Annotated in this window: 110 protein-coding genes, 9 tRNA genes and 3 pseudogenes (1 of these 122 cut by a window edge); 69 read left to right on the top strand and 53 right to left on the bottom strand. The window is 72.5% G+C overall.

Annotated features, from left to right (window positions below; translation table 11 throughout):
• Both ACWD5O_RS11630 and ACWD5O_RS11625 read left to right on the top strand, forming a co-directional pair.
• A protein-coding gene (locus ACWD5O_RS11630) for a (2Fe-2S)-binding protein (RefSeq protein ID WP_450085241.1) crosses the window boundary here: on the top strand, positions 1 to 149 show its end. 355 nt of this gene lie to the left of the window's left edge; 149 of the gene's 504 nt are visible here — the last part of the coding sequence; its start codon lies beyond the left edge, outside the window; its stop codon occupies positions 147 to 149.
• A 28-nt stretch (positions 150 to 177) separates the two neighbouring features.
• Positions 178 to 1,869 (top strand): carbamoyltransferase family protein, encoded by a 1,692-nt coding sequence (locus tag ACWD5O_RS11625; RefSeq protein ID WP_450085240.1) that lies wholly within the window; start codon positions 178 to 180, stop codon positions 1,867 to 1,869.
• Positions 1,870 to 2,032: 163 nt separating this feature from the next.
• On the opposite strand, the gene ACWD5O_RS11620 is transcribed toward ACWD5O_RS11625, so the two are convergent.
• From ACWD5O_RS11620 to ACWD5O_RS11595, 6 genes are all read right to left on the bottom strand, one after another.
• Complete coding sequence (locus tag ACWD5O_RS11620) at positions 2,033 to 2,659, bottom strand: DinB family protein (RefSeq protein ID WP_450085239.1); 627 nt, start codon at positions 2,657 to 2,659, stop codon at positions 2,033 to 2,035.
• Positions 2,656 to 2,787: a hypothetical protein gene (locus ACWD5O_RS11615; protein ID WP_450085238.1), complete on the bottom strand. Its 132-nt coding sequence runs from the start codon at positions 2,785 to 2,787 to the stop codon at positions 2,656 to 2,658. The genes ACWD5O_RS11620 and ACWD5O_RS11615 overlap by 4 nt, the downstream gene beginning before the upstream one ends.
• Positions 2,787 to 3,152 (bottom strand): hypothetical protein, encoded by a 366-nt coding sequence (locus ACWD5O_RS11610; RefSeq protein WP_450085237.1) that lies wholly within the window; start codon positions 3,150 to 3,152, stop codon positions 2,787 to 2,789. The genes ACWD5O_RS11615 and ACWD5O_RS11610 overlap by 1 nt, the downstream gene beginning before the upstream one ends.
• Positions 3,153 to 3,171: 19 nt before the next feature.
• A complete protein-coding gene (locus ACWD5O_RS11605) occupies positions 3,172 to 3,405 on the bottom strand; it encodes a hypothetical protein (RefSeq protein WP_450085236.1) in 234 nt (77 codons plus the stop codon).
• 209 nt (positions 3,406 to 3,614) lie between these two features.
• Positions 3,615 to 4,106: a VOC family protein gene (locus ACWD5O_RS11600; RefSeq protein ID WP_450085235.1), complete on the bottom strand. Its 492-nt coding sequence runs from the start codon at positions 4,104 to 4,106 to the stop codon at positions 3,615 to 3,617.
• 11 nt (positions 4,107 to 4,117) lie between these two features.
• Positions 4,118 to 5,200 carry a methyltransferase gene (locus ACWD5O_RS11595; RefSeq protein WP_450085234.1) on the bottom strand — a complete coding sequence of 361 codons (1,083 nt, stop codon included), beginning with the start codon at positions 5,198 to 5,200 and terminating at the stop codon, positions 4,118 to 4,120.
• A gap of 59 nt (positions 5,201 to 5,259) precedes the next feature.
• On the opposite strand from ACWD5O_RS11595, the gene ACWD5O_RS11590 reads away from it, so the two are divergent.
• Entirely contained in the window at positions 5,260 to 6,657 is a 1,398-nt protein-coding gene (locus ACWD5O_RS11590) for an LLM class flavin-dependent oxidoreductase (RefSeq protein ID WP_354965226.1), read from the top strand.
• Positions 6,658 to 6,730: 73 nt separating this feature from the next.
• Here ACWD5O_RS11590 and ACWD5O_RS11585 read toward each other — a convergent pair whose 3' ends face one another.
• Positions 6,731 to 7,882, bottom strand: coding sequence for an acyl-CoA dehydrogenase family protein (locus ACWD5O_RS11585; protein ID WP_450085233.1), 1,152 nt, complete (start codon positions 7,880 to 7,882; stop codon positions 6,731 to 6,733).
• Between the two features lie 91 nt (positions 7,883 to 7,973).
• Here ACWD5O_RS11585 and ACWD5O_RS11580 point away from each other — a divergent pair, with 91 nt between their 5' ends.
• From ACWD5O_RS11580 to ACWD5O_RS11570, 3 genes are read left to right on the top strand one after another with little or no spacing between them, the layout of a single operon-like run.
• Complete coding sequence (locus tag ACWD5O_RS11580) at positions 7,974 to 9,701, top strand: AMP-binding protein (protein WP_450085232.1); 1,728 nt, start codon at positions 7,974 to 7,976, stop codon at positions 9,699 to 9,701.
• A gap of 24 nt (positions 9,702 to 9,725) precedes the next feature.
• The gene (locus tag ACWD5O_RS11575; RefSeq protein WP_354965223.1) at positions 9,726 to 10,031 is read left to right on the top strand and encodes an acyl carrier protein; all 306 of its coding nucleotides are present in this window, start codon (positions 9,726 to 9,728) and stop codon (positions 10,029 to 10,031) included.
• A complete protein-coding gene (locus ACWD5O_RS11570; RefSeq protein ID WP_450085231.1) occupies positions 10,028 to 11,164 on the top strand; it encodes a class I SAM-dependent methyltransferase in 1,137 nt (378 codons plus the stop codon). The genes ACWD5O_RS11575 and ACWD5O_RS11570 overlap by 4 nt, the downstream gene beginning before the upstream one ends.
• A 61-nt stretch (positions 11,165 to 11,225) precedes the next feature.
• Here ACWD5O_RS11570 and ACWD5O_RS11565 read toward each other — a convergent pair whose 3' ends face one another.
• On the bottom strand, positions 11,226 to 12,158 hold the full coding sequence (locus ACWD5O_RS11565) for a LysR family transcriptional regulator (RefSeq protein WP_450085230.1): 933 nt from the start codon (positions 12,156 to 12,158) through the stop codon (positions 11,226 to 11,228).
• A gap of 35 nt (positions 12,159 to 12,193) precedes the next feature.
• On the opposite strand from ACWD5O_RS11565, the gene ACWD5O_RS11560 reads away from it, so the two are divergent.
• Positions 12,194 to 13,411 carry a nuclear transport factor 2 family protein gene (locus tag ACWD5O_RS11560; RefSeq protein WP_450085229.1) on the top strand — a complete coding sequence of 406 codons (1,218 nt, stop codon included), beginning with the start codon at positions 12,194 to 12,196 and terminating at the stop codon, positions 13,409 to 13,411.
• A 58-nt stretch (positions 13,412 to 13,469) separates the two neighbouring features.
• Here the strand turns inward: ACWD5O_RS11560 and ACWD5O_RS11555 are convergent, their stop codons facing one another.
• On the bottom strand, positions 13,470 to 15,062 hold the full coding sequence (locus ACWD5O_RS11555; protein WP_450085228.1) for a (2,3-dihydroxybenzoyl)adenylate synthase: 1,593 nt from the start codon (positions 15,060 to 15,062) through the stop codon (positions 13,470 to 13,472).
• 94 nt (positions 15,063 to 15,156) lie between these two features.
• On the opposite strand from ACWD5O_RS11555, the gene ACWD5O_RS11550 reads away from it, so the two are divergent.
• Genes ACWD5O_RS11550 through ACWD5O_RS11540 form a run of 3 tightly spaced genes read left to right on the top strand, consistent with a single transcriptional unit; the run spans position 15,157 to position 17,427 of the window.
• Positions 15,157 to 16,194: a methyltransferase gene (locus tag ACWD5O_RS11550; RefSeq protein ID WP_450085227.1), complete on the top strand. Its 1,038-nt coding sequence runs from the start codon at positions 15,157 to 15,159 to the stop codon at positions 16,192 to 16,194.
• Positions 16,195 to 16,203: 9 nt separating this feature from the next.
• The gene (locus ACWD5O_RS11545) at positions 16,204 to 17,229 is read left to right on the top strand and encodes a methyltransferase (RefSeq protein WP_450085226.1); all 1,026 of its coding nucleotides are present in this window, start codon (positions 16,204 to 16,206) and stop codon (positions 17,227 to 17,229) included.
• A 3-nt stretch (positions 17,230 to 17,232) separates the two neighbouring features.
• A complete protein-coding gene (locus ACWD5O_RS11540) occupies positions 17,233 to 17,427 on the top strand; it encodes a ferredoxin (RefSeq protein ID WP_354965216.1) in 195 nt (64 codons plus the stop codon).
• Positions 17,428 to 17,470: 43 nt separating this feature from the next.
• On the opposite strand, the gene ACWD5O_RS11535 is transcribed toward ACWD5O_RS11540, so the two are convergent.
• The 3 genes from ACWD5O_RS11535 to ACWD5O_RS11525 are packed head-to-tail and all read right to left on the bottom strand — an operon-like array spanning position 17,471 to position 22,181.
• Entirely contained in the window at positions 17,471 to 19,735 is a 2,265-nt protein-coding gene (locus tag ACWD5O_RS11535; protein WP_450085225.1) for a xanthine dehydrogenase family protein molybdopterin-binding subunit, read from the bottom strand.
• A gap of 29 nt (positions 19,736 to 19,764) precedes the next feature.
• Positions 19,765 to 20,973, bottom strand: coding sequence for a cytochrome P450 (locus ACWD5O_RS11530; protein WP_450085224.1), 1,209 nt, complete (start codon positions 20,971 to 20,973; stop codon positions 19,765 to 19,767).
• Positions 20,970 to 22,181, bottom strand: a complete 1,212-nt coding sequence (locus tag ACWD5O_RS11525) for a cytochrome P450 (RefSeq protein ID WP_450085223.1) — start codon at positions 22,179 to 22,181, stop codon at positions 20,970 to 20,972. The genes ACWD5O_RS11530 and ACWD5O_RS11525 overlap by 4 nt, the downstream gene beginning before the upstream one ends.
• Before the next feature lie 78 nt (positions 22,182 to 22,259).
• On the opposite strand from ACWD5O_RS11525, the gene ACWD5O_RS11520 reads away from it, so the two are divergent.
• Genes ACWD5O_RS11520 through ACWD5O_RS11435 form a run of 18 tightly spaced genes read left to right on the top strand, consistent with a single transcriptional unit; the run spans position 22,260 to position 39,956 of the window.
• Positions 22,260 to 23,534, top strand: a complete 1,275-nt coding sequence (locus ACWD5O_RS11520; protein WP_450085222.1) for a cytochrome P450 — start codon at positions 22,260 to 22,262, stop codon at positions 23,532 to 23,534.
• A 36-nt stretch (positions 23,535 to 23,570) separates the two neighbouring features.
• Positions 23,571 to 24,710, top strand: coding sequence for a steroid 3-ketoacyl-CoA thiolase (locus ACWD5O_RS11515; protein ID WP_450085221.1), 1,140 nt, complete (start codon positions 23,571 to 23,573; stop codon positions 24,708 to 24,710).
• An 18-nt stretch (positions 24,711 to 24,728) separates the two neighbouring features.
• The gene (locus ACWD5O_RS11510; protein WP_450085294.1) at positions 24,729 to 25,988 is read left to right on the top strand and encodes a CaiB/BaiF CoA transferase family protein; all 1,260 of its coding nucleotides are present in this window, start codon (positions 24,729 to 24,731) and stop codon (positions 25,986 to 25,988) included.
• A 12-nt stretch (positions 25,989 to 26,000) separates the two neighbouring features.
• A complete protein-coding gene (gene fabG, locus ACWD5O_RS11505; RefSeq protein ID WP_450085220.1) occupies positions 26,001 to 26,753 on the top strand; it encodes a 3-oxoacyl-[acyl-carrier-protein] reductase in 753 nt (250 codons plus the stop codon).
• Entirely contained in the window at positions 26,750 to 27,220 is a 471-nt protein-coding gene (locus ACWD5O_RS11500) for a hypothetical protein (protein WP_450085219.1), read from the top strand. Before fabG ends, ACWD5O_RS11500 begins: the two co-directional genes overlap by 4 nt.
• The gene (locus ACWD5O_RS11495; protein WP_354965208.1) at positions 27,220 to 27,690 is read left to right on the top strand and encodes a 3-hydroxyacyl-ACP dehydratase FabZ family protein; all 471 of its coding nucleotides are present in this window, start codon (positions 27,220 to 27,222) and stop codon (positions 27,688 to 27,690) included. Before ACWD5O_RS11500 ends, ACWD5O_RS11495 begins: the two co-directional genes overlap by 1 nt.
• 21 nt (positions 27,691 to 27,711) lie before the next feature.
• The gene (locus ACWD5O_RS11490) at positions 27,712 to 27,966 is read left to right on the top strand and encodes an acyl carrier protein (protein ID WP_089020954.1); all 255 of its coding nucleotides are present in this window, start codon (positions 27,712 to 27,714) and stop codon (positions 27,964 to 27,966) included.
• Between the two features lie 3 nt (positions 27,967 to 27,969).
• A complete protein-coding gene (locus ACWD5O_RS11485) occupies positions 27,970 to 29,175 on the top strand; it encodes a beta-ketoacyl-[acyl-carrier-protein] synthase family protein (RefSeq protein WP_450085218.1) in 1,206 nt (401 codons plus the stop codon).
• Positions 29,172 to 30,206 carry a beta-ketoacyl synthase N-terminal-like domain-containing protein gene (locus tag ACWD5O_RS11480; RefSeq protein WP_450085217.1) on the top strand — a complete coding sequence of 345 codons (1,035 nt, stop codon included), beginning with the start codon at positions 29,172 to 29,174 and terminating at the stop codon, positions 30,204 to 30,206. The genes ACWD5O_RS11485 and ACWD5O_RS11480 overlap by 4 nt, the downstream gene beginning before the upstream one ends.
• A gap of 3 nt (positions 30,207 to 30,209) precedes the next feature.
• Entirely contained in the window at positions 30,210 to 31,325 is a 1,116-nt protein-coding gene (locus ACWD5O_RS11475) for a beta-ketoacyl synthase N-terminal-like domain-containing protein (RefSeq protein WP_450085216.1), read from the top strand.
• Positions 31,322 to 32,302 carry a beta-ketoacyl synthase N-terminal-like domain-containing protein gene (locus ACWD5O_RS11470; RefSeq protein WP_450085215.1) on the top strand — a complete coding sequence of 327 codons (981 nt, stop codon included), beginning with the start codon at positions 31,322 to 31,324 and terminating at the stop codon, positions 32,300 to 32,302. Before ACWD5O_RS11475 ends, ACWD5O_RS11470 begins: the two co-directional genes overlap by 4 nt.
• Positions 32,299 to 33,108, top strand: coding sequence for an alpha/beta fold hydrolase (locus tag ACWD5O_RS11465; protein WP_450085214.1), 810 nt, complete (start codon positions 32,299 to 32,301; stop codon positions 33,106 to 33,108). Before ACWD5O_RS11470 ends, ACWD5O_RS11465 begins: the two co-directional genes overlap by 4 nt.
• Positions 33,105 to 34,013: a thioesterase family protein gene (locus tag ACWD5O_RS11460; protein ID WP_450085213.1), complete on the top strand. Its 909-nt coding sequence runs from the start codon at positions 33,105 to 33,107 to the stop codon at positions 34,011 to 34,013. Before ACWD5O_RS11465 ends, ACWD5O_RS11460 begins: the two co-directional genes overlap by 4 nt.
• Entirely contained in the window at positions 34,013 to 34,705 is a 693-nt protein-coding gene (locus ACWD5O_RS11455; RefSeq protein WP_450085212.1) for a DsbA family protein, read from the top strand. Before ACWD5O_RS11460 ends, ACWD5O_RS11455 begins: the two co-directional genes overlap by 1 nt.
• Complete coding sequence (locus ACWD5O_RS11450) at positions 34,698 to 35,435, top strand: class II aldolase/adducin family protein (RefSeq protein ID WP_450085211.1); 738 nt, start codon at positions 34,698 to 34,700, stop codon at positions 35,433 to 35,435. The genes ACWD5O_RS11455 and ACWD5O_RS11450 overlap by 8 nt, the downstream gene beginning before the upstream one ends.
• Before the next feature lie 24 nt (positions 35,436 to 35,459).
• Entirely contained in the window at positions 35,460 to 38,240 is a 2,781-nt protein-coding gene (locus tag ACWD5O_RS11445) for a cytochrome P450 (RefSeq protein ID WP_450085210.1), read from the top strand.
• Between the two features lie 4 nt (positions 38,241 to 38,244).
• Positions 38,245 to 39,375: an LLM class flavin-dependent oxidoreductase gene (locus tag ACWD5O_RS11440; RefSeq protein WP_450085209.1), complete on the top strand. Its 1,131-nt coding sequence runs from the start codon at positions 38,245 to 38,247 to the stop codon at positions 39,373 to 39,375.
• A 23-nt stretch (positions 39,376 to 39,398) separates the two neighbouring features.
• Complete coding sequence (locus ACWD5O_RS11435) at positions 39,399 to 39,956, top strand: NAD(P)H-dependent oxidoreductase (RefSeq protein WP_450085208.1); 558 nt, start codon at positions 39,399 to 39,401, stop codon at positions 39,954 to 39,956.
• On the opposite strand, the gene ACWD5O_RS11430 is transcribed toward ACWD5O_RS11435, so the two are convergent.
• Together ACWD5O_RS11430 and ACWD5O_RS11425 are read right to left on the bottom strand one after the other, a co-directional pair.
• Positions 39,943 to 40,488: a hypothetical protein gene (locus tag ACWD5O_RS11430; protein ID WP_450085207.1), complete on the bottom strand. Its 546-nt coding sequence runs from the start codon at positions 40,486 to 40,488 to the stop codon at positions 39,943 to 39,945. The genes ACWD5O_RS11435 and ACWD5O_RS11430 overlap by 14 nt on opposite strands.
• 177 nt (positions 40,489 to 40,665) lie before the next feature.
• Complete coding sequence (locus tag ACWD5O_RS11425) at positions 40,666 to 43,443, bottom strand: LuxR C-terminal-related transcriptional regulator (RefSeq protein ID WP_450085206.1); 2,778 nt, start codon at positions 43,441 to 43,443, stop codon at positions 40,666 to 40,668.
• Positions 43,444 to 43,959: 516 nt separating this feature from the next.
• On the opposite strand from ACWD5O_RS11425, the gene ACWD5O_RS11420 reads away from it, so the two are divergent.
• Positions 43,960 to 44,700, top strand: a complete 741-nt coding sequence (locus tag ACWD5O_RS11420) for a hypothetical protein (RefSeq protein WP_450085205.1) — start codon at positions 43,960 to 43,962, stop codon at positions 44,698 to 44,700.
• Positions 44,701 to 44,787: 87 nt separating this feature from the next.
• On the opposite strand, the gene ACWD5O_RS11415 is transcribed toward ACWD5O_RS11420, so the two are convergent.
• Positions 44,788 to 45,522: an SDR family oxidoreductase gene (locus ACWD5O_RS11415; protein ID WP_354965193.1), complete on the bottom strand. Its 735-nt coding sequence runs from the start codon at positions 45,520 to 45,522 to the stop codon at positions 44,788 to 44,790.
• 140 nt (positions 45,523 to 45,662) lie between these two features.
• Here ACWD5O_RS11415 and ACWD5O_RS11410 point away from each other — a divergent pair, with 140 nt between their 5' ends.
• The gene (locus tag ACWD5O_RS11410; protein WP_354965192.1) at positions 45,663 to 46,148 is read left to right on the top strand and encodes an RrF2 family transcriptional regulator; all 486 of its coding nucleotides are present in this window, start codon (positions 45,663 to 45,665) and stop codon (positions 46,146 to 46,148) included.
• Positions 46,149 to 46,155: 7 nt separating this feature from the next.
• Here ACWD5O_RS11410 and ACWD5O_RS11405 read toward each other — a convergent pair whose 3' ends face one another.
• The 3 genes from ACWD5O_RS11405 to ACWD5O_RS11395 form a co-directional block, all read right to left on the bottom strand.
• Positions 46,156 to 47,706 carry an ArnT family glycosyltransferase gene (locus tag ACWD5O_RS11405; RefSeq protein ID WP_450085204.1) on the bottom strand — a complete coding sequence of 517 codons (1,551 nt, stop codon included), beginning with the start codon at positions 47,704 to 47,706 and terminating at the stop codon, positions 46,156 to 46,158.
• 59 nt (positions 47,707 to 47,765) lie between these two features.
• On the bottom strand, positions 47,766 to 48,191 hold the full coding sequence (locus ACWD5O_RS11400) for a hypothetical protein (protein WP_450085203.1): 426 nt from the start codon (positions 48,189 to 48,191) through the stop codon (positions 47,766 to 47,768).
• A 245-nt stretch (positions 48,192 to 48,436) separates the two neighbouring features.
• Positions 48,437 to 51,742: a glycosyltransferase gene (locus ACWD5O_RS11395; RefSeq protein WP_450085202.1), complete on the bottom strand. Its 3,306-nt coding sequence runs from the start codon at positions 51,740 to 51,742 to the stop codon at positions 48,437 to 48,439.
• On the opposite strand from ACWD5O_RS11395, the gene ACWD5O_RS11390 reads away from it, so the two are divergent.
• The 3 genes from ACWD5O_RS11390 to ACWD5O_RS11380 all read left to right on the top strand — a co-directional run bounded on the left by ACWD5O_RS11390 (position 51,722) and on the right by ACWD5O_RS11380 (position 54,321).
• Positions 51,722 to 52,099, top strand: coding sequence for a hypothetical protein (locus ACWD5O_RS11390; RefSeq protein ID WP_450085201.1), 378 nt, complete (start codon positions 51,722 to 51,724; stop codon positions 52,097 to 52,099). The genes ACWD5O_RS11395 and ACWD5O_RS11390 overlap by 21 nt on opposite strands.
• 662 nt (positions 52,100 to 52,761) lie before the next feature.
• Complete coding sequence (locus tag ACWD5O_RS11385) at positions 52,762 to 53,790, top strand: aldo/keto reductase (protein ID WP_450085200.1); 1,029 nt, start codon at positions 52,762 to 52,764, stop codon at positions 53,788 to 53,790.
• A 21-nt stretch (positions 53,791 to 53,811) separates the two neighbouring features.
• Positions 53,812 to 54,321 carry a mycothiol transferase gene (locus ACWD5O_RS11380; RefSeq protein WP_450085199.1) on the top strand — a complete coding sequence of 170 codons (510 nt, stop codon included), beginning with the start codon at positions 53,812 to 53,814 and terminating at the stop codon, positions 54,319 to 54,321.
• A gap of 22 nt (positions 54,322 to 54,343) precedes the next feature.
• Here ACWD5O_RS11380 and ACWD5O_RS11375 read toward each other — a convergent pair whose 3' ends face one another.
• Entirely contained in the window at positions 54,344 to 55,582 is a 1,239-nt protein-coding gene (locus ACWD5O_RS11375; protein WP_450085198.1) for an MFS transporter, read from the bottom strand.
• A 65-nt stretch (positions 55,583 to 55,647) separates the two neighbouring features.
• Here ACWD5O_RS11375 and ACWD5O_RS11370 point away from each other — a divergent pair, with 65 nt between their 5' ends.
• From ACWD5O_RS11370 to ACWD5O_RS11350, 5 genes are all read left to right on the top strand, one after another.
• Positions 55,648 to 56,145 carry a MarR family winged helix-turn-helix transcriptional regulator gene (locus ACWD5O_RS11370; RefSeq protein WP_450085197.1) on the top strand — a complete coding sequence of 166 codons (498 nt, stop codon included), beginning with the start codon at positions 55,648 to 55,650 and terminating at the stop codon, positions 56,143 to 56,145.
• 61 nt (positions 56,146 to 56,206) lie between these two features.
• The gene (locus ACWD5O_RS11365) at positions 56,207 to 56,722 is read left to right on the top strand and encodes a DUF2087 domain-containing protein (RefSeq protein WP_450085196.1); all 516 of its coding nucleotides are present in this window, start codon (positions 56,207 to 56,209) and stop codon (positions 56,720 to 56,722) included.
• Between the two features lie 52 nt (positions 56,723 to 56,774).
• A complete protein-coding gene (locus tag ACWD5O_RS11360) occupies positions 56,775 to 57,251 on the top strand; it encodes a MarR family winged helix-turn-helix transcriptional regulator (RefSeq protein ID WP_450085195.1) in 477 nt (158 codons plus the stop codon).
• A gap of 77 nt (positions 57,252 to 57,328) precedes the next feature.
• Positions 57,329 to 57,754, top strand: a complete 426-nt coding sequence (locus ACWD5O_RS11355) for a DUF6069 family protein (protein WP_450085194.1) — start codon at positions 57,329 to 57,331, stop codon at positions 57,752 to 57,754.
• 52 nt (positions 57,755 to 57,806) lie between these two features.
• A complete protein-coding gene (locus tag ACWD5O_RS11350) occupies positions 57,807 to 58,325 on the top strand; it encodes a GNAT family N-acetyltransferase (RefSeq protein ID WP_450085193.1) in 519 nt (172 codons plus the stop codon).
• Here the strand turns inward: ACWD5O_RS11350 and ACWD5O_RS11345 are convergent.
• On the bottom strand, positions 58,232 to 59,287 hold the full coding sequence (locus ACWD5O_RS11345) for a helix-turn-helix transcriptional regulator (RefSeq protein ID WP_354965180.1): 1,056 nt from the start codon (positions 59,285 to 59,287) through the stop codon (positions 58,232 to 58,234). The genes ACWD5O_RS11350 and ACWD5O_RS11345 overlap by 94 nt on opposite strands.
• Before the next feature lie 102 nt (positions 59,288 to 59,389).
• Between ACWD5O_RS11345 and ACWD5O_RS11340 the strand changes: the two genes are divergently transcribed.
• The gene (locus tag ACWD5O_RS11340) at positions 59,390 to 60,388 is read left to right on the top strand and encodes a tyrosine-type recombinase/integrase (RefSeq protein WP_450085192.1); all 999 of its coding nucleotides are present in this window, start codon (positions 59,390 to 59,392) and stop codon (positions 60,386 to 60,388) included.
• Between the two features lie 29 nt (positions 60,389 to 60,417).
• Positions 60,418 to 61,263 carry an LLM class flavin-dependent oxidoreductase gene (locus tag ACWD5O_RS11335; RefSeq protein WP_450085191.1) on the top strand — a complete coding sequence of 282 codons (846 nt, stop codon included), beginning with the start codon at positions 60,418 to 60,420 and terminating at the stop codon, positions 61,261 to 61,263.
• A 28-nt stretch (positions 61,264 to 61,291) separates the two neighbouring features.
• On the opposite strand, the gene ACWD5O_RS11330 is transcribed toward ACWD5O_RS11335, so the two are convergent.
• Together ACWD5O_RS11330 and ACWD5O_RS11325 are read right to left on the bottom strand one after the other, a co-directional pair.
• Positions 61,292 to 61,663, bottom strand: a complete 372-nt coding sequence (locus ACWD5O_RS11330; protein ID WP_354965177.1) for a VOC family protein — start codon at positions 61,661 to 61,663, stop codon at positions 61,292 to 61,294.
• Positions 61,664 to 61,726: 63 nt separating this feature from the next.
• A complete protein-coding gene (locus ACWD5O_RS11325; RefSeq protein ID WP_450085190.1) occupies positions 61,727 to 63,430 on the bottom strand; it encodes an acyl-CoA dehydrogenase family protein in 1,704 nt (567 codons plus the stop codon).
• A 148-nt stretch (positions 63,431 to 63,578) separates the two neighbouring features.
• Between ACWD5O_RS11325 and ACWD5O_RS11320 the strand changes: the two genes are divergently transcribed.
• Both ACWD5O_RS11320 and ACWD5O_RS11315 read left to right on the top strand, forming a co-directional pair.
• A complete protein-coding gene (locus ACWD5O_RS11320; protein WP_354965175.1) occupies positions 63,579 to 64,037 on the top strand; it encodes an Rv0361 family membrane protein in 459 nt (152 codons plus the stop codon).
• 52 nt (positions 64,038 to 64,089) lie between these two features.
• Positions 64,090 to 65,247, top strand: coding sequence for a low temperature requirement protein A (locus ACWD5O_RS11315; RefSeq protein WP_450085189.1), 1,158 nt, complete (start codon positions 64,090 to 64,092; stop codon positions 65,245 to 65,247).
• A 10-nt stretch (positions 65,248 to 65,257) separates the two neighbouring features.
• Here ACWD5O_RS11315 and ACWD5O_RS11310 read toward each other — a convergent pair whose 3' ends face one another.
• The 8 genes from ACWD5O_RS11310 to ACWD5O_RS11275 form a co-directional block, all read right to left on the bottom strand.
• Positions 65,258 to 65,974, bottom strand: coding sequence for a thymidine kinase (locus ACWD5O_RS11310; RefSeq protein ID WP_121652894.1), 717 nt, complete (start codon positions 65,972 to 65,974; stop codon positions 65,258 to 65,260).
• 53 nt (positions 65,975 to 66,027) lie between these two features.
• Complete coding sequence (locus ACWD5O_RS11305; RefSeq protein WP_450085188.1) at positions 66,028 to 67,419, bottom strand: MFS transporter; 1,392 nt, start codon at positions 67,417 to 67,419, stop codon at positions 66,028 to 66,030.
• Between the two features lie 15 nt (positions 67,420 to 67,434).
• Positions 67,435 to 68,202 carry a glycerophosphodiester phosphodiesterase gene (locus tag ACWD5O_RS11300; protein ID WP_450085187.1) on the bottom strand — a complete coding sequence of 256 codons (768 nt, stop codon included), beginning with the start codon at positions 68,200 to 68,202 and terminating at the stop codon, positions 67,435 to 67,437.
• A 318-nt stretch (positions 68,203 to 68,520) separates the two neighbouring features.
• Positions 68,521 to 69,405 (bottom strand): hypothetical protein, encoded by an 885-nt coding sequence (locus ACWD5O_RS11295; RefSeq protein ID WP_450085186.1) that lies wholly within the window; start codon positions 69,403 to 69,405, stop codon positions 68,521 to 68,523.
• Positions 69,402 to 69,962: a hypothetical protein gene (locus ACWD5O_RS11290; protein ID WP_450085185.1), complete on the bottom strand. Its 561-nt coding sequence runs from the start codon at positions 69,960 to 69,962 to the stop codon at positions 69,402 to 69,404. The genes ACWD5O_RS11295 and ACWD5O_RS11290 overlap by 4 nt, the downstream gene beginning before the upstream one ends.
• Before the next feature lie 292 nt (positions 69,963 to 70,254).
• The gene (locus ACWD5O_RS11285) at positions 70,255 to 71,214 is read right to left on the bottom strand and encodes an SDR family NAD(P)-dependent oxidoreductase (protein WP_450085184.1); all 960 of its coding nucleotides are present in this window, start codon (positions 71,212 to 71,214) and stop codon (positions 70,255 to 70,257) included.
• A gap of 59 nt (positions 71,215 to 71,273) precedes the next feature.
• Positions 71,274 to 71,858: a TetR/AcrR family transcriptional regulator gene (locus ACWD5O_RS11280; RefSeq protein ID WP_450085183.1), complete on the bottom strand. Its 585-nt coding sequence runs from the start codon at positions 71,856 to 71,858 to the stop codon at positions 71,274 to 71,276.
• Positions 71,859 to 71,904: 46 nt separating this feature from the next.
• Positions 71,905 to 72,678 carry a lysophospholipid acyltransferase family protein gene (locus tag ACWD5O_RS11275; protein ID WP_450085182.1) on the bottom strand — a complete coding sequence of 258 codons (774 nt, stop codon included), beginning with the start codon at positions 72,676 to 72,678 and terminating at the stop codon, positions 71,905 to 71,907.
• Here ACWD5O_RS11275 and ACWD5O_RS11270 point away from each other — a divergent pair.
• The 4 genes from ACWD5O_RS11270 (at position 72,671) to ACWD5O_RS11255 (ending at position 76,576) form a co-directional block, all read left to right on the top strand.
• A complete protein-coding gene (locus tag ACWD5O_RS11270) occupies positions 72,671 to 72,826 on the top strand; it encodes a hypothetical protein (RefSeq protein ID WP_450085181.1) in 156 nt (51 codons plus the stop codon). The genes ACWD5O_RS11275 and ACWD5O_RS11270 overlap by 8 nt on opposite strands.
• A gap of 42 nt (positions 72,827 to 72,868) precedes the next feature.
• Positions 72,869 to 74,284, top strand: a complete 1,416-nt coding sequence (locus ACWD5O_RS11265) for a cytochrome ubiquinol oxidase subunit I (RefSeq protein ID WP_450085180.1) — start codon at positions 72,869 to 72,871, stop codon at positions 74,282 to 74,284.
• Between the two features lie 15 nt (positions 74,285 to 74,299).
• The gene (gene cydB / locus ACWD5O_RS11260; RefSeq protein WP_354965167.1) at positions 74,300 to 75,298 is read left to right on the top strand and encodes a cytochrome d ubiquinol oxidase subunit II; all 999 of its coding nucleotides are present in this window, start codon (positions 74,300 to 74,302) and stop codon (positions 75,296 to 75,298) included.
• A gap of 87 nt (positions 75,299 to 75,385) precedes the next feature.
• Positions 75,386 to 76,576 (top strand): GNAT family N-acetyltransferase, encoded by a 1,191-nt coding sequence (locus ACWD5O_RS11255; protein ID WP_387322568.1) that lies wholly within the window; start codon positions 75,386 to 75,388, stop codon positions 76,574 to 76,576.
• On the opposite strand, the gene ACWD5O_RS11250 is transcribed toward ACWD5O_RS11255, so the two are convergent.
• Entirely contained in the window at positions 76,567 to 76,764 is a 198-nt protein-coding gene (locus tag ACWD5O_RS11250; protein ID WP_450085179.1) for a hypothetical protein, read from the bottom strand. The two genes, ACWD5O_RS11255 and ACWD5O_RS11250, sit on opposite strands and share 10 nt — an antisense overlap.
• Between ACWD5O_RS11250 and ACWD5O_RS11245 the strand changes: the two genes are divergently transcribed.
• A complete protein-coding gene (locus tag ACWD5O_RS11245) occupies positions 76,741 to 77,022 on the top strand; it encodes a MarR family winged helix-turn-helix transcriptional regulator (RefSeq protein ID WP_450085178.1) in 282 nt (93 codons plus the stop codon). The genes ACWD5O_RS11250 and ACWD5O_RS11245 overlap by 24 nt on opposite strands.
• 18 nt (positions 77,023 to 77,040) lie before the next feature.
• Here ACWD5O_RS11245 and ACWD5O_RS11240 read toward each other — a convergent pair whose 3' ends face one another.
• From ACWD5O_RS11240 to ACWD5O_RS11230, 3 genes are all read right to left on the bottom strand, one after another.
• Positions 77,041 to 77,733, bottom strand: coding sequence for a hypothetical protein (locus ACWD5O_RS11240; RefSeq protein ID WP_450085177.1), 693 nt, complete (start codon positions 77,731 to 77,733; stop codon positions 77,041 to 77,043).
• A gap of 83 nt (positions 77,734 to 77,816) precedes the next feature.
• A complete protein-coding gene (locus ACWD5O_RS11235; protein ID WP_450085176.1) occupies positions 77,817 to 78,278 on the bottom strand; it encodes a peroxiredoxin in 462 nt (153 codons plus the stop codon).
• A 45-nt stretch (positions 78,279 to 78,323) separates the two neighbouring features.
• Complete coding sequence (locus ACWD5O_RS11230; protein WP_450085175.1) at positions 78,324 to 79,157, bottom strand: patatin-like phospholipase family protein; 834 nt, start codon at positions 79,155 to 79,157, stop codon at positions 78,324 to 78,326.
• An 86-nt stretch (positions 79,158 to 79,243) separates the two neighbouring features.
• On the opposite strand from ACWD5O_RS11230, the gene ACWD5O_RS11225 reads away from it, so the two are divergent.
• Positions 79,244 to 79,972, top strand: a complete 729-nt coding sequence (locus ACWD5O_RS11225) for an SDR family oxidoreductase (protein ID WP_354965161.1) — start codon at positions 79,244 to 79,246, stop codon at positions 79,970 to 79,972.
• 44 nt (positions 79,973 to 80,016) lie between these two features.
• Here ACWD5O_RS11225 and ACWD5O_RS11220 read toward each other — a convergent pair whose 3' ends face one another.
• Both ACWD5O_RS11220 and ACWD5O_RS11215 read right to left on the bottom strand, forming a co-directional pair.
• Positions 80,017 to 80,142 (bottom strand): MFS transporter small subunit, encoded by a 126-nt coding sequence (locus ACWD5O_RS11220; protein ID WP_269458402.1) that lies wholly within the window; start codon positions 80,140 to 80,142, stop codon positions 80,017 to 80,019.
• Positions 80,139 to 81,560 carry an OFA family MFS transporter gene (locus tag ACWD5O_RS11215; RefSeq protein WP_450085174.1) on the bottom strand — a complete coding sequence of 474 codons (1,422 nt, stop codon included), beginning with the start codon at positions 81,558 to 81,560 and terminating at the stop codon, positions 80,139 to 80,141. The genes ACWD5O_RS11220 and ACWD5O_RS11215 overlap by 4 nt, the downstream gene beginning before the upstream one ends.
• A 315-nt stretch (positions 81,561 to 81,875) precedes the next feature.
• Here ACWD5O_RS11215 and ACWD5O_RS11210 point away from each other — a divergent pair, with 315 nt between their 5' ends.
• Positions 81,876 to 82,592 (top strand): VOC family protein, encoded by a 717-nt coding sequence (locus ACWD5O_RS11210; protein WP_450085173.1) that lies wholly within the window; start codon positions 81,876 to 81,878, stop codon positions 82,590 to 82,592.
• 27 nt (positions 82,593 to 82,619) lie between these two features.
• On the opposite strand, the gene ACWD5O_RS11205 is transcribed toward ACWD5O_RS11210, so the two are convergent.
• Both ACWD5O_RS11205 and zwf read right to left on the bottom strand, forming a co-directional pair.
• Positions 82,620 to 82,820, bottom strand: a complete 201-nt coding sequence (locus ACWD5O_RS11205; protein WP_450085172.1) for a hypothetical protein — start codon at positions 82,818 to 82,820, stop codon at positions 82,620 to 82,622.
• Complete coding sequence (gene zwf / locus ACWD5O_RS11200) at positions 82,820 to 84,199, bottom strand: glucose-6-phosphate dehydrogenase (protein ID WP_450085171.1); 1,380 nt, start codon at positions 84,197 to 84,199, stop codon at positions 82,820 to 82,822. The genes ACWD5O_RS11205 and zwf overlap by 1 nt, the downstream gene beginning before the upstream one ends.
• 189 nt (positions 84,200 to 84,388) lie before the next feature.
• Between zwf and ACWD5O_RS11195 the strand changes: the two genes are divergently transcribed.
• The 5 genes from ACWD5O_RS11195 to ACWD5O_RS11175 all read left to right on the top strand — a co-directional run bounded on the left by ACWD5O_RS11195 (position 84,389) and on the right by ACWD5O_RS11175 (position 90,000).
• Entirely contained in the window at positions 84,389 to 86,020 is a 1,632-nt protein-coding gene (locus tag ACWD5O_RS11195) for a beta-N-acetylhexosaminidase (protein WP_450085170.1), read from the top strand.
• Positions 86,021 to 86,108: 88 nt separating this feature from the next.
• Positions 86,109 to 86,558: a helix-turn-helix transcriptional regulator gene (locus tag ACWD5O_RS11190; RefSeq protein WP_450085169.1), complete on the top strand. Its 450-nt coding sequence runs from the start codon at positions 86,109 to 86,111 to the stop codon at positions 86,556 to 86,558.
• Positions 86,559 to 86,563: 5 nt separating this feature from the next.
• Positions 86,564 to 86,974, top strand: coding sequence for a VOC family protein (locus ACWD5O_RS11185; RefSeq protein WP_387322558.1), 411 nt, complete (start codon positions 86,564 to 86,566; stop codon positions 86,972 to 86,974).
• 3 nt (positions 86,975 to 86,977) lie between these two features.
• Complete coding sequence (locus ACWD5O_RS11180) at positions 86,978 to 87,481, top strand: pyridoxamine 5'-phosphate oxidase family protein (protein ID WP_450085168.1); 504 nt, start codon at positions 86,978 to 86,980, stop codon at positions 87,479 to 87,481.
• A 125-nt stretch (positions 87,482 to 87,606) separates the two neighbouring features.
• Complete coding sequence (locus ACWD5O_RS11175) at positions 87,607 to 90,000, top strand: ATP-binding cassette domain-containing protein (protein WP_450085167.1); 2,394 nt, start codon at positions 87,607 to 87,609, stop codon at positions 89,998 to 90,000.
• A gap of 56 nt (positions 90,001 to 90,056) precedes the next feature.
• Here ACWD5O_RS11175 and ACWD5O_RS11170 read toward each other — a convergent pair whose 3' ends face one another.
• Positions 90,057 to 90,812: a helix-turn-helix domain-containing protein gene (locus ACWD5O_RS11170; protein ID WP_450085166.1), complete on the bottom strand. Its 756-nt coding sequence runs from the start codon at positions 90,810 to 90,812 to the stop codon at positions 90,057 to 90,059.
• 223 nt (positions 90,813 to 91,035) lie between these two features.
• On the opposite strand from ACWD5O_RS11170, the gene ACWD5O_RS11165 reads away from it, so the two are divergent.
• The 3 genes from ACWD5O_RS11165 to ACWD5O_RS11155 are packed head-to-tail and all read left to right on the top strand — an operon-like array spanning position 91,036 to position 93,464.
• Positions 91,036 to 91,701, top strand: a complete 666-nt coding sequence (locus tag ACWD5O_RS11165) for a DUF4097 family beta strand repeat-containing protein (protein WP_450085165.1) — start codon at positions 91,036 to 91,038, stop codon at positions 91,699 to 91,701.
• Positions 91,702 to 91,713: 12 nt separating this feature from the next.
• Complete coding sequence (locus tag ACWD5O_RS11160; protein ID WP_354965149.1) at positions 91,714 to 92,676, top strand: ATP-binding cassette domain-containing protein; 963 nt, start codon at positions 91,714 to 91,716, stop codon at positions 92,674 to 92,676.
• On the top strand, positions 92,673 to 93,464 hold the full coding sequence (locus ACWD5O_RS11155) for an ABC transporter permease (protein WP_450085164.1): 792 nt from the start codon (positions 92,673 to 92,675) through the stop codon (positions 93,462 to 93,464). The genes ACWD5O_RS11160 and ACWD5O_RS11155 overlap by 4 nt, the downstream gene beginning before the upstream one ends.
• Positions 93,465 to 93,602: 138 nt before the next feature.
• Here ACWD5O_RS11155 and ACWD5O_RS11150 read toward each other — a convergent pair whose 3' ends face one another.
• The 3 genes from ACWD5O_RS11150 to ACWD5O_RS11140 all read right to left on the bottom strand — a co-directional run bounded on the left by ACWD5O_RS11150 (position 93,603) and on the right by ACWD5O_RS11140 (position 95,448).
• The gene (locus ACWD5O_RS11150) at positions 93,603 to 94,769 is read right to left on the bottom strand and encodes an RNA polymerase sigma factor (RefSeq protein ID WP_450085163.1); all 1,167 of its coding nucleotides are present in this window, start codon (positions 94,767 to 94,769) and stop codon (positions 93,603 to 93,605) included.
• The gene (locus ACWD5O_RS11145) at positions 94,766 to 95,176 is read right to left on the bottom strand and encodes a YciI family protein (RefSeq protein ID WP_450085162.1); all 411 of its coding nucleotides are present in this window, start codon (positions 95,174 to 95,176) and stop codon (positions 94,766 to 94,768) included. Before ACWD5O_RS11145 ends, ACWD5O_RS11150 begins: the two co-directional genes overlap by 4 nt.
• 80 nt (positions 95,177 to 95,256) lie before the next feature.
• Positions 95,257 to 95,448: a hypothetical protein gene (locus tag ACWD5O_RS11140; RefSeq protein WP_450085161.1), complete on the bottom strand. Its 192-nt coding sequence runs from the start codon at positions 95,446 to 95,448 to the stop codon at positions 95,257 to 95,259.
• A 575-nt stretch (positions 95,449 to 96,023) separates the two neighbouring features.
• On the opposite strand from ACWD5O_RS11140, the pseudogene ACWD5O_RS11135 reads away from it, so the two are divergent.
• From ACWD5O_RS11135 to ACWD5O_RS11125, 3 genes and pseudogenes are all read left to right on the top strand, one after another.
• A pseudogene (locus ACWD5O_RS11135) lies at positions 96,024 to 96,452 on the top strand (hypothetical protein); the annotation flags it as partial.
• A 9-nt stretch (positions 96,453 to 96,461) separates the two neighbouring features.
• Positions 96,462 to 96,620: a hypothetical protein gene (locus ACWD5O_RS11130; RefSeq protein WP_450085297.1), complete on the top strand. Its 159-nt coding sequence runs from the start codon at positions 96,462 to 96,464 to the stop codon at positions 96,618 to 96,620.
• A 2-nt stretch (positions 96,621 to 96,622) separates the two neighbouring features.
• Positions 96,623 to 96,751 (top strand): hypothetical protein, encoded by a 129-nt coding sequence (locus ACWD5O_RS11125; RefSeq protein WP_450085160.1) that lies wholly within the window; start codon positions 96,623 to 96,625, stop codon positions 96,749 to 96,751.
• 443 nt (positions 96,752 to 97,194) lie between these two features.
• Here ACWD5O_RS11125 and ACWD5O_RS11120 read toward each other — a convergent pair whose 3' ends face one another.
• Complete coding sequence (locus ACWD5O_RS11120; protein ID WP_354965146.1) at positions 97,195 to 98,169, bottom strand: helix-turn-helix domain-containing protein; 975 nt, start codon at positions 98,167 to 98,169, stop codon at positions 97,195 to 97,197.
• A gap of 509 nt (positions 98,170 to 98,678) precedes the next feature.
• On the opposite strand from ACWD5O_RS11120, the gene ACWD5O_RS11115 reads away from it, so the two are divergent.
• From ACWD5O_RS11115 to ACWD5O_RS11105, 3 genes and pseudogenes are all read left to right on the top strand, one after another.
• Positions 98,679 to 101,720: a S8 family serine peptidase gene (locus ACWD5O_RS11115; RefSeq protein WP_450085159.1), complete on the top strand. Its 3,042-nt coding sequence runs from the start codon at positions 98,679 to 98,681 to the stop codon at positions 101,718 to 101,720.
• Positions 101,721 to 101,908: 188 nt separating this feature from the next.
• Entirely contained in the window at positions 101,909 to 105,232 is a 3,324-nt protein-coding gene (locus ACWD5O_RS11110; RefSeq protein WP_450085158.1) for a S8 family serine peptidase, read from the top strand.
• A gap of 123 nt (positions 105,233 to 105,355) precedes the next feature.
• Positions 105,356 to 105,526: pseudogene (locus tag ACWD5O_RS11105) on the top strand (ABC transporter substrate-binding protein); the annotation flags it as partial.
• A gap of 164 nt (positions 105,527 to 105,690) precedes the next feature.
• On the opposite strand, the gene ACWD5O_RS11100 reads toward ACWD5O_RS11105, so the two are convergent.
• The 8 genes from ACWD5O_RS11100 to ACWD5O_RS11065 form a co-directional block, all read right to left on the bottom strand.
• A tRNA-Cys gene (locus tag ACWD5O_RS11100) sits at positions 105,691 to 105,765 on the bottom strand.
• 3 nt (positions 105,766 to 105,768) lie between these two features.
• Positions 105,769 to 105,839, bottom strand: a tRNA-Arg gene (locus ACWD5O_RS11095).
• Positions 105,840 to 105,974: 135 nt separating this feature from the next.
• Positions 105,975 to 106,049: transfer RNA gene (locus ACWD5O_RS11090), tRNA-His, on the bottom strand.
• Between the two features lie 20 nt (positions 106,050 to 106,069).
• Positions 106,070 to 106,141: transfer RNA gene (locus tag ACWD5O_RS11085), tRNA-Val, on the bottom strand.
• A 1-nt stretch (position 106,142) separates the two neighbouring features.
• Positions 106,143 to 106,219 (bottom strand) — tRNA-Asn (locus ACWD5O_RS11080).
• 5 nt (positions 106,220 to 106,224) lie between these two features.
• Positions 106,225 to 106,297 (bottom strand) — tRNA-Glu (locus ACWD5O_RS11075).
• A 5-nt stretch (positions 106,298 to 106,302) separates the two neighbouring features.
• A tRNA-Val gene (locus tag ACWD5O_RS11070) sits at positions 106,303 to 106,375 on the bottom strand.
• Between the two features lies 1 nt (position 106,376).
• Positions 106,377 to 106,455, bottom strand: a tRNA-Met gene (locus ACWD5O_RS11065).
• Between the two features lie 12 nt (positions 106,456 to 106,467).
• Between ACWD5O_RS11065 and ACWD5O_RS11060 the strand changes: the two genes are divergently transcribed.
• From ACWD5O_RS11060 to ACWD5O_RS11045, 4 genes are all read left to right on the top strand, one after another.
• Positions 106,468 to 106,534, top strand: a tRNA-Ser gene (locus ACWD5O_RS11060).
• Entirely contained in the window at positions 106,499 to 107,215 is a 717-nt protein-coding gene (locus ACWD5O_RS11055; protein WP_450085293.1) for a tyrosine-type recombinase/integrase, read from the top strand. The genes ACWD5O_RS11060 and ACWD5O_RS11055 overlap by 36 nt, the downstream gene beginning before the upstream one ends.
• A gap of 207 nt (positions 107,216 to 107,422) precedes the next feature.
• The gene (locus ACWD5O_RS11050; protein WP_450085157.1) at positions 107,423 to 107,671 is read left to right on the top strand and encodes a hypothetical protein; all 249 of its coding nucleotides are present in this window, start codon (positions 107,423 to 107,425) and stop codon (positions 107,669 to 107,671) included.
• Positions 107,671 to 107,859 (top strand): hypothetical protein, encoded by a 189-nt coding sequence (locus ACWD5O_RS11045; RefSeq protein ID WP_450085156.1) that lies wholly within the window; start codon positions 107,671 to 107,673, stop codon positions 107,857 to 107,859. Before ACWD5O_RS11050 ends, ACWD5O_RS11045 begins: the two co-directional genes overlap by 1 nt.
• Positions 107,860 to 107,899: 40 nt before the next feature.
• Here ACWD5O_RS11045 and ACWD5O_RS11040 read toward each other — a convergent pair whose 3' ends face one another.
• Entirely contained in the window at positions 107,900 to 108,550 is a 651-nt protein-coding gene (locus tag ACWD5O_RS11040) for a hypothetical protein (RefSeq protein ID WP_450085296.1), read from the bottom strand.
• Between the two features lie 431 nt (positions 108,551 to 108,981).
• Positions 108,982 to 109,200, bottom strand: a pseudogene (locus tag ACWD5O_RS11035) (DUF6817 domain-containing protein); the annotation flags it as partial.
• A 109-nt stretch (positions 109,201 to 109,309) separates the two neighbouring features.
• On the opposite strand from ACWD5O_RS11035, the gene ACWD5O_RS11030 reads away from it, so the two are divergent.
• Positions 109,310 to 110,041 (top strand): class I SAM-dependent methyltransferase, encoded by a 732-nt coding sequence (locus tag ACWD5O_RS11030; RefSeq protein WP_450085155.1) that lies wholly within the window; start codon positions 109,310 to 109,312, stop codon positions 110,039 to 110,041.
• Between the two features lie 226 nt (positions 110,042 to 110,267).
• The gene (locus ACWD5O_RS11025; RefSeq protein WP_450085154.1) at positions 110,268 to 110,858 is read left to right on the top strand and encodes a hypothetical protein; all 591 of its coding nucleotides are present in this window, start codon (positions 110,268 to 110,270) and stop codon (positions 110,856 to 110,858) included.
• The last annotated feature ends 77 nt before the right edge of the window (positions 110,859 to 110,935 follow it).

Genomic DNA, 110,935 nt, shown 5'->3' with positions numbered 1-110,935 from the left:
CCGTGGTGAGCCTGCTCCAGGAGAACCCGGGGCCGCTCACCGAGCACGACGTGCGGCACGCCCTGAAGGGCAACCTGTGCCGCTGCACCGGCTACCACAACATCGTCCGTGCCGTGCTCGCCCTCGACGAGGCCCGCCAGGTCGGATGACCGCCAGACACCGGAAAGGAGGCCGACCATGTCGGCGCGCTACGTACTCGGGGTGAACATCGGCTTCCACGACTCCAGCGCCGCGCTGGTCCGCGACGGTGCGCTCTGCGGCCTCGTCGAGCAGGAGCGGATCAGCCGGCGCAAGCACGCGGTGGGCCAACCGCCCGCCGACGCCGTCGCCGCCTGCCTGGCGATGGCCGGCATCGGCCCGCAGGAGGTGGACACCGTCGCCATCGGCTGGGACTTCCGGGACATCCCGCTCGGGCGCAACCGACGGTTCACCCCCGACGGGCTGCGGGCGATGCTCTTCCCCGGCCACGAGGACCTGACCATGCCGGCGATCCGCTGGGTGCCGCACCACGTCGCGCACGCGGCCAGCGCGGCGTTCAGCGTCGACTGTGACGAGGCCGCGGTCCTGGTCCTCGACGGCGCCGGCGAGACGCAGTCGACCTCGTTCGGGCGCTACGCCGACGGGGAGATCGAGATCCTGCGGGAGTGGCCCGTCGAGCAGTCGTTGGGCTTCTACTACAACGCCGCCGCCGAGTGGGCGGGGCTGGGCTACTGGGGCACCGGCAAGCTGATGGGCCTCGCCGCGTACGGCAGGCCCGGCCCCGGCGCGCCGGTGCAGGCCGTTCCCGGCGGGTACGAGCTGGTCCGCGGCACGCCCACCGCTGACGTGCCCGCCCGAAGGGCCGCGACCCTCGGCCCGCTGATGGCGTACTACCCGGCCGTCGCCGAGTCCCTCAAACCCCAGTTCGGCAAGCTCTTCCCGTACGCGCCGCGCACCGGGGAGGAGCCGATCGCGTACGCGGACTTCGCGGCGACGATCCAGCAAGGGCTCGAGGAGACGGTGCTGTCGCTGGCCGCCGAGCTGCGTCGGCGGGTCGACACCCCGGTGCTGGCGCTCGCGGGCGGGGTGGCGATGAACTGCACCATGGTCGGCGTGCTGGTCCGCAGTGGCCTGTTCGAGCGGGTCTACGTGCCGCCGGTGCCGACCGACGCGGGGGTGTCCCTGGGGGCCGCGCTGGTCGCCGCGCGGGAGTGCGGTGAGTTCGCGCCCACCCGTCTCGACCACGCGTACTGGGGTCAGCCGATCACCACGGAGGCCGGTGAGGCGGCGGCGGCTCGGGCCGGCATGGTGCACCGCCGCCTGGGTGACGACGAGTTGGCCCGCGCCGTGGCCGGTGAACTCGCCGCTGGCCGGATCGTGGGCTGGGCACGCGGGCGGGCCGAGATCGGGCAGCGGGCGCTCGGCGCGCGCAGTCTGCTGGCTGACCCGCGTGGTCGGCGCAGCCTGGAACGCCTCAACGTGCTCAAGGGGCGGGAGATGTGGCGTCCGGTGGCGCCCAGTGTCCTGGCCGAGCACGTGTCCGAGCTGGTCGACGGTCCGGTCGGCGATCCGTCCCGGTTCATGTTGGCCGCCGCCTCGCTGCGCCCGGACGCGCGGCTGCGGGTCCCGGCGGTGACGCACGTGGACGGCTCGGCCCGCCCGCAGACCGTGTACCGCGACACCAACCCCGGCTACTGGTCGCTGATCGAGCAGTTCCGGCAGCTCACCGGAGTGCCGGCGGTGGTCAACACCTCGTTCAACCTCGCCGGCGACCCGATTGTGAACTCGGCCGCGGACGCGGTGGACACGTTCGTCCGGGCCAAGGAGATCGACCTGCTGGTGCTCGGGGACGCGGTGGTGGCGCGCAGCGAGGCCGACCTGCCGGCCTGACGTGCGAAGGGGCCGCCCGACCGGGAGGCCCCTTCTTCGCGCGGTCCGCTGCTCAGGGGGTTGAGGAACATCGGAACGAAAACCGGCGCTAAGCCCTCGCGGGCCTGAGAGCGCTTTGACCTGGCGGCACACGGCCGCCGGACAAGGTCGCCCACCGCCGAAATCAGACGCCTTCGCGCAGGTACAGGTCGCGCAGCAGGCCGATCTCGCCGCCGTGATGCGCGACCTCGACCAGAGCGTGCAGCGCGAGCTTCAGATAGGTCTCATCGGCCCAACCGCCGGGGCCCAGGCCTATCGGCGCCAACAGGCGCTTGTCGCCGAGGGCTGCGATACGGGAGATGAAGTGCTCCCAGTCCTCGGCGAGCGCCTGGACGCCCTCTTTCGCGGTGCCCGGCCACTCGTGGCGGTCGCCGAACTCGGGGACGTCCTCGAAGAAGTGGATCACATAGCCGCGCAGGCAGAGGCTGCCGATGTGCCAGATGCGCCAGGCGATCGTCGTGAGGGGGTCCGGCGCCTCCGGACTCGATTCCGGAAATAGCGTGGCGACGCGGAAGACGCCGTCGTCGCCGGGGCGGATGCTGATGCAGTCGCTGACCGGCTCCCAGTGGTACTCGGCGTCGGTCAGGTCCTCAAGGCGCTCGAACAGCCGGGATCGCGCGCGTTCGAAGATCGCGAGAATGTCCCGCGTGACGGGGTCGGGCACGATCATGTCAGCCATGTCAACTCCAGGGCTCGGTGGTTTCGGGTCGGTCGGGATGATCAGGATCGACGGGTCGGCCGACTCGGTCACGTGCCGCCGCCTCGGCGTGTGTCGCCGGGTGCGAGCAGGCTGGTGAGTTCGGCGATGGCGTCCGGCGACGGCTTGAAGTAGCGGCGCAGGTTCTCCGGCTTCCGGTGCCGGGACTTGGCCATCAGCATCAGCAGCGACGCGCCAGCCTCGCCCAGGTGCGGCCCTTGAGCAGCCGGGGCAGCAGCCGGGCGGTGCCGGCATCCCAGTACACCGGCTCCAGCACGTAGACCCCACGCGACTGGCCCCGGCGGCGGGCCTTGGTCCGGGCGCCCTTGGCCTTGACCAGGCAACGGCGCCCGGCGAAGTCCAGCTCCTCGATGTTGACGCCCAGGATCTCCTCGGACCGCCCGGCGGTCTCGTAGAGCATCCGCCACAGCGCCTCCTCCCGCAGGTGCACCTCGCGCCGCGCGATCAGCCGGCCGACCGCCATCTTCGAGCGGGCCGGGGTCTCGGAGTCCGGCACCGCCAGCCGCTTCGCCCAGGCCGGGACCATCGGTCCCTCGTAGCCGCGCTCACGGCACCAGCCGAGCCAGGACAGCACCCCCGGCCCGGCGGGAGTTCCAGGTGTTGACCGCCGCAGTGCCCCAGAGCAGTTCCCGGGCCTCGCCGAGCCGTTCAGCGGTCTTGCCCACCCCGATCCCGTAGTTGCGGACCGTGTTCGGGTTGCCGAGCGAGTCGAGAAACACGTCCGCCGCCGCGCGGACGGTCAACGCCTTCCCGGCCGGCCGTTGTACGACGGTGGGCACCGCTTCCCCCTTGCCACAGATAACAGGGCCGCTTCATGTAGCGGCCGGAGAACGTCACCGCAGGTGACGGATGAAGCTACCGCAGATAATTGGGGCGTTATCTGTGGGATGACTTCAAGATCGCCCCGCGCCCGACGTCCCGTCAGGCGCCCACCAGGGCCGACAGATGCTTAGCGCCGGTTTTCGTTCCGATGTTCCTCAACCCCCGCTCAGGCCCGGGCCGTCCGACGGTCGCGTCGCCAGACCTGCCGTAGCCGGTCGACGAAGAAGTCCCGGTTCACCCAGTAGAACTCCAGCCAGATGTTGTCCGGGTCGCGCAGCCAGATCTGCGATCCGGCCTCGTGCTTGGAGGTGGTGATGCCGGAGTGCGGGACGTCGATGCCGTCCAGGTGGGCGACCCACTCGTCCAGGTCGCCGCGCTCGGGCACGTGGTAGGCCAGGTGGTGCAGCCCCGGGCGCCGCTCGTCGAAGCGCTGCGGGTCGACCTCGCCCACCTCGGCGTCGGCCGGGCCCTCGACGCAGCCCAGCACGACCGAGGCGAACGACGCCGTGTGCAGCAGGGTGCGGAAGCGGAAGCCGGACTCGGGCGGGGTGACGTCGTTGACCACCACCATCTGGAACACCGAACAGTAGAACGAGGTGCTGCGCTCCAGGTCGACGACGGTGAGGTTGACGTGGTTGCGACCGTCCAGGCGCGGCATGGCGGGCCTCCTCAGGCGGTCCGGCCGGCCGCCGCGACGGCTGGCCGGACGGCGACGGGTTCGCCGTCGGGCACGGGCACGGCCGGCACGGCCTCGAGGACCGACATCGAGGAGGTCGGCGTGATCCGCGACAGGTGGAACCCGGATTCGGCGAGCAGCGCGCGGAACTCCGGCTCGGTCCGGGTCCGTCCGCCGAACAGGGCGAGCGCCTTGACGTCCATCACCTTGCCGGTGTCGTCGTGGTTCCCGTAGCGGCTGACCGACTCGATGATGACCAGCCGGCTGTCGGGCCGGGCGGCGGCGCGGACGTTGCGCAGGATCTCGGCGGCCTGCTCGTCCGGCCAGTCATGGATGATCGTCTTGAGCAGGTACACGTCGGCGCCGGCGGGCAGTGGGTCGAAGAAGCTTCCGCCGCGGATCTCGCACCGGTCGGCGACGCCGGCGCGGGCCAGCACGCCCGGCGCCTCGGCCACCACGTGCGGCAGGTCGAGCAGGATCGCGCGCAGTTCCCGGTGGCGGGCGAGCAGGCCACCGGCGAAGGTGCCGTGCCCGGCGCCCACGTCCACCAGCGTCCGGGCCGCGGCCAGGTCCAGCACCGGCAGTACGGTCCGCAGCACGAACGGGTTGACGCTCTCGGCCGACTTTTCGAATCGGACGCACTCGTACGGATAGTCGGCGAAGTGGTCGTAGTACCGGGTGCCGCCGTGCACGTGCCCGAACGCCGTCGCACCGGTACGCAGGCTGTGCGTCAACCGGGCCCAGGAGTAGATGTCCGGCGGCATCAGCGGGAAGCACTCGCGGACCGAGAACGGGTGGTCGCTGCGCAGCGGTTCGGCCAGCGGGGTGAGGCCGAAGACCTCGGGGGTGACCTCGGTGAAGATCCCTCGCCCGGCCAGCGCGCGCAGGCCCCGGGTCAACGCGCCGGGATGCGCGCCGACCCGCCGGGCCAGCACGTCCACCGGCAACGGGCCCTCGACCAGGTGGTCGGCGACCGCCAGGTCGCACATGACCCGGATGGTGAACGGAACGATGTAGTCGGCCAGTTCGGTGAGGCGGGTGACCGACGCGAGGTCGATGCGAGGCGTCACGGACATGTCCGTACCGTATCCGGTCGAGCGTTGCGATACCAGATAGCATACGAGACACTTGATACGTGCATCTCAATCTGTTCACCCAGTGCTCGCCGTCGCCGCAGTTCAAGGGGTTCTGGCGGCACCCCGCCGACCGCAGCGCCACCGGCTACCGCGACCTCGCCTACTGGGTCGAGCTGGGCCAGCGGCTGGAGGCAGCCTGCCTGGACGCGCTCTTCTTCGCCGACGTGCACGGCACCTACGACGTCTACCAGGGATCCTGGCGGGCGGCCGTGCGGCACGCGGTGCAGCTCCCGTCGATCGACCCGCTGCTCGTGCTGCCCGCGATCGCGGCCACCACCTCCCGGCTGGGCCTCGCCGTCACCTACTCGACGACCTACCACGCCCCGTACGAGTGCGCCCGGGTGTTCAGCTCCCTGGACCACCTCACCGGCGGACGGGTCGCCTGGAACATCGTCACCTCGTATCTGCGGTCCGCGTCGGCGAACGGACTGGGTTCGTACCTGGACCACGACGAACGCTACGACCGGGCCGACGAGTACGTCGAGGTGGCGCGCCGGCTGTGGGAGGAGAGCTGGGACGACGACGCGGTGGTCCGCGACGTCGCCGCGAACGTCTTCACCGACCCGGACCGGGTACGCGAGATCGGCCACGAGGGGCGCTGGTTCTCCGTGCGGGGCCCGCACCAGTGTGAACCGTCGCCGCAGCGCACCCCGGTGCTGTACCAGGCCGGCGCGTCCGGGCGGGGGATGACCTTCGCGGCCCGGCACGCCGAGGTCGTCTTCCTGACCATGGCGGACCCGGCCAGCGGCGCGGCGCAGGTGGCCCGGCTGCGGTCCCAGGTCGCCGCGCACGGGCGCGACCCGCGTTCGGTGAAGGCGCTGCAGGGCAGCATGGTGATGGTCGCACCGACCCGCGCCGAGGCCCGCCGGCGGGCCGAGGAGTACGTCGCGCTGTGGAGCGGGGAGGGGCAGCTGGCCAAGTGGTGCGGCTGGATGGACGTCGACCTCGCGGCGTATCCGGACGAGACGCCGGTGGCCGAGATCGCCGGGCAGGGCAGTCAGAGTTTCGTGGGCTTCCTGCGCCGGCTCGGGCCCGAGCGCACCTGGACGGTCGGTGACGTGCGCTACCTGGTGGCCACCGCCCGCCGGCCCCGCACCGGCGCCCCGGTGACCCTCTTCGGCACGGTCGAGCAGGTCGCCGACCGGATGGAGGAGTGGTGCGCGGTGGCCGACGTGGACGGCTTCAACCTGATCCCCTGCCCGACCACCCAGGGCATCGACGACATCTGCGACCTGCTGGTGCCGGAGTTGCAGCGCCGTGGCCTGTTCCGTTCCGCGTACGACCCGGCGGAGCGGACCCTGCGGGAGCGCTACTTCGGCGCCGGTGCGCCCGTGCCGGCCCGGGTGCCAGCGTTGGACCCGCGGGCAGCGGTCGAATCCGCCCCCGCCCGCGGCTGACCGGCCGGGTTCCCGGCGCCGACCGCGACCCGGCGCGGTGGGTGCGGTCCAGGCCGTGGTCAGAACGCCGTGGTCAGAACATCGTGGTGTCGACGTCCGCGCCGCTCAGCAGCGCGCCGACCGTGCCGTAGCTGTCCCGGCTGTTCACGAAGTGCTGGGTCGCGGTGTTGATGTCGCGCAGCCGCCGTTGCAGCGGCGAGGAGTCGAACACGGTCGACGCGCCGACCAGCGCGTACGCCGTCTGGACGGCCTGCAGCGCGGCGGTGGTGACCTGCGTGGCGGTGGCCCGCAGGCAGGCCCGGTCCAGTGCGCTGAGCACCTCGCCCCGCCGGGCGGTCTCCCAGGCCGACTCCGCCTCGTGGTGCAGCAGCGCCCGGGCCGCGCGCAGGGCCACGTGGGCCTCGCCGAGGCGGTCGTGGAACACCGGCGAGTCGGCCAGCGACCGGGTGCTGAACGTACGGCGGCGGCCGGCGGCGGCGTGGGCCGCGGCGTCGTGGACGGCGCCCTGCGCCATGCCGAGGTCGACCGCGGCGATGAGCAGACCGGCCTGGGCGATCCGGAAGACCGTTCGGCGCACGTCGTCACCGTCACCGACCAGGCTGAAGCCGCGGTGCTCGGGACAGGTCCGGTTGGCCGCCCGCACGTCCTGGCTGGCGGAGCCGCGCAGGCCGAGCACCTGCCAGGTGTCGATCTGCTCCAGCTCGCCGGCGGGGAAGAGCACCATCCGGGTCAGCGGCGCCCCATTGGGCAGGGTCCGGGGTGTGCGGCCGTCGAGCACGATGCAGTTCAGGTAGATCCAGCTCGCCTGGGGGCTGCCGGTCACGAACGGCCACTGGCCGTTGACCCGCCAGCCGCCAGCGCCGTCCGGGGCCGCCCGGCCCTTGGGCGCGACCGCGCCGGCGCCCAACACGTCCGGACCGCCCGCGTAGATCTCGTCCCGGGCGGCCTCGGGGAAACAGGCGAACAGCAGATGCGCCAGGCCCACCTGGCCGATCAGCCAGCCGGTGGAGCCGTCGGCGGTGGACAGCTGCTCGATGACCCGCAGCGCCTCGACCAGCGGCAGGTCGGCGCCACCATGGGCGGACGGCACCAGCATCCGCAGGCAGCCCGCGGCGCTGAGGTCGGCGAGGACGTCGTCCGGGACCCGGCCCGCCCGGTCAATCTCCGGCGCCCGCTCGGCGAGCGCGGGGAGCAGTCCGTCGACCCGGGGAAGCGTACTGGTCACGGATACACCCTATCGCCTCACTCGTATCTTGTTTAGCCTTGTATCTGCTATCAATCTCGGATAGACGTACAGGGGAGGAGGTGACGGGCCGATGACCGTACGCGCCGCTTCGGGCTCGCCGCTGCTGAGCTGGCTGGAACGACCCCGGCAGGACCGGGGTGTGCACTTCGCGGCCGGCGGTGACGACTGGACCTTCCTGTCGTACGCCGAACTGGCCGACCGGACCCGGGTGATCCTCGCCGGCCTGCGGGCCGTCGGGGTGGTCCCGGGCGACGTGGTGTCCATCGTCGAGCCCGCCGGCCCCGACTTCGTCGCGACGATGTTCGCCGCGATGGCCGCCGGAGCGGCGCCCTCACCGATCGCCCCACCGCTGGCCTTTCAGGACCGCGAGGTCTACGGCGAGCACGTGCTGGGCCTCCTGCGCGCCGCCGCGCCACGGGTGGTGGTCTGCGCGGCCACCCTCACCGCGGCCATCGAGCCGCTGGCCGCGACCGCCGGAGTCCGCCGGGTCCTCTGCGCCGACGAACTGGCCGACGCCGCCGGCGGAGCCCGGGGCGCGGTCGCGGCACCGGGCCCGCTCGCCCTGCTCCAGTTCACGTCCGGCTCCAGCGGCCGCGCCCGGGGCGTGCAGGTGCCGCACGCGGCCCTGGCCGCCAACGTCACGGCGATCCGGCGGTGGCTGGCCATGACCCCGGACGACCCGACCGCGTCCTGGCTGCCGGTGCACCACGACATGGGCCTCATCGGGTGCCTCGTCACCCCGGTGGTCAACACCAGCGACCTGTGGCTGATGCCGCCGGAGGAGTTCGTCCGCAACCCCGGGCGCTACCTGCGCTGCTTCGGGGCGCACGGCGCGCGACTGACCTCGATGCCGAACTTCGGGCTGGAGTACATCGCCCGCCGGGTACGCCCCGACGCGCTGACCGGACTGGACCTCTCCAACTGGCGCGCGGTCATCGTCGGCGCCGAGCGCATCGACGCCGAGGCGCTGCGCCGGTTCTGCGCGCTGCTCATCCCGTACGGCTTCGACCCGCGCGCCCTGCTGCCTGCGTACGGGCTGGCGGAGGCGACCCTCGCGGTCACCGGGCTGCCATTGGACGAGCTGTACCACGCCGTCGAGCTGCGCCCCGACCGGCTACGGCTGGGCGCACGGGCGGTACCCGACCCCGCCGAGCCGGTCGACGACGCCGTCGACGCGTACCCGGTGGTGGGCTGCGGCCGGCCGCTGACCGGGGTGCGGGTGCGGATCGTGGACGAGGCCGGCACGCCGCTGCCGGACGGGGTGGTCGGCGAGATCGAGGTGCACGGCGCGTCCGTCGCGCAGGGGTACGTCAACGAGGGCGACTCGGCGTCGCAGACCGCGCTCGGCGAAGGTGTGCTGCGCACCGCCGACGCCGGTTTCCTGCACGACGGGCAGTTGCACGTGCTCGGCCGGCTCGGCGACAGCATGAAGGTGCGGGGTCGGGCGGTGTTCGCCGAGGATCTCGAGTGGGCCATCTGCCGCCCCGGTGTGCCGGCCCAGCGGATGGCCGCGTTGCTGGGCCACCGTGCCGGCGCCGCGACCGTCGTGGCCGTTTTCGAGCAGGCCCAGCCCGAGTGGCTGGCGCAGGCGGAGCGGGAGCTGCGCCGCCGGGCGGAGGGTGCGCGGGTGGTCATCGTGGACGCGCCGCGCGGCACCATCGCCCGCACCTCCAGCGGCAAACCCAAACGGCGCCAGCTGTGGCAGGCGTTCGTCGATGACCGGCTGCCCGGCACCGTGGTCACCACGGCACCGGCCGGTCAGCGGGACCAGACCGAGCAGACGACGACGGCGTCCTGAGGGACGTTCGGACAGGAGGCGGGAATGACCGACGCGACCAGGTCGACGACAGCCGAGGTGCGTACCGAGGCGGAGGTGCGCGACTCGGTGACGGCGATCGTCACCGAACTGGCGCCCAACCCGGAGCAGATCGAGGGGGCGGGTGACTCGCGGCTGGTCGAGGACCTCGGCTTCCACTCGCTCGCGCTGCTGGAGTTGGCCTTCACCCTGGAGGACGAGTTCGAGCTGCCGCCGATCGACGAGACGACCGCACGGAAGATCGTCACGATCGACGCCGTGGCGGAGCACGTGAACGACATCCTGCGGGCCCGCGGCGAGCTGGCCAGTTGACCGCGCGCTCCGGGCACGGGCCGGGCGCGGCGACACTGCGCCCGGCGACGCCCGGCGACGGGGACCAGCGGGCCAGGGCGCTGTCGCTGCGGCTGTTCCTGGCCATGCTGCACACCCAGGAGCTGCTGGCCGGCTACCTGGGCGCCCGGCTCGGGCTGTACGAGGCACTCGACCGTGGCCCGGCCGACGTGGCCGAGCTGTGCGCGCGTACCGGTATCGACGCTCGGTACGCGCGGGAGTGGCTGGAACAGCAGGCGGTCGCCGGGTTCGTCGAGGTGGACGACGTGGCGGCCGCACCCGAGCGGCGGGTCTACCGGCTGCCGGCGGGGCACGCCGAGGTGCTGCTCGCCTCGGACAGCCCGCTGTCGCTGGTCTCGCTGACCATGCTGCCGCTGGGCGGGGTGGCCGGGGCGCTGCCGGCGCTGCTCGACGCGTACCGCAGCGGAGCCGGGGTGCCGGACGAGGTGTACGGCGACGACTGGCGGCACGGCCACTCGGGCGCCAACCGGGCGCTGTTCACGTACGCCCTGCCCGGCTGGCTCTCCTCGGCACTGCCGCGCATCCACCGGCGGCTCGGCGCCGCGCCGAGCCGGATCGCCGACATCGGCTGTGGCGCGGGCTGGGCGGCGATCGCGCTGGCCGGGGCGTACCCCCTGGCTGAGATCGACGGCTACGACCTGGACGCGCCGACGGTCGCCGCGGCGGACGCGAACGCCGCGGCCGCCGGCGTGGCCGACCGGGTCCGGTTCCACCGGCGCGACGCCGTCGACCCGGAGCTGGCCGGCCGGTACGACCTGGTCTGCGTCTTCGACGCGCTGCACGAGATGAGCCAGCCGGTGTCGGTGCTGCGGGCCTGCCGTCGGCTGCGCGGCGAGGGCGGCGCGGTGCTGGTGTTGGACGCGAAGGTGGCGCACCGGTTCGTCGCGCCCGGCGACGAGATCGAGCGTTTCCAGTACGCCACCAGCGTGCTGCACTGCCTGCCGGCCGGTCTGGCCGGACCCGACTCGACGGCCACCGGGACGGTCCTGCGTCCCGCCCAGGTCCGCCGGTTCGCCACCGAGGCCGGCTTCGCGGACGTGCAGATCGTCCCGGTGGACGACCGCTTCCACCGGCTGTACCAACTGACGGGCTGAGTTGGGGTGGGGAAGGGGCCGTCAGCTCCTTCCCCACGCCGGCTCGGGCCGCCCGTAGCTTTCAGCGGGCGCCCGTTTCGGCCGGCCAAGGCGCGGATTGGGCAGGACGAACCGAGTCGAAGGCTAGCGTGAGCTGGTCGAACAGGGGTGCTGCGCTCGGGTGTGTGTCGCGACGTGGTGTGATCGTGTAGATGCCGCGGGTCGGGGGATCAGCGAGGGTCACTGTGGTGACGTCGGTCCGCAGCGCGCACGTCAGCGCCCCAGGTATGAGCGCGATGGCGTGGCCGGTGGCGACCAGGGCCACCTTGCCGGGCAGGTCGGCCGCGGTGAGGTCGATGCGGGCGGTGACTCCGGCGCGGACGGCGTGCTGGTGCAGCAGCGCCGCCGAGCCGTCGTTGTCCTCGACCCAGGTCTGGTCGGCCAGCGCCTGAATGCGCACCGGGCCGTGACCGGCCTGCGGGTGGTCGACGGGCAGCACGACGACCATCTCGTCCATCCCCAGGAATCGGCGTTCGAGACGTGAGTCGTTGGGTAGCCCTGGTGGCGCATCGGTGACGACAGCGACGTCGAGGTCGCCGGCGATCACGCGGTCGTGCAGTTGTGCGCTCAGCCCGGGCAGCAGACTCCACCGGATGGGTCCGGCCGTATCCATCAGGCGGCGGATCGCCGCGGGCACAATCCCGGCGGCCAGAGATGGCGTCGCGCCGACGGCCAGTGGCCGGTTGAGCGTCCCGTCGCGAACGTCCCGTACGGCGCGAACGGCGCGGTCGGCCTCGTTGAGCGCGGCCAAGGCGTGGTGACGGAACACCTCGCCGGCAGGCGTCGGGCGCACACCGCGCGCGTGCCGCTGCAACAGCGGCACGCCGAGCTGGCGCTCCAGCCCGGCGATCTGTCGGGAGACGGCCGACTGTGTGTGAGCGAGCTCGGCGGCCGCCGCCGACAGCGAACCGAGCCGGCAGACCGTCACGAACGTCCGCCACACAAGCAACTCCATGGCACAAGTGTGCCTGGTCGGTATGCAACTACCGCATGGCTGTCGTGCGAGATCTGCGCTTGTCGCAGCTATCGCGGTACCTCACTCTGGGACGCATGACCGAACCGCGCACTATCGCTGTTCTTGGCTTGGGCCGCATGGGCGCTGCGATCGCGACAAGACTCGCTGGCCACGACTGGGACGTCGTCGGTTGGACACGCTCCGGGCGCGCGGCAGGCGTTGTCGAGACGACCGGCGACCCGAACGACGCCGTCGCGAAGGCCGACATCACGCTTCTCGCGTTGTTCGACGGCCGGGCCTGCCAGCAGGTCGTCGACCACGTCCGCGACTCGCTGAGAACGGACGCCATCGTGCTGAACACCAGCACGATCGCTCCCGTCGAGGCGTCGAGGCTGGCCCGGCAACTCGGCCCGTCCTACGTCCATGCGCCGGTGCTCGGCTCCGTGCCAGCTGCTGCCGCCGGCACCCTGCAGATTCTCGCCGCCGCCGACCAGGACGCGTTCGACCGGGTCCGACCGGTTCTGGAAGCGCTCGGCACCGTGCGGCGCGTCGACGATGCCTCCGCCGCCGCCGCGCTCAAGCTGGTCGCCAACAGCAGCCTCGCCGGCGCCGTCCTCGCGCTGCGCGACTCACTGCGGCAAGCCGATGCCTTGGGCCTGCCCCGTGCCCAGGTGCTGGACGTCCTCGAACTGGGCCAGCTCGGCGGGCTTGTCGCCCGCAAACGGCCCTTCCTCAGCGGCCAGCCAGCCGCTGCCACGGCCGACTTCACGATCGGCGCGCTGGCCAAGGACATGGCACTGCTGGCGGTCGCGTCAAACACCCCGCTGCGCAGCGCAGCCGACCTGGCCGACACCCCGGCCGACCCTGAGGCCGACATCGCCGTTGCCGCCACGGTCCCCGCCGTAGGTGACGCCGTGCTCGAACCGCTACGCGCCTACATCCGCGGACACGCCACCGGCGACCCCACCCACTTCCGCGACGCGTTCCTGCCCACCGCCCACGTCGAGGGAATGCGGGACGGCGCATTCGCCTCGTGGCGCCTGGACGACTACTGCGCTCTCTTCCACGGCCACCCAGCCCCGAACGAACCGATTCGCTCCCGCCGCATCGATTCCATCGACGTCCACGGCACCGTCGCGACCGCAACCATGACGCTCTGGCACGGCACGGACACCTTCACCGACATCTTCCTGCTGGTCTACGTCGACGACAGCTGGCGCATCGCCAACAAGGCCTACCACCGGCACTCTTGAGTGGATGGTTCGGCAGCTTTTCGGCGTCGTTCTTCGCTGAAGCTACGGGTGGCCCTGCTCAGCCGGTCAGCTCGGCGCCCAGCGCCCGCTTGTCCACCTTGCCCACCCCGGTGTGCGGCAGCGCGCCGCGCAGCTCCAACCGGTCGGGCAGCTTGTACGCCGCCAGCCCCCGGTCGGTGAGGAAGTCCCGCAGCTGCCCCAGTGTGGGGGCGTCCGAGCGCGGCACCACCACCGCGCAGGTCTTCTCCCCGAGCACCCGGTCCGGCACGGCGATCACGGCGACCTCGCGGACCGCCGGGTGGGCGAGCAGGTGCTCCTCGACCTCGCCGGCGGGGACCTTCTCGCCGCCCCGGTTGACGACCTCCTTGATCCGGCCGACCACGACCAGCTCGCCGGTCGGGGTCCAGCGGACCAGGTCTCCGGTGCGCAGGAAGCCGTCCGGGGTGAAGGTGCGCGCGTTGTACTCCGGCACCCGGTAGTAGCCGCGCAGCGTGGTCGGGCCGCGCACGATCAGCTCGCCCACCTCGCCGGCGGCGACCTGCCGGCCGTCCTCGTCGATCACCTGGAACTCGTCGGCGCCCGACAGGGGACGGCCCTGGGTGTGCGCGGCGAGCTCCGGTGGGTCGTCGGGGCGGGTGCAGCAGATCGGGCCCTCGGCCATGCCGAAGAAGTGGGCCAGGCGGATGCCCAGCTCCCGGGTCACCCGGGCGGCCACCTCCGGGCTGAGGTTGGCGCCGCCGACCTCGACCACCAGGCCGGTCAGGTCGGCGCCGAGCATCGGCGCGAGGTCGGCCCACAACGGCAGGAAGGGCGGCATCAGCGTGGTCAGGGTGACCCGTTCGCGGGCGATCAGCCGGAACGCCTCGTCGGGGCTGGGACTGCCGGCGAGCACAGCGGTGGCGCCGACCCGCAGCGCGCCGAGCACGCCGGGGCAGCCCAGGGCCGCGTTGTGGGCGACCGGGAGCGCGGCGAGATAGACACCGTCGGGCCCGAAGTTCATCGCCGCCGCGGTCGCCCGCAGCTGGTACGCGTAGTCGTCGTGGGTGCGCGGGATCAGCTTCGGCAGGCCCGTCGAGCCGCCGGAGAGCAGAAAGAACGCGACGTCCGACGGGTCCGGGGAGGGCAGCGGCACCGGGTCGGCGTCCACCTCGGCCAGGGCGGTGAACTCGCCGGGGTCGCCGACCACGAACACCTGCCGCAGCGACGGCGTCTCGGCTCGGACGTCGGCGGCGAGCTTGCGCAGGTCGTACCCCTGGACCTGGTCGACGGTCACGTAGGCGACCGCCTCGGTGTGCGCGCACAGGTGGCCGATCTCGGCCCGTCGGTGCGCCGGCAGGGCCAGCACGGGCAGGGCGCCCAGGCGGAACAGCGCCAGGCACACCACCACGAACTCGACGCCGTTGGGCAGCTGGACGACCACTCGGTCGTGCCGGCTGACACCGCGGGCCCGCAGCCCGGCGGCCATCCGGTCGGCCCGGCGGTCGAGGTCGCCGTAGCTCACCCGGTGGTCAGCGGTGACCAACGCGGTGCGCTCCGGGTCCGTCCGCGCCCATTCCCGGCCCAGGTCGGCGAGCGACTCGCCGCGCCAGTAGCCCTCCGTGCGGTAGCGCTCGGCCAGCTCGCTCGGCCAGCTCACCCATCCGTCCAGCATTCAGTGCCTCCCGCGATGACGGTGACAGCGACCCGGAACACAAGCTAGTGTGCAGATACACGAGATACAAGACACGTGATAGTGGAGGCGGTTGATGCTGGCGGCGCGGCCCCGTACCGACCTCGGTGCGTTGACCCGGCTCACCGAACTCGCCGACTACATTGTGCCGTTCGCCATCCGGGTGATCGCCCACCTGGGTGTCGCCGACGAGCTCGTCGACGGGCCACGGCCGGTGACCGAATTGGCCGAGGCCACCGGCGCGCACGCGCCGTCGCTGCTGCGCGCCCTGCGGGCGTTGGCCGGCAAGGGCATCTTCACCGAGGTCGAGCCGGAGGTGTTCGGGCTGACCAAGCTCGCCGAGCCGCTGCGCACCGACCATCCACTGTCGCTGCGCGACGCGTACCCGCTGATGGCCGCGGACGTCCGCGCCTGGGCTGGGCTCGGCCGCTGCCTGCGCACCGGGGAGGCCGCCTTTCCCCGGATCCACGGCACCGACTACTGGTCCTACCTGGCCGGGAATCCGGCGGACAGCCTCGCCGTCGACCGGTGGATGTCCAGCCTGACCCGGCTGCATCTGCGTACCGTCCTGCCGGCGTGGCCGTGGGCGCGGGCCCGGGAGGTCGTCGACGTCGGCGGCGGCGACGGCGCGTTCCTGGCCGGCCTGCTCACCCGCTGCCCGAAGCTGCGCGGCACCCTGCTCGACCTGCCCCACGTGGTGGCGGCCGCGCCGGCGCTGCTCGCCCGCGCCGCGGTGACCGATCGCTGCCGGATCATCCCGGGCAGCTTCTTCGACCCGGTGCCGGCGGGCGCCGACCTGTACGTGCTCAAGACGATCCTGCCGGGCTGGGACGACGCCGACGCCACGGTCATCCTGCGCCGGATCGCCGAGGCGATGCGGCCGGAGAGCCGGCTGCTGCTGCTGGAGGCGATCATCCCCGCCGGCGACGTCTTCGACGTCGCGAAGCTCGTCGACCTGCACACCCTGGTGCTCACCGGCGGCCGGCACCGCACCCGGGACCAGCTCGTCGACCTGCTGGCCGGCGCCGGCCTGCGACTGGACCGCATCGTCGCCACCCCCACGCTCACCGTGATCGCCGCCGGTCCCGCCGGGCCGCAGCCGACGTCCCCCTAGGAGGTATCGATGGCCCCGACCCGACCCCGGATCGACATCGAATCGGTGTTCCGACTGACCGAGCTGGCCGACTACATCGTGCCGTTCACCGTGCGCGCCGTCGCCGAGCTGGGTGTCGCCGACGAGCTCGTCGACGGGCCACGGCCGGTGACCGAACTGGCCGAGGCCACCGGCGCGCACGCGCCGTCGCTGCTGCGCGCCCTGCGGGCGTTGGCCGGCAAGGGCATCTTCACCGAGGTCGAGCCGGAGGTGTTCGGGCTGACCAAGCTCGCCGAGCCGCTGCGCACCGACCACCCGCTGTCGCTGCGCGACGCGTACCCGCTGCTCGAACCCGACATCGAGGCGTGGGCCCACTTCGACCACAGCATCCGCACCGGGCAGGCGTCTTTCGACCAGGTCCACCCCGAGGGCTACTGGCCGTACATGGCCGCCCATCCGCACGACAGCGCCCGCTTCGACGCCTCCCAGCAGGCGGCCACCCGGCTGGAGCTGCGGGCCGCGCTGCCCGCGTACCCCTGGGGTGAGCTAGCCACGGTGGTCGACGTCGGCGGCGGCAACGGCGCCTTCCTCGGCGGCATCATGGCCCGCTTCCCGGCGTTGCGTGGCACCCTGTTCGACCTGCCGCACGTGGTCGCCGAGGCCGAGCCGGTGCTGCAGAAGCTCGGTGTGGCCCAGCGGTGCACGGTGACCGGCGGCAGCTTCTTCGAGACCGTCCCGGCCGGCGCGGACGCCTACCTGCTCAAGCGGATCCTCTACGGCTGGGACGACGACAACGCCGTACGCCTGCTGACGGCCGTGCGGGCGGCGATGCGCCCGGACAGCCGGCTGCTGGTGCTGGAGCCCGTGGTCGAGCCGGGTGACCGGTTCGACGTCGGGCGCCTCTACGACCTGCTCCTGCTGGCCATGGTCGGTGGCGGCGCCCGCTCCCGCGAGCACATCGAGCGGCTGCTGGACGTCGCCGACCTGCGGCTGGCCCGCAGCGTGCCCACCATGATGTTCCCGATCCTCGAGATCGTCCCGAAGACGGAGGCGTGAGCAGTGCGACTGGTCGTGGACTTCTCCCGATGCGAGAGCAACGCGGTCTGTGTGGGTCAGGCGCCGGAGGTGTTCGACGTCGCTGACGACGACCGGCTGCACATCACCGAACAGCCGCTCGAGGGCGCACTGGCCGCCCGGGTACGCGAAGCCGCGCGCCGCTGCCCGAAGCAGGCGCTGTCCGTGGTGGACGACTGACGCCAATGGGCCGCCCGGGTCACCGGGCGGCCCATTGGCGGCACTAGCTGGCGGCGCCCGCCGCCTGGATCGCCGTCCAGACCCGCTCGGCGGTCACCGGCATGTTGATGTGCCGCACGCCCAGGTGGCGGACGGCGTCGACCACGGCGTTCTGCACCGCCGGCGGAAGACCGACCGCCCCAGACTCGCCGAGCCCCTTGGCGCCCAGCGGGTTCACCGGGGTCGGGGTCTGCGTCGCGACCGTCTCGAAGGACGGCAGCTCGGCCGCGCCCACCATGGCGTACCGGTGCAGGTCACCGTGCAGCGGCGTGCCGTCGGCGGCGAAGCGGACCTCCTCGACCAGCGCCTGGCCGGCGCCCTGCGCCAACCCGCCGTGCACCTGCCCCTCGGCCAGCAGCGGGTTGAGCAGCACGCCCGCGTCGTCGACCGCCACCACGCGCAGCAGGGCCACCTGACCCGTCTCGGTGTCCACCTCCACCACGGCCAGGTGCGCGCCGTACGGGCAGGTCGCGGCGGACGGCTGGAACGTCGCCTCGGCGGACAGCCCGCCCCCGGGGCCGGCGTCGTCGGCGGCCAGCTCGGCCCAGTCGACGACGCGCCCGGCGGTCGACCGGAACCGTCCCGCGGCGAACTTCACCTCGTCGAGGGACACGCCCAGGCGGGCGGCCGCCACGTCCCGGCCCCGCTCCACCAGGGCCAGGGCCGCCTCGCGGACCGCCATCCCACCGGTCTGCAACGACCGGGACCCGCCGGTGCCGCCGCCCTCGGGGACCGTCGCGGTGTCGGAGTGGCGCACGTCCACGCGATCCAGCGGTACGCCGAGCACGTCGGCGGCGATCATCGCCCAGGCGGTGACGTGGCCCTGGCCGTGCGGACAGGTTCCCGAGTGGACGGTGAACCGGCCGGTGTGGTCGACGCGCGCGGAGGCATACTCGCTGCGGGTGTCCGCGCCCGTGATCTCCACGAAGGTGGACAGGCCGATGCCGAGTTGTTGGACGTCACCGCGTACGCGGCGGGCCGCCTGCTCGGCGCGCAGCGCCGGATAGCCGGCCTCGGCGAGCACCCGCTCCAGCGCCGCCGGGTAGTCGCCGGTGTCGTAGCGGGCGCGGGTCACCGTGGTCACCGGGAAGCTCTCCGGCGGCAACAGGTTGCGTCGCCGTACCTCGGCCGGATCCATGCCGATCTCCGCCGCGTACAGGTCGACCATCCGCTCCAGGGCGGCCACCGCCTCCGGCTGCCCGGCGCCCCGGTACGACACGACGGGGGTGGTCGTGGTGGTGACGCTGGACGAGCTGAACTTCGCCCGGCTGATGCCGTACGGGCCGGTCAGCATGGTCCGGGTCCAGAACGGCAGGATCGCCCCGATACGCGGGTACGCCCCGGCGTCCTGCACGACCTCCAGCGCGTACGACACGATCCGCCCGTCGCGGGTGCCGCCCAGCTCGGCGCTCTGGTGCTGGGCCCGGCCGTGCCCGGCGGCGACCATGCTCTCGCTGCGGGTCTCCGCCCAGCGCACCGGACGGCCGAGCCGGCGGCCCGCCCAGGCCACGAGGATGTCCTCCCGGCTGGCGAACGCCTTGGAACCGAACGCCCCGCCGACGTCGCCGTTGACCACCCGGACCCGCTCCTCCGGCTCGCCGAGGGCCGCCGCGAGCTGGCCGCGCCACAGGTGCACCGCCTGGCTGCCGGCCCGGTAGCGCAACCCGTCCGGCCCCCACTCGGCCTGCCCGGCGCGGGCCTCCAGCGGGCACGGCGCCACCCGCGGGTTGGTCATCCGCTGCCGAACCACCACCTCGGCGCCCTCGTGCAGCTCGGCCCGCCCGGCCGGGCGACGGAAGCCGAGCTTGAGCACCATGTTCGTGCCGGCCTGCGGATGCAGCACCAGCTCGTCGGCGAGCGCCCGGTCGACGTCGACCAGCGCCGGCAGCGGCGCGATGTCCGCCTCGACGAGGGCGGCGGCGTCCACCGCCTCGGCGCGGCTGGTCGCCAGCACCGCGGCGACCGGTTCGCCGACGAACCGCACGACGCCGTCGGCGAGCACCGGGGTGGTCATCTTCTGGTTCAGCACGCCGGCCTCGGGCGGCAGCGGCGGCAGGTCCACGTCCGCCGCGGTGAAGACCGCGACCACGCCGGGCGCCCGCCCGGCGGCCTCGGCGTCCACGCCGCGCAGCCGGCCGTGCGCCACGTGGGAGCGGACGAAGACCAGTTCCAGGCAGCCGGGCACGACGACGTCGTCGACGTACGTGCCGCCGGTGGTGAGCAGGGCCCGGTCCTCGGTACGCCGTACCGGTCGGCCGATCAATGACATCTGCGACTCCTGGTTCTGCCGACGCCGGCTCAGGCCGGGGTGACGGCGAGCGGGATCGACGCGTACGACCGGAAGAGGGCGCTGGGCTCGCGCACCGGCGGGGCGGCCAGCTCGATGCCGGCGAGCTGTCGGGCGAGCCGTTCGAAGACGACCGCTCCCTCGATCCGGGCCAGCGCGGCGCCGAGGCAGCCGCGTACGCCGCCGCCGAAGCCGACGTGCGGGTTGGGGTGGCGGCCGATGTCGACGCGACCGGGGTCGGCGAACACGTCCTCGTCGTGGTTGGCGCAGCCGAGCAGGAGGAAGACCGACCGACCGGCCCGGATCACCCGGTCGCCCACCGGGATCGGCTCCAACGCCAGCCGGGCGGTGTACTGGATCGGGGCGTCGAACCGGACGAACTCCTCGGCCGCGGTGGCGGCCAGCGACGGATCGTCGCGCAGCCGACGCCACTCGTCGGGCCGCTCGGCCAGCGCGATGCTGCCGGTGCAGACCATGTTCATGGTCGTCTCGTAGCCGGTGAAGCAGAGGAAGACGATGTTGTCGACGACCTCCTCCGTTCCCTCGGCCGGGTCCGCCACGGCGAGCATCCGGTCGAGCAGGTCGCCGTCCGGGTCGGCGTGCCGGCTGGTGAGCAGGTCGCGGACGTACCCGCGCAGCCAGGCCAGCGCCTCGTCCGCCGCCGCGCGGTCGGCCTCGGGAAGGAACGGGGTGAAGGCGCGGCCGAGTGCCGCCGCGCGGGGCCAGACCTCGGCCCGGGTCCGCGCCGCCGGCAGTCCGATGAGTTCGCAGACCACGGTGGCGGCGATCGGGAAGGCCAGCTCGGCGACGGCGTCCAGACGCCCGGTGTCCAGGGCCGGCGCGAGCAGCTCGTCGACCAGCTCGCCGACGCGGCCGGCGGTGCGCCGGGCCACGCCGGGGCTGAACGCGCGGACCATCTGCTGGTGCAGCCGGCTGTGGTCGTCCGGGTCGCGGGTGGGGATGATCCGTCGGAACACCTCGCGGGAGAGGTCCTGCGCCATCCGGAACTGCGGGTCGTCCTCCGGGAAGGTGTTGCTCAGCCGACGGTCACGCAGCAGCGCGGCCACGTCCCGGTGCCGGGTCACGCCCCAGCTCGCCGGGCCGAACCGGCACAGCGGGCCGGCCGCCCGCATCCGGGCGTACGTCGGGTACGGGTCGGCGACGACCTCGGGGGAGAGGGGGTCCATCCGCGCGGGCAGGACCCGCCCGGCGGGGCTCACCGCCGCACCGCCACGGGCACACTGGCGTACGAGCGCAGCGTCCCGCCGGTCTGCCGGCGGGCCGGTCCGGCCGGGGCCAGCGTCGGGAAGGTGCGCAGCAGGGTCTCGATGGCGACCTGCGCCTCCACCCGGGCCAGGTAGCCGCCGAGGCAGTGGTGGATGCCGCCGCCGAAGGACAGGTGCGGGTTGTCCTCGCGGGTGACGTCGAGGCGGTCCGGTGTGCCGAACCGCTCCGGGTCCCGGTTGGCGCTGCCGATCAGCAGGATCAGCACCCGCCCGGCGCGGATGGTGCGGTCGCCGACGTCGATGTCCTCCCGGACGAGCCGGGCGACGCCCTGGATCGGGGCGTCGTAGCGCAGGAACTCCTCCACCGCGCGGGGCGTTAGCGTCGGGTCCGCCCGCAGCAGGGCGAGCTGGTCGGGGTGGTCGAGCAGTGCCGCCACGCCGGTGGCGATCAGGTTGGTGGTGGTCTCGAAGCCGGCGAAGAAGGCGAAGACCGCGTTGTCCACGATCTCGTCGTGGTCGAGCACCGCGCCGTCGTCGTCCGTCGCGGCGAGCATCCGGGACAGCAGGTCGTCGCCGGGTTCGGCGCGGCGCCGGTCGAGGATCTCGCCGAGGTAGTCGCGCAGCCACTCGACGGCCCGGTCGGCGGCCGGGCGGTCGTCGTCCGGCACGATCGCGGCGAACGCCTTGCTCAGGTCCAGCGCGTACGGGCGGATGCGTTCGTGGTCCGCTGGCGGGATGCCCATCAGGGCGCAGACCACCATGACCGGCAGCGGAAAGGCCAGATCCGAGACCGCGTCGAAACGTCCGGTGCGGGTCGCCGGGGCCAGCAGGTCGGTGACCATCGCCTCGATTCTCGGGCGCAGCCGGCGCACCAGTGCGGGGCTGAACGCCTTGGCCATCAGCCGCCGCAGGCGCCCGTGCTCGGGCGGGTCGCGGTAGAGGATGATGCTGCCGAAGAAGGAGCCGGCCGCGCCGTCGCCGGCCGACATCCGGTGGTAGGCCGCCGGGAACTCGCTGCCCAGGCGTGGGTCGCGGACCAGCCGGGCGACGTCGGCGTAGCGGGTGACGCCCCAGCTGCCCGGACCCATCCGGCACAGCGGGCCGGCCGCGCGCAGCGTCACGTAGGTGGGGTAGGGGTCGGCCACCACGGCGGGGTCGCGGGCGTCGAATCTCGGCGGCATGCCGGTACGGGCCGAGGTCATGCCCGCCAGTATGCGCAATAAAAGATACGAGAAACAAGTACTTCCGAGATACGCGAAACACTATTAGGCTTCCGAGCCATGACCGAGACCGTGGTGAGCGCTGATCCCCGGATCGTCGCCATGGAGCTGCTGATGAAGGCCCCGGCCACCGTCAGCAGCCCTTACCCGCATTACCACGCGCTGCGAACCGCGGCGCCGAAGTACCGGATGGAACAGCCCGGCCAGGGCGTGGGATGGGTGCTCACCACGTACGACGACTGCCGTGCCGCGCTGCGCAACCCGTCGCTGGACAAGTCGGCGCAACGCCCCCGGATGGGCGACTCCCGCGGCCGCGAGGGCGCCCGCACCCTGCTCTTCCTCGACGGGCCGGAGCACACCCGGCTGCGCGGGCTGGTGAGCCGGGTGTTCACCCCCCGCCGCACCGAGACCCTGCGCCCTCGGCTGACCTCGTTCGTCGACGGCCTGCTCGACGACATCAGCCGCCAGGTCGGCCCCGGCGGCGGCGAGGTCGACATCGTCGGCTCGTTCGGCTTCCCGCTTCCGGTGATGGTGATCGGCGAGCTGGTCGGCGTGCCGCCGGCGGACTGGCCGCTGCTGCGCCGGCTGACCCGCGCCGCGTCCGGCGGGCTGGAGATCTTCGCACCGGAAGAGGTCCTCAAGGCATCCGACCAGGCACTCGGCGAGATGGAGGAATACTTCGCCGATCTGGTTCGCAAGCGGCGCGAGGATCCCCGCGACGACCTCGCCTCGGCCCTCGGCCAGGTCGAGATCGACGGTGACCGACTCTCGGTCGACGAGCTGATCCAGGTCATCGTGCTGCTCTTCGGCGCCGGCTTCCAGACCATGACCGACCTCATCGGCCTCGGCACGCACGCGCTGTGCCGCAACCCCGACCAGCTCCAACGGCTGCGCGCCGAGCCCGAGCTGACCCGGTCCGCCGTCGAGGAGCTGCTGCGCTTCGACTCCCCGGTGCACGTGCTGGGCCGCGCCGCGTTCGAGGACACCACCTTCGTCGACGGCACCCCGCTCGCCCGGGGTGAGCACGTGATCACCCTGATCGGCGCGGCCAACCGCGACCCGGCCCGCTACGCCGACCCGGACGTGCTCGACATCGCCCGCTTCTCCGGCGCCGAACCGCCGGAGACGCCGCTGTCGTTCGCCTGGGGGCCACACCACTGCCTCGGCGCGCAACTCGCCCGTGCCGAGGGGCAGATCGCCTTCCGCCGGCTGGTGGACCGGTTCGCGGTGATCGAGCTGGCCGACCCGGACGCCGACGAGATCGACCTCGAGTGGCGGCACAGCAGCACCTTCCGGGGCCTGGAGGAGCTGCGCGTACGGCTCGTCCCGGCCTGAGCACCCGAACCACGCGCCGACCAGGAAGGGAAGTCCATGCCGGAGGCGGTGATCGTCGAGGCGGTCCGGACGCCGATCGGCCGGCGCGAGGGTGTGCTGTCCGGCCTGAAGGCCGTGGAGCTGCTGCGGCACGTCCAGGTCGAAGTGATCCGCCGGGCCGGGATCGAACCGGGCGAGGTGGAGCAGATCATCGGCGGCTGCGTCACACAGGTGGGCGAGCAGAGCCTCAACGTCACGCGCAACGCCTGGCTCAACAGCGGCCTCGACTACGAGGTCGCGGCGAGCACGGTCGACGCCTCCTGCGGCTCCGCCCAGCAGGCCAACCACCTGATCGTGGCGCTCATCGCCGCCGGCGCCATCGACGTGGGCATCGCCTGCGGCGTGGAGTCGATGAGCCGGGTGCCCGTCGGCACCAACCTCTACCAGGGGCCCGGGCACTACAAGACCCCCGACTACCCGTACGACGACCCGCCTAAGGCGCAGTTCGGCGGCGCCGAGCGGATCGCGGCCCGGCAGGGGCTGACCCGCGCGGACGCCGACGCCTACGGGCTGCGCTCGCAGCAGCGGGCGGCCCACGCCCGCGCCGAGGGCCGCTTCGACCGGGAGATCACCCCGGTGCCGCTGCCCGACGGCACCCTGGCCGACGCCGACGAGGGCATCCGGGAGACCACCGCCGAAGGGCTGGCCGCCCTGCGGCCGGTGATCCCCGGCGGCATCCACACCGCCGGCACCATCTCCCAGATCTCCGACGGCGCGGCCGCCGTGCTCTGGATGTCCCGGGACCGCGCCGCCGCCCTCGGTCTGCGGCCCCGAGCCCGGCTGGCCCACCAGGTGGTCACCGGCGCCGACCCCTACTACCTGCTCGACGGCCCCACCGTGGCCACCCGCAAACTGCTCAAGCGGGCCGGGATGACCGTCGACGACGTCGACGACGTCGAGGTCAACGAGGCGTTCGCGTCCGTCGTGCTCTCCTGGGCCGCGCACCACGACGCCGACCTGGACCGGGTCAACGTCAACGGTGGCGCCATCTCCCTCGGGCATCCGCTGGGCAGCAGCGGCAGCCGGCTGCTGGTGACCGCCCTGCACGAGCTGGAACGCGACGGTGGCGAGGTCGCCCTGGTCACCATGTGCTGCGGCGGCTCGCTCGGCACGGCGTCGCTGCTGGTGCGGGAGTAGGCGGGCATGGACACCGACATGCGCGCCGCGCCGACGCCGCCCGCCCCCGAGACCCGCGACGCCGCGGCCTTCTACGCCGACGCCCGCCACGACCTGACCGGGCCGCTGCAGGGCGTACGGGTCCTGGACGTCACCAAGGTGTGGTCCGGCCCGGTGGCGAGCTGCGTCCTGGCCGACCTCGGCGCCGACGTGCTGCGGGTGGAGATGCCCGGCAACCGGGAGGGCCTGATGCCCCCGGACATCCCCGGCACCGGGCTGTCCTGGTTCCGGCAGAGCGTGCACCGCAACAAGCGCAGCATCGGTCTGGACCTGCGCCGCCCCGGCGCGGCCGAGGTGTTCCTGCGGCTCGTCGCCACCGCCGACGTCGTGGTGGAGAACTACAAACCCGGAACGCTGGACGCCTGGGGCGTCGGCTACCAGGCCTGTCGGGCAGTCCGACCGGACGTCGTGCTGGTCTCCGTCTCCGGCTACGGACAGTTCGGCCCGGACGCGGGACGGCCCGGCTACGACCCGACCACCCAGGCCGCCGCCGGCTGGATGGCGCTCAACGGCGAGCCCGACGGCGCACCGCTGAAAGCGCCCACCTTCCTCGCCGACGACCTCGCCGGCCTGCACGCGGTGATCGGCGCGCTGGCCGCGCTGCGCCACCGCGACCGCACCGGCGAGGGCCAGCACGTCGACGTGAGCATGCTCGACTCGCTGCTTTTCTCCAGCAACGGCTACCTCACCCTCGGCGCCACCGGCGTGCCGCTGCGCCGCTGGGGCGACCAGGCCGACTTCGTGGTGCCGGCCGGCTGTTTCCGGTGCGCCGACGGCCACGTCTACGTGGCGGTCGCCCTGGACCGCTCCTGGCGTCGGCTGGCCGAGGTGGTCGGCCGCCCCGAACTGGCCCGGGCGCCCGGGTACGCGACCAACCAGGAACGCCGCGACAACCGCGCCACGGTCAACGCGGTCGTCGCCGACTGGTGCGCCGGGCGGGGCTGCGCCGAGGTGGTCTCCACCCTCGACGCGAACGGGATCACCGCCGAGCGGGTCCGCACGTTCGCCGAAGCCGCGACCGACCCGCAGGTCCACGCCCGGGCGATGGTGCAGGAGACGGTGCTGTCCAACGGCAGCACCGCGCCGCTGACCGGGCCGGCCGTCAAGTTCTCCCGGACGCCGACCGCGGTCCGCTCCGGCGCACCGGAACCCGGCGCCGACACCGAACGGGTCCTCGACGAGATCGGCGTCGACGCGGCCACCCGGGAACGGCTGCGCGCGCAACGGGCGATCGGATGAGGAGGAGGTGACATGGCAACGGCAGGCGACGCGCCGCGCTGCGCGCTGGTGACCGGGGTGTCCCGGGGGATCGGCCGGGCGGTCGCGCTGCGGCTGGCCGCCGAGGGGTACGCGGTGGCGGGCTGCTACAGCGCGCCGAGCGAGGCCGCGGAGAAGACCCGCGCGGAGGTCGAGGCGTACGGGGTCGGGACCTGGTTCGGGCCGTGCGACGTGACCGACCCGGCCGCGGTCGACGAGTTCGTCTCGACCGCCGAGCGGCACCTCGGGCCGCTCACCGCGCTGGTCAACAACGCCGGCATCACCCGGGACCGGCCGTTGGTGCTGATGGCGCCCGACGAGTGGCACGACGTGCTCGGCACCAACCTGACCGGCACCTGGAACACCTGCCGGACCGTCGCCTTCCGCTTCCTCAAGCGACGCCGCGGGGCCATCGTCAACCTCTCCTCCGTGGCGGGTGTCAGCGGCAACACCGGGCAGGCCAACTACGCCGCCAGCAAGGCCGGCATCATCGGGCTCAGCCTGTCCCTGGCAAAGGAGGTCGCCGGGTACGGCGTACGGGTCAACGTGGTGGCGCCCGGCTTCATCGAGACCGACATGACCGCCGCGCTGCCGGGCAAGCTGCGCGACGCGGCCCTGGGGCGGATCCCGTTGGGCCGTTTCGGCGCACCCGCCGACGTCGCCGAGCTGGTCGAGTTCCTGCTCTCGGAGCGGGCCGGCTACGTCACCGGCCAGGTGATCCGGGTGGACGGGGGGATCGTGCTGTGACCGCCGCACCCACGTTCAGCGTCGGAACCCGCCCCGCCGAGATCTACCGGGCCGCGGCGGCGCCGCTGCCGGCGATCCGCTGGGTCGAGGTGTCCGCCGGCCCCCGGGGCGGGATCAGCCTGCGCGCCGGCACCACGGTCGACCCGGCCGACGTCTACCTGGGCGGGCACTTCCCGGAGCTGACCGTCTACCCGGGCGTGTTCACCCTGGAGACGATCGGGCAGGCGGTGACCGCGGCCGTCGGCTACTGCGCGGGCCGGCTGCCCCAGCTGCACCGGTTGCGCTCCGCCCGGTTCCTCGCACCGCTGCTCGCCGGGGACACGCTCACCGTCGAGGCGTCGGTCGGCCCGGTCGCCGAGGACCAGTCCTTCGAGGTCGCCGCCCGGTGCGTACGCGGCGACGGGGTCCGGGCGGCGACGGTGCGGGCGGTGTACCGCTGGCCGGCCCCGGGCGGGGAGGGCACCTGATGAGACTGGACCACGGCGAGCTGCGTGCCCTGCTGCCGCACCGGTACCCGATGCTGCTGCTCGACCGGGTCGACAGCGTCGAGCCGGGAGCGAGCCTGGAGGCGGTCAAGGCGGTCACCGGCTGCGAGCCCTGCTACCGGGGGATCGCCGAGGGGCAGGCCCCCGACCGGTACGCGTACCCCGCCTCGCTGCTGATCGAGTCGTTCGGTCAGGGCGCGGCGGTGCTCTGGCTGCTGTCCCGGGGACCGGGCACGGCCGGGCTGCCGATGTTCACCGCGGCCCGCGACTGCGTACTGCTGCGCCCGGTGTACCCGGGCGACGTGATCCGGCACCGGGTCCGGCTGGAACAGGTCGTGCACGGGGCCGCGTTCGCCTCCGGATCCAGCTGGGTCGGGACCGACCAGGTGGCGGAGTTCGGCTCGATGATGGCGGTCGTCCGACCGGCCGACGCCATCTCCGGAGCCCGATGATGAGAGGAAGAGGGAATCCCGATGAGTGAACGCGAACAGCACATGGCGGAGCTGCGGGAGATCGTGGCCGAGGTGCTCGAGTTGGAACCGGAGGAGGTCGCCGACACCGCCGACTTCGTCGAGGAGTACGAGGCGGACTCGTTGCGGGCGATCGAGATCCTGGCCCGGATCGAGAAGAGGTACCGGGTGGAGATCCCGCAGGCCGAGCTGAACGAGATGCGTAGCCTCAAGGCCGTCCACGAGGTCGTGGCGCGACACGCCGGCTGGCAGGACTGACCCGTGCACCGCGTGGTCGTCACCGGGCTCGGTCCGGTGTCCGGCATCGGCATCGGCGTCGACGAGTTCACCGCCGGGCTGCGCTCCGGCCGGTCGGCCGCCGCGCCCATCACCAGCTTCGACGCGAGCGGGTTCCCGCACCACTGGGCCGGCGAGGTGCCCGCGTTCCGACCGGAGGCGCTGCTGCGACGCCTGCGGATCGCCGACTGGGGCCGCTCGGCGCTGTTCGCCGCGGCGGCCGCCCGGCTGGCCGTGACGGACGCCGGTCTGCCTCTGCCCGCCCTCGATCCGGGGCGCGTCGGCGCGGTCGTCGGCACCACCAGCGGCGAGTCCACGGTGGTGGAGCAGCTCACCGCGGAGCTCGTCGAGGGCGGCTACCCGGCCATGTCCGTCGAGGCGCTGCGGCAGGCGCCGGCCGAGCGGTTGTCCTACGCGGTGAGTGCGGAGCTGGGGCTGGCCGGTGAGTCGGTCACCCTCACCACCGCCTGCTCGGCCAGCAACTACGCCATCGGGTACGCGTACGACCTGCTCTGCTGTGGTGAGGCGGACGTGATGGTGGCCGGCGGCGCCGACTCGGTGTGCCGTTGGGCGCACGCCGGCTTCTTCCGGCTCGGCGCGCTGACCGAGCGGGCGTGCCGACCGTTCGACCGGGACCGCTCCGGCATCCTCACCGGCGAGGGCGGCGCGGCCCTGGTGCTGGAGACCCTGGAGCACGCGCGGGCCCGGGGCGCCCGGATCTACGCCGAGGTGCTCGGTTACGGCGTCAACTGCGACGCCCACCACATGGTCGCGCCCAACGAGGAGAGCGTCGCGGCGTGCATGCGCCTGGCCCAGGACAACGCCGGGGTCAAGCCGGAGGACGTCGACTACATCAGCACGCACGGCACCGGCACGCCCGCCAACGACCTGTGTGAGGCGCGGGCGATCCGGGCGGTTTTCGGCGACCGGGTGCCCCCGGTCAGCTCGATCAAGTCGATGCTCGGTCACACCATGGGCGCGGCGAGCGGGTTCGGCGCGATCGCCACCACGCTGGGCATCCGGCACGGGTTCCTGCCCCCGACCATCAACTGGGCCAACCCCGACCCGGAGCTGTCCTGGATCGACCCGGTGCCGAACACGGCCCGGTCGGCCACCGTACGGGTGGCGCAGAACAACGGGTTCGCCTTCGGCGGCAACAACGCCATCACGATCTTCGGGGCGATCCGGTGACCGGCCTGGTGACCGGCTGGGGTGTGCTCTCCGCCGCCGGGGACTCCGTCACGGAACTGCTCGCCGCGGTGCGGGCCGACGCCGTCGTCCGCGCCGACGTCCGCGACCGCTTCGAGGAGCCGCTGCCCACGGCCGAGGCGCCGGCGATCGCCGACTTCGACGTACGCCGACTGCTCGGCCGCAAGGGCACCAGCTTCCTGGACCGGGCGACCGCGCTGGCCATGGTGGCCTGCGGACGGGCGCTGGCCGACGGGAAGCTCACCCCGGACGACGACAACCGGCACCGCGTCGGTGTGGTGCTGGGCACCACCACCGGCAGCCTGAAGTCCACCATGGACTTCTCCCGCGAGACGCTGCTGCAGGACAAGCCGTACCTGGTCAACCCGGTGCTGTTCCCGAACACGGTGATGAACTGCGCGAGCGGCCAGGCGGCGATCCGCTACGGGCTGCGCGGCGTCAACGCCACCGTGGCCGGCGGCCCACTCGCCTTCCTGTACGCGCTGCGCTACGCGCTCAACGCCCTGCGCCGGGGGTACGCCGACGCCCTGCTGGTCGGCGGGGTGGAGGAGTACACGCCGAACACGGCGTGGGCGGCGGAGCTCACCGGCACCGGCCCGGCCGGCGAGGCCGCGGCGGTCTATCTGCTGCGCCGCCCGACGCCCGGCGTCACCGTGCCATCGCGCGCGGAGGTGCTCGCGGTGGCCACCGGCTTCCAACCGGAGGGGACCGGCGACGGGCTCGCTGGCTGCGCCGGCCGTGCACTGGCCGCCGCGAAGGTCCGCCCGGCCGACGTCTGGGCGGTCGCCAGCGGTGACCTCGACGGGGACAGCCTGTCCGACGTGGTGCCGGCCACCGCGCAGCGGCTGTCGGTGCGTCCGGCGCTCGGTGACTGCCAGGCCGCCACCGGCGCGCTGGCGCTGGGCGTGCTGCTGGCCCGGTACGCCGAGGATCCCGCCACCCGCGGACGACCCGCGCTGATCACCGGCCAGTCCCGCGACGGCGCGGTCGCCGCGGCCGTGGTGCGGGGGTAGCACATGCCGGCGACCATCACCGCCAGCGCGGTCCGTTCTTGCTTCGGCGACGGCCCGGCCACCTTCGCGGCGCTGCTGCGGGGTGACTGCGGTGCCGCCCCGCTGCGGCGGACGGACCCCGCTCGGGTGGGCGTCGGGCACGGCTACCCGATAGCCGACGACCGGCCGTTCGGCCCGAGCCGCTGGCTGACCGACTGCGTGGTGGAGGCCCTCGCCGCTGCCGGCCTCGACCCGCGTCGACGGCGGGTGGTCAGCCTCATCGGCAGTGGGCTGCGCGAGTCGGCGGAGGTGGAGCGCGCGGCCCTGAGCGGGACGGTCGACTTTCCCGCCGAGCGGCTGCACTTCGCCGGCGCGGTCACCACGGCGGCGCCCGGCGTGCGGCGGGTGGTGACCCTGGCCAACGCGTGCAGCGCCGGCGGGCACGCCCTCGCCCTGGCGCAGGATCTGGTGGAGACCGGTGAGGCGGACGCCGTGCTGGTCGGCGGCACCGACGGCAGCACCGCCTCCATGCTCGCGATGATCGGTCGGGTGGCCAGCCGGCCGGCGCACCGGGTGCGGCCCTTCGACGCCGATCGGGTCGGCGTGCTGCTCGGCGACGGCGCGGCGGTCCTGGTGGTCGAGCCGGAACGTTCCGGCGCCGGCCTGGCCCGGTTGCTCGCCACCGGGCTGTCCTGCGACGCCGGGCACGAGACGGCACCCGACCCGGCCGGCATCCTGCGGGCCGTCCACGACGCTCACCGCCGTGCCGACCGTCGGCCCGACCAGGTCGATCTCGTGCTGGCGCACGGCACCGGCACCGCGCTGAACGACGAGACCGAGGCGCGCGTCGTCGCGCAGGTGTTCGCCGGCTGCGAGCCCGGGCCCCTGGTCACCGCCGTGAAGGGCGCCGTAGGCCACACGTCCGGCGGATCGGCGCTGCTCAGCGTCGCCGTCGCCATCGAGATCCTGCGTACCGGCCGGGTTCCGCCGGTGGTCGGGCTGACCCGACCGGCGTCCGAGGCGGCCGGGCTGCGGCTGGTCCGCGACGCGGCCGTCCGGGCCGACCCGCGAGTGGCGCAGGTCGACGCGTTCGGCTTCGGCGGTCTCAACGCCGTCACCCTCCTGGAGGCGCTGCGATGACCGGCCGCACCGACGCCGCACACCGCGCGCCGATCCCCACACCGACGTCGGACCGCTCCGTGCAGATGCCGCCGGACGGGTCGCCCGCCACCGACTCGGCCGGGACCGGGAACGGTCCGGATCGGCCGATCGCCGCCGTCCTCGCCGCCTCCCTGCACCTGCCCGGAGTCGACCTGCCGGACGGTGTCGCCGACGACGAGCCGGCCTGTCCTCCCGAGCGGGCCGCCGACCTGCTCGGCCGTAAAGGCCTGCTGGCCAAGGAGCCGGCCACCCGACTCGCCCTCTGCGCCGTGCACCGGGCGTTGGGCCTGCCGCCGAAGGCGCCCCGCCGGACCGGGCCGGCGGACCCGGGTACGGCCGTGGTGGTCAGTTCCAACCTGGGCAACGTCGCGACCGTCGGCGACATCGCCTGCCGCCTGCGCGACGGCGGCCCACGCGAGGTCGGGCCCCTCGAAGCGCCGAACGCCTCCAGCAACGTCATCGCCGGGGCGATCGCCATCTGGTTCCGGTTCGGAGGGCCCAACCTCACCGTCTGCTCCGGGGCCACCGCGGGCCTGGACGCGATCTGGCTGGCCGGGCTGCTGCTGCGTACCGGGCGCGCCGACCAGGTGGTGGTGGTCGGCACGGAACCGGACGACCCGCAGGCCCAGGCCCTGCACGCCGCCAGGGAGGGTGCCGTCGCCGGGCGGCCCCTGCGGGCCGGGGCGGCCTGCCTGCTGCTCGGCCCGGTCGGCGCGCCACAGCGACCTATGGCCCTGTTGGGGCCGGTCCGGGCGGGTGCCCCCACCGACGGCGCACCGCGCGCGCCCCTGGTCGACTCGACCGTCCTGGCCGGCGACCACTACGGCGCCGCGGGCGTCGTGCACACCGCGCTGGCCGTACGGCTGGGCGGCGGCGAGGCGACGAGCGCCACCGTCCGCTGCGGCGACCCCGTCGACGGTGTCCGCGAGCTGAGTGTCCTGGTGGGACCGCGATGAGCGGCACGCCACCCCCGGTCGCCGTGCACCGGCTCGCCGGCCCCGGATCCGGGGCGCCGACCGTGCTCCTCGCACACGGCATGTCCGACACCTGGCGGAGTTGGCGGCCCCTGGCGGCGCGGCTACCCAGCGGCTGGCGGCTGCTCGCGGCCGAACTGCCGTGGAAGGCTGGCACCGACCACCACTGGCGGCGTCGGGGCACCCCGGGGTCCTGGCTGGCCGCCGCCGTACGCGCCATGGCCACGCCACCCGACGTCGTGATCGGGCACTCGCTCGGCGCGAACGCGGTGCTGGAGATGGTGGCCACCGAACCGGACGTCGCACCCCGCGGCGCGATGCTCATCGCGCCGTTCTACTGCCCGCCCGACCTGCCGATCACCTGGGCTGTGCACGAGCGGGCGCAGGCCAACTTCGTGCAGATCATCGACGAGGGGCTGCGCAACCGCCTCGGCCCCCGGCTGGCCGATCTGGACGCGGAGACCCTGGCCGCCATGCGGGACATCATGGTGGAGCGGATCGGGCCGGTCGGCTTCACGACGCTGTTCGACCACTTCACCGCGACCGCCCACCTGCCGCTGCACGCGGTGACCGTGCCGACCATGGTGCTCACCGGCGGCCGGGACCCCGGCCTCGACGGCCCACGCGTCGGCGCGCTACGGGCCCAACTGCCCGACGCGCACGTCGTCGTCGAGTCCGACTTTCACCACTTCTGTCATCTCGACCGGGCGGCCGAGGTGGCCCGACACGTCGCGGGCTTCGTCGAGAAGGTCTGCCCCGACCCCGCGATCCGAGGAGGTACGCCGTGACCACGGCGGTTGAGAACGCATCCGTGACACTGTCCGCCCGGCCCGGTTTCGAGGGCGCGAACATCCGCACCTGGATCGGGTTCAAACACTTCGCGTACCTGGTGGAGCAGGGCGTCCTGCAGTGGCTCCGGGAACACGGGCACGGCCCGGGCCGGCTCTACCACGAACACGGGGTGGGGTTGTCGATCCGGGACTGCTCGCTGCTGCTGCCCGCCGTGCTCGACGTCGACGACGAGGCGACGGTGGTGACGACCCCCGGCGCCAATGGCCGGTTCGCGGTCCGGATGAACGTCCGCCGCGACGCCGACGTCACCGTGTGCCGGGCCCGGGTGCGGGTCGCCCTGGTCCGGGAGGCGGACGTACCGCAGGCGGCGCCCCTGCCGGCGGAACTGGCCGGCCTCGCCGAGGAGCCGACCGCCGGTGAGCCGGGCGTCCCCGCCGGCGCGGACCCGGCCGCGACCCTGCTCGCCGCCGGCGCGGGATTCGTGTGGCCCTGGCGGGTGCCCTACTTCTACTGCCAGTACTCCCAGCGCGTGCAGCACTCCGGGTACGTCCGGCTGCTCGAGGAGGTGGTCGACCGCTACCTCGCCGACCGGGGCGTGTCGGTGGGTCGGATGCTGCGCGAGCGGGGCTGGATCCCGGTGGTCTCCCGGGCACGGATCGAGGTGCTCGGCGACGCCCACCTCGACGAGCCCATGTGGATCACCTTCACCGTCACCGACGTGCTCAAGGACGTCACGTACGACGCGCGGATGGACTGTCACGTCCTGCGCGAGGGACGCCTGGTCCGGGTGGCGACCGCCAGCATCCTGCACGGGTACGCCGTCAGCCGGGGGCCGGAGGCGGGCCGGCTGGCCACCCTCGACCCGGACACCGTCGCGGCCCTCACCAGCGGAGGTCGGTGATGGCCGCCAAGCGACCCCGACTGTACTTCTCCTTCCGCAGCCCGTACAGCTGGCTGGCGGTGGAGCGGCTGACCCGGACACTGGGCCGACCGCAGGAGGTGCTGGAGTTCGTCCCCTACTGGGACCCGGACGAGCGCACCGAGGCGGCGCTCAGAGCCCGCGGCGGCGCCTTCCACTACGTGCAGATGAGCAAGCCGAAGCACCTTTACCTGCTCCAGGACGCCAAGCGGCAGGCCCAGCGGCTGGACCTGCCGATGCGCTGGCCGATCGACATCGACCCCTGGTGGGAGGTGCCGCACCTGGGCTGGCTGGCCGCGCGGGAGCGGGGGGCGGGGGAGGCGTTCTACCGGGAGGTCATCGCCGCCCGCTGGCAACGGGGCGAGGACGTGTGCACACCAGAGGTGATCTCCCGGGTCGCCGAGCGGGCCGGGGTGGACCCGGCGGTGGTGCTCGGCGCGGTCGAGGACTCCACGGTCCGGTCCGCCGGGGTGGACTGCCTGCTGCGGGCCTACGAGGAGGACATCTTCGGCATTCCCTACCTGCGGCTGGGCCCGCACCGGTTCTGGGGAGTGGACCGGGTGGACGACTTCCTCACCGCGTACGCCCAGCGGACCGGCACACCGGTCACGCCGCCGGCGGTGCCGGCGGGAGTGGGCGGCTACGACACCGACACCGGAGGCGGCTGTGGCTGAGCGAAGAGATCCGGAGCAGGAGCGGGCCCACCGCCGCCGGCAGTTGATCCTGACGTTGCGTGCCTTCGCCCTGGCCGGGTTCGACGAGGGCGCCGGTGGCCACGTCACCGCCCGGGACCCGATCGAGCCGGACACCTTCTGGATCAACCCGTTCGGCCGGCACTTCGGGCACGTCCGCGACGACGACCTGCTGCGGGTCGACCACACGGGGGACGTGGTCGACGGCACGGGCCGGATCAACCCCGCCGGGTACGCCATCCACTCGGCCATCCACAAGGCACGCCCGGACGTGGTGGCCGCCGCCCACACCCACTCGATCCACGGTCGGGCGTTCTCGGCGCTGGGTCGGCCGCTCGCCCCGATCACCCAGGACGCCTGCGCCTTCTTCGAGGACCACGAGGTCCACGACGAGTACGGCGGGGTGGTCCTCGACGGCGCGGAAGGCGACCGGATCGCGGCGACGCTGGGCACCGGCAAGGCGGTCATCCTGCGCAACCACGGCCTGCTCACGGTCGGCGGTTCGGTGGCCGAGGCCGCCTGGTGGTTCCTGGCGATGGACCGCTGCTGCCAGGTGCAGCTGCTTGCCCAGGCGGCCGGTGAGCTGGTGGTGATTCCCGCCGATGCGGCCCGAGCCGCCCGGGCGGACATCGGCACCCCGCAGATCGCCCGACTGAACTTCCGGCCGGTCGCGGAGCACGTCCTGGCCCTCAGCTCCGACCTCACGGACTGAATCACGCGCAGACAGGAGTGACCAGTGGCCGAGCTGCTGAAGAACATGGTCCGGGACCGGGCCGGCGACGTAGCGCTGACCGACGAGCGGACCACGCGGACGTGGGCGGAGCTGGACCGGTCGGTGGACCGGTGGATCGGCGTGCTGCGCGGGGCCGGCCTGGACGTGGGGGACCGGGTGGCGTTCGTGCTCGGCAACCGGCACGAGACCTTCGAGGCGCTGCTGGCCTGCGTGCACGCGGGGCTGGTGGCGGTGCCGGTCAACTGGCACCTCACCGCACCGGAGATCGCCCACATCCTGACCGACTGCAACGCCCGGGCGGTGCTCACCGAGGCGACGTACGCCGCGACCGTACGCGAGGCGGTGGCCCGCACACCGGCGGCGCCCGAGCTGTTGGTGACGGTCGACGGCGGGGAGGGCTTCACGCCGGTGGACGACCTGCCTGAGGGCCCGGCGGTCCCGGCGGTCTCCGGTGGTGTGCTGCTCTACACCTCGGGCACCAGCGGACGCCCCAAGGGGGTGGTCAATCCGCTGCTGAAGGTCGGCGCTCCGGTCGACCGGGTGGCCGCCACCACCGAGATGCTGGGCGGCGGGCTGGGCATCCCGACCGAGGGCCAGGCGCTGCTGGTCGGTCCCTGGTACCACTCGGCGCAGCTGTTCTTCGCCCAGTTTCCGCTGCTGCGCGGGTGCGGGCTGGTGATGCGCCGCGGGTTCGACCCGGTCGAGGTGCTGCGACTGATCGACGAAGAGAAGATCACGATCAGTCATCTGGTGCCGACCCAGTTCATCCGCCTGCTCCGGGTCGACGCCGCCACCCGGGCGGCGTTCTCCGGCGCCAGCCTGACCCGGATCTGGCACGGCGGCGGCCCCTGTCCACCGGAGACCAAGCGGGCGATGATCGACTGGTGGGGGCCGGTGTTCGTGGAGTACTACGCCGCGACCGAGGCCGGCATCGTCACCCTCGCCGACTCGCACACCTGGCTGGCCCGGCCGGGCACGGTGGGCCGGCCGGCACCGCCCACCGAGGTGGTGGTCATCGACGACGAGGGCCGACCGGTGCCCGCCGGGCAGGAGGGCCGGGTGGCCGTCCGGCGGCCGCCGGGCCGGGGATTCCACTACCACAACGCCCCGGAGCAGACCGAGCAGGCGCACGTCGCCCCGCACACCTTCACCGTCGGCGACCTCGGCCGCCTGGACGAGGACGGCTACCTGTTCCTCACCGGCCGCTCGGCGGAGCTGATCGTCACCGGCGGGGTGAACGTCTACCCGGCCGAGGTGGAGGCGGTGCTGCTGACCCACCCCGCCGTGCAGGACGGCGTGGTCATCGGGGTGCCGGACCAGGAGTTCGGCGAGCAGGTCCGGGCGGTGGTGCAGCTCGACCCGGCGTGGCCGGCCGAGGACATCGACCGGGTCCTGGACGCGCACTGCCGGGCCAGCCTGGCCGGTTTCAAGGTGCCACGCTCGTACGAGGTGATCGACCGGGTCCCCCGCGAGCCCACCGGCAAGCTGCCCCGGCGGGCGTTGCGGGACCGTTGCCGGCACGCTCCGGTGTCGCCGAGTCTGCTCGCGGACCCGGCCAGCTACCTGACCGGCGTGCCGCACGACGAGTTCGCCCGCCGCCGGCGGGACACGCCGGTGGCCTGGGTCGACGAGGTCGAGCTGACCCGCACCGACCAGGACCGGTCGGTGCGCTCCCAGGGCCGGGGCTTCTGGGCGGTCACCCGGTACGCCGCGGTGTCCGAGGTGTCCCGCGACCCGGCGACGTTCTCGTCCGCGGCCGGCGGGGCGTTCCTCGCCGACCCCCGGACGCTGCAGGACCTGCACCGCAACCGGCAGCTTCTGATCAACATGGACGCTCCGGAGCACGCCTGGGTGCGTCGGCTGGTGGCGGGGGCGTTCACCCCGCGCGCGGTGGGTCGCCTGGGTGAGCTGGTCACCAGGCACGCCGAGGAGGTGGTCTCGCGGGCGGTGGCCGCCCGGGAGATCGACGTGGTGGCGGACCTCGCGGCGGAGCTGCCGCTGCTCGTCCTCACCGACCTGCTGGGCATGCCGCAGGCGGACCGCACGCTGCTGTTCGAGTGGAGCAACAACCTGGTCGGGTTCGACGATCCGCGGTACGGCGGTGGCAGCGTGGACCGGTACCGGAACACCTTCGCCGCCGCCTTCGCGTACGTCCGGCAGCTGGCCGCGGAGCGGCGCGCCCGGCCGACCGACGACCTGCTCAGTCTGCTGGTGCACGCCGAGGCCGACGGCCGGGGCCTGACCGACGCGCAACTGTGCCAGCTCTGGCTGCTGCTCGTCATCGCCGGCAACGAGACCACCCGGCACCTGATCTCCAACGGGGTGCAGGCGCTGCTGGAGCACCCCGAGCAGCGGGATCGGCTGATCGCCGACCCCGACCTGACCGGGACCGCGGTGGAGGAGCTGCTGCGCTGGGTCACGCCGATCATGCAGTTCCGGCGGACCGCCACCCGCGACACGGTCCTCGACGGCACCCGGATCGCCGCCGGGGACAAGGTGGTCATCTACTACGCCTCGGCCAACCGGGACCCGGCCGCCTTCGCGGACCCGGACCGGCTGGACCTCGGTCGCGATCCCAACCCGCACCTGGCGTTCGGCATCGGGCCGCACTTCTGCCTGGGCGCGCACCTGGCCCGGCTGGAGATGGCGGCCTTCCTCACCGCGATCCGCCCGCATCTGGCCCGGCTTCGACCGACCGGGCCGGTGCGCCGGATGCGGACCAACTTCATGAACGCCATCACCGCGATGCCCGCGCGCTTCGACGCCGCGCCGGAAGGGGAGTGACCCCATGCCACTGGAAGTGCACTGGTTCCTGCCGTCGCATGGAGACGGCCGTGACCTGGCCGAGCCGGCCCGGGGCGGCGCCAGGCCGACCCGGGTCACCCGCCGGCCGCCGGACATCGGCTATCTGGCCCAGGTGGCCCGCGCCGCCGACCGGCTGGGGTTCACCAGCGTGCTCACCCCGGCCGGACTGTTCTGTGAGGACCCGTGGGTGGTGGCGTCCGCGTTGGCCGCGCAGACCGAGCGGCTGAAGTTCATGATCGCGCTGCGGCCGGGGCTGGCCTCACCCACGCTGGTGGCCCAGATGGCCGCGACCCTGCAACGTGTCTCCGCCGGCCGGGTGCTGCTCAACATCGTGGCCGGCAGCGACCCGGACGAGCAGCGCCGCTACGGCGACTGGCTGGACCACGACGCCCGCTACGCCCGGGCGGAGGAGTTCCTCACCGTGCTGGGCGGCCTCTGGGGCGGCCAGCCGGTCGACCACACCGGCGAGCACTACCGGATGAAGGCCGCGCTGCTGGCCCGGCCTCCGGCCACCGCGCCGGAGGTGTTCCTGGGCGGGTCCTCGCCGGCGGCACAGCGGGCGGCGGCCCGGCACGCGGACGTCTACCTGGCCTGGGGTGAGACACCCACCCAGCTCGGGGAGCTGCTGGGCCGGGCACGCGACCTGGCGGCGGAGGCCGGGCGGACGCTGCGCACCGGGAGTCGACTGCACGTGATCACCAGAGACACCGCCCGGGAGGCGTGGGCTGAGGCGGACCGGCTGCTCGCCGGCGTCGACTCGGCGCGCATCACCGCCGCTCGTCAGCGGTTCGCCCGTACCGACTCGGAGGGGCAGCGGCGGGCGGCGGCGCTGCACGCGGGCGGCAACGCCCGGATGGAGGTGTACCCGAACGTCTGGGCGGGCTACTCCCTGATCCGGCCGGGCGCCGGCGCGGCGCTGGTCGGCAGCCACGAGGAGGTCGCGGAGCGGATCGCCGAATACCACGCCGCGGGGGTCGAGCATCTGATCCTGTCCGGGCAGCCGCACCTGGAGGAGGCGTACTGGTTCGGTGAGGGGGTGCTGCCGCTGCTGCGGCACGACGGTCTCCTCGACGCCGGCGCCGCGCGGACCCCGGAGCTGGCGGTGGGCCGATGACGTCGTCCGGCACGGAACTGCCGATGACCACACTGATCGGCAACCCGAAGCCGCACTCGCGGACGCGGACCGTCGCGCTGGCCACCGCGGCGGCGCTGCGGGCCCGGCTGACCCACTGCGCGACCCCGGTCGCAACGCCGACCGTGATCGACCTGTCCGAGCTGACGGCCGAGCTGGTCGGTCAGGGCAGCCGGCCGGAGACCCTCGACGAGGTGCTGGAAGCGGTACGCCGACCGGGGCTGCTCTTGGTGGCCAGTCCCACGTTCAAGGCGGCGTACAGCGGTTTGTTGAAGCTCTTCGTCGACGTGCTGCCCCGGGGCGCGCTGGCCGGGGTGGTGGCGGTGCCGCTGATGACCGCGGCCCGATCCGGTCATCGGCACGTTGTCGACACCTACCTGGGTGCCCTCTTGGCCGAGGTGGGTGCGTGCGTACCCACCTCGGGTCTGTGCGTGCTCGAACGGGACTTCGACACGGCGGAGATCGGCATCGGGCTCTGGCTGGACCGGGCGGCGCCGGCGGTGGCGAACGCGTTGGCCGACGTGCCCGACCCGGCAGCCGAGCCCGGAGTCAGCCGGCGTTGACCTCGGTATCGTGCTTGCGGCGCATCCGGCTGATCCAGCCCTGCGCCGTGTGCACCGGGACGTCGAAGTGCTCGGCCACCCGGCTGATCGTGCCGACCTGCTCGTAGACCGCCTCCAGGTCCGCGGGGTCGGGTGCCCGGCGGTAGGCGCGCCCGGCCTTGAGCCGGCTGAGCCGGTCGGCTTCAGCGGCCCGGTGGGCGGGGCGGGGCGTCTGCGGGTGGGGGGCCGCGGCGGTGGTCGCGGGGACCGGCCCGACCGTCACGGCCGGACGGGAGGCGGCCGGCGGGATGTCGCCGACCGGGCGGCTCCGGTCCCGGTCCTGCGGCGGGATGAAGGCGCGCAGCAGGGCGTCGAAGTCGACGTACGGCAGCTCGCCGGTCAGGCCGGCGCTCTGTGGCGCGCGGACGGTGAGCTCCCGCACGACCGGATGGCCGTTCCCGGTCTCCAGACGGACGACAGTCTGCGCCACGGGGCCGGTGATCTCCTCACCGTCGTCCTCGACGGGCACGATGGTGATGATGTATTGACTCACGACGATGCCTTTCTTGCGCATCTCCGGGAGAGCCAGTGCGGCTTCCGGCCCGCCGGTCAGCCCTGTCGGGTTTGGCCGTTGGTGGGAGACAAGATATCAGATTCTGGCAGGCAGAAGGCGAGATATCCGACACTCCCCACGGGACGCCTATCCCTCATCTCCGTTTGATAGTGGGCATCACTGATCAAATCGGGTTCTCCGTGCGGACCCGCGACCCTCGCCAGACCCTCGATGGTTGACCCCTCCGGAGACCAGCAGCGCCGCCAGCCCGGCCCGCGACGACACCCCGGTCTTGCGGAAGATGCGGGTCAGGTGAGCCTCCACCGTCTTGACCGTCACGTACACCTGGTCCGCGGCTTCGGCGTTGCTCGCACCCGCCGCCACCAGCCGGGCGATGTCCCACTCCCGGCGCGTCAAGGTCAGCTCCCCGCCGGGGACCGCATCCGGCAGGCGCCCGGCCGCGCCCGCGGCACGACTCTGCTCGCCGGCCACGGCTCTCCGCAGCGGCGGGGAGTCGACCAGCTCCGCGATGCGCCGCGTCTCGGCGAGCTCGACCTCGGCCGCGGCCCACTCCCGCGCCTCACACAGAGCCCGTGCCCGCACCAGCCGTGCCGATGCCTCCTCCAGTCGCCAACCGAGGGTCGCGAAGGTGTCCGCCGCGGCGGCGGCCAGCTCCGCCGCGCGCCGCGGATCGGCCTCCAGGGTCAGCCGGGCCCGGGCGGTCCGGGTCAGCGCGCTCTGCCCCCGTAGCCCCAGCCGTTCGGCGTACCGCTCGGCCACGGTCAACCAGCGCGCCGCTGTGTCCCGACGACCGGCCTTGTGGGCCATCTCGGCCAGCGCCGAGGCCCAGCACGCCCGATTGGTCAGCTCGACGTGGTCGAGACCGTCCCCGCCGCAGGCCCGCAGCAACGTCGACGTCGAGCCGGCCCGGTCACCGGCCAGGAACCGCAGGCGCACCGCCACCCGCTGGCTCGCCCCGTCGTACCAGTTCTCCCGCCGGGTGCCGGCGTCCAACACGGCGGCGTCGGCCAGCTGACGGCCCGCCGTCGGGCCGCTGCGCCACGCCACGGCGATCGCCCGGTACGCGCGCGCCAGCGCCACCAAGGGGTCGACGCCCATGGCGACGGCCACCTCCTCGGCGTCCTCGCCCTCGAATCGGGCGCGGTCCAGGTTGCCCAACCGGGCGGTCACCGCGCACCGGCCGACCAGCAGCCAGGGGGTCAGCGCCACCAGACCGGAGCGGCAACAGATGTCCAGCGCGCGGTCGAAGTGGTGCAGGGCCGAGCGTTCCCGTTCGTGGAAGTACTCCGCCCAACCGAGCAGGGCCAGCAGGTCCGGGTGTTGGGCGAGATCGGTGTCGGCGAGTGCGTCCACCTCGGACGACGCCCGGTCCAGCGTCTCCGGCACGTGAATCCCGCAGTCGCTGTACGCCGCCACGAACGCCTGCACCACCGCCGCCGTCGTGGCGCAGACCGGCTCACCGGTCTGCGCGGCCAGCAGATCCAGGCCCCGTGCGTCCTCGGCCGCGTCCACGGATCCACTGAGGACTCCGGCGATCGCCGCCTCGGTGGTCAGCACGAAACGGGTGCGCGGCGCGACCCGCTCGTCGCGGTGCGGCAGCAGCAGCGCGTACGCGTCGAACGGCCGGCCCAGCAGTCGTTCCACGCGCGCCCGCGCGGCCAGCGCCCGCAGCCGCTGGTCGCAGTCGGCGAGCGGACGGCGGGTGAGCTCCTGCAACAGGGTGCGGGCCTGGCGCAGGTGGCCCGCACCGACCAGCGCGTCGGCCATGGCGAACTCCAGCCGGGTACGACGCGGCTCGGTGACCTCGGCGGCGGGCAGCAGCCGTTGCACGTTGGTCAACCAGCGGATCGCGTCGAGTCGGGGCGCCAGCGCGCTCTCCGCGGCCTCGATGAGCGCGTCGGCCGTCGTTGGTTCGGCGCACTGCCCGCTGGCCGACAGGTGCTCGGCGTACCGGCTCACCGGATGTCCGGCATCGCGCAGGACGCTGGCCGCCGTGGCGTGCAGTCGTCGTCGCCGGCCGGGGGAGAGCGAGCGGTACACCACGGTGCGGTCCACCTCGTGGCGGAACGACAGGGTCGACGCCTCGGTGGGGTCGGTGCGCAACAGGTCGGCGGCCACCAACGCGTCCAGCAGATCGCTGGTGACCTCCGGGCCGCGGCCGGCCAACGCCGCGGCCAGTGCCGGCTCGAACCCGCACGGGCACACCGAGACGACCTCCAGCATCTGCCGTTGCTCGTCGGTCAGCCCGTCGAGGTCGAGCTGGACCGCGCCGGTGACGTCGACGGGCAGCTCGGTGGGTAGGCCACGCAGGGCGGCGACCGGACCGTCCAAGGCGCCCGGCCGGTAGGCCAGCACGTAGCGGGGCACACCGCCGGAGAGCACGTGCACCCGCTGGGCGGCGCGCCCTTCCGGCAGCCCGAGCAGCGCGGCGACGCTGGCCGGATCGAGCGGGCTCAGGGTGACCGCCCGGCGGCTCAGGTAGATCCCGGCGGCGAGCGCCGCCGTCGCGCAGGAGGGCATCTGCCGCGGCCGGTACGCGGTGACCCACAGCAGACCTGGGGGCGGCACCTGCGCGAGTCGGCCCAGCAGGGCTGCCGTCGCGGGCGAGACGGTGTGCAGGTCGTCCACGAGGAACAGCAGCGGGGTCGCCGGCGCGTCCAGCAGGCTCGCGAGGGCCGCCTCGACCTGGTCACCGTCGCGCCCGGCGGCGGCCAGCACCGGTACGCCGGCCCGTCGGGCCCGCGCGGCGACCTCGCGCAGCAGCCGCGTCTTGCCCGTGCCGGGGTCGCCCACGAACTCGATCATCGTTGGCTGGCCGTCGCGGACACTCGCCAGTGCCCGGTCGAACAGGTCGAGCGCGCAGTTGCGGCCGACCAGGGGCTCGAGAGGGTCGCCCGACGCTGTCGGGGCGAGGTCCTCCTCGCTGGTGTTCATCGGTGGTCCGCGACGAACGCTCGTGCGGCGCCGCCCGCAGAGGTGCGCCGCCGCGTGGGCGCGGTCGGACGCGCGTCGTGCGGTGCGACGACGGCCGGGCGGCCTGGTTGTCCGCGACGATGCGGCGAGCTTCGATCCAGTTTCAACTGCCACCCCCAGGATGTGTCCCGTTCGGGCCTCTCGGCGTGCCCGATGCCGGCGGTGCCAATTGCCGGCGCTCGGGCGAGCGGCAGATGCAACTCTAGGGTGGCAAGCCAAGGACGGCGATCACGCGACCGGTTGGTCCTATTGCCGAAGAGAGCAAATGTTGATACCCAAAAACCGAAATAGTGGACTTCGTTCTTGACCCAGCGCGTACCGACGGTTGCGTTGGGTTCACGACAATGTGGGGTTTCCCCTACTGTCGCAGCGTTCTGCGTCGCTTAATGTCGACTCCGGCGGTGCGACGCCTTGGGGGGACTTCGGATGACCGTTCATTACCGATCCTATCTGGACAATTCGGTAAATGTGGAGGGGATGCTGAACGAGTCGGAGCGATGGCACGCATTCCAGTGCCTGTTGCCGCCCCGCGCCGCGGTGGCCGACGCGTTCCTCACCCGCGGTGTCAGTCCACTGCTGCGCGACCTCCAGGCCGCCGGCGAACTGTCCGGCTGGTCATTCACCCGACAGTCGCCCCGGGTGGTCAACCTCCACCTGTTGGGCCGCGCGCCGCGACTGCTGGCGGCCCGACTGGCCGGGCTGTGTGCGGCGGTCGGTGCGGAGTGGCCCGTGCACGCCCCGGACCTCGGCGCTCCGTCGGCCCGCGATCCACGACTGGTCGGCGTGGCGGTCGATCTGATCGGAATGACCCCTGGTCGCCAGGCCCGGCTCGCCGCCGCCGCCGACCTTGCGATGGTGGCGGCCGTGCGCAGTTGTCCCGCCGTGCGGAGCGGGGCCGAGCCCACCACGTCCGAGGGCGTGACCGTCCTGCCGGGCGCGCGCTGGCAGCGGATCTCCGCCGCGCTGGCCACCGAACGTCATCCGCTGACCTGCTGGTCGCGCCTGTTGGAGGCGTGCCGCCGCGCCCCAGGGTACGACGGCGCGATGACGTTCGACCTGGTCCACCTGCTGCACAATCAGCTCGGGCTCAGCCCTCGTGACGAGCAGCGGGTGCACGCCGACCTGATCCGTACGCTGTCGCGGCGCCGGACCCCGCGCCACTCGACGCGGTCACACCTGAGTGTCCTGCATGCCGGGGCGGTCCGCCCGAATAGCTGAGTGGGCACCCAGGGTCGCTCGTCCGCGGCCCTCCGGCGTCGGGGCGACCGATGGTCCCGACGCCGGACACCACCCTGCTTGCCAGGGTCAGCGGGCGAGCCAGTCCCGGTAGGAGGTGGGCGCGATCACGGCGTCCTGGGTGGCGATCAGCACGCCGCTGGGCGTCGCTGCGAACATCCCGGCGCTGTCGTCGGTGGTGACGGTGCGCTGGTCGCCCTTGGCGGCGAGGGTGATTCGGCCCAGCTCGTCGAGCGGGAAGACGTCGGGACCGGCGACGTTGCGGGTGCCCTGCAGGGGAGCGCCCATGCTGACGTCGGCGACGGCCTGGGCGACGTCGGCCGCCGCCATGGGCTGCAGCGGGCGGCTGGGCAGGCGGACGGTGTTCTCGTCGGCGGTCCAGGACATGACCGCGTCGACGAACTCGAAGAACTGGGTGACGCGGACGATTGAGTACGGAACGGGACCGGCCTTGAGGATGTCCTCCTGGAGGGCCTTGGCGCGGTAGTAAGCCAGGTCGGGGACCAGGTCGACGCCCACGATGGACAGGACCACCGCGTGCCCGACGCCGGCCCGCTCGGCGGCGGTCAGGAGGTTGTCCATGGTCGTCTGGAAGAAGGCGGGGGAGGCGTCGTCGAAGGTCGGCGAGTTCGTCAGGTTGACGACGACGTCGGTGTCCTTGAGCGCCTCGGCCAGACCCTGCCCGGTGAGGAGGTCGACCCCGGTCGACTGGGAGTGCGGCACCGCGTCGTGCCCGGCCGCCTGCAGGATCTTGACGACCTGGGACCCGATCAGGCCGGTCCCGCCCATCACGGCGATCTTCATGTTCGTTCCACCTTCCCTGTGGTGATTGCAGCCCGTTTGTCCGGCGGCGTCTTCGCCGGGCCGGATACTCGGACTTCTTATGTCCGGGAACTGTACTCGGATAGGATGAGTCCGAGTATCGGGGTGGCTAGGGTGAAGCGATGAAGATGTCCGGCGGGGTCGAGTGGGCGCTGCACTGCTGCGTCGTCCTCACGGTCAGCAGCAGGCCCGTCCCGGCGGCCAAGCTCGCGGAACTGCACGACGTCTCCAGCAGCTACCTCGCCAAGCAGCTCCAGTCGCTCGCCCGCGCCGGCCTCATCCACTCCGTGCAGGGCAAGTCCGGTGGCTACGCGCTGACCCGCGCACCGGGAAGCATCACGTTGCTCGACGTGGTGCGGGCCGTCGACGGCCCCGGTCCCGCCTTCGTCTGCACCGAGATCCGACAACGCGGCCCGATGGCGACCCCGGCCAACGCCTGCACCCGGGCGTGCCCGGTCGCCCGCGCCATGTGGACCGCCGAGGAGGCGTGGCGCGAGGCGCTCGCCGCGGTCACGATCGCCGATCTCGCCCGCGACGTCGGCACCGACTCCGGCCCGGAGGCACTGCCCGCGGTAGGCACCTGGCTGACCGGCGCCAACGACCACTGACCCGCCGTCAGCCGGCGTGGCGTACCTCGGTGTCCCAGATCTGCGCCCACGGACGCCGCAGCCCCCGGCACACGAAGATCGGGCCGCCGTTCTCGTCGTTGTCCACCTCGACCCGCTGGTCCACCCGCCCGGCGAGTGCGCACTCGTCGAACCAGGCGTTCAGCGGGGCGGAGCGTTCCCACCCGACGACGATCACCACGTCGGCGTCGGCGGGTGGTCGGCCGAAGTCGACCATGCTGTTGTGCCCGGAATACGCGCGGGGCAGATCATGGGCCGGGCCGTAGCGGGCCAGCGCGCCGGCCTCGCCGTAGTTGCCGGTCAGGATGACCGTCCGCGAGCGCTCCTGCCGTGGCAGGCCACGGTGGACGGTGGCGACCGAGTCGGCGAACGCCGGCCAGCCGATGGTTTCACCGGCGTCGTAGTTGACGTCCACCACGAAGCCGGGCAACCGGTCGGCCGGCAGCACCGGCAGCAGCACGATGTTGGGTAGCAACAGCGGCACCGCGCCCAGCGCGAGCAGACTCCGGCGCGGCCCGACCGCACCGCGCGACGCCCAGGCGGCGATGACCGTTGCCCCGGCGGCGGTCAGGACCAGCAGCAGCGGCGCGTCGTAGTAGCCCTTCCCGCCGGCGATCAGCACGATGCCGACCACGACCAGCCACGACCAGCCCACCGCCCGGTACGCCCGCCACGCCGGGCGGCGCAGCAACGCGACGAGCCCGGCGATCCAGATCGGCACCGCGTACGGGCTGATGATGACGAACTGGAGGGTCAGCGCGTCGAGGCGGCCACTGTAGGAGCTGTCGCCACCGGAGATCGAGGCGGCCACCGACAGCTGCGGGAAGCCGTGCGCGGCCTGCCAGATCAGGTTCGGCGCGGCCAGCAGCGCCGCGATCCCGGCGGCGGCGAGCACCCACCGGTCGCGCAGCAGCCGGCGCGGCCCGGCGATGCCCACCCCGGCGATCAGGCCCACGGCCAGCAGCGCGGGCAGCAGCTTGTTGAGCATGCCCACGCCGAGTGCCAGCCCGATGCCGAGCGCCCACCGGCTGTCGCCGGTGCGCAGCAGCCGCACCGCGCACAGCACGGCGGCCAGCCAGGCCAGCAGGTCGACGGTGGTGGTGCTGAGCAGATGCCCGCCCGCGAGCACGATGCCGGACAGCCCGGCGAGCAGCGCCGCGAAGCTCTGCCCGCCCCGGCCGGCGCCCAGCTCCCGGGCGATGGCGGCGACCAGCAGGACCGCACCACCGGCCAGCAGTGCCGACGGGGTGCGCAGCACGACCAGGTTGCCCGGCGCGATCGTGTCGAGCAGCCGGGCCAGCGCCGGGACCAGCGGACCCTGGTCGACGTAGCCCCAGTCGAGGTGCCGGCCGCAGAGCAGGAAGTACAACTCGTCGCGGTGATAGCCGTAGCGGCCGGCGAGCACCAGCAGCGTCACGCTGACCGCCGCGGCCACCAGCCACGGCCCGAGCGTGCGGGGGCCGGGCGTCGATGGCCCCGGCGGCGGGGACGTTGGGGCCGGCTGGTGGGGGCGGTCGGTGGCGGTGCCGGGTTCGCTCACGCACCCATCATCACCGATCCACCGCGCTGCTCACGCCCTCCATCTGGCTGCTTCGGGCGTCAGCGCCCGGTCCGGCAGTGGGGGACCGATACGGCGAGAGTTCCACCAGCCCGCTTGTTCTTGCCCAATGCGACGTCAACGAATGCCCCGACGCCGACCTGCGCGGCGTCCGCCAGCTGGGCGATGAGCAGTAGTCGATGCCGCGTGTGCTCCGGTTCGCCGGGTAGGTCGGTGACCGGCGGTCGGTGACCGCCAGGGAGCAGTACGGCCAGCAGCGACCACCGGTCCCACCCGTCCGGGTCCAGCTCCTCGGCGAGCAGCCCTGCGGTGTCCCTGAGGACCTGGTGCGCCCACGCGTGGGGCAGCCGCAGGAGGCGGTCGACGGAAGTCTGGAACTGCGCGTGGTCCTTCTGGTTGGCCGCTCGCACCCCGGCCACCACGGCGTTCCACAGCTCCTGCTCTGCCGGTGTGGGCAGCTGCCACATCACCTTCTCCTCTCTGTTAACCGGGCTGGCAGAAGCCTGCTGGCCCGGACCTCGCCGGCACCTCGCCGTCGCGGTCGCTTCACTGTGCCTTCTGTTGGGGTGGCCGGCACGGGCCCGTAGGAGGCGAGGCCCGTGCCGGCCGACGGTGATCACCCCCATCACCGTCTCCCGCCGGCGGCGGCTCAGCCGGGCCGTGTCGTTTCCGGCCATGCCGTCGCGGCGTGCTTTCGCGCCTGGAACAACGCTCACGTCAGTACTGACCGAGCGTGTTCGTGGCGCACTTCTGGAACGTTCTGTTCATCGGCCACGGCAGCCCCCGAAGCCGGCTGCACTGCCCGATCCCGCCCTGTTGTTCGCTGCGGCCGGGGCCAGGGCAGCAAACGAGGGGACCGCCGGGCGCTGAGGTCCTCGATCCAACCGAGGGCCAGAACCAGGCCGGTGAGGAGCACCAGGGCCACCACCAGGTAGCCCAGCATGCCGAGTCGCCAGACCCCGAGCAGGTCACCGACGGTGAAGCAGACCGCGATGGCGGCGTTGTGCCAGAGGTAGATGGTCAGGGCCCGGCTATTCAACCCGGTGACCAGCCGGTCGAGTGGCCGGATCCGGGCCAGCCAGGTCATCGGTGGGGACACCCGCAACAGCAGCAGCACGATTCCGAGCGACCAGAATGCCTGCGCCACCGGGATGTCGTTGAGGTCGAGCCCGGCGCCCGGGTGGGTGACGAGCCAGCCGACGGCGAGTCCCAGGCACAGCGCCGCCAGGGCCAGCAGGGACCGAAGTGGAAGCCGTTGCAGCTGACCGTCGCGGTGCGCGAAGCCCAGGAGCCAGCAGGCGCCGAACGTGGCCAGGTCGGTCAGTACCGAATCCACCGGCCCGCCCAGTGCCGGCGCCGCGGTCTGCAGCAGGACCACGCCGGCCAGCGGCATGAGCACGGACCACACCGGCCAGCGTCGGTACAGCGTCAGCACCGCGGGGGAGAGCAGCACGAACCACAGGTACGCGACGAGGTACCACAGCACGTCCGTGACGTCCGCCGCCCACGCGCTGCCTGGCGGCTGCACCACCGGGACCAGCCAGTTCAACAGCGCCGGCCAGGCCGGACGGTCGGACCAGCCGTGCCAGGCCATCAGGGGCAGCAGCACGATGCCCAGGGCCCACAGCGCCGGTAGCAGGCGCCGGAGCCGGCCGCTGACCGCCCGCTGCCGTGAGCGGTCGAGCGAACTGGCCATCAGGGAGCCGCCCAGCGCGAACATCACGCCCATCGCGGGGAAGGCGATGCTCAGCCAGGCGGCCCCGAACATGTGGTACGTGATGACCCGAGCCAGCGCCAGCGCCCGCAGCGCGTCGAACCAGCGGTCGCGCCCCTCGCGTCCGGCCGTCGCCGGGGACACGGCGAGGCGGTTGTCGTCCACGACGTCACCGGCCCGCTTGAGCTTGCGCCAGCCCAGCCGCGAGCCGGTCACCGCGGTCACCACGGACCGCGCCAGGACCACGTACATCAGCTGGCGGTAGGCGAACTGCTGGATCGGCAGGGTCAGCAGCGGACGCATCCGTTCCCGGTCGAGCCGGAAGGCCACCGCGGCGGTCGCCGCCTGGACGACCAGCATCGCCACCCAGGCCACCGCGGTCTTCTTCGTGTCCAGGAAGAAGAGGCCGTAGAGGGCGAGCAGGTCCAGCACCGGACCGAGCAGTGGCAGCACCACGCCGAAGAGGGCGAGCATCGGCAGGCCGAGCCGGCCGAATCGGCCCGAGGCGCCCCGATCGAACACCGCGCCCCGATGCTTCCACATCGCCTGCATGGTGCCGTAACTCCACCGGTAGCGCTGCCGCCACAGCTCGCGCGCGGTGGCGGGTGCCTCCGTCCAGGCGCGGGCGCGGTCCTGGTACACCACCCGCCACCCGGCGCGGAGAACCGCCATGGTGACGTCGGTGTCCTCGGCCAGGGTGTCACCGCTCATCCCCCCGACGCCGACCAGGGCGCGGCGGCGGAAGGCCCCGATCGCTCCCGGGACTGTGGCGATGCAGCCCAGCCTCTCGTAGAACCGACGGTCCAGATTGAAGCCGATGACGTACTCGATGTGCTGCCACTGGCCGAGTAGCCGCCGCCGGTTGGCGACCTTGACGTTTCCGGCCACCGCGCCGATCCGCGGGTCGTTGAACGGCTCGATCAGCCGTCGGATCGCATTCGGTTCGAAGACGGTGTCCGCGTCGACGGTCACGATGATGTCGTGCGAGGCGTACAGGAGCCCGGTGTTGAGGGCGCTGGCCTTGCCGCCGTTGGGCTTGCGGATCACCCGGACGCCATCCAGTCCCAGCGAGTCGACGAGGTCTGCCGTGCCGTCGGTCGAACCGTCGTCGACCACGATCACCTCGATGTCCCGGTGGTCGTTGGCCACCAGCGAACGGACCGTGGCGACGATTCCGGCTCGTTCGTTGTACGCGGGCACGATCACCGACACCGGTGCGTCGAACGCTCCCCAGGGCCAGCGGTGCGCCCGTCTGCGCCGGGCGAGCCTGCCGGCGATCAGGAGCAGCAGCAGCGTCCGGGCCAGGACGAGGACCCCGACCACGACGAAGAGCAGGGCGAGCCCGCGCAGGATCGAGTCCGCCAGCCGGATCGCCCACACCACGGGTGCGGCCCGCCAGCGGTCCACGGTCGACGCGGGGGCGTTGCCGACGAACGGAGCCGCGCCCTGCCGTGCCCGGTTCATCCCGTCGCTGACCGTGGTGAAGGTGTAGCCACGCGCCTGCATCATCGGGATGAACCGGTCCAGCGCCGCGATGGTCTGCGACCGGTCTCCGCCGGCGTCGTGCAGCAGCACCACGGCTCCCGCTCCGTCGGCCGGCGTCATGTTCCGCACGATCGCGTCGACGCCAGGCTGGGTCCAGTCCTCGCTGTCGACGTCGTTCACCACCGTCAGGTAGCCGAGCCGGCCGGCCCCCCGGATGGCCGGCCAGTGCGCGTCGTCGACGGCGCTGGGCAGCGAGGAGTAGGGGAAGCGCAGCAGGCTGGCCCGGACGCCGGCCGCGTCCACGATCGCCATCTGGGTCTGCGCGTACTCCATCCGTTGTCGCCATCCCGGCAGCAAGCTCACGTCCGGGTGGGTGAAGGTGTGCACGCCGAGCTCGTGACCCTCCTGGACGGACCGCCGGACCAGGTCCCGGTGCCTGGCCACCTGCGATCCGATCACGAAGAAGGTGGCCGGGGCTCGGTGTCGGTGCAGGACGTCCAGCACCCGGGGGGTCCAGACGGGGTCCGGCCCGTCGTCGAAGGTGAGGGCGAGGGTCCGCGCGGGCAGGCGGTAGGAGCGGGGCTGGTCGTACCGGGCATCTATTACCGGCCCGCCGTTGAGAACATCGGCCGGGACGGTGCCCTGGTCCTCGGCCTCCCGCACGTGATCGGGTCTGAAGCTGGCGTTGGCGTACGCCTCCACCAGCAGCACGCAGATCACCACCGTCACCAGGGAGGCGCAGACGAACCGGCTGGTCCCCCGGCCGATGCCGCCGGCGCGGCGGTCACCGGCGCGGCGGTGACGGTTCACCAGGATCATCCCGCCACCCATGGCGCGAGCTCAAGCGTGATCGGCCGGGTCGCGACGGGTCCGGGGCTTGGCTCGGCCGGAGTGGACATGGTCGGCGAGGCGGTGACGGGCGGTGTCGAGCCCTCGGGCAGCGGGGCCGGCGGCGAGGTCGGGGGCATTGGGGTGGTAGTCGGACGACCGGTCGGGAGAACGTCGGTCGGTTGGCTGGGTTCGGGCTCGGGATCGGGCGAATTGATCGACGGCGCGGTGATCGGCGCCAAATCGTCCGGTGCCGGGTCGGCCGGAAGTTCTGGACCGTCCACGGTCTCCGCCGGCTCCGGGGTGCGGTTCGGAGACGGCTCGCCGAGCGGCGACGGCGTCGCGTGAGGCTGTTCTCCGGGCGCGCCGCCTGGGTCGCCGACGGACAGTGGAGCGGGCTGCGTAGGCGCCGGCGGACCGGGGAGCAGGGCGGTCGCGGCCATCGGCAGGTAGCTCAGCGAGGCGACTGCGACCAGCACGCCCGCGCGTCGAATCCGGCGGCGGCGGATGCCAGTGTCGTCCACGAACACCGGTTCGATGGGTCGGGACAGGACAGCGGGCAGAACGTGCTGAGGGCGATCTGGCAACCCATCGAAAGACATGTGAACAGCCACCGATCGAGGTTATGGGGAGCTTGTTGGCGTATGTCCTGGTTCGCGACACAGGCTACGACGGGAGTTTCGTCATTCGCATATCCCGAAATATGGGCTGTTAGCGGTCGAACGGAACGATCGCCCGCTGAGTGATGAAACAGGATTTAGCCGGCAAACAGCACTGTACAGCCCATCCGTGTCCCGGGTGGCGAGACAGGATGAGAGACGCAAAAGCCCCCAAACACCCCACTAGGTTTCCTGAGTGATGAAACAGGACGAACGGCCCCAAGGTTTTTGCGGACGGACGAGTCACCTTCCTCTCGCCTCGGGGCCCGGGTCCCGCAAGCGACCGTCCCCGCGGTCGAGGCCAGGGCGGCGGTGGCAAGATCGGCAAGGTCGCTCGACCGAGAGGAAGACATGCGCTATCGCACTCTGGGCGCCACCGGCACGGTGGTGTCGACCCTGTGTCTGGGCACGATGACCTTCGGCGCGGAGACCGACGAGGCGGGCAGCTTCGCCCAGCTGGACCGGTTCGTGGAGGCCGGCGGCACGTTCATCGACACCGCCGACGTCTATTCCGCCGGGGTCTCCGAGGAGATCGTCGGCCGCTGGTTGGCCGCGCGGCCCGGCCTGCGCGACCGGTTGGTCATCGCCACCAAGGGGCGGTTCCCGATGGGCCCGGGGGCGAACGACGCCGGCCTGTCCCGGGTGCAGCTCACCCGTGCCCTGGACGCCAGCCTCCGGCGACTCGGCGTCGAGGCCGTCGACCTCTACCAGGCGCACGCCTGGGACCCGCTGACCCCGCTGCCGGAGACGCTGCGGTTCTTCGACGACGCGGTCCGCGCGGGCAAGATCCGCTACGCGGGGGTCAGCAACTTCACCGGTTGGCAGTTGCAGAAGGCCGCCCTGCTCAGCCAGCACCTCAACCTCGCCCCGATCGTGACCCTGCAGCCGCAGTACAACCTGCTGGCCAGGGAGATCGAGTTCGAGTTGGTGCCGGTCTGTGAGAACGAGGGCATCGGCATCCTGCCGTGGTCGCCGCTGGGCGGTGGCTGGCTGAGCGGCAAGTACCGGCGGGACAGCACGCCCACCGGGGCCACCCGACTCGGCGAGAATCCGCAGCGCGGCGTCGAGGCGTACGCGGGCCGCAACGCCCAGGACCGCACCTGGCGGGTGATCGACGCGGTCAGCCAGGTTGCCGGCGAGCGGGGCGTGTCCATGTCCGCGGTGTCGCTCGCCTGGCTGGCGGCCCGTCCGGCGGTCACCTCGGTGATCCTCGGGGCGCGCACCACGGCGCAGCTCGACGACAACCTGACCGCCGCGGACCTGGTCCTCGACGCCGAGCAGAGCCGGCTGCTGGACGAGGCGAGCGCCCCACCGGTGGGTGACTATCCGTATGGCGCCGCCGGTGTCCAGCAGCGTGGGCGCGACCTGCCCGCCGGCTGACCCGCCCCGCACAATGGGCCGATGACCACGCCCTTCCCCGAGCCCACGAGCCCCGCCGGCAGCCGCACCGAGGTCTTCCTGCGCTACCTGGACTACTTCCGGGAGTCCGTGTTGACCAAGGTGTCGGCGCTGGCCGAGTCGGAGCTGCGGCGCAGCGGCCTGCCGTCGGGTTGGGCACCGCTGGAGCTGCTCAAGCACCTGCGGTACGTCGAGCTGCGCTGGATCGAGTGGGGTTTCCAGGGCCGGGACGTCCCCGAGCCGTGGGGTGACCGCCGGGGGGATCGCTGGTACGTCGCCCCGGAGGAGACCCGCTCGGATCTGGTGGCGGCGCTGCGGGCGCAGGGTGCGCACACCAGCGAGGTGGTGACGGCCCACGACCTGGCGGAGATCGGCGCGCTAGGCCCGCGATGGGACGGCGCCGACCCCGCGTCGCTGGAGCGGGTGCTGTTCCACCTGCTCCAGGAGTACGCCCGCCACCTCGGCCACCTCGACATCGTGACCGAGCTCGCGGGTGGGCCGACCGGAGAATGACCCGGCGACCGGTCGAACCCGCTCACCGCGCGTCGGCGACGGCGGGTTCGACCGGTCGCGGTGCCGTGGTCGCCGGCCAAGTGAGCTGGCGCACGCCGGGGACCAGCGCGGTGCCGGCGCAGGCGGCCAGGACCAGCAGGCCGGCGACGGCCAGCGGTACGGGTGCCCCGAAGGTGTCCGCGGCCAGTGGCGCCAGGGCGTAACCCAGCGGCACGGCGCCCAGCGACGCCAGCCAGTCGTACGAGGTGACCCGGGCCAGCACCTCGGGCGGGAACTGGTGCTGCACGACGGTCTCCCAGACCGGGTTGAGATAACCGAGGGCGGTCAGCGCGACCCCGTAGGCGACGATCACCGCCGGGGCGGGCGCGGCGACGGCGAGCAGCAGCAGTGGCGCGGCGTAGCTGGCCAGCCCGAGGTTGGCCAGCAGGACCGGCCGGTGGAGTCGGATCCGCCCGGCCAGCAGCGACCCGGTGAGCATGCCGATCGCGCCGGCCTGCAACAGCAGCACCCAGGTGGCCTCGCCGCCGAGGCGGTCGATGGCGATGGCCGGCCCGAGGGTCATCAGGACGGCGGCGGCGCCGTTCCAGACGCCGTGCCCGATCAGGCTGGTCCAGAACCAGTCGCGGGCTCGCACCTCGCCGAAGCCGTGCCGCAGGTCGGCGAGGACGGAGCGGCGGGGCACCGGCACGTGCCGGATCCGGACCAGCGCGAGCAGCGTGGCGCTGAGCGCGAACGACGCGCTGTCGATGATGAACGCCCAGCCGGGCCCGGCGGCCCAGATGAGGGCGCCGGCCAGGGCCGGGCCGGCGAGCCGGCTGGTGTTGGCGGTGATCCCCATCAGGGCGTTGGCCCGCTGCCGGGCGGCCGGTTCGACGGTGCCGGCCACCAGCGGGGAGGCGGTCGGCATGGCGAACGCCGAGGCGGTGCCGCCGAGCGCCGAGGCCACCACGACGGTGGTCAGCGACGGCTCGCCGCCGAGCAGCTCCACGCCGACCGCGAGCTGGGTCGCGCAGCGGACCAGGTCGGCCAGCAGAGCCACCCGGCGGGCGTCGAACCGGTCGGCGACGACGCCGCCGAGTGGCAGCAGGAGCAGCCGGGGAACCATCGCCGCGGCGAGGACGACGGCGAGCGCGCCGGTCGAACCGGTGGCCCGCAGTACGGCCAGGGCCAGGGCGGCGGGCACCACGGCGTCGCCGACCGCGGAGACGGTCCGGCCCAGGAACAGCAGCCGGAAGGAGCGGGTGCGCAGAGGAGAGGTCACCGACCCAAGGTACTTCGACACCGAATATTCCGGCAATGAATATTTCGGTGCGGTAAGCTCTGGCGATGAGCACCCACGACTCCGTCGACGGGCACGTCGAGCGCTGGCTGCCCGTCCTGCCCGACCTCGACCCGGACGTCGAAGGGGCGGTGACCCGGATGGGCGTCCTGACCCGTCACCTGCGCACCGTGAAGGAGCGGGTCCTGGTGGATTTCGACCTGCCAGCACACGAGTACGACACGCTCCACGCGCTCGCCGGCCGGCAGGGACGTGCCGCGCCCTCGGAACTCGCCGCGGATCTGGCGATGGCGCCCGCCTCGATCACCGCGCGGGTCGACAGCCTGGTCGAGCGCGGCTTCGTGCGGCGGACCCCGTCCACAGTCGACCGGCGCAGGGTCGATGTGGAGTTCACCGACGCCGGCCGGGCGGCGTGGCACGGGGCGATGGACGTCCGGGGCGCCGAGGAGCACCGGCTGCTCGACGCGCTCACCCCTGCGGAGCGGCGGCTGCTCTCCGACCTGCTGCGCCGGGTGCTGCTCGTCGCCGAGCAACCGGCCGACTGAGCCCGGACGCACCGGAAAATCGCCTGGCGGTCGGCGTACCGTCGATGAAAGGGTGACCGACATGACAGCGGACGCTCTGGCCGGGGCCCTGGCCGACGACGGGCGCCGGCGGGTCTTCGCGGCCATCGTGCTGGGTGCGGCCAGCGCGGCCCAGATCGCCGAGCGGACCGGCCTGCCGCCGCGGACGGTGCTCACCGGCGTCCGCCGGCTCACCGACGCGGGCCTGGTGACGGGCTCTGACGGCGCGCTCGCGGCCGACGAGGTGTCGCTGCGGGCGGCGGCGCGCGAACGCCGTCCGGCAGACGACGCCGAGCCGGCCGACGACCCGGTGCTGCGGACGTTCCTGCGCTCCGATGTGCTGGTAGGCCTGCCGGCGCAACGCGGTCGGCGGCGGGTCCTGCTGGCGCACATCGCGGAACGGTCGTTCGAGCCGGGAACACGCTACCCGGAGCGCGCCGTGGACGAGGCGCTCAAGCCGTGGTGCACCGCCGGCGGGTCGGATCACGCCACGTTGCGCCGCTACCTCATCGACGAGCAGCTGCTCACCCGTGAACACGGCATCTACCAACGGTCCTGATCGTCCGGCCCGCGAACAGTCCCGTCGCGGAGCATCTTGTTAGCCTCCCTGCATGACCTCCTGCTCGCCTGCCGACGGCCCGCCCGACCTGCTGTTCCTGCTCTCCTGGGCGAGCCACGCGCTCCAGACCGAGCACGCCGCCGGCCTGGCCGAGCTGGGCATCTCACCACGGGCGCACTACGTGCTGGCGCAGGCCCGCACCGGAGACCTGACCCAGCGGCAGATCGGCGAACGGTGCGGGGTGGACAAGACCACCATGGTCGTCACCCTCGACCAGCTGGAGCGGGCCGGTCTCGCCGAGCGTCGTCCCGCGCCGACGGATCGTCGGGCCCGCCTGGTCTCCGTGACGCCGGCGGGCGAGCAGATCCTCGAGCGGGCACAGGAGGTCGTGCGGCGCATCCAGGACGAGCTCCTCGCCACGCTGCCCCAGCAGGACCGGGAGACCTTCCTGCGCGCGCTCACCGCGCTGGTGAGCGGCCCGTTGGCCAGTTCCTCCCCGTACGCGCCCGGCGGTCGCTCCGGATGTTGATCCCGAAGCAGATAGTCCCGTCCAAGACTATCTGATACGGTCGCACTCGTTCGTTTCCCTGCGACCGAGGAGCCCGTATGAGCGCGACCGCCGAACCATCCGTCACCACCACTGCCACCACGTCGTCACTGCGCCGCCGCACCCTCGGCGTCGCCGCCGCCGTCGTGGCCTGCCTGGCCATCTGGGGGATCGGCGAGGCCGCCGGGGTCGACTACACCGTCGAGAGCCCGGGGCAACCCGCCCTGGTCATCGGGCCCGGTGAGATCTTCGGGATCGCCCTCGGCGCGGCCCTGCTGGGCTGGGCGACGCTGGCCCTGCTGGAGCGGTTCGTCCCCCGCACCGCCCGCGTCATCTGGATCTCGCTGGCAGCCCTGGTGACCCTGCTGTCCTTCGGCCCACTGCTCGGCACCGAGGCCACCGCCGGCGCCAAGCTGACCCTCGGTGCGACGCACCTGGCCGTGGCGGTCGCGCTGATCGCCCTGCTGCCGGCCCCTCGCCGGTAGCGTCCGGGCCGGACGGCGGATAATCCGTTGACCGGGTGCTGATGATCGACAGGTGACCAGCACACTCCGGCCCACCTGGGTGACCACCGCCGTCCAGCCCGACCAGCCCGACGCGACACTGCTGCTCCGCGAGTACATGACGGAGATGGTGGTCCGCTACCACCGCCGCCCCGCGCTGCCCGGCGAGGTCGATCGGGCGCTGGCCGAAATGCCCGACGACGATCTGGCGGGTTCGACCGGCCTGCTCCTGCTCGCCCACCGCGGTGAGGACCTGGCCGGCTGCGCCGGGCTGCGGTGGCAGCCGGGCTGGGCCGAGCTGACCCGGGTGTTCATCCGCCCCGCACATCGCGGCGCCGGTGGGGGCGCCGCGCTGCTGGCCGCCGTCGAGCAGCGGGCTCAGGCGGCCGGGGTGGACCGGATCCGGCTGGACACCCGCAACGACCTGGTCGAGGCCCGCGCCCTGTACGCCCGACACGGCTACGTCGAGATCCCGGCGTTCTCGCACGGCCCGTACGCCGAGCACTGGTTCGAGAAGCAGCTCGGCTCTCCCGTGCCGGGGGTCGGTGGATAGAGCGCGGCGAGCGCGTGCGCGGTGCCGGCGACAAGCTCACGCAACTCGGCCGGTGCGAGCACCTCCACCTGCGCGCCGAGCTTGAGCATCTCGACGTGGCCGTGCCGGACCGACTCGATCGGCACGGTGGTGACCAACCAGCCGTCCGCGTCCGGAGCGCCGGCGGCGTCGCGCGCCGCCCGACTCATCGCCGGCGGGAACAGGTGCACCGTCCGCGCCAGCGCCGCCACGGTCATCCGCACCCGTGCCTCGGCGCGATAGACGCTGCTCTCGTAGCGCTCGGTGTGCTCCTGCCAGCAGCCCGCCAGGTCGAAGCCGGGCGGCCGGTCGGCGGGTTCATCCAGCACGGTCAGGTCCAGGATCGCGCCCACCCGGTAGGTGCGTACCTGTCCGGCCGCCGCGGCGACCAGATACCACCGGCCGGCCTTGAGCACCACGCCGAGCGGGTCGAGGGTGCGGGTGACCTCCCGGGGTTGCTGCCACCGCTGGTAGCGCACCCGGATCCGGCGGTCCTCCCACACCGCGCCGGCCAGGGCGGCCAGGTGCGGGGTGGGCTCGGGTTCGCGGAACCAGCTCGGCGCGTCCAGGTGGAACCGTTGCCGGATCCGCCCGCCCCGGTCGGTGAGGTCGCTCGGCAGCGCGGCCCGCAACTTCAGCTCCGCGGTGGCCAGCACCGACCCCAGGCCCAGCTCCGCGGCCGGTCCTGGCACACCGGCCAGGAACAGCGCCTCGGCCTCACCGGCGGTCAGCCCGGTCAGCCGGGTGCGGTAGCCGTCGAGCAGCCGGTACCCGCCGGCCGGGCCGCGCTCGGCGTACACCGGCACCCCGGAGGCGCCCAGGGACTCCACGTCCCGGTACACCGTCCGGACCGACACCTCCAGGGCCTCGGACAGCTCCGCAGCGGTCATCCGCCCCCGCGTCTGCAGGAGCAGCAGCAGGGAGACCAGCCGACTGGCACGCACCGCCCGACGGTAGCCGGCCCGCCGCGCCCCGACACCGACCGGGGCCGGTGGTCTCGGCGCGCCTTCCCGGCCAACCCACCCCGAGCTGAGAGTGTTTTTCACATGGTGTCCTCCGACGCTCCGGTGCTCGCCCGCCCGACAGCCCGACCGGCCCTGCCCGGCGGGCCGGTCGACGTCACCGAGGCGTGGCTGCGCAACCGCCGGTTGTCCGCGCACACCCGCGACGCCTACCGGCGCGACGTCACCGGCTGGCTCAGCTGGTGCGCCGGCCGCGACCTGGATCCGCTGCGGGCCAACTTCCTGCACGTCAACGAGTACGCCCGTGCCCTGGAGTCCACCCTCGGCGCGCGCAGTGGTCGGCCACTGACCCCGGCGACCGTGGCGCGCCGGCTCTCCGCGCTGTCCAGCTGGTACGACTTCCTCGTCAAGCTCGGCGCGGTGCCGGCCAATCCGGTCGGCGGCGCGGACCGGCCGCGCGTCGACCGGGACCACTCCGCCACGGTCGGGCTCACCCCGGAGGAGGTGGACGCGCTGCTCAGCGCCGCCGACGCCGACACCGGCCCGACGGCCGCCCGCAACCGGGCCGCGATCGCCCTCCTGGCTGACCTGGGTCTGCGCGTCGGCGAGCTGATCTCACTGGACCTCACCGACCTGGGCACCGAGCGCGGGCACCGCAGCGTGCGCTTCGTCGGCAAGGGCGGCAAGCAGCGCCGACGTGCCCTCACCCCCGGCACCGGGTACGCGGTGGACGCCTACCTGGCCCAGCGGGCCGCCGCCACCGGCGTGCCGGTGCCGCAGCTGACCGGGCCGCTGCTGGTCACCGCCAGCGGCGCCCGGCTGGACCGGCACTCGGTGTTCCGGATGGTCCGCCGGCTGGCCCGGGCCGCCGGCATCCCGGCCTGGGCGAAGCTGTCACCACACTCGCTGCGGCACGCCTTCGCCACCACCGCCCGCTCCGAGGGCGTCCCGTTGGAGGACGTGCAGGACGCGATGGGCCACGCCGACCCCCGTACCACCCGCCGCTACGACCGCGACCGGCACAACCTCGACCGCGACCCGGCGTACGTGGTGTGGGCGGCCCGGTCCCGCCGCCGCGGCTGAGGGTCGTACCCCCGCACTACGGTCGATGGATGAGACACGGTCTGGAGCTTCCCTGCGGCGGCGCCTCCGTCACGGTGTCCACCCTGGTCGAGCTGGGTGAGCTCGCCGAGAGCGCCGGGTGGGACGGGGTGTTCCTGGAGGACTATCTCGTCCACTACTCCGGCGACGACCCGCCCACCTACGACCCGTGGCTGGTGCTCACGGCGATCGCCGTGAGCACCGGTCGGGTGCGGTTGGGCACCACGGTCACCGCGCTGCCCCGGCGCCGCCCGGCGAAGCTGGCCCGTGAGGTGCTCACCCTCGACCACCTCAGCGCGGGGCGCGCCACGGTCGCGGTCGGCGTCGGCGACCCGGGCGACCGAGGCCTGGCCGCGTTCGGCGAGCCGACCGAGGTGGCCGTCCGGGCCGCCATGCTCGACGAGGGTCTCGACCTGCTGACCGGGCTGCTCAGCGGAGCGCCGGTCAGCCACCAGGGCACCCACTACCGCGCGGACGCGGTGGCGCTGCGGCCGCCGCCGGTGCAGTCGCCCCGGGTGCCGGTCTGGGTCGGCGGCAGCACCCAGGCCGGGTCGGTGCGGCGGCGGGCGGCCCGCGCCGACGGCATCGTGCCCTACAAGCTCACCGACACCGACGGGTGGTCCGACTTCACCCCCGATGAGGTACGCGAGCTGGTGGGCACCCTGCCACCCACCCGCGCCGACGGCCAGCCGTTCGACGTGGCGATCGGCGGCCGGAGGCGCCGACCGGACGAACGCGCCGAGCGGGCCTACCTCGGCGAACTCGCCGAGGCAGGCGCCACCTGGTGGTTGGAGTACGTCCCGGTCGGCGACGCGGTGACGATGCGGGCCGCCGTCGCCCGTGGTCCGCTGCGCTGACACGCCGCGCGGCCGTGGGCGCGGGTGCTCAGCCCTGCGGGCGGGGGCAGATGCAGAACGGCTGCCCGATCGGGTCGATGAGCACCACCCACCCGTCGCCGCCGGGCTGGAACTCGGGCTTCGACGCGCCGGCCTCGACGAACTCCTTCTCCGCCGCGGCCAGGTCGTCGACGTAGAGGTCGAGGTGGTAGCGCTTACCACCAGCCGGGTCCGGCCAGGACGGCGGCCGGTATCCCTCGACCAGCCCGAAGCCGATGGAAACGCCACCGCCCTTGATCATGGCGTACTCGGCTTGGCTGTGGGTGATCTCCCAGCCCAGGGCCCGGTGGTAGAACGCGGCGTGCGCGGCCGGGTCGGAGCTGTCCAGGTTGACCATGGCGAGGTCGGCGGTTGTTGTCATGCTGGCAGTCTGCACCGGCGTACCTGCCAACCAGTGTCAGGTACGCCGGTGTTTCTCGCCCGCTCAGCAGAGCAGGTCCAGGTGGTGGTGCGCGTCCTCGGCGATCTCCTCGTGCCGCAGCCAACGCCGCGCCCACAGCCGGGCCGCCAACTCCGCCTGCTCGTCGCCCCACGCGGCGTGCTCGACGAGCAGCGCGGTGGTCAGCGCGTACGCCAGGCGCAGCGCCAGGCCGCGGGCACCGGCGAGCACCGCCTCGGCCCCCGGGTCGGCGGTCACCGCGGTGATGGTGTCGCGGAGCTGCGCGGCGGTCGTGGCCAGGGTGTCGGCCAGCGCCGGTGACAGTGGCCGGGCCAGGTCGACGGCGGCGGCGAGCCGGCTCAGCAGCGGCGCCCCGGCGTCCTCGCGGGTCAACGCGCGCAGCACGTCCAGGGCGAGCACATTGGTGGTGCCCTCCCAGATCGGCAGGACCTGCGCGTCGCGCAGCAGCCGGGGCACGCCGGTGTCCTCCACGTAACCGGCCCCGCCGAAGCTCTCCACGTACTCACTGGCGGAACCGACGGCGAGCCGGCCGGTGGCCAGCTTCGCCAGCGGCGCCACGATGCGCAGCTCCGCCGCGGCCGCCGGGTCGCCGCCGACCTCGACCCGGCCGAGCAGCGCGAACGAATGCCCGGCCAGGGCGAACGCACCCGCCGCGTCGACCGCGAGGGTGCCCACGGTGGCCCGGTGCAGCGGCGAGGACGCCAGCGCGCCGCCGGCGACGTGACGCGCGTTGGCGTACGCCCGGGCGTACGCCAACCCGCGCCGCATCCCCCCGGCCGCCGCGGCGGCGTTGTGCACCCGGGTCACCACGACCAGGGTCATCGCCCGGACCAGGCCGGGTACCGTCGGGTCGCCCAGCGGCACGGCGTACGCGTCGTGCAGGCCGATCTCGGCGGTGGGCAGCGCCCGGGTGCCGAGCTTGTCCTTGAGCCGGTGCACGGTGACGCCCGGCGCCGGCGCGTCCGCCGCGGCGCCGGCGGCCAGGGGCGAGTCGGCCGCGTACCGGGGGACCAGGAACGGGGCGAGTACGCGGCTGCCACGGCCGGCGCCCTCCGGGCGGGCCAGCGCCACCGCCATCGCCGCGTCGGCGGCGGAACAGAACCACTTCTCCCCGGTCAGCCGCCACGAACCGTCCGCGGCGGGCCGACCCACCGTGCTGGAGCGCCCCAGGTCAGAACCGCCCTGCGACTCGGTCATCCACTGCCCGCTGGTGATGGCCGTGGCCGGGTCCGTGGAGACCAGCCGGGGCAGCCACGCGTCGCGGACCCCGGCGTCGACATCGGGCAGGCTCAGCAGCGCCGCCGCCCCGTCGGCCATCGCCACCGGGCAGGAGAACGTCGCCGACTCGGGGCCGTACAGGTGCAGCAGGGCGTGCTGCACCACCCGCGCGGCCGCACCCCAGGTGCCGCGCGCGTCCGGCAGGTAGGGCAGCGCGACCACGGCGTGCCGGGCTGCGGCGGCACGCTGCGCCTGCCAGCCGGCGGAGGTGTCGATGCGGTCGACGCGGGCGCCCCACGGGTCGTAGCGGACCAGCGTCGGCGGGTGCGCCTCAGCGTCGGCGTGCGCGGCGCGCAGCGGCCCGGTGACGTCGGCGGCCAGGTCGGCCAGGCGCCCCTTCGCGGCGGCGTGCCCGTCCGGGCCGAGGTGACGTTCCAGCCAGGACCGCAGCAGGGCGTCACCGGCGTACGGGTCGGAGGGCGGTGGTACCGGCTGCACGAAGCGGCTCATCGATCGGCTCCCTGGCACTGCTGTGGGGGTGTGCGACGACGGTAGACGATCCGTGGTCGCCGGGAACAGGGCACAGCAGCCCACCGGTCGCACCCAGTTTCCGACTTGTCGTGCTCGACTGTGACGGAATTCTCTACGGTCGGTAGTCGTGGGTGCCGGCCAGCCGTACAGCCGACCGGCCCGGCGGCACCGCCCGATGCGCACCGGGCTGGCCTTCGCCGGGATCGGCGTGGCGCTGTGCTGCGTCGGGGTGGCCGGGCTGGCCTCCTGGAACCTGCAGACCGTACGCCAGGCCGCCGGCCCGATCCGGGAGACCGCCGACGGCTTCCTGAGCGAGGTGACCCTCGGCGACAGCGACGGGGCATACGAGCGGCTCTGCGCGGACGCCCGCAGCCGATGGAGCGCGATCGGCTTCACCAGTTGGGTACGTACGCCGCCGATGGTGACCGACTACGAGATCACCGACGTGTCGGTGGCGACCAGTGGCGGTCGGCCGCACGGCACGGTGACAGTAAAATTGACCCGCGACGGCGGGCTCAGCGAGGAACGGCGGCTGCCGGTGGTCCGCGAGGGCGGGGACTGGCGGGTCTGCGGTGACCCCTTCTGAGCCGCCGGTCGCGAGGCCGGTGCGCCCCTGGTTGCTACGCGAGCGTCGGGGGGTGGAGCCGACCACCTCGACGGAGCTCTTCTTCGACCTGGTCTTCATCTTCACCATCACCCAGTTGGCGCACTATCTGATCGAACACGCGGACTGGCGTGGCGCCGCCCGCACCGCGCTGCTGCTGGCGCTGGTCTGGTTCGTGTGGGTCTACACCGCCTGGGTGACGAATTGGCTGCACCCGGACCGGGCGCCGGTGCGGGCACTCCTGATCGGGCTGATGCTGGGCAGCCTGCTGCTGTCGGCAGCGATCCCCGGGGCGTTCGCCGGTACCGGCCTGCTCTTCGCCCTGGTGTACGTGACGGTGCAGGTGGGCCGCACCCTGTTCGCGCTGTGGGCGGTGCGGGGCCATCCGTTGCTGGTCGACGGGTTTCAGAAGACGCTGCCGTGGTTCGCCGGGACGTCGGCGCTCGTGGTGCTCGGAGGACTGGGTGGCGAGGGTGTCCGCGAGGCGCTGTGGGCGACGGCGATCGTGTGTGACGTGGTCGGCCTGTCGATCGGGTATCCCGTGCCCGGTCTGGGGCGTACCCGCGCCGAGCGGTGGGAGGTGGAGGGCGGGCACCTGGCTGAGCGGTGCCAGGCGTTCATCCTCATCGCCCTGGGCGAGTCGATCCTGGTCACCGGGAGCACCCTCGCGCAGCAGCTGAGCATGGTGACCTCCGGGGCGTTCGTGCTGGCGTTCGCCGGGTCGGTGGCGCTGTGGTGGGTGTACTTCGCCCGCTCAGCCTCGGCGGCGACGGAGGTCGTGGTCCGCGCCGGTGAGCGCACCGGCGGGTTGAGTCGGGTGGCGTTCAACTATCTGCACCCGGTGATGGTCGCTGGCATCGTCGTCACCTCGGCGGGCGACGAGCGGCTGCTGCACGAGCCCGGCGCGCCCGCCGACACCGTCGCCGCGCTGTTCATCCTGGGCGGTCCGGCGCTGTTCCTCGCCGGGCACGCCGCCTACCGGGCGGTGCTGTGGCGGGCCCGGCCGACCAGCCGGATCGCGGCGGTGGCGCTGCTGCTGGCACTCGTACCGGTGAGCGTGGAACTGGAGTCGCCGGTGGCGGTGTGCGCGGCGGCGGCGTTGGTGGTGACCGTCGCGGTCATCCTGGTCGACCGAGGCCGGGCCGGCGGAGAGCGCCGGGCCGCGGCAGCCGCCCGAGACGACCGGGCCTGACCGCCGCTGGTCAGTCGCGGGGGCCGAGGTCGCCGCTGCGGTAGTGCCGCCGGCAGAGCACCTGGTAGCGCACCTCGGCGGTGTCGACCGTGTCGCCGATGACGACCTGCGCGCCCTCGCGGACCACCCGGCCGTCGACCACCCGGGCGTTGAGCAGCCCTTCCCGGCCGCACCAGCAGAGCACCTCGACCTGGATGCGGGCCACCTCGTCGGCCAGCTCGAACAGCCGCTGGGTGGCGGGGAACAGGCAGGACCGGAAGTCGGTGGCCAGGCCGAACGCGAACACGTCCACGTCGTAGCTGTCGACCAGCTCAGCCATCTGCTCGACGTGCTCGACGGTGTAGAAGCACGCCTCGTCGCAGATCAGGTAGTCGACGCGTTCCCCCTCGGCCCACCGGCCCCGGACCAGGGCCCGCAGGTCCAGGTCGTCGGTGACCTCGATCGCCTCGTGCGCCAGACCGATGCGGGTGGTGACCTGTGGGCCCAGCGACCGATCGATGCGGGTGGTGACCAGCCCGCGCCGGCCCTGCCGGGCGTGGTTGTAGTTCATCTGCAGCGCCATGGTGGACTTGCCGCAGTCCATCGGCCCCCAGAAGAACTTCAACGCCGCGGCGTGCACCGGACGCCCGTCGAGCCCGCGCGCCGCCGCGCACCCGGCCGGAGCGTGCGGCTGGCCGGGGAACGGGTGGGCCAGGCAGGTCGGGGCGGCAGCGGCGTCGTCGGTCACGGTCGGGCAGCCTATCTGATCGACCAGGGCCGATCAGCCCGGCGCGGGCGGGGTCAGAGCACCCGGGGCGGGGTGTTCCCGGCCGCGACGATGGCCCGGCGGATCGGCACGGCCAGAAGGAGCAGGAACCCGACCACGAAGAAGATCAGGAGGGAGACCAGGCCCACTCGGTAGGAGGCGGTGAGCTGGAACACCAGGCCGAAGGCGAGGGGGCCGAGCCAGCTGGTGCCCTTGTCGCTGATCTCGTAGAAGCCGTAGTACTCGCCCTCCTTGCCGGCCGGTATGAGCTGGCTGAACAGCGACCGGCTCAGCGCCTGGCTGCCGCCCAGGACCAGGCCGATGGCCGCGCCGAGGACCATGAACGGCACCGGCGCCTCGGCGGGCAGCCGGAAAGCGCCGATGATCACACCGGTCCAGAGCACGAGGCTGAGCAGCACCGTTTTCCAGGCGCCGATGCGCCGGGCCAACGCGCCGAGGCTCAGCGCGCCACCGAAGGCGAGGAACTGCACCAGCAGGATGGTGATGATCAGGGTGCTCTGCTCCAGCCGCAGCTCCTCGGTGCCGTACTGGCTGGCGAGGGTGATGACGGTCTGGATGCCGTCGTTGTAGACCAGGAACGCGAGCAGGAAGAACAGCGTCAGCGGGTACGCCTTGACCTCACGCAGGGTGCGGCCGAGCTGCCGGAACCCGTCGGTGAGCACGTTGCCGCCGCGGGCCAGCGCCGCCGCGGTGGGGCGTTCACGTAGCCATCGCAGCGGCACCAGGGTGAACGCCGCCCACCACACGCCAGCGGACACGATCGACCAGCGGGCCAGGTCCAGGGTGCGCTGCGGGTTGTCGTCCTCGCTGAGCAGGGTGACCGCGACCAGGTTGAACGCCAGCAGCAGGCCGCCGCCGAGGTAGCCCAGCGCCCAGCCTCGGCTGGAGATGCCGTCGCGCTCGTCGGGGCCGCCGAGCTGTGGCAGGAACGAGTTGTACACCACGATGGCCGCGCCGAAGGAGATGTTGGCGACCAGGAACAGCGCCCCGCCGAGCAGGTACCGGTCGCCGGTGACGAAGGCCATCGCCATGGTCGCGCCGGCGCCGGTGAACGCCGCGCCGCCGAGCAGCCGCTTCTTGTGCGCGGACCGGTCGGCGATCGCGCCGATGATCGGCAGCACGAACACGGTGAGAAACACCGACAGCGAGATCAGGTACGGGTAGTACGAGCCGGCGGCCACCCGGATGCCCAGCGGGTGCACGTAGCCGTCGCAACTGTCCGCGCCCAGCTCGCAGCCGGCGGCCAGCTCAGCGACCGTGGTGAGGAACGGGCCGAGGAACACCGTGATGACGGTGGTCTGGAAGGCGGAGTTGGCCCAGTCGTAGATGTACCAGCCGCTCCGCTCGCGGCGGGTGCTCGCCGGGGGCGGGGTGTCGTCCACCGTGGGGGTCACGGTCGAGGCCATCGGGGTCCTTGATGGTCAGGCGGCCCAGTGGCCGCGGCTGCGGTAGACGTCGCGCAGCACGCCGACGTGATCGGTCATGATGCCATCCACGCCACGATCCAGTAAGTCGTGCATCTGGGCTGGTTCGTCGATCGTCCAGACATGCACCTGCAGGCCGAGTCGGTGGCAGTAGTCGAGGAACCGGCGGTCCACCACCGGCACCCGACCGTAGTGCGGCGGCACCTGCGCGGCGACCACCGACGGGGGCAGCCGCAGCCGGCGGCCGTGCAGCGAGGCCAGGCGCAGCCGGGCCACCCCGTGCATGCCGAGGCTGGTGGCGACCCGCCCGTCGGTGAGGGCGCGCAGCCGGGTCAGCCGGGCGTCGCTGAACGAGGCGAGCAGCACCCGGTCGCCGGCGCCGGCCCGGGTCACCGTGGCGACCGTCGGCTCGACGCCGCCGTCAGCCTTCACGTCGACGTTGAAGCGGACCTGCGGCCACGCGCCCAGCACCTCGTCGAGCCGGGGTACGACGGCGGCCCCGCCGACGCGTACCGAGGCGAGGTCGGCCCAGCGCAGGTCGGCGATGCGCCCCGGTTCGCCGGTGATCCGGCGCAGCGTCGGGTCGTGGAAGATCACCGCCACCCCGTCGGCGGTGGCGTGCACGTCGGTCTCCACGTACCGGTAGCCCAGCCCGACGGCACGGGCGAACGCCTCGGTGGTGTTCTCGTCGCCCTCGGCGGCGCCGCCGCGGTGGGCGAACGCCAGCGGCCCGGGCGCGTCCAGGTAGCCGAATCGGGTCAGCACGCGACGCAGTATGCCCGCCGCCGATGGATCGTGGGTGACCTGCCGGCGAAGATCAGGCCCGTGGCACGGGGGCGTCAGAGAGTTCGTCGAGCACCTGCCGTCCGGCGGCTGGTTCGTCGCCTGGCGGTTCTGGTGCCGGGCCCGGTTGGTGGCCCCGCCCGCAGCGGTGGCAGGCGCCCCGCCGGCGCAGGTGGTAGGCGATCGTGGCGGCGCCGAGTCCGGCCCCCCACACCGTCCAGAAGAGGCTCGGGACGTACAGGGCCCAGGTGCCCCGGGCTTCGCTTGTCCAGAGCAACATCAGGCCAGCCGGAATGATCGTCACAGCGACGATCGACGCCGGGACGACGGCGAGCGCGGGCGGGACCCGTTTGCCGGCCTTGAACCAGATCCAGCGGGGATAAACCTCCCCCCATCGGGCCACCAGACCGTGGGTGAGCACACCCCCAGCGCCGACGCGACCGCGCAGCCCAGCCCGACCTCAAGCATCCCCGGCGTGTCCTGCATCATCCGCAGGAAGTCCCGGCTGATGCCGAGGGGATAGCCGAGGTACCAGGCGATCCTGGTGACCTCGTAGGGCAACGGCGCAAGGCAGGCGACCGCGACGGCCCACCGGCCCCACCGCAGCAGCGTCTGCCGTGACGGGCCACGGCCGTCTCCGTGGCGGCGGCCGCAGTGTGCGCAGGCGGCCCGGACCCGCCGCTGGTAGGCGAGGGTGGCAGCGGCCCACAGCAGGCCGCCGACGAACACGATGATCAGGTTCGTCCGGTGCCAGTACAGGATGTCACCGATGCCGCCCTGGTCACCTGGTACGCCGGTGAAGGCGAAGACCAACAGCAGCGGCGCGAACGCCACCAGGACGATCATGGTGTAGTCGGGGATGACCAGGGTCAACCCGACCGCCGCCACCCATCCGAAGACAACCAGCGCCGCCGACAGGTGACCAGGCCGGGCGCGCCGCGTCATGATCCACGCGACGACCGCACCGAGCAGCCCGAGCGCGGCGATGACCGGGGCGACGACCTCGGCGCGGCTGCCTTCCAGGATGGACCCCGACGCCCGTGCCGGGTCGATCGGCGCGAACGGGAACCCGTCACCACCGGCCGTCCAGTACAGCCCCAAACCGCCGTACAGCAGCGAGAAGCCCGCGGCGGCGTATCCGGACCAGGTCGGCCAGTGCCTCCACCAGAGCCACAGCATGGTCACCGGGCCCGGTCTCCGGCGTCGGGAAGCTCGGCGGCCGTTCGGCTCTGCTCAGCGCCATACACGGCATATCCGCCAGTGAGAACCGGGTACCGGGGCCGCTGGGGGAGTTCCGGAGGGAGGTCCGTCTCGGGATCGAGGCAGTGTGTGGGTGGCCGCTCGGTCCCGTTCTGCGCCTGAGCGTCGACGATCACATCCGGCCGCGTCCCGCCGTCGATAATCTTCACGTAGTAGCCGTGGTTCTTCGCCGTCCCTTCGCCCTCCGGCACGATCGCGGTGAACAACGCGACGTTCCCGGCGACCTTCAGACACGTCACGTCGGCCCGTCCCTGCGCGACTAGTGTGCCGTCCGCTCGCTCGTGCCGGTAAAGGAACTGGCCGTGCGCTGATCCGTCCGCGGCCGAAACCGCCGAGACGCCGAACCAGATCCGGTGCCCAACCACGTTGGGCTCGTCGTACACGAAATGTCCCATCCCGGCGACCACCGACCACCCGGCTGCGGCGGTCTTCGTCTCGGACTGCTGGGCCCACGCCACCGAGGGCCACGCCGCGACCACCACGGCTGCCACCGCCCCCAACGCCGTCGTACGCGAACCAGAGATGAACATGTCACTCCTTTGAGCAAGCGGTTGGCTGACGTGAACCAGCATCACCACATGCCCAGGCGACCTCATCCCCCCGCCGAGCCAGCCGCATCCCTCAGCGAGGGGAACCGACGCCAAGCGCACGTGCCGCGCGGAAAGGGGTGGCCGCCGGGAGCCGTGGAAGGCGGGGTGTCCGGGGCGCGGGCATGCCCGGTCTCCGTGAACTCCGCCTCGCCGGTCAGTTGTCCGGCCGGCACCGCCGACCCGGTCAGCGCCGCAGGAGCCGGATCGTCTCGTCCCAGAGGAGTTCGGCGTTCTTGTCGTCGATGGCGTACGGGAGCACGCCGCTCATGCCGTCGGCCCGCTCGGCGATGACCAGGGCCTCGTTGCCGTCCTCGAAGTAGCGTCCGGTCACGCCGTCGACCTCGGGGGAGGCGGCCAGCAGGACCGAGGTGGCCGCGCCCTGCTGCGGGGTCTTCCAGCCTGGTGGCACCTCCAGGCGGTTGCCCTGCTCGTCCACCGCACCGACGTAGCGCAGTTGCGCGTCGTCGAGGTGCCGTTGCAGGTTGGTCATGATGCCGCCGGGGTGCAGGGCGTTGGCCGTGACCCCGTCGACGGCCCACTGTCGGGCCAGGGCGACGGTGAACAGGATGGTCGCGGTCTTCGACTGGCCGTACGCCGACCAGGCCTCGTAGGGCCGGTCGGTGAAGTGGATGTCGTCGAAGTCGACCGGGGACTGCTGGTGGGCCGAGGAGCTGACGACGACGATCCGGGCGCCCTGCGCAGCGGCGAGCGCGTCGTGCAGGCCCAGGGTCAGCGCGGCGTGACCGAGGTGGTTGATGGCGAACTGGGCCTCCCAGCCCTCGGTGGTCCTGGTCAGCTCCGGCAGGGCCATGACGCCGGCGTTGTTGACCAGGATGTGCAGCGGGCCCGTCCAGGTGTTGACGAAGGCGTCGATGGAGGTGCGGTCGGCCAGGTCGAGCCGGGCGACCCGGACCGCGCCGTGCGCCCCGCCCGCCGTGATGTCGGCTGCGGCGCGCTCGCCGGCGGCGGTGTCGCGGACGGCCAGTGTCACCTCGGCGCCGGCGTTGGCCAGCGCCCGGACGGTCTCCAGGCCGATCCCGGACGCGCCGCCGGTGACCACGGCCCGCCGGCCGCTGAGGTCGACGCCGGCGATCACCTCAGCGGCGGTCGACCGGGCGGAGTAAGGGGTGATGATTCGTGACATTTCGGAACTCCTTGGACGCAGGGATGCAGCGTGAGGGTGCGGTGGGGTGGGCGGCGGGGTCAGCCCGCGGCGCGGCAGATCAGCCGCAGTGCCCGGCGGATCCGGTCGCGGAACTCGTCCCTGGTGGCCGAGGTCGATTTCCAGGTCAACGCGGCGGAGAAGAGCAGGTCCATCACGTCGTCCGCCGTCAGGTCACCGTCGAGCAGGCCGGGCGGGGCGAGAGCGTCGACGTGGGCGCGCAGTGCCGCCCGGGCCCGCTCCTGGTAGTCGTGGAACATCGAGCCCAACTGGGGCCCGCTGTTCTCGAGCAGCTCGTTGAGGTCGCGGGCCACCTGGGTGTCGATGTACGGGCCCATCAGCGCATCCAGCCCTGCCACGATCCGCTCGTCGAAGCTCAGCGCCTGGTCGCCGAAGCGCGCCTGCATGGCCTGCTGGGCGCGTTCCATGACGCCCTGCATGGTGGCGCGGTACAGCTGCTCCTTGTTGGGGAACATCAGGTACAGGCCCGGCCGGGAGATGCCGGCCGCCTTGGCGACCGCCTCCATCGACGTCTTCTGGAACCCGTAGCGCCCGAACACCCCGACCGCCGCCGCGAGGACAGCGGCGCGCTTCGGGTCTTCGTGCTCCATCTCCACGCTGCTCACGTTAGACAGCGTAGACAGGTTTCCAAAACTTGTCTAACCCGTCAGGTCATCGGAGCCGGCGGCGGTGGGACCTGCTGGGGTCGCTCGGGCGGCTGGGATCGATGTGTCGGGGCCCGTCGGGTTCGTCGGGGCGCAGCGGGGCGAGGCTGTCGGTGAGCGCGTCGATGATCTGGTCGGTGGCCCGGCGGGCGGCGCCGGGGCCGCTGGCGGCCGCCTCGTGCAGGTCGATGGGTGCGCCGAAGTGCACCCGGATCACCGGACGGCGCCACAGTGCGCGGGCGACGCCGCGCAGCATTCCCCGGGGCGCACGGTAGGGCAGCACCTCGTGGGCGCCCCACTGGGCGACCGGGATGACCGGGGCGGCGCAGGCCAGGGCGAGCCGGGCGGCGCCGGTCTTGCCGCGTTCGGGCCATATGCCGGGGTCGAGGCTGATGCGCCCCTCCGGGTAGATGAGGATCACCGATCCTCCCGCGACGGCGGCGGTGGCGGCTTCCAGTGCCCGGTGCACCGCATCGGTGCCCCGGTCGACGCGGATGTGCCCGGCGTGGCGCATGAGGGAGCCGAACACCGGGGCGCGGAACAGCCCGGCGGTCGCCATGATCCGGGGGGCGATGCTGCGGGTCTGGCAGGCGGCGGCCATCACCACGGGGTCGAACGGGCTGATGTGGTTGGCGGCCAGCACCAGCGGTCCGCGGCGCAGGTGCGCGGGGACGTCGCCGGTGACCTCGAGGCGGGCCAGCAGGCCGACCAGGGCTCGGGCCAGCAGTTGGGCGGCGCGCCAGATCAGCGGCGGTTGCCAGGGGGAGTGCGCGGTGTCCATCAGCGCGCCATCGTCGCACGTGCGCGCGGTGCTGCGAGGGCGGGTCGGCCGGTTGCCGCCGGGCCCGGCGGCCCGGGTGATCAAGGTCATTGGTCCCGGGCCGGTTCGGGCCGCCCGACCCTGCCCGTTCCTCTACGACGAGCAGTAGTATTTACTACGTCTCGTAGTACGACATGGCTGGGGGTTCCAGGTGGACGCGTTGGACGTCGCCCGATGGCAGTTCGGTGTCACCACCGTCTACCACTTTCTCTTCGTTCCGCTGACCATCGGCCTGTCCGTGCTGGTGGCGATCCTGCAGACGTTGTGGCACCGCACCGGCAACGAGCGTTACCTCAAGCTCACCAAGTTCTACGGCAAGCTCTTCCTCATCAACTTCGCGATGGGCGTGGTCACCGGCATCGTGCAGGAGTTCCAGTTCGGCATGAACTGGAGCGACTACTCCCGCTTCGTCGGCGACATCTTCGGCGCGCCCCTGGCCATCGAGGCGCTGGTCGCGTTCTTCCTCGAATCCACCTTCATCGGCCTGTGGATCTTCGGCTGGGACCGGCTGCCCAAGCGGGCGCACCTGGCCAGCATCTGGGCCGCCGCGATCGGCACGAACCTCAGCGCGTACTTCATCCTCGCCGCGAACTCGTTCATGCAGAACCCGGTCGGCTACAAGGTCAACCCGGACACCGGCCGCGCCGAGCTGACCGACTTCCCGGCCGTGCTGACCAACAAGGTCGCCCTGATCACCTTCCCGCACACCCTGGCCGGCTCGTTCCTGGTCGCCGGGTCGCTGGTCGCCGCCGTGGGCCTGTGGCACCTGATCCGTAACCGCGACTCCGCCGACACCGGCGCCTACCGCTTCGCCGCGAAGTTCGGTTCCTGGGTGGTCCTGGTCGCCTCCGCCGCCGTGCTGTTCACCGGCGACATCCAGGGCAAGATCATGACCGACGTCCAGCCGATGAAGATGGCCGCCGCCGAGGGCCTCTACACCACCGAGAGCCCCGCCTCGTTCTCCGTGCTCACCGTCGGCAGCCTCGACGGCAGCCGCGAGGTGCTCGCCATCAAGATCCCGTACCTGCTGTCGTACCTGGGCACCGGCGACCCGCACGGCACCGTGCACGGCATCAACGACCTCCAGGCCCAGTACGCCACCCAGTACGGCGCCGGCAGCTACACCCCGATCATCCCGGTCACCTACTGGAGCTTCCGCTTCATGATCGCCTTCGGGATGGCCGCCGCCGCGATCGCCCTGCTGGTGCTCTGGAGCCAGCGCAAGGGCCGCACGCCCACCAGCAGGTGGCTGCTGCGCGCCGGGCTGGTCATGCCGGTGCTGCCGCTGCTGGCCAACTCCTTCGGCTGGATCTTCACCGAGATGGGCCGCCAGCCGTGGATCGTCTTCGGCGAGATGCTCACCCGCAACGGCGTGTCCCGCAGCGTCTCGCTGGCCGAGGTGCTCACCTCGTTCACCGCCTTCACGCTGATCTACGCCACCCTCGCGGTGATCGAGGTCAAGCTCCTGCTGCGCTACGCCCGCGCCGGCGTACCCGACGTCACCGAGACGCCCCCGTCCGACGACGACACCGACGACGCCGAGCGTCCGCTCGCCTTCGCCTACTGATCACCGGAGCCTGCCGTGGACCTCACCACCATCTGGTTTCTCCTCATCGCCGTGCTCTTCACCGGCTACTTCATCCTGGAGGGCTTCGACTTCGGCGTGGGCATGCTGCTGCCCGTGCTCGGCCGCGACGACCGGGAACGACGGGTCCTGATCAACACGATCGGCCCGGTCTGGGACGGCAACGAGGTGTGGCTGATCACCGCCGGCGGCGCGATGTTCGCCGCCTTCCCCGAGTGGTACGCCACCCTCTTCTCCGGCTTCTACCTGCCGCTGCTGCTGATCCTGCTGGCCCTGATCGGCCGCGGGGTGGCCTTCGAGTACCGGCACAAGCGCCCCGAGGTGTCCTGGAAGCGCCGCTGGGACGCGGCGATCGTGGTCGGCTCGCTGCTGCCGGCGTTCCTGTGGGGCGTCGCCTTCGCCAACATCCTGCGCGGTGTGCCGCTGGACGCCGAGCACGAGTACGTCGGTGGCCTGGTCGACCTGCTGCACCCGTACGCCCTGCTCGGTGGCGCGACCACCCTGGCGCTGTTCGTCACCCACGGCGCGGTGTTCATCGCCCTGAAGACCGCCGGCGAGATCCGCGAGCGCGCCAGCGCCCTCGCGGTGCGCCTCGGCGTCGGTGCCGCCGTGCTCGCGGTGGGCTTCCTGGCCTGGACGCTGAGCATCCGCTCCAGCGCGGCCGCCGTCGTGCTCGCCGTCGGCGCGGCCCTCGCCCTGCTCGGTGGCCTCGCCGCCGCCCGGGTACGCCGGGAGGGCTGGGCGTTCACCGGCACCGCCGTGGCGATCGGGCTGGCGGTGGCGACTCTGTTCGCGGCGCTGTTCCCGAACGTGCTGCCCTCCACCCTGGACGCGGCGGGCACGTTGACCGCCACCAACGCCGCCTCCACCCCCTACACCCTGAAGATCATGACCTGGGTGGCGGTGATCTTCACCCCGGTCGTGCTGGCCTACCAGGGCTGGACCTACTGGGTGTTCCGCAAGCGGATCGGCGTGGCCAACATCCCGCAGCACTGACCGCCGGGGCGCGGGGTCGGTTCCGACCCCGCGCCCCGGCCGTTAATTCGGCGGCCCCCCGAAGATCCATCCCGCTAGGGTGTTCCGATGCCCGCCACCGTGCACGTACGCGAACTCACCGCCGACGACCTGGCCGACGCCTGGGAGCTGGGCCGGTTCGCCTTCGGGTCCGACCCGCAGCGCCCATCGCACGCCACCGCCACGGTGCCCGGCCTGACCCGCTACGGCGCGTTCGACGACACCGGCCGGCTCGTCGGCAAGGCCGTCGACCTGCACCACGACCAGTGGTGGTCCGGGCGGGCCGTGCCCGCGGCCGACGTCGGCGGCGTGGCGGTCGCCCCCGAGGCCCGCGGCCGGGGCGTGGCCCGCGGCATGCTCACCGCCCTGCTGCGGGGCGCCCGCGAGCGCGGCGCGGCGATCAGCGCGCTGTACCCGACCGTCGCCGCCCCCTACCGTGCCTGCGGCTGGGAGGCCGCCGGGGTGCTGCGCACCGTCGACCTGGCCACCGCCGCGCTGCCCCGGCACCGGCCGGATCCCCGGTTGACCGTCCGGGCCGGCACGCCCGCCGACCTGCCCGCCGTCATGGCCCTGTACGAGCGGGTCACCCGGCACCGCAACGGCCCGCTGACCCGCCGGGGCGAGCTGTTCGACTTCTTCGCCGCCGACCGCGGCCTGCCCGGCGACGCGCTCACCCTCGTCGAGGACGGCGGCGACCTGGTGGGTTACGCCAGCTGGGAACGGGGCCGTGGCTACGGCGCCGACTCGGTGCTGACCGTCGACGAGGCCCTGGCGACCACCGCCGAGGCCGCCCGGGAACTCGTCGGCGTGCTCGGCAGCTGGGCCAGCGTCGCACCGACCCTGCGACTGTGCCCGCTCGACGGCGACGCCGTGAGCGTCCACCTGCCGCTGGAGTTGGTCCGCGAGCACGAACGGAACCTGTGGATGCACCGGCCGGTGGACGTGGCCCGGGCGGTCCGCATGCGTGGTTGGCCGGCCCACGCCCGCGGCGCCGTCGAGTTCACCCTCGCCGACGCCGTCGCCGACTGGAACGCCGGCACCTGGCGGTTGAGCGTCGCCGACGGCGCCGGTGAGCTGACCCGGATCGGTGGCGAGGCGGACCTGCGGCTGGACGTGCGCGGCTTCGCGCTGCTCTACGCCGGCGCCGCCCGCGCCCGGTCGGTCGCCGAGGCGGGCCTGCTGCACGCCGCCGGCGCCGACCCGGACGCCCTGGATCTGCTGGGCGCCGGAGGCCCGGCGCAGCTGCTCGACTACTTCTGACCGACCGTCGCGGCGACGCCCGGGATCGCAGCCAGTTCGGCGTTCGCGCGCTGGGTGACCAGGGTGAGGACCCGGGCGGCGGCGCTGGAGTCGTCGGCCGGGAGGTCCGCGTACAGCCGGGCGGTGATGCCCGCGACGGCGTCGGAGACGCGGCCATGCACGGCGTGACCGGCGTCGGTGAGCCACACCTGCGGCTCCTCGGCGCCCGCTGGCGCGCGGTCGCCGACCTGGCCGGTCGGGGGCTCGTCGTACGAGCCCCCGGCCCGGCCGATCGCCGCCGCAACGTCATCAGCCTCACCGACAGCGGCGCCGACGAGGCACGCCGGATGACCCGGACCGTCGAGCGCGTGCAGCAGGACCTGCTCGCCCCGCTGTCCGTCGCCGAACGTGACCAGCTCACCCGGCTGCTCACCCGGCTGCTCGAGCACCACAGCAGCCGGGCCTGACCCGACCCGCCGGAGCCGTCAGCGGGCCTCGCGCAGCTCCGCCAGCCGCGCCTCGATCTCGGCCAGCTCGGCGCGCAGCTTCTCCGCCTGCTGCTCCGCCTCAGCCCGCTCGGTGCCGAGGATCTGCTCCACCGCCTCCTGCACACCCGGCACGTCGACCAGCGCCACCATCTTCAACGCCTCGGCCGGCTTCACCACGTACGGCTTGGCCAGGGCCTTGCTGCCCTGCTGCGCGGCGACCGTCCACTCACCCTCGGCGTACGCCAACGTCACCGTCAGGCCCGCGGGGCCCTTCGGCTTCACGGCCTTGACCGCCCGCCGCGCCGGCGTCTTCTCCACCTGCTGCTCCACCTTCGGCTCCTCCCGCCGCGGCGTCGGCACCCGCGGCGTGTCCAACACGAACTCCGGCTCCACCACCGCGGGCGGCTGCTCCTGCGCCGGCGGCTCCGGCTTCGGCTCGGCGACCCGACGCCCGGCGCCCTTCGGCGCGACCGCGAGATCCGCGGGGGAGAACGGCAACTCGTCGCGGCCGAAACGCACCACCACGAACTCGTCGGACACCTCGGGATCGGTCAGCTCGACCACCTGGCCGATCTGACCGGCGATCTGCCCCGCCGATGCGGTGAACACCACCCGGGGCCGGCGGCCCGCCGCCAACGCATCCCGCAGGCTCTGCACCTCGTCAGTGGACAAACCCTGGCCGGCATCCATCACAACCCTCTTCCGTACACCTGTTTGATTGCTGTCTTGATACCAGCCGACTGCGACACCCGCCGCACGGGGCTCACACCCGCTCAGCCGCCCAACGCCCGCAGCGCCCGGTCGGCGTGGTCGTTCATGCTGACCTCGCTGTGGATCACCTCGATCACCCGCCGGTCCGCGCCGATCACGAACGTCATCCGCTTCGTGCTCAGCGGCCCCAACGGCAGCCGCCGGCGCACCCCGAACCGCTGCCCCACCGTCCCGTCCTCGTCCGACAGCAGGGGATAGTCGAAGCCGTGCAGCGTGGAGAACTCCGCCTGCCTGGCCACGCTGTCGCGGCTGATGCCCACCCGCGTGGCGCCGACCGCCGCGAACTCCGCCGCCAGGTCCCGGAAGTGGCAGCTCTCGGCCGTGCAGCCCCGGGTCATCGCCGCCGGGTAGAAGAACAGCACCACCGGCCCCGCCGTCAGGAACTCCGACAGCCGCCGGGGCGTGCCCGTCTCATCGGGCAGCTCGAAGTCCTCCACGACGTCGCCGACACCCACACCCGCCACCGCGCACCTCCGTTGTCGGACCAGACAGGCGGTGAGCGTAAGCGATCACACCCAGAGGGCCGCCACCTCGTCCGCCACCACCGCGGCCTGCGCCCGCCCGGCCCGCGCGGATCCCGCCCGTCGCGCCGGATCCAGCACGTTGCGGCCGATGGCCTTGCGCGCCGACGCGTCCGGCGTCACCACCACCACCCGCGCCCCGGCCGCCCGCAACCCGGCCACCTGCGCCGACAGCCGCGGCATCGGCCCGAACGCCCCCGACGTCGGCGCGATCACCAGCACCCGGCGGGCATCCGCGGCCAGGTCGGCGTTCACCGTCGAGCGCATCCCGCCGTCGACGTAGCGGCGCGCGCCGATCGTCACCGGCGGCCACGCCCCGGGCACCGCGCAACTGGCACCCACCGCGTCCACCAGGGACACGGAGCTGTCGCCGTCGAACACCACGAACTCACCCGAGGACGCGTCCACCGCGGTCACCAGCAGCCGCCGCTGCGGCCACTCAGCCGTCGGCAGGCGGGCCTCGATGACGGCGCGGCGGGACGCCTCCGACGGGGTACGCGCCGCCACCGCCATCGCACCGATGCGCGCCCGCGCCCGCACCGCGTCGCGGGTCCGGGCACCCGCCCACACCATCCGCGCCAGCACCGCCAAGCCCAGCCGCGCCGTCAGCTCGCCCGACGGCGGCGCCAACTGCGCCTCGTACAGTTGCTCCAGCGGCACCCCCGAGCACATCTGCGCCCCGACGACCGAGCCCGCCGACGTGCCCACCACCAGGTCCGCCTCGGTCACCGGGACGCCCCGCTCGGCGAGCCCCGCCAGCAGCCCCAGCTCCCAGGCCACGCCCGTGACCCCACCACCGCCGAGCACCAACGCGCGCTCCATGTGACTCTCCTCTCGACGACCGGTCCGCGCGGTCACGGTAGCGTCGGCGGGGCCGGCACGCAGCCGTCAGAAACTCGGGGGGCACCGTGGCACCTGTCACCGTCATCACCGGTGGTGGTCGCGGCATCGGCGCGGCCACCGCCCGCCGTCTCGCCGCGGCAGGCCACCACATCGCCCTGTGCTACCGCCGCGACCACGCCGCCGCCGACGCCGTCCTGGCCGACCTGCGGGCCACCGGCGTGCGGGCCACCGCGGTACGCGCCGACACCACCGACCCGGACCAGGTCGACGCCCTGTTCGACGCCGCCGCGCAGCTCGGCCCGCTCACCGGCCTGGTCAACAACGCCGGCGTCACCAGCCCCATCGGGCCCTTCACCGAGCTGCGCGTCGAGGACCTGCGCCGGGTCGTCGACGTCAACCTCGTCGGCTACGTCCTCTGCGCCCAGCAGGCTGCCCGCCGGCTGGCCGACGGCGGCGCCATCGTCAACGTCTCGTCCGCCGCCGCCACCCTCGGCAGCCCCGGGGAGTACGTGCACTACGCCGCCGTCAAGGCCGCCACCGACACCCTCACCATCGGCCTGGCCAAGGAACTCGCCCCGCGCGGCATCCGGGTCAACGCGGTCGCCCCCGGCATCGTGCGCACCGACATCCACGCCGACTCCGGCGTACCCGACCGCGCCGACACCGCCGTCGGTCGTATCCCGCTCGGCCGCGCCGGCGAGCCCGACGAGGTCGCGGCCGCCATCGCCTGGCTGCTCGGTCCGGACGCCTCGTACGCCACCGGCACGGTGCTGCGCGTCTCCGGCGGTCTGTGACCGACCGGTGTGGGTGCCGCGCGGATGCGGCACCCACACCCGGATCAGTGGGTGAACAGCTTCGCCGCCGTGATCACCGTCTGCGCCACCCCGTAGCCGAGCAGCGCCGCCACCACCAACCAGGAGATCCACAACCGGGCCTGCTGCCCGGGCCGTCCGTTCTCGCTCATCGGGTGCCACTCCTCTCCGCCGCCACCGGCGCCGTGTCCTCGGTGCCGTCCCGGTCGGTGGGCGGCTCGTGGAACCGTTCCGGCACCGGCCGGATCAGCAGATTCGCCACGAAGCCCACCGCCAACACGCCGACCATCGTGAACAGCGCAGGCCGGTACGCCGACGCCGTCAGGGTGCCCGGCTCGCCCTGCGCGTCGAGGAACCCGTTGACGATCAGCGGGCCCGCGATCCCGGCCGCCGACCAGGCGGTCAGCAGCCGACCGTGGATCGCGCCCACCTGGTACGTGCCGAACAGGTCCCGCAGGTACGCCGGCACCGTGGAGAACCCGCCGCCGTAGAACGACAGGATCACGCAGGCCAGCAGCACGAACAGCGCCGTGGCCGTCTGCCCGATCAGGGCCAGCAGCGCGTACAGCACCATCCCGACGCCCAAATACACCATGTAGATCGGCTTGCGGCCGATCACGTCCGAGGTGGACGACCAGGCGAACCGGCCGGCCATGTTGAACAGCGACAGCAGGCCGACGAACCCGCCGGCCGCCGCCACCGACACCGCCGACGTGCCGTTGTCGCGGAAGAAGTCCTGGATCATCGGGCTGGCCTGTTCCAGGATTCCGATGCCCGCCGTCACGTTGCAGAACAGCGCCACCCACAGCAGCCAGAACGACCGGGTCTTGACCGAGTTGGCCGCCGACACGTTCGCCGTGGTGACCAGCGGCTTGGACGCCACCGTCGCCGGGTCGAAGCCGGCCGGGCGCCAGTCCGGTGCCGGCACCCGCACGTTCGCCACCCCGAACATCATGATCACGAAATAGCCCAGGCCGAGCGTCACGAACAGCCACACCAGGGCGCTGCCCGACGCCGTCGATCCCGCGTTGGCCGGGTCGTAGCCCGGGTCGTAGAACGACAGCAACTGCCGGGACAGGGGAGAGGCCACCATCGCCCCACCACCGAACCCCATGATCGCCAGGCCGGTCGCCAACCCGGGGCGGTCCGGGAACCACTTGATCAACGTGGAGACGGGGGAGATGTAGCCGATCCCCAGGCCGATGCCGCCGAGCAGGCCGTAGCCCAGGTACAGCAGCCACAGCTGCTTCGTGGCGATGCCCAGTGAGCCCACCAGGAAGCCCGCCGCCCAGAAGCAGGCGGAGACGAACATCGCCTTACGCGGCCCGTTCGCCTCCACCCATGTCCCGGCGACCGCGGCGGACAACCCCAGCATCACGATCGCGATGCTGAAGATCACCCCGATCGCGGTCTGGCTGGTGTCGAAGTGGGCGATCAGCGAGTTCTTGTAGACGCTGGTCGCGTAGACCTGGCCGATGCAGAGGTGGATGGCCAACGCCGCGGGGGGTATGAGCCACCGGCTGTACCCGGGCGGCGCGACGGTGTGCCGACGATCGAGTGCGGAAAGCATGAGCTGCTTCCTCTCCGAAGCGGGCGAGAAACCTGCTCATCACTTCCCCACACCGCAGGGCAGGAGCAAACCTCACCAGCGCCGGACGGTCGGTACGGTGAGCTGAGCGGTCAGTCAGCCCGCCAGGCGTCCGATCGTCATCCGGGGCGTGCCAGCCACCGGCGAGGGCGTCGGCGTCCGCGGGACCCCAGGTGCCCTTGTCGTACGTCTGCGCCGGCGCCGGCGCCCTCGCTACCTCCGCCTTCTGGTCGACCCCGGACGACGATCGGCCAAATCCATGTGCGGCGGCTGCGCGGCAGCGGCTACGAAGAACGGATGGCCAACGAGGTGACCGTTCCGCTGCTGCCCTGCGCGTCCATCGACGACATCGTCGCGTTCTACCAGGTGCTCGGTTTCCGGACCACGCATCGGCAACGTAAGCCCAACCCGTACGTGGCACTGCGGCGTGCGGACCTGCATCTGCACTTTTTCGAGATGCCGGGGTTCGATCCGGAGCAGTCCTACGGCTCGTGCCTGGTGCTGACGTCGGACACGGGTGAGCTGTATCAGGCGTTCGCTGCGGGCATGCGGGCCGCGTACGGCAAGGTGCTGATCTCCGGGACACCGCGAATGACCAGGCCCCGGGCACGGAAGAACTATGACGGGTTCAGCGGGTTCAGCGTCATCGACCCGGGAGGCAACTGGATCCGCGTCGTTCAGAACGCGGCTGTCAGCCCCACACCGGCGCCCGGGCCGACTGGACGGCTCGCCAAAGCTCTGGCGAACGCTGTCGTGCAGGGGGATTCCAAGGGTGACTTCCCGCAAGCCGCCCGGATCCTCGACAGTGCTCTGGCCCGTTTCGAGGCGGACGACCCGGTCGCGCTGGTGGAGGCTCTCGCCTATCGCGCCGAAGTGGCGGTGGTGCTGCACGAGCCGGCGACGGCTGCGCAGATGCTGACCCGCATCGACCGCGTCGAGCTGAGCACGGATGAGGCCGAGCGGGCGACGGGGGCACTCCAGAGTTGTGCCGACATCGCGGCGACACTGGCCTAGTGCCTCGTCCGGCAGCCCTGCACGCTGCTAGCTGGCCGGGTCCGCCCGCCAGATCCAGTCGCGCCGCTCGTACAGGGGCGTAAGGCCCACCCGGAGCATGTTGTTCAGCGACGGGTTGGACGAGCCGGGCGCTGGCTTGCCCGTCTCGGCGGTGACCCACCGGCAGCCGGCCTGCGCCGCAGCCGCCGCCCGGGCCGTCAAGAGTGCGCGCGCCCTGTCCTCCACCATCACCGCAGCTGCGGGGTGTGCCAGCCGCCGGCGAGGGCGTCGGCGTCCGCGGGACCCCAGGTGCCCTTGTCGTACGTCTGCACCGGCGCCGCCAGGTCCAGGATCGGCTCGACGATGCGCCATTCCTGCTGGATCGTCTCCTCGCGGGCGAAGCGCAGGTGCTGCCCGTCCATCGCGTCGTCGAGCAGCCGCTCGTACGCCTCCTGGCGGTGCCCGAGGGCCGCGCCGAAGTCCACGGACAGGTCCACCGGACGGCTCGCCACCTCGGCGCCGGGGCTCTTCGCCTGGATCGACATCGTGATGCCGTCGCCGCGGCCGAGCCGGAACCGCAGCAGGTTCGCGGCGGCCCCGGCGCCGCCCTCGGCGCGCACGAGGGAGCGCTGCGGCTGCTTGAACTCGACCACGACCTCGGTCGCCGTCCCCGGCAGCGACTTGCCGGTGCGCAGGTAGATGGGCACACCCGCCCAGCGGCGGGAGTTGACCGTCAACCGGGTCGCCACGAACGTCTCCGTGTTCGAGTCCGTCCGCACGCCCGGCTCGTCCCGGTAGCCGGCGTACTGCCCCCGCACGGTCGACTCCGGCGACAGCGGCTCGATCTGCCGCAGCACGGCGACCTCCGCCTCGCGGAACGCGTCGGTGGTGTCGGCGACCGGCGGTTCCATGCCGATCAGCGCGACGACCTGCAGGATGTGGTTCTGGAGCACGTCGCGGGTGGCGCCCACCGTGTCGTAGAAGCCGGCACGGCCCTGGGTGCCGAAACCCTCCGCGAGCGTCACCTGGATGTTGTCGATGTGCTCGCTGTTCCACAGCGGCTCGAACAGCCGGTTGGCGAACCGGAAGGCGTAGAGGCCCTCGACGGCTTCCTTGCCGAGGTAGTGGTCGATGCGGAACACGCGCTCGGGGTCGAACGCCGCGCGCAGCGTGCGGTCCAACTCGTGCGAGGACGCCAGGTCACGCCCGAACGGCTTCTCCACGATCACCCGGCCCCGCTCGGCCAGACCGGCCGCGGCCAGGCCTTCGACCACCGAGCCGAACACCGCCGGGGGGATCGCCAGGTAGAAGATCGGACGCTCGGCGCCCCGCAGGCGCTCGGCCAGCCGTTGGTACGTCACCGGGTCCGCGTAGTCGCCGGAGATCATCGAGAGGTTCCGCGCCAGCGCGTCGAAGGCCTCGTCGTCGATCTCGTCGTTGGCCTCGGCGACCGACTTGCGGGCGGTGGTGACGAGTTGCTGATCATCCCAGGGGGAGCGGGCCACGCCGATCACCGGGACGTCGAGGCGGCCGCGCCGGGTCAGCTCGTACAGCGCCGGGAAGAGCTTCTTCGAGACGAGGTCTCCCGTGACGCCGAACAGCACCACCGCGTCTGAGCGCACCTGCATGACACTTCCATCCGATCGAGTGAACCTGATCTTCCCACCGGAGAACCTCCCGGCTCACCTCGGAATTCCCCGCCGGACGGCTCGGGTGGGGACAGCGACAGGGCCGCGCCGGGTTGCGGCCGGACCGGCCCGGACGATAAGGAAGGTTTACAGTCCAGGTTCGGCGCGGGTAGCGTGCGGGTCTGATCGATGAACGCCGATCACGACGAAGGCCTGGAGGTATCCGTGCGTCGCCGACCCACCATGACGCGGCTGCTGGTCATAGCCGCACTCGGACTGCCGTTCATCCTGCCCGGAGCCCCGGCCGTCGCCGCGCCGACCGCCCCGGCCCGCCACCTGGACGACGTGGTCCCCGCGCCCGTCGAGACCCAACCCGACGCCCGGGGCACATTCCGCCTGAGCCCCCTGACGGTCATCCGCACCTCACCCGGCTCGGCCGCCGCCTGGCAGGTGGGGCGGCAACTCGCCGACACGCTGCGCCCCGCGACCGGCTACCCCCTGCCGGTGCTGCCCGTGCGCTCGACGCCGCTGCCCGAGATCGCCCTGGTCATCGGGGGGGCGGACGGGCGCGTCGGCCAGGAGGGCTACCAGCTCGACGTCACCCGCCACGGCGTGACGATCCGGGCCAACACCCCGGCCGGGCTGTACGCCGGCACGCAGACCCTGCGCCAACTGCTACCCGCCGCGATCGAGGCGTCCAACCGGCAACGGGTCACCTGGACCGTGCCCGGCGGACGAATCGTGGACTACCCGCGCTTCGCGTACCGCGGGGCGATGCTCGACCTGGCACGGCACTTCCACACCGTCGACGAGATCACCGCGTACGTGGACCTGCTCAGTCAGTACAAAATCAACTACCTGCACCTGCACCTGACCGACGACCAGGGCTGGCGGATCCAGATCGACTCCTGGCCCCGGCTCACCACCGTCGGCGGCGGTCCCGGCACCGGAGTCGACGGCGTCGGGCCCGGGTTCCTCACCAAGGCCGATTACAAGGCCGTCGTCGCCTACGCCGCCGCCCGACACATCACCATCGTTCCCGAGATCGACATGCCCGGGCACACCAACGCCGCCCAGTCGACCTACCCCGAGCTCAACTGCGACGGCGTCGCACCGGCCCCGCGCACCGACACGGCCGTCGGCTACAGCTCGCTGTGCATCGGGGACGACCTGACCTACCGGTTCGTCGAGGACGTCATCCGCGAACTCGCCGCGATCACCCCCGGGCCGTACCTGCATATCGGCGGCGATGAGGCGCACGCCACCACGGACGAGGACTACCGCACGTTCATGCAACGGGTCCTGCCGCTGGTGTCGAAGTACGGCAAGCGCGCCTCGGGTTGGAACGAGGTCGTGCAGGTCGACCCGCCCACCGACGTGGTGGCGCAGTTCTGGGGCACCGGCACCACCAACGCCGACCTGGTCGAGGCCGCCGCCCGGGGCAACAAGGTGATCATGTCACCGGCCAACAAGGCATACCTGGACATGAAGTACGACGCCAACACCCGCCTGGGGCTGCGGTGGGCCGGCCTCATCGAGGTGTCCGACGCGTACGGCTGGGACCCGGCCACCCGGGTGACCGGCGTCGGCGAGAACGCGGTCCTCGGCGTCGAGGCGCCGCTGTGGTCCGAGACGCTGCGCAGCCTGGACGACATCGAGTACATGGCCTTCCCACGCCTGCCCGCGATCGCCGAACTGGGCTGGTCGACGGCGGCCAGCCACGACTGGGAGTCGTTCCGGATCCGGCTGGGGGAGCAGGCACCCCGGTGGCGCCTGCAGGAGGTCGACTTCTACCCGTCGCCGCAGGTGCCGTGGCTCTGACCGGATGACGCGGCGGTCCGGGTCCGAGGTGACCCGGACCCCACCGTCCTGCTGGGCGATGTCGGCATGACGTGGCACGATCACGTACGTGACCAGCAGACCTGACGAGACGCAGCACCTGCGCGACCTCGCACGCCTGCGCCGCGTCCGCGACCGGATCGACCGGGAGTACGCCCAGCCGCTGGACGTCGAGGCGCTCGCCCGCGGCGTGAACATGTCCTCTGGGCACCTCAGCCGCCAGTTCCGGCTCGCGTACGGCGAGTCGCCGTACGCCAATCTGATGACCCGGCGCATCGAACGCGCCATGGCGCTTCTGCGCCGCGGCGACCTCACCGTCACGGATGTCTGTTTCACGGTCGGCTGCTCGTCGCTGGGCACCTTCAGCACCCGCTTCACCGAACTCGTCGGCGTGCCGCCCAGCGTCTACCGGGACGAGGCGGCGGCCGCGACGGCCGGGATGCCCGCGTGCGTGGCCAAACAGGTGACCAGACCGATCAGGAATCGAGAAGCGCGGGCCACCCAGCCGCAACTAGCGTGACCGCCATGGACATCACCATTCACTCGAGCTTCCTTCCGCACACCGACCCGGACGCCTCCCTGGCCTTCTACCGCGACATCCTCGGGTTCGAGATCCGCAACGACGTCGGCTACCAGGGCATGCGCTGGATCACGGTCGGCCCCGCCGGGCAGCCCGACACCTCCATCGTCCTGCACCCGCCGACCGCCAGCCCCGGCCTCACCGACGACGAGCGCCGCACCATCCTCGAGATGATGGCCAAGGGCAGCTTCTTCGGCGTCAACCTGGCCACCACCGACCTCGACGGCACCTTCGCCAAGCTGGAGGGCAGCGGCGCCGAGGTCGTCCAGGAGCCGACCGAGCAGCCGTACGGCGTCCGCGACTGCGCCTTGCGCGACCCCGCGGGCAACATGATCCGCATCCAAGAGCTGCGCTGAACCGTGGTCACCCCAGCCATCACCCACACCGACGGCACCGCCGTCGAGCCGCCCCGAAGCGCTGACCCCCGCCCTCGCGCCCAGCGTCGTCGCGACACCGAACACCGGCTCAGCCACGACATCGACGTCTGGGTGGCCAGCGCCTCGGCCGACGGCGCACCCCACCTGGTGCCGCTGTCCTTCCACTGGGACGGCGAGACCCTGCTCCTGGCCACGGCGGCCGACAGCCCAACCGGCCGGAACCTGGCGGCCACCCGGAGCGCCCGGCTGGCCCTGGGCGACACCCGCGACGTGTCGATGATCGAGGGCGACGTCGAGGTCCTCGAGATCGACACGCTGCCGCGGGAGCGAGCTGACCGGTTCGCCGCGCACACCGGTTTCGACCCGTGCGCGCTGACCACGTCGTACCGCTGGTTCCGGATCTCACCACGCCGCATCCAGGCGTGGCGCGAGGTGAACGAGATGCCCGGCCGTGAGCTGATGCGTGACGGCCGCTGGTTGGTCTGACCCCCGCGACGACGCGCCGGGTGGCCGGGACCACAGGGCCAGCACGGGCCGCATGGATACCGTGGTTCCCGCGGCGACGCCGACGGAGACCCCCAGCAGGCCCCGCCCCGACAGATGGAGACACGATGAGCAAGGCCACGAGGACGGACACGCGGTCGTCCGCGCCGCACATCGCCGACAGCCACGACCTGATCCGGGTGCACGGCGCGCGCGTGAACAACCTCAAGGACGTCAGCATCGAGATCCCGAAGCGCAGGCTGACCGTGTTCACCGGCGTCTCCGGCTCCGGCAAGAGCTCCCTGGTGTTCAGCACGATCGCCGCCGAGTCGCAGCGGATGATCAACGAAACCTACAGCGCCTTCCTGCAGGGCTTCATGCCGACGCTGGCGCGGCCCGAGGTCGACGTGCTCGACGGTCTGACGACCGCCATCATCGTCGACCAGCAGCGGATGGGAGGCGACGTCCGCTCCACCGTCGGCACCGCCACCGACGCCAACGCGATGCTGCGCATCCTCTTCAGCCGGCTCGGCAAGCCGCACATCGGCTCACCGCAGGCCTTCTCCTTCAACGTCGCCTCGATCAGCGGGGCGGGCGCGGTCAGCATGGAACGCGCCGGGCGGACCGTGAAGGAACGCCGCACCTTCACCATCACCGGCGGCATGTGTCCGCGCTGCGAAGGGCGCGGCTCGGTCTCCGACATCGACCTCACCCAGCTCTACGACGACTCCAAGTCCCTCGCCGAGGGCGCCTTCACCATCCCCGGCTGGAAGTCGGACAGCTTCTGGACCGTCCGGGTCTACGCCGAGTCGGGCTTCGTCGACCCGAACAAGCCGATCCGCGACTACACCAGCAAGGAACTCCACGACTTCCTCCACAAGGACCCGGTCAAGGTGAAGGTCGACGGCGTCAACCTCACCTACGAAGGACTGATCCCCAAGATTCAGAAGTCGTTCCTGTCCAAGGACAAGGAAGCGCTGCAGCCACACATCCGAGCGTTCGTCGAGCGGGCCGTCACCTTCACCACCTGCCCCGAGTGCGACGGCACCCGCCTCAGTGCGGCGGCGCGCTCCTCGACGATCGACGGAATCAACATCGCCGACGCCTGCGCGATGCAGATCAGCGACCTCGCCGACTGGGTCAGCAGCCTCAACGAGCCGTCGGTGGCGCCGCTGCTCGCCGCGCTGCGCCACACCCTCGACTCGTTCGTCGAGATCGGGCTGGGCTACCTCTCGCTCGACCGGCCGTCGGGCACCCTGTCCGGTGGCGAGGCGCAGCGCACCAAGATGATCCGCCACCTCGGCTCCTCACTGACCGACGTCACCTACGTCTTCGACGAGCCCACCATCGGCCTGCACCCCCACGACATCCAGCGGATGAACGACCTGCTGCTGCGGTTGCGCGACAAGGGCAACACGGTCCTGGTCGTGGAACACAAGCCGGAGGCGATCGCGATCGCCGACCACGTCGTCGACCTGGGCCCCGGCGCCGGCACGGCGGGCGGCACCATCTGCTTCGAGGGCACCATCGACGGACTGCGCGCCAGCGACACCGTCACCGGCCGCCACCTCGACGACCGGGTCGCCCTCAAGGACACCGTACGAAAGCCCACCGGCACGCTGGAGATCCGCGGCGCGACCGCCCACAACCTGCGCGACATCGACGTCGACATTCCACTCGGGGTGCTCTGCGTGGTCACCGGCGTGGCGGGCTCCGGCAAGAGCTCCCTCGTGCACGGCTCGATCCCCGCCGGCGAGGGCGTCGTCTCTGTCGACCAGGGCGCGATCCGCGGCTCGCGGCGGAGCAACCCGGCGACGTACACCGGGCTGCTGGACCCGATCCGCAAGGCCTTCGCGAAGGCCAACGGCGTGAAACCCGCGCTGTTCAGCGCCAACTCCGAGGGCGCCTGCCCCACCTGCAACGGCGCCGGCGTCATCTACACCGACCTGGCGATGATGGCCGGCGTCGCCACCACCTGCGAAGAGTGCGAAGGCAAGCGGTTCCAGGCCTCGGTACTGGAATACCACCTCGGCGGCCGCGACATCAGCGAGGTGCTCGCCATGTCGGTGACCGAGGCCGAGGAGTTCTTCGGCTCCGGCGAGGCGCGCACCCCCGCCGCGCACGCCATCCTCGAACGCCTCGCCGACGTCGGCCTCGGCTATCTCAGCCTCGGCCAGCCGCTCACCACCCTGTCCGGCGGCGAGCGGCAGCGGCTCAAGCTGGCCACCCACATGGCCGAGAAGGGCGGCGTCTACGTCCTGGACGAGCCGACCACCGGCCTGCACCTCGCCGACGTCGAGCACCTGCTCGGCCTGCTCGACCGGCTCGTCGACTCCGGCAAGTCGGTCATTGTCGTCGAGCACCACCAGGCGGTCATGGCGCACGCCGACTGGATCATCGACCTCGGCCCCGGCGCCGGCCACGACGGCGGCCGGATCGTCTTCGAGGGCACCCCCGCCGACCTCGTCGCCGCCCGCTCCACCCTCACCGGCCAGCACCTCGCGGCCTACGTCGGCGCCTGACCGAGCTGTCTCATCCGCGCCGGCTCGGGGGAGTGCCCCCGGACCGGCGCGGCTGTCTATTCGCGACCTGAACCCGGCGCGGCGGTCTCGCCCGAGGCCGCCGGGGGTTTCGTGTAGAGGATCTCCCGGGCCTGCTCCGCGGCGCGGCTGATGCTCTCGGCGATGAAGTCGACGAAGCGGGCGATGCTCTCCAGGCGCGCGGCGGCCGGGGTGTCGGGGCCGAGGACGCTGACGCCCTGCCGTGCGACCTCGGCGAGCTGGGCGTTGGCTCGGGCGCCGGCGATCGTGCCCTGGTAGAAGACGTCGTCGTCGACGACGTAACGCTCCCGGCGGCGGTCATCGCGTTCCCGGCGGATGAGGCCCTGACTCTCGAGGAACGTGATCGCCTTGGAGATCGACGCCGGGCTGACCTGGACGCGCTGGACGAGTTCGGACGCGGTGAGGCTGCCCGCGTCTGCGGTGTAGAGGCAGGTCAACACCCGGGACATCATCTTGGGCAGGCCCTGCTGCATGAGCAGGGTGGTGAACATCTCCTCGTACTCGCGTACGGCCTCGGCGTCGCGTCCGTGCGCCTGCGAGGGTGCCTGCGGCCCTGGGGGAGCGGCCTGCCTGCGCCGGTGCGCGCGGCGTTCGGTGGCGCGGTGGGCCAGGTCGGCGCGGTACGCGGTGGGGCCGCCGTTGCGCATCACCTCCCGCGTGATCGTCGAGGTGGGACGGTCCAGACGCCGGGCGATCTCGGCGTACGCGAGCCCGTCGGCCAGCCCCAACGCGATCTGCTGACGTTCGTGCTGGCTGAGCCTGCCTCCCGGCATCGCGATCTCCCTTCACGCTTCCCTGACACCACCAGCATAGCGTTCACTCCGACTCCAATGCAACGCTGAGGGCGAGCGACGTTGCGTTAGGTTCAGAACTGTTGCAACGAAAACGGGGCTGTCACCTGCCCATATGCCGATTGTGCGCAACGATCATGTTGTCTGATCCTTGAACGCAACGTAGCGTTTACGGTGTCAGAAACAAGCGCAGGAGGAGAGCACGATGCAGAAGTTCGACACCCCCACCCCGATCGCCACCGTCCTCGACATCCCCGCGGGGCGCGTCCAGTTCATCGCCGCCGACCGGGCCGACACCACGGTCGAGGTCCGGCCCGCGGACGCCTCGAAGAGCCGCGACGTCAAGGTGGCGGAGCAGACCAAGGTCGAATACAGCGACGGCGTCCTGCGGATCACCGCCTCGGCGAAGAACCAGATCCTCGGCCACTCCGGATCCATCGAGGTGACCGTCCAACTGCCCGCCGACTCCCGGGTCACGGCGAAGGCGGCCAGCGCGGAATTCCGGGCCGTCGGACGGTTCGGCGACGTCGCCTTCGACGGCGCGCACGCCGAGATCAAGATCGATGAGGCCGCCAGCGTCCGCCTCACCACCGCCGCCGGTGACGTCTCGGTCGGCCGCCTCACCGGACCGGGGGAGATCAGCACCGTCAAGGGCGACATCCGGATCACCGAGGCCGTACGCGGCACCGTCGTGCTGCGTACCCAGGCCGGCAACCTGTCGGTCGACGCCGCCCACGGCGTTTCCGCCTCCCTCGACGCCGGCACCACCCTCGGCCGGATCCACAACTCCCTCCGGAACACCGAGGGCACCGCCGACCTGACCATCCACGCGACCACCACCCACGGCGACATCGTCGCCCGCAGCCTCTGAGGAGCACCCACCATGACCAACCTGGCGATCGCGGCGCACGGCCTACGCAAGTCCTACGGCGACAAGGTCGTCCTCGACGGCGTCGATCTGACCGTCCCCGAAGGAACGATCTTCTCCCTGCTCGGCCCGAACGGCGCCGGCAAGACCACCGCCGTCAAGATCCTCTCCACCCTCATTTCCCCCGACCCGGCCTCCGGCGCCATCCGCGTCGGCGGCCACGATCGCGCCACCGACCCCCAGGCGGTCCGCGCCGCGATCGGCGTCACCGGCCAGTTCTCCGCCGTCGACAACCTGATCACCGGCGAGGAGAACATGCTCCTCATGAGCGACCTGCACCACCTGCCCAAGCGCGAAGGCCACCGCGCAGCCGCAGAGCTGTTGGAACGCTTCGACCTCACCGACGCCGCGAAGAAGCCCGCCTCCACCTACTCCGGCGGCATGAAGCGCCGCCTCGACCTCGCCATGACCCTGGTCGGCAACCCACGGATCATCTTCCTCGACGAGCCCACCACCGGCCTCGACCCCCGCAGTCGCCACAACATGTGGCAGATCATCCGCGAACTCGTCTCCGACGGCGTCACCGTCTTCCTCACCACCCAGTACCTGGAAGAGGCCGACGAACTCGCCGACCGCATCGCCGTGCTCAACGACGGAAAGATCGCCGCCGAGGGCACCGCCAAGGAGCTCAAACGGCTCATCCCCGGCGGGCACGTCCGGCTCCGCTTCACCGACCCGGCCTCGTACCAGTCCGCCGCCCTCGCGCTGCACGACGCCACCCGCGACGACGAGTCCCTCGCGCTGCAGATCCCCAGCGACGGCAGCCAGCGCGAACTCCGCTCCATCCTCGACCGGCTGGACTCGGCCGCCATCGAGACCGACGAGCTGACCGTGCACACCCCCGACCTCGACGACGTGTTCTTCGCCCTGACCGGCGGCACCAACATCCCCCACCAGCCCAAGGAGACCGTCCGATGAGCACCCTCACCCTCGCCGTACGCGACTCGTCCACGATGCTGCGCCGCAACATCCTGCACGCCCGGCGCTACCCGTCCCTCACCCTCAACCTGCTGCTCACCCCGATCATGCTGCTGTTGCTCTTCGTCTACGTCTTCGGCGACACGATGGGCTCAGGCATCAGCGGCGGCGGCGCGGACCGCTCCGACTACATCGCGTACATCGTCCCGGGCCTCCTGCTGATGACCATCGGCAGCACCGTGATCGGCACCGCGGTGTCCGTCTCCAACGACATGACCGAAGGCATCATCGCCCGCTTCCGCACCATGGCGATCCACCGCGGTTCGGTGCTCGTCGGGCACGTCGTCGGCAGCGTGCTGCAGTCGGTCATGAGCGTGGTCCTCGTCGGCGCCGTCGCCGTGGCCATCGGCTTCCGCTCCACGGACGCCAGCGTCCTGGAATGGCTCGCGGCACTCGGGCTGCTCGCGCTCTTCGCCACGGCCCTCACCTGGATCGCGGTCGGCATGGGTCTGGTCAGCCCCAACGCCGAGGCCGCCAGCAACAACGCGATGCCGCTGATCCTGCTGCCGCTCCTGTCCAGCGCCTTCGTCCCGGTCGACGCCATGCCCGGCTGGCTCCGGCCGATCGCCGAGTACCAGCCGTTCACGCCCTCCATCGAGACCCTGCGCGGCCTGCTGCTCGGCAGCGAGATCGGCCACAACGGGTGGCTCGCGGTCGCCTGGTGCCTGGCTCTGGCAGTACTCGGCTACTTCTGGTCGACCTCCACGTTCAACCGCGACCCGAAGTAACCCCGTGACAGCGCGGGCCGCGTCCCGCAGCTCGTCCCGCCCACGGGCGGCGTACCCCGACACCACGTCGGCGTACGCCGCCCCGTCGGCGTTCCCGGCCCCTGGCCGGATCCGCTTCGCGGCCCGCAAGCCAGATCCTCACTCACTCCCGCCCGCCGCCCGACTGCGCAACCGCGCGTTGAGCCGTGCGGCCTGCCGCGTGAGGTGGTCCCGTTCGGCGAGATTGGGCGCTGACCGGGCAGCTTCGGCGTAGAGCCGCGCCGCGGTGACCGCGTCACCGTCCCGCTCGTGCAGGTACGCCGCGGCGGCGGCATAGCGGGGGAGGGAGGAATCAAGCTCCGCCAGGGCGGCCAGTCCGGCCCGCGCCCCGTCGGCCTCGCCGACCGCGACGGCGCGATTGAGCCGAGCCACCGGATTGTCGGTGAACCGCAGCAGCTCGTCGTACCACTCGACGATCTGCACCCAGTCGATCTCCTCAGCCGTGCGTGCGTCGGCGTGCAGCGCGGCGATGGCGGCCTGCGCCTGGAACTCGCCCAACCGGTCACGGCCGAGGGCCGCCTGGAGCACCTCGACGCCCTCGGCGATCAGGCGGGTGTCGCACAGGCTGCGGTCCTGCTCGCCGAGGGGCACGAGACGGCCGTCCGTACGGATCCGCGCCGAGCGCCGCGCGTGGTGGAGCAGCATGAGCGCCAACAGGCCCGCGACCTCCTCATGGCTGGTCCTGGCCGCCAGTTGACGGGTGAGCCGGATCGCCTCGGCGGCGAGGTCGACATCGCCGGAGTAGCCCTCGTTGAAGACCAGGTAGAGCACCCGCAGCACCGTGGCGACGTCACCGGCCTGGTCGAACCGAACACCGGAGACGGTCCGCTTGGCCCTGCTGATCCGCTGGGCCATGGTCGCCTCCGGCACAAGGTACGCCTGCGCGATCTGCCGCGTGGTCAGACCGCCAACCGCACGCAGCGTGAGCGCGACGGCCGACGCCGGCGTCAAGGAGGGGTGCGCGCACAGAAAATACAGCTGGAGCGTGTCGTCCACCGCCTCGACCGGTCCGGGCATCGGCTCGACCTCGACGCGTACCTCACGCCGCCGCCGGGAGGCATCGGCACGGGCCGCATCGAGGAACTTGCGCCAGGCCACAGTGACCAACCAGCCCCTGAGGTCCCGCTGCGGATCGTCCGGCCACACACGCACGGCTTCGACCAGGGCATCCTGCACGGCATCCTCAGCCGACGCGAAGTCGGCTCCGCGCCGGACGAGGACACCGATCACCGCGGGTACGAGGTCCCGCAGCAGCGCCGCGTTCACTCGGTGACCGTGGGCGACCCGCCCAGAAACGGCCGAACCTCCAACCATTCGTAGATCGGCTTACCACCGGGCCCGGGAGCCGCCGACAGCTCTCCCGCCAGCTGAACCGCCCGGTCCCACGACTCCACGTCGATGATGTACCACCCGGCGATCAGGTCCTTGGTCTCGACGAACGGCCCGTCGGTCACCGGTGGCCGCCCCTCGCCGCCGTATCGCACGAACGCGCCGGCGGGCGCCAACGCCTGGGTGTCGACGAACTCGCCCGTCTCCTCCAGCCGAGCCGCGAAGTCGCGCATGAACTGCACGTGCGCGTCGACCTCGTCCGGCGTCCACTGATCCATCGGCGCCGACTCCCTGGCGGGAGCCGGGCCACCCCGGTAGTGCTTGAGCAGCAGGTACTTGGCCATCATTGTTCTCCTTACGCGTACGGCCCATTGTGGCCGTGTGCAATCGGGGAGGGAGCGGTGATCCACCCACCGCGCGCCGCTCAGGCGTGCCGACGCTCCTCCCGCTGTCGGACCAGCTCCTCGACCGCGCTGGGCAGGGTCGTCTCGAAGTCGATGAGCTTGGCCCAGGTCGGGGTCACGACGATCCGGACCATGCCGTCGTGGTAGAGCGAACGCACCTCCGCCTCCCACTCGACCCGCTGCTCGGGCGTCATCTCGTACGTGCAGGGCAACCATCGGATTGTTACGTAGGGCCGGAAGCTTCGGCGCGTTCTGCACCGCCGGGACCAGGTTGTTGCGCCGCAGAATCGGTACATGCCCCCGGACCGCGGCGCACTCACGCTGCCGCTCCCGGGTCGCGTGCCGCGCGCACCAGCCGGGCCGGTGCACATGACGATCTCCGAGCCGTTCCAGGTGAAACCGATCGGGACATTGCGGGGTGTGCCATCCTTGGCGACGTACGCCAAACGGGTCAGGTCGCGGGCCAACAGCTCCTGGCTGATCGGTCGGACGCCGAGGATTCCGACGTGCAACTGGCCTGGGCGCGCTGGGAATCAACCGGCAACGGACCGCCGCCGAATGCACGAGCACCGGAGACGCAGTGGCGTTGCCGGGTGCCCCTGGGTGAGCTGCGTAGCCTGACGAAGCGGGCCGCGGTGTGGCGCTTGGATCAGGGTCACGGTGCCTGGACACGGGTCACCGACGGATCACCGGCGCGCCCTGGTGAGGTGCTCGTGACCGCGCCTGAGGCGGGCGGCTACGACCCGGAGGTGGGACTCGATCCGTCGAGCAGACGCGTCGTGCCGGAATGCCCGGCCATGCCAGTCCGTCCCGATCCGGCGCTCGGCACCGATCCGGCATCCGGTGGCGAAGAGGCGTACGAGCAGGAAGCGAACAGCACCATGCAGCCGGGCTGGTTGTCTCTGGACCAACACAGCGAGGAAGTGCGCGACCAGGCGCGGGCTTTGATCGACGCGCTTCAGCCCGCGCTTCCCGAGGAGCTACGCGAGGCCGTCGTCGTCGCCGGGGTCACCTGCACGACCTCGGCAAAGCGCACCCCGCTTGGCAGGACGCGCTCTGCGCACTCGCGGACGACGGTGATCGCCAACGGGTCGAAGCCGGACGGCCGTGGGCCAAGTCCGGCAGCCCACGATCCCTGAGCTTCCCCCGCGGTCAGGCGTTCCGGCACGAACTGGCCTCGCTGGTCCTGCTCGACGGGCCGCTGCGGAGCCTGCTCGATCAGGTGGTGGAGCCCGACCTCGTCCGCTACCTGGTGCTCGCCCACCACGGTCGGCTCCGTATCCAGGTTCGGGGTCCGGACGACACGGACAACAAGACCCTCCTCGGACTCCGCGACGGGGAGATGGCCGCTATCCCTCCGCTGGTCAGCCCGCGTCCGAGCTGACTGTGGAACTCGAGCAGTTCAGCCTCGGCGGACGGCGGTCGTGGACGCGTACCGCACTGGCGCTGCGTGACCGGCTCGGGCCGTTCGTCCTGGCCTACAGCGAGTTGGCCTACCCACGCTGGTCGCAGTGAATCGCGGTCGGCAAGGTGATCGGCACAGGATGCTCTTCGACAACGGGGGAAACCCACCATGATCACCCGCCTGCTCCGTCGCTCGGCGTACGCCCTCGGCGCCCTCGCGCTCGCCGGCGTGGCGGCCGGCTCGCTCGGCACCGGCCCGCTGCACGCGATCTGCTGACGACGGCACCTCCAGAACCGGGGGGCCGGGGTGAGAGGAAGGGATCTCGCCCCGGCCCCCGCTTCCGTCTATCCCAACCGGCGCAGCCCGGTGACGCTGGCGGCCAGAGCCCAACTCCCGATCGCCGGCGACGAACTTCCCTAGAACGCCGAGTGGCTGTGGAGCGACCGGTTGGGCGAGGGCACGCCGCAGGAGACCTTCGACTTCCTGTACGCGCAGCCGCTCGACGCCGGCTACTGGAGTCCAACAGCCGGACGGTGGAGTCACCGCACGACACTCACGCCTCGGGCAGCCAGCCACGCTCCCGGGCACGCCAGCCCAACTGCAGGCGCGACTGCGCCCCCGCCGTCTCCATCAGGTGCTGCACCCGGCGAACGACGGTACGCCGGCTCATCCCGAGGCGCGCACCCGCCGTCTCGTCGGTCATCCCGGCAACCAGCAGCGACAGCAACTTGCGGTCCTCATCCGAGATCTCGCCCCGCGCGGTAACCTCACCGGCGCCCGACAGGCCCAAGGGACTCGCTGTCGACCACACGCCCTCGAAGAGTGCGACGAGCGCGTCGAGCAGCGCGCACGGGTGGACGAGCACCGCCGCATCCTGCGCCGCATCCGTCAATACCAGAGGGAGCAGGGCCAGCGTGCGATCTGCGACGGCGAGCTTTGTCGGCACGCTGGGCGCGAGGCGCGCTATCTCGCCATTGCGGACGTGCTCCCCGGCCGCCGCCAGGGTGGCCGGATCGGCGAGCGCGTCGATGGTGTAGACGACGCGGTAGGTGATTTCCCGCCCGCGCTCCATCTGTACGCGGTTGACCTGCTCGGCCGCGGCGTACGGCGGCGCGACCAGCATCCGCATCGTTGCCTTCGCGACACGCTGTACCCGGTCGAAGGCACGCTGCACGCTTGCTTGCCCTTGGACGATCTCGATGAGTTCACCGGTACGCCGTCCGGCGGTACGGTCGCGGGTCTGGGCCGCCAGCGCGTGCGCCGCCTCGCGGACCCGGTCCAGCTCGGCGTGCTGGCGCTGGATCAACTGCTCGATCGCCTCGTCTGGCGGAACCGGCACGACCAGGCCGTGCGGCGGTGGCGTGCGGTGCACCATTCCTTTGCGGTGCAGGCCGGCCACCGCCCGGCTGATCTGCGTGGTGGGCCGTCCGGTGCGTCTGGCCAGCTGATCCACGGTGGCGCTGCCCTGCCGCAGCAGCCCAAGGTAGGCCGACTCCTCGGCGGTGGTGAGTCCGGCGGGCTCGAGCATGCGTGGGCCTCCCATCGAGCGGCGGTGTGGGACGGGACCGGTGGCGAGGCCGGCGGTTGTGTGATCGGCGTGGCGCACCTGAGTCACGGCTCATCTGCGCCCCTGAGTGATCTAGCCCCGGGTGGTGCCAAGTGTGACACTCGGCCGAGCTCGATTCCACGATCATCCGGGAGACCGCGGTCGGGAGGAGGGCCCTGTCGTGAGGTCGCTACAGGGTCAAGAGCGGCCATTTGAAGAAGGGGTCCATGTCTGTGCATCCTTCCCGGCCACACCGGCGTACTGCCCTGACGGCGGTATCCGGTGCCCTCATGGTGGGGCTCGCGGCTCTGGCGGCCGTGCCTCCGCCACCGGCGCTCGCCTCGCCGCAACCTGCCACCGATCCTGGCCCCGCGCAGCAGCGTGCCGAACACCACACGATCACCCTTGTCACCGGCGATACAGTGGCCGTCACTCGTGGACCGAAGGGCATCATTTCGTACAGCGTCACCCCGGGCCCTGGCCGCCAGGACGTGACGTTCCTGACCCGATCGGCCAGCGACGGCGCCGTCTCGGTAATCCCCTCCGACGCGCTGAACCTGCTCTCCGCCAACCAACTGGACCCCCAACTGTTCGACCTGGGCGCGCTGATCGACAGCGCGCCCGACGACGGTGGCGAACTGCCGCTGATCGCGCAGTACGCCAAGGCGACCACGGCCGGGCCCTCCAACCGGGTGCGGGGCGTGCTCGCCGACGGTGCCCGGACCACTCTCGCCCTGCCCCGGCTCGGGCTGAACGCGTTGCGCGTCCCCCCGAACAACACCGGACGCATGTGGCGTGCAGTCACCGGTGGAGAGAAAGCGGCCCAGCGTCTGCGCGGTGGCCTCGGCAAGCTCTGGCTGGACCGCAGGATGAAGGTCTCGCTGGAGCGCAGTGTGCCCCAGATCGGCGCCCCGACTGCCTGGCAGGCGGGGCTCACCGGGACCGGTGTCACCGTGGCCGTTCTTGACACTGGCTACGACATCGACCACCCCGACCTCAAGGACGTGGTCGTCGCGTCCGCCGACTTCGTCGGCGAGGGCACGGTAGACGACCACGTCGGGCACGGCACCCACGTGTCCTCGACCATCGCGGGCAGCGGAGTGGCCTCGAACGGGCTGCGCAAGGGCGTGGCGCCCGGCGCGAAGCTGGCCGAGGGCAAAGTTTGCTCCGAAGAAGGCTGCCCCTGGTCGGCGATCCTCGCCGGGATGCACTGGGCGGCCAACGAGGTGCATGCGAAGGTCATCAACATGAGCCTCGGCGGGCTCGACTCCGCTGGTATCGACCCACTCGAGGCCGCGGTGAACGACCTGTCGGCCCAGACCGGAGCCCTCTTCGTCATTTCGGCGGGCAACAACGGCTGCAGGTATGGCGCCCGCCCGGTCGGCTCGCCCAGCACCGCTGACGCGGCGCTGAGCGTGGCCGCGGTCGACCGGACCGACTTCATCGCCGACTTCTCCAGCTGCGGTCCACGCATGCTCGACGACGCGCTGAAGCCGGAGATCAGTGCGCCAGGAGTGGGCATCGTCGCGGCCGTCCCCGGCGGGGGCTACGGGTCCTTCAGCGGTACGTCGATGGCCGCCCCGCACGTCACCGGCGCGGCGGCGATCCTGGCCCAGCAGCATCCCGACTGGACCGGAGAGCAGCTGAAGGCCGGCCTGATGAGCAGCGCCTCCGAGCCCCGCTGGGAGAGCATGCCATCGCCCCGGTACGGGTCCGGCCGTGTCGACGTGGCGCGGGCGGTCGCCGCTCAGGTCACGCCGAGCGTCGGTGGTCTGAACATCAACCAGCCCTGGCCGCGTCCCACAGCGGGCGTCACCCGCACGGTCAGCTATCGCAACGTCGGGACTGAGCCGGTCGTCCTCGATCTGGCCGTCTCGTCGATCCCGGCCGCGCTGGTCACGCTGAGCACCCAGCGGTTGACGGTGCCCGCCGGAGGCAGCGCCTCGGTGACGCTCACCGTCGGCAGCGAGGGCGAGGCAGAGGCGTACCACCTCGGCGCCCTCACCGCCACCGTCGACGGCGCCCCGGTGGCCCGGACCGCGCTGACCTACCACCAGGACGCGCGGTACGACGTGTCGGTGGAGCTGGTCAACCGGCTCGGCGCGCCCGCCGAGGGCAGTGTGGCTGCGGTGAACGGCGACACCGGCGCGGTGACGTACTTGACGGTCAATGGGGGCACGGCACGGGGGATGCTTCCCACCGGCCGGCACTACCTGCTGACCACGGTGTTCCCGGGCGGGCCGGAGGACATCGCCTTCACCTACGGGATCGTGCCGGTCACGGTCACCGACGATACGGCCGTCCTGCCGGTACGGGTCGACGCCCGCCGCGGCAGGCAGGTCCGGCTCGAGGTCTCCGACCGCTCGGCCGAGCATGTCGTCACGTCCGTGGACCTGACCCTCGACGTGGCCGGCACCCGGATGGCGCACGGCGGCTCCTTCGGCGTGCAGGGCGCGAGCTACGTGCTCCCGGTCGAGGATCCGGCCGTCACCTATGGCGCCCGGGCGGTCTTCGACAAGAAGGGTTCGAGCGAGCAGTCGCCGAGCCCCTACCACTACCGGATCGCCGACACCCGCGCCGGCATCCCCACCGACCCGGTACGCACCGTGGCCAGGGAGGACCTCGCCCGGGTCGTCATGGACTTCAAGGCTCCCGGCGTCGCCTCCAGCGGATCCGCCGCCGTCGGCATGATCACCGACGACAGCCTTCCCACGCTCACTGTCGAAGGGCCGGCCGACTTCCCGTCGAAGGTGATCGACTACCGGGCGCCGGGGCGGTACGAGAGCGAGATCCGCATCGGCGACAACTGGATCACGGCACCGGCCCGAACCGTCAGCCTGGCTGAACCCGGCCGGGAGACCTGGAACAACGCGCTCCTCGGGCCGACGCTGGACAGCACCACCGGGCTGAACGGAGACGGCTTCATGTCGATCCCCGACATCCCGTGGTTCGTCGACGCCGAGACGCACGACTTCGCGTACACCCCCGCGTCCGGCACCCTGACGCTGAAGCGGGAGGGGGAGCAGGTCGCGCAGTGGCAGGCCGGCCAGTGGGGCTACGCCTACGGGCTGCCCGTGGAGAAGGCCACGTACACCCTGCAGGCGAGCGTCACCCGGTCAGTGCCGTTCGCCACCCTGTCCAGCCGGATCGACGCCGAGTGGCGGTTCACCACGGCAGGCACCACGGAGTGGCTGGCCAATCCGCTCATGGTGCCCCGACTGGCAGCCGTCGGCCTCGACGAGTACAACCGGGCCGCCGGCAAGGCACCCACCAAGGTGCTGATCGGCGTCAGCGGCCAGCCCGCCGGCGGCGTCCCGGCCACCCGGGTCACCCGGGTGGAGGCGTCCTTCGACGAGGGCGGCACCTGGAAGTCGCTGAAGGTCACCGCTGGGCCGGACGGGACGCTGGGCAAGGTGATGGTCCCCAACCCGCCCGCGGCGGGCCACGTCGCGCTGCGCGTCACGCTGACCGACCGGGACGGCAACCAGGTCACGCAGACCGTCCACCGCCCCTACGAGGTGCGGCCCCGGTAACCGAGCGAGGCCGGGCCCGAGCGGCTGCAGCCGCTCGGGCCCGGCCTTCTTTCCGACCCTTCCAAAATGGACGGCTGCACTGGTCTTGTCTTCGGCAGGCGCGGCCGCCCCTCAACCCCGGGAGCGAAATGCCCAGACGAATTCGGTCGCTGTTGGCGACCATCACAGTGGTTGCGACGCTGCAAGCGGTGCCGGGAACCCCGGCGCTGGCCGACCCGACCCCAGACCTCACCACCCCGAACCCCGCCACCGCGGCCCCGGCCGGCAGCGGTGAGACGCACATCGTCACGCTGCTCACCGGCGACGTGGTGACCGTCGAGGCCACCGGGTCCGGCTGCCCCCGGGTCCGCGTGCAGCCCGTCGACCCGGCCGGTGTGATTCGGCGCAGCTGCGGTGCCGACGGGCACCTGAAGGTCATCCCGGCGAAGGTGGCGGCTCAGGTCGGCACCGTGCTCGACCCGGACCTGTTCGACGTGACCACGCTGATCGCGGATGGCTACGACGACGAGAGCACCAGCGAGCTGCCGGTGATCGTGCAGCCCGCCGAGAACCAGCGGACGACGGCGCTCGCCGACGTCCGGCCACTGTCGAGCATCGGTGCGGTCGCCGGGGCCCTGCCGAAGCAGACCGCGGCCACCGCCAGGGCGGCCACAGTCTCCCTGCTCACCGGTGCGCGCAAGGTCTGGCTCGACCGGAAGGTGCACGCGACCGGGATCGTCGCCGGCAACCACGGCGGCGAGAAGCCCGGCGGCTCCACCGGTCAACTCGACCACAACATCAGCCAGGTCTCCGCGCCACAGGCCTGGCAGGCCGGCTACACCGGCAAGGGCGCCCGGGTCGCCGTGCTCGACACCGGCGCCGACTTCAGCCACCCCGACCTGGCCGGCCAGGTCGTCGAGCGCGCCGACTTCGTCACCCCGGGCGGCGACGCGGTCGACCACAACGGGCACGGCACCCACGTCGCGACCACCATCGCCGGCACCGGGGCCGCCTCGCACGGCCAGCGTCGCGGCATCGCGCCCGATGCGCGCCTGGTCATCGGGAAGGTCCTCGACGACTTCGGCTCCGGGTTCGACTCCGACATCATCACCGGCATGGAGTGGGCCGCGGCCCGGGCCGACGTGATCAACATGAGCCTGGGCGGCGCCATGCCGGACGACGGCACCGACCCGATGGCGGTCGCCGTCGACAACCTGACGGAGCAGACCGGTGCCCTCTTCGTCATCGCCGCCGGCAACAGCGGCGGCGCGATCGCGTCCCCCGGCTCGGCCGGGCGCGCGCTGACCGTCGGCGCGGTCGACTCCGACGACGAGCGGGCCGGCTTCTCCAGCCGGGGACCGCTGATCAACACCTGGGCGGCGAAGCCGGAGCTTGTCGCCCCGGGTGTCGACATCGTCGCCGGCCGCGCCGCCGGGACGACGCTCGGCACGCCGTTCGACGAGTACCACACCACGCTCTCCGGCACCTCCATGGCCGCCCCGCACGCCGCGGGGGCCGCCGCGCTGCTCGCCCAGCGCCACCCCGACTGGACCGCGGACCGGCTCAAGGCCGGGCTCGTCGGCGCCGCCGACCCGCTGCCCGACGCCGAGCCGTACACCGTCGGCGCCGGCCGGCTCAACGCGGTGCGGGCGCTCACCGGTCCGGTGAGCGACCAGCCGGTGGTCAACCTCGGCACCTTCAGCTACCCGCAGTCTGGCACCCACGAGGTGCGGCTGAGCTGGACCGGCGACCGGACCCCGGCGGCCGTCCCGCTCGACCTCGCGGTCACGGTCGTCAACCACGACGGGACCATCGCGCCCCGCCGGGCCGCGAAGCTGTCGGCCACCCGGGTGACGCTCAAGCGCGGCGTGCCCGGCACGGCGACGCTGCGGCTCGACCGCGCGGCGCTGGCCGGCTCGCCCGGGTACTACCTCGCCACGGTCACCGCCCGCACGCCAAACCACGCGCTGGTGGCGACCACGCCGGTCGCCTTCTACGTGGAGCCGCGCAGCTACGACCTGACGATCCAGACCCGTCCCGTGCCGGGCGCCCCGGTGAACGGGTACAGCGCCGTCGGGGTGGAGGTGACCAACCTCGCCGACCCGCTGCTCTACGCCGGCGGGGCGTTCTTCACCCCCGGCAAGTCGGCCACGCTGCGGGTCCCGGCCGGCCGCTACCAGGTCACCGCCGGGTTCAGCACGTACGACGACGAGACCGGGGCGCAGACGGGCGCGTTCGTCGGGGACAGCGACCTCGCCGTCGACGGCACCCGGACGGTCGTCCTCGACCCGACGCAGGTCAAGCCGATGACCGCGACCGTGCCCGGGAAGCCCACCCAGGCCCTCGCGAGCGACTTCCTGTACGTGCAGACGGCCGTAAACGGTCTCTCCTGGTGGCAGGCCATCGCCGCGTGGGGTGACTCGGCCACCGTCGCGGTCGGCCCGGTGACGCTACCCAGCGTCGGGTCGCTGCGGATGTACGGCGGCTGGGGGCTGGACTCGCCGGCGGGCACGGCCGCGCCGTACCACTACGACCTGGCTCACGAGTACACCGAGGGAGTGCCGGCCGACCCCACCTACCGGGTCACCGCCGCCGAGCAGGCCCGGCTCGCCCGGATCGACCAGCGGTTCAACCAGCTGGACCTGGCCGGGATGGTGACCTCGACGCGCCGCGCCGGCTTCACCCTCGACGGGTTCTACCTGACTCAGAACCCCACCTACGACCTGCCGGCGACGCGTACCGACTACGTCTCGCCGGGGTTCCTCTGGCAGGACACCGGGACCTACGGCGGGCTCCCGGCCCAGGAGGCGCCCCGGGACTACGCCCCGGGTAGCCGGCAGACCAAGATCTGGGCGCGGCAGCCGCTGCGCTCCGACTGGTTCGACGACCCGGCCGGTGGGGAGTACAGCTGCGCCGGCGCGCCGTGGCGGACCAGCGGCAACCTGCACGTCGACCTAGCCATGCTCGTCGACCAGCACCAGCGGGCCGACTGCCTGCAGCCCGGCGCGGTCGGCATCACGCGAACGCTGGCGCTGTACCGGGACGGCCAGCTCGTCGACGAGCGCAACACCGCCCGGACCGACTTCAGCGTGCCGGCGAAGGCGGCGGACTACCGGCTCACCTTCGACGTCGACACCAGCCGGATTCTGCCGTTCTCGACCCACGTCAACACCGCGTGGACCTTCCGGTCGGCCGGCTCGGCCGGCACGGCGCGCAGCGCCCTGCCGCTCCTGTCGGTCGACTACGCCCTGCCACTGGACCCGGCGAACCACCCCACCGGCGGCCCGGCCACGTTCACGGTCCGGCAGGCCCAGGGGGCGCCGGCCCAGCGGGTGACGACGTTCCAGGTCTGGACCTCGACCGACGACGGCGTGACCTGGCAGCCGACCACGGTCGACCGGGACCGGGACGGCTACCACGCCGCGCTGCCGACCGTGACGGGCGGGCAGGCGGTCTCGTTGCGGGTGAAGGCCACCGCCGACGGCGGCAGCGGCATCGAGCAGACGATCATCCGGGCGTACCGCGCCGGCTGACCGTCCCGATCCGCCGTACCTCCACCGAGGCGCGGCCCGGTGCCGACCGGGTCGCGCCTCGGCGCGTTTCAGGCGGCTGGCTCAGGACGAGAGGGCCGCGTCGGCGAGGAACTCCCGCTCGGGTTGAAGCTGCTGACCTACGACCCGGCGGAGGACGCTTTGGCTGTCGATTTCACGGCCGGCGCTGCGGAGATCAAGAGCTTCGGGGCGGACGCTGTGCTGATCATCGGCTTCAGCGAATCAGCCACGGTGATCCGCGCGCTGGCGGACGCGGGCGTGCTGCTGCGGCATTGAGCCACTGAACCTCCAACGGAGAGCGGCCGCACCGGATGGCCGGTGCGGCCGCTCTCGTCTCCGCCGCTTCGTCGCGGCCATCGACACTGACCTCCCCCCGCGCAGCCGCTCTCCGCGGACGCGGCCAAGGGCCAGGTGCCGGAGATCCACAGCGGATGACTGTTTGGAGGCCGAAGCCGGACTCGAACCGGCGTACAACGGTTTTGCGGACCGCCCCCTGACCACTCGGGCATTCGACCGTGTGCCCCCGGCTGGAATCGAACCAGCGGCCCCGGCGCTCGGAACGCCGTGCTCTATCCGCTGAGCGGTGGGCGTGCCGCCGCCCACGACGCGCGTGCTGGCCGGCGGGGTGCCGGCCCGTCCGGCGGGCGGTAGCCCGACACGGACTCGTCTACGGTGGGCGTTGCCCCCCGCGAATCTCCCCCACGATCGCGGGGGCCCATCATGTTGGGGTGACTGGCGGGACTCACACCCGCGACCTTCCGGGCCACAACCGGACGCTCTGTTCCTGAGCTACAGCCACAACTACGGCCTGATGGCCCGTGCCCGCACCAGGGATTGAACCTGGGACCTACGCCGTGTGAAGACGCCGCTCTCCCTCTGAGCTATACGGGCTTGGCTCCGGCGGCAGGAATCGAACCTGCACCTGGACGGATTAACAATCCGTTGCCCTGCCGATTGGGCGACGCCGGAATGAGTGAAGCCGACGGGGATCGAACCCGCACACACCGGATTGAAAGCCCGGGGACCTGCCAATTAGTCGACGGCTCCATGCGTGCCCAAAGACGGAATTGAACCGCCGGCCTCCGCTGTGTCATAGCGGCGCTCTACCAGCTGAGCTATTCGGGCTTGGTAGCGGGGGCGGGATTCGAACCCGCGTTCTCCGGCTTATGAGGCCGGCGAGGACGAACGAACTCCTCTACCCCGCAAGTACGCCGTCAGGGAATCGAACCCCGGACACTCCGATTAAAAATCGGAAGGTCGGCGGTTCGACCCCGCCCCTGCCCACATAGCCTTTCGCCGGGCCGCCAGGACTGGCTGACCACCGACCCCGGCCGGCGCCTGGAACGCCGCAAGATCACCCGAACCCGGGACAAGGCCATCCCGCGCGCCCGGCTCGACCGGCTGTTCACCGACGACCGCAACCCGCTACGCGAGCGGGTGCTGTGGCGGATGCTCTACGAGACCTGCGCCCGCGCCGAGGAGATCCTCGGCCTCGACGTGCCCGACCTCGACATGGAGTTCCGCCGCGCCCTGGTCACCGAGAAGGGCGGCGACCGCGCCTACGTGCACTGCGAGACCCCGACCGCCCGCCTGCTGGCCGGCCGCGCCGCCGGGCCGGTGTTCCTCGCCGACCGGCGCGCTCCCGCCGCCGGGCGTCGCGTGCCGGCCCTGGTCGACGTCTGCCCGGACACCGGCCGCGGGCGGCTGTCCTACCCGCGAGCCGAGTACCTGTTCAAGCAGGCCTCCCAACTCCACGACCCGCACGGTGCCGGGTACACCCTGCACCAGCTGCGGCACAGCGGGCTGACCCATCTGGCCGCCAAGGGCCGCAGCGCCGCCGAGCTGCAGGCCAAGTCCCGCCACCGGCACCTGGCCACCCTCGGTATCTACGTCCGGCTCGGCGAGGAGACCTCCGCCCGCATCACCGCCGAGAACGACGAGCATCACCGTCGGCACCGGCGCTGACCGCGTCCCACGTATCGGGATCACGAAAAACGGCCGAAGAGGCTGCCCAGAAACCTCAGCTTGAGGAACTGACCCAGGTGAGGGCATAGATCAACTGCTTACCGTTGTTTTTGGTCTGGAAACTACGGGCGGTCCGACGAGGAAGAGCCACCCCAGCCGCGGCGGCGACGTCGGCGAGGGGCAGACAGTGACGAGCGAGAATCCGAGGTGGAGAAGATCCGCGACCCCGCGGAGCGGACGATCCGAGCCGGTGAGCGGATCGGCGCCCGGCAGAAGGGAATCGCCAACCTGTCCCGGATCCGACGGGAGGCGATGGACGAGATGGTCGCCGCCGGGCTGAACCACAGCCAGATCGCCGACCGGACCGGGCTAACCCGGCAGCGAGTCGGGCAACTGCTCGCCACGCCGCCGGCGGATCCGACTCCGGCGCCGGAAGACCAGCGCCCTCCGGAGTGATGCCGGGCGGGGGAGAGCCGGACGAGCCGCCGCTCCTCGCCAGCGGCGAGCCACCGGGCGTCGTGGCGTTCGAGGTGTCGACCGCGCGGCGGGTCGGCGCGCAGCTGCGGTACGGCGGCTGGCCGCAGCTCGACGAGATTCGGTACGCGGTCCGGATGCTGCAGCGGCCCGGGCTACTCGAGCGGTGAAGGCTCCAGCCCGTTGGCCGCCCGGAGCACCCGCAGGACCTCAGCTCAGCTTCCACTCAGCCGGTTGACCCTGGTTGCGCCGCCCCTCGTACACCGCCGCGGACGGCTTGCCCTTCGCGGGCACCGTGAAGACAATCCACCCCTTAACGCACCGGCCCGGCTTGAGGGTCTTCACGGCGTACGGGTACTCGGCAGACACGACGCCGGACCAGCGGCCGCTGGTGACCGTGCCGTCCGGCAATTCCAGCGACCAGGCAGCGACGTTCACCTGCTGCGGCTCGTTCGCGCTGGCCAGGTTGCAGGTATTCACCTCGAGCCCACCGAGCGCCTCATCCTTCTTCACGCCAGAACCGCCGTCACCGATCGGCTGCTTGTACCGCAGCACCCTGGTGGTCATGGTGTTGTCCGCGAACGTAAAGGTCTCACCGAAGGCGAGCATGCCGTCCTGGCTTGGGCGGAGCGACGGCGATGCCGTCGGCGTCGACGAGGCGGCGGCCGCCGACGTGGCCGCGAGGGTGCCGCTGGTCGCAACGGGCTTCTCAGACCCACCGCTGCATCCGGCAAGCACGGTGACCAGGACGAAAGCAGCCAGCGTAATGGTCGGCGCGGGCCATGGCGGGACCGTAGCAGTCGCCGACCAGCCGGCGGGGCGGTTCGGCAAACGCCCCGCGACGCGACCGGCCGCCGGCACAGCCCCACCAAGAACTGAGGTGGCACGGCCGGGCGCGGCGGGTGGAGGATCGCCGATAGGGGCGAGCCGGGCGAGGGGGAGAGGACGGCAGAGCCGGCCGGACCGCCGGGCGTGATTGTCTTTGAGGTGGCACCGCGCGGCGGATCGGCGCGCAGCTGCGCTACGGCGGCGGGCCGCAGCTCGACGAGATCCGGTACGCGGTACCCGCCGTACTTGTCCACGTTCGAAGGATCTTGCTCGATGACGTCCAGCTCGTTGACGATCCTGAGATCCACAAAGGGTCGCATCTGGCCGGGGCTCAGGTGCCACGTCTGGTCGGTGAAGCGGTCGACGACCTCACCGGTCATCGCCAGCTTTCGCCAGGTCCGCCTGCGGTCGCATGCCCCGTACAGGTAGACCAAGGCCTCAGCGTCGTCGCCGATGAGGTTTCGGAGCGCTGCTCGACCGGTCCGGTCGAGCAGCGTCACATCGAAGCCGTCCGTGCCGTAGACGGCATGCGCGAGACCGGCCAGTTGCACATCAACGCCACACCCCAGCTCAGCGAGACGGTCGTGCCGGCACAAGTGGGAGTAGAGAGTGCCGCCGGGGTGCTGGATCGTCTCGGCTCCACGCTGCCGTAGCCAGCGCCGCGCATCCGAGTCCGCGCCCATGGCCCGACCGTACGTAAGCCGCGTCCGACGGGCAGCCCTTCAGCGTGGGCGGTTCGTCACACCGCTGCACCCTTGCTTGCTCGGGCGCACAGGCGGTTGGGTCAACGGCATGGCTCGAATCGCATACGACAACGCGGACGCCGCAGCGTTCGAGGCGACCCGTCACCTCACCGACGACGGGCTCTCGGCCTGGCGGGAGGCGGTGACCCGGCACCTCGATCCCCGTGCAGACATGCGGGTGCTCGACCTGGGCTCAGGCACCGGCATGTGGGCGAAAGCCTTCACTGCCTGGTACGACCGCATCGAGGTCATCGCGGTCGAGCCCTCCGAGGCGATGCGCGCCCGCTCGGTGTACCAGCCTGTCGCGCCTGGCGACGCCGAGCGCATCCCGCTCGACGACGGCAGCGTCGACGCCGCCTGGCTCTCCACGGTCATCCACCACGTGCCGGACCTGACCCGCATGGCCCGAGAACTGCGCCGGGTACTGCGCCCCGGCGGCCGAGTGCTGATCCGCTCCGCGTTCGCCGGCCGACACCAGGCGATCACCCTGTTCCGCTACTTTCCCGAAGCCATCCGCGTGCTCGACACATACCCCAGCATCGCCGACGTCGAATCCGCCTTCGTCGACGCCGGATTCGCCACAGCGGCCATCGAGCAGATCCCTCAGATCACCGCCCCATCGCTACGGGAGGCGGCCACCACACTGCGACGGGAAGGGCACACTCTGCTTCAACTGATCACCGACGACGAGTACGCCGCCGGAGTCAAGCGACTCCACGAAGCCGCCCAGGTCGAAACCGGGCCCGTGACCGATGCACTGGACCTTCTGGTACTGCGCTGAACGTCAGTAGTTCTGCCGAAAGCCCCGAAGCGAGGCGGCGCGGCGGCGCATCCGTGAGTCGGTGCCGGCGTCGACGCGGCGAGCGTACGGCGGCGACTGGCGGCGGTTCACGCTCTGGTGCACCGAGAACCAGCGGTCGCACCTGCCGGCCACCGCGGCGACCCTGGCCGAGTACGTCTGACACCTCGCCGACCACGGCAAGGCCGCCTCCACCATCGAGCGCGCCATGGCGGCCATCGCGGTCGCCCACGTCAGCGCCGACCGCCAGCCGCCCAGCGCCGGACCGGCCCGCGCGGTGCTGCGCTGGCACCGCGCCGAACTCGCCGAGGGCGGTCGAGGAGTACGCAAGGCCAAGGCGGTGACGATCACGGCGCTGCGGGCGATGGTCGACACTCTCGACGTCGCCACCCTGGCCGACCTGCGCGACCGGGCGCTCATTGTGGTCGGTTTCGCGTTGGGCGCCCGTCGCAGCGAACTCGCGGCGCTGAACATCGCCGACCTCACCTTCACCGACGACGGTTTGCAGGTCGCCATCCGACGCTCCAAGACCGACAAGGAGTCCGTGGGCCGCAGCACCGCCCTGCCCTACACCCCCCGACCGGCCACCTGCCCGGTCCGCACGATGCAGGCGTGGCTGGACGCCCTGGCCGCCCGCGGGCAGACGTCCGGACTGGTGTTTCGTCGTATCGACCGGCACGGCAACCTCGGCCGGGCGCCGCACGGCCGCGGCGAGGCGAACGGCCGGATCACCGGCCAGGCCGTCGCGATCATCGTCCGGCGCACCGTGCTGCGCGCTGGCCTAGGCCGTGTTTCATAGCGGGGGCTGGCGGTCGACCTTGATCAGGGTTGTGGCGTGTCGGTGATCGATACGCAGTGAGGTCTCCGGTAGATGGT

The organism is Micromonospora sp. NPDC005161 (genome assembly GCF_053599855.1).
This window is presented reverse-complemented; position numbering and strand designations above follow the sequence as displayed.

Bases quoted from the DNA above. Each gene is read 5' to 3' on its own strand.
- ACWD5O_RS11625 (WP_450085240.1), top strand. From the start codon at position 178: ATGTCGGCGCGCTACGTACTCGGGGTGAACATCGGCTTCCACGACTCC.
- ACWD5O_RS11615 (WP_450085238.1), bottom strand. From the start codon at position 2,787: ATGCTGATGGCCAAGTCCCGGCACCGGAAGCCGGAGAACCTGCGCCGC.
- ACWD5O_RS11610 (WP_450085237.1), bottom strand. From the start codon at position 3,152: ATGGTCCCGGCCTGGGCGAAGCGGCTGGCGGTGCCGGACTCCGAGACC.
- ACWD5O_RS11600 (WP_450085235.1), bottom strand. From the start codon at position 4,106: ATGCCGCGCCTGGACGGTCGCAACCACGTCAACCTCACCGTCGTCGAC.
- ACWD5O_RS11595 (WP_450085234.1), bottom strand. From the start codon at position 5,200: ATGTCCGTGACGCCTCGCATCGACCTCGCGTCGGTCACCCGCCTCACC.
- ACWD5O_RS11580 (WP_450085232.1), top strand. From the start codon at position 7,974: ATGACCGTACGCGCCGCTTCGGGCTCGCCGCTGCTGAGCTGGCTGGAA.
- ACWD5O_RS11575 (WP_354965223.1), top strand. From the start codon at position 9,726: ATGACCGACGCGACCAGGTCGACGACAGCCGAGGTGCGTACCGAGGCG.
- ACWD5O_RS11565 (WP_450085230.1), bottom strand. From the start codon at position 12,158: ATGGAGTTGCTTGTGTGGCGGACGTTCGTGACGGTCTGCCGGCTCGGT.
- ACWD5O_RS11560 (WP_450085229.1), top strand. From the start codon at position 12,194: ATGGCTGTCGTGCGAGATCTGCGCTTGTCGCAGCTATCGCGGTACCTC.
- ACWD5O_RS11555 (WP_450085228.1), bottom strand. From the start codon at position 15,062: ATGCTGGACGGATGGGTGAGCTGGCCGAGCGAGCTGGCCGAGCGCTAC.
- ACWD5O_RS11550 (WP_450085227.1), top strand. From the start codon at position 15,157: ATGCTGGCGGCGCGGCCCCGTACCGACCTCGGTGCGTTGACCCGGCTC.
- ACWD5O_RS11545 (WP_450085226.1), top strand. From the start codon at position 16,204: ATGGCCCCGACCCGACCCCGGATCGACATCGAATCGGTGTTCCGACTG.
- ACWD5O_RS11535 (WP_450085225.1), bottom strand. From the start codon at position 19,735: ATGTCATTGATCGGCCGACCGGTACGGCGTACCGAGGACCGGGCCCTG.
- ACWD5O_RS11525 (WP_450085223.1), bottom strand. From the start codon at position 22,181: ATGACCTCGGCCCGTACCGGCATGCCGCCGAGATTCGACGCCCGCGAC.
- ACWD5O_RS11520 (WP_450085222.1), top strand. From the start codon at position 22,260: ATGACCGAGACCGTGGTGAGCGCTGATCCCCGGATCGTCGCCATGGAG.
- ACWD5O_RS11515 (WP_450085221.1), top strand. From the start codon at position 23,571: ATGCCGGAGGCGGTGATCGTCGAGGCGGTCCGGACGCCGATCGGCCGG.
- ACWD5O_RS11510 (WP_450085294.1), top strand. From the start codon at position 24,729: ATGCGCGCCGCGCCGACGCCGCCCGCCCCCGAGACCCGCGACGCCGCG.
- fabG (WP_450085220.1), top strand. From the start codon at position 26,001: ATGGCAACGGCAGGCGACGCGCCGCGCTGCGCGCTGGTGACCGGGGTG.
- ACWD5O_RS11495 (WP_354965208.1), top strand. From the start codon at position 27,220: ATGAGACTGGACCACGGCGAGCTGCGTGCCCTGCTGCCGCACCGGTAC.
- ACWD5O_RS11490 (WP_089020954.1), top strand. From the start codon at position 27,712: ATGAGTGAACGCGAACAGCACATGGCGGAGCTGCGGGAGATCGTGGCC.
- ACWD5O_RS11475 (WP_450085216.1), top strand. From the start codon at position 30,210: ATGCCGGCGACCATCACCGCCAGCGCGGTCCGTTCTTGCTTCGGCGAC.
- ACWD5O_RS11470 (WP_450085215.1), top strand. From the start codon at position 31,322: ATGACCGGCCGCACCGACGCCGCACACCGCGCGCCGATCCCCACACCG.
- ACWD5O_RS11465 (WP_450085214.1), top strand. From the start codon at position 32,299: ATGAGCGGCACGCCACCCCCGGTCGCCGTGCACCGGCTCGCCGGCCCC.
- ACWD5O_RS11455 (WP_450085212.1), top strand. From the start codon at position 34,013: ATGGCCGCCAAGCGACCCCGACTGTACTTCTCCTTCCGCAGCCCGTAC.
- ACWD5O_RS11440 (WP_450085209.1), top strand. From the start codon at position 38,245: ATGCCACTGGAAGTGCACTGGTTCCTGCCGTCGCATGGAGACGGCCGT.
- ACWD5O_RS11435 (WP_450085208.1), top strand. From the start codon at position 39,399: ATGACCACACTGATCGGCAACCCGAAGCCGCACTCGCGGACGCGGACC.
- ACWD5O_RS11425 (WP_450085206.1), bottom strand. From the start codon at position 43,443: ATGAACACCAGCGAGGAGGACCTCGCCCCGACAGCGTCGGGCGACCCT.
- ACWD5O_RS11420 (WP_450085205.1), top strand. From the start codon at position 43,960: ATGCTGAACGAGTCGGAGCGATGGCACGCATTCCAGTGCCTGTTGCCG.
- ACWD5O_RS11415 (WP_354965193.1), bottom strand. From the start codon at position 45,522: ATGAAGATCGCCGTGATGGGCGGGACCGGCCTGATCGGGTCCCAGGTC.
- ACWD5O_RS11410 (WP_354965192.1), top strand. From the start codon at position 45,663: ATGAAGATGTCCGGCGGGGTCGAGTGGGCGCTGCACTGCTGCGTCGTC.
- ACWD5O_RS11400 (WP_450085203.1), bottom strand. From the start codon at position 48,191: ATGTGGCAGCTGCCCACACCGGCAGAGCAGGAGCTGTGGAACGCCGTG.
- ACWD5O_RS11395 (WP_450085202.1), bottom strand. From the start codon at position 51,742: ATGATCCTGGTGAACCGTCACCGCCGCGCCGGTGACCGCCGCGCCGGC.
- ACWD5O_RS11385 (WP_450085200.1), top strand. From the start codon at position 52,762: ATGCGCTATCGCACTCTGGGCGCCACCGGCACGGTGGTGTCGACCCTG.
- ACWD5O_RS11380 (WP_450085199.1), top strand. From the start codon at position 53,812: ATGACCACGCCCTTCCCCGAGCCCACGAGCCCCGCCGGCAGCCGCACC.
- ACWD5O_RS11370 (WP_450085197.1), top strand. From the start codon at position 55,648: ATGAGCACCCACGACTCCGTCGACGGGCACGTCGAGCGCTGGCTGCCC.
- ACWD5O_RS11365 (WP_450085196.1), top strand. From the start codon at position 56,207: ATGACAGCGGACGCTCTGGCCGGGGCCCTGGCCGACGACGGGCGCCGG.
- ACWD5O_RS11360 (WP_450085195.1), top strand. From the start codon at position 56,775: ATGACCTCCTGCTCGCCTGCCGACGGCCCGCCCGACCTGCTGTTCCTG.
- ACWD5O_RS11355 (WP_450085194.1), top strand. From the start codon at position 57,329: ATGAGCGCGACCGCCGAACCATCCGTCACCACCACTGCCACCACGTCG.
- ACWD5O_RS11340 (WP_450085192.1), top strand. From the start codon at position 59,390: ATGGTGTCCTCCGACGCTCCGGTGCTCGCCCGCCCGACAGCCCGACCG.
- ACWD5O_RS11335 (WP_450085191.1), top strand. From the start codon at position 60,418: ATGAGACACGGTCTGGAGCTTCCCTGCGGCGGCGCCTCCGTCACGGTG.
- ACWD5O_RS11330 (WP_354965177.1), bottom strand. From the start codon at position 61,663: ATGACAACAACCGCCGACCTCGCCATGGTCAACCTGGACAGCTCCGAC.
- ACWD5O_RS11325 (WP_450085190.1), bottom strand. From the start codon at position 63,430: ATGAGCCGCTTCGTGCAGCCGGTACCACCGCCCTCCGACCCGTACGCC.
- ACWD5O_RS11305 (WP_450085188.1), bottom strand. From the start codon at position 67,419: ATGGCCTCGACCGTGACCCCCACGGTGGACGACACCCCGCCCCCGGCG.
- ACWD5O_RS11285 (WP_450085184.1), bottom strand. From the start codon at position 71,214: ATGTCACGAATCATCACCCCTTACTCCGCCCGGTCGACCGCCGCTGAG.
- ACWD5O_RS11275 (WP_450085182.1), bottom strand. From the start codon at position 72,678: ATGGACACCGCGCACTCCCCCTGGCAACCGCCGCTGATCTGGCGCGCC.
- ACWD5O_RS11255 (WP_387322568.1), top strand. From the start codon at position 75,386: ATGCCCGCCACCGTGCACGTACGCGAACTCACCGCCGACGACCTGGCC.
- ACWD5O_RS11240 (WP_450085177.1), bottom strand. From the start codon at position 77,733: ATGGATGCCGGCCAGGGTTTGTCCACTGACGAGGTGCAGAGCCTGCGG.
- ACWD5O_RS11230 (WP_450085175.1), bottom strand. From the start codon at position 79,157: ATGGAGCGCGCGTTGGTGCTCGGCGGTGGTGGGGTCACGGGCGTGGCC.
- ACWD5O_RS11220 (WP_269458402.1), bottom strand. From the start codon at position 80,142: ATGAGCGAGAACGGACGGCCCGGGCAGCAGGCCCGGTTGTGGATCTCC.
- ACWD5O_RS11215 (WP_450085174.1), bottom strand. From the start codon at position 81,560: ATGCTTTCCGCACTCGATCGTCGGCACACCGTCGCGCCGCCCGGGTAC.
- ACWD5O_RS11210 (WP_450085173.1), top strand. From the start codon at position 81,876: ATGGCCAACGAGGTGACCGTTCCGCTGCTGCCCTGCGCGTCCATCGAC.
- ACWD5O_RS11205 (WP_450085172.1), bottom strand. From the start codon at position 82,820: ATGGTGGAGGACAGGGCGCGCGCACTCTTGACGGCCCGGGCGGCGGCT.
- zwf (WP_450085171.1), bottom strand. From the start codon at position 84,199: ATGCAGGTGCGCTCAGACGCGGTGGTGCTGTTCGGCGTCACGGGAGAC.
- ACWD5O_RS11195 (WP_450085170.1), top strand. From the start codon at position 84,389: ATGAACGCCGATCACGACGAAGGCCTGGAGGTATCCGTGCGTCGCCGA.
- ACWD5O_RS11185 (WP_387322558.1), top strand. From the start codon at position 86,564: ATGGACATCACCATTCACTCGAGCTTCCTTCCGCACACCGACCCGGAC.
- ACWD5O_RS11175 (WP_450085167.1), top strand. From the start codon at position 87,607: ATGAGCAAGGCCACGAGGACGGACACGCGGTCGTCCGCGCCGCACATC.
- ACWD5O_RS11170 (WP_450085166.1), bottom strand. From the start codon at position 90,812: ATGCCGGGAGGCAGGCTCAGCCAGCACGAACGTCAGCAGATCGCGTTG.
- ACWD5O_RS11165 (WP_450085165.1), top strand. From the start codon at position 91,036: ATGCAGAAGTTCGACACCCCCACCCCGATCGCCACCGTCCTCGACATC.
- ACWD5O_RS11160 (WP_354965149.1), top strand. From the start codon at position 91,714: ATGACCAACCTGGCGATCGCGGCGCACGGCCTACGCAAGTCCTACGGC.
- ACWD5O_RS11155 (WP_450085164.1), top strand. From the start codon at position 92,673: ATGAGCACCCTCACCCTCGCCGTACGCGACTCGTCCACGATGCTGCGC.
- ACWD5O_RS11145 (WP_450085162.1), bottom strand. From the start codon at position 95,176: ATGGCCAAGTACCTGCTGCTCAAGCACTACCGGGGTGGCCCGGCTCCC.
- ACWD5O_RS11120 (WP_354965146.1), bottom strand. From the start codon at position 98,169: ATGCTCGAGCCCGCCGGACTCACCACCGCCGAGGAGTCGGCCTACCTT.
- ACWD5O_RS11045 (WP_450085156.1), top strand. From the start codon at position 107,671: ATGCCGGGCGGGGGAGAGCCGGACGAGCCGCCGCTCCTCGCCAGCGGC.
- ACWD5O_RS11030 (WP_450085155.1), top strand. From the start codon at position 109,310: ATGGCTCGAATCGCATACGACAACGCGGACGCCGCAGCGTTCGAGGCG.
- ACWD5O_RS11025 (WP_450085154.1), top strand. From the start codon at position 110,268: ATGGCGGCCATCGCGGTCGCCCACGTCAGCGCCGACCGCCAGCCGCCC.